121 protein-coding genes, 1 tRNA gene and 2 pseudogenes (1 of these 124 only partly in view) are annotated in these 108,921 nt (G+C 67.0%); 48 read left to right on the top strand and 76 right to left on the bottom strand.

The window, feature by feature from the left end; genetic code table 11:
* Positions 1-80 precede the first annotated feature (80 nt).
* Both recR and ROV95_RS18905 read left to right on the top strand, forming a co-directional pair.
* Complete coding sequence (recR, locus tag ROV95_RS18900; RefSeq protein ID WP_058979448.1) at positions 81-680, top strand: recombination mediator RecR; 600 nt, start codon at positions 81-83, stop codon at positions 678-680.
* A 67-nt stretch (positions 681-747) separates the two neighbouring features.
* Positions 748-1,107: a histidine triad nucleotide-binding protein gene (locus ROV95_RS18905; protein WP_005408300.1), complete on the top strand. Its 360-nt coding sequence runs from the start codon at positions 748-750 to the stop codon at positions 1,105-1,107.
* A gap of 76 nt (positions 1,108-1,183) precedes the next feature.
* On the opposite strand, the gene ROV95_RS18910 is transcribed toward ROV95_RS18905, so the two are convergent.
* Genes ROV95_RS18910 through ROV95_RS18925 form a run of 4 tightly spaced genes read right to left on the bottom strand, consistent with a single transcriptional unit; the run spans position 1,184 to position 5,550 of the window.
* The gene (locus tag ROV95_RS18910) at positions 1,184-1,711 is read right to left on the bottom strand and encodes a Slp family lipoprotein (RefSeq protein ID WP_019659507.1); all 528 of its coding nucleotides are present in this window, start codon (positions 1,709-1,711) and stop codon (positions 1,184-1,186) included.
* Entirely contained in the window at positions 1,708-3,657 is a 1,950-nt protein-coding gene (locus tag ROV95_RS18915; protein WP_312545830.1) for a DUF3488 and transglutaminase-like domain-containing protein, read from the bottom strand. The genes ROV95_RS18910 and ROV95_RS18915 overlap by 4 nt, the downstream gene beginning before the upstream one ends.
* Positions 3,650-4,573, bottom strand: a complete 924-nt coding sequence (locus ROV95_RS18920) for a DUF58 domain-containing protein (RefSeq protein ID WP_312546097.1) — start codon at positions 4,571-4,573, stop codon at positions 3,650-3,652. Before ROV95_RS18920 ends, ROV95_RS18915 begins: the two co-directional genes overlap by 8 nt.
* 23 nt (positions 4,574-4,596) lie before the next feature.
* Complete coding sequence (locus ROV95_RS18925) at positions 4,597-5,550, bottom strand: AAA family ATPase (RefSeq protein WP_312545832.1); 954 nt, start codon at positions 5,548-5,550, stop codon at positions 4,597-4,599.
* 42 nt (positions 5,551-5,592) lie between these two features.
* Between ROV95_RS18925 and ROV95_RS18930 the strand changes: the two genes are divergently transcribed.
* Positions 5,593-7,428 (top strand): glycosyltransferase family 39 protein, encoded by a 1,836-nt coding sequence (locus ROV95_RS18930; RefSeq protein ID WP_312545834.1) that lies wholly within the window; start codon positions 5,593-5,595, stop codon positions 7,426-7,428.
* A gap of 100 nt (positions 7,429-7,528) precedes the next feature.
* Here ROV95_RS18930 and ROV95_RS18935 read toward each other — a convergent pair whose 3' ends face one another.
* Positions 7,529-8,098, bottom strand: coding sequence for a Maf family protein (locus tag ROV95_RS18935; RefSeq protein WP_058979442.1), 570 nt, complete (start codon positions 8,096-8,098; stop codon positions 7,529-7,531).
* Between the two features lie 113 nt (positions 8,099-8,211).
* Between ROV95_RS18935 and ROV95_RS18940 the strand changes: the two genes are divergently transcribed.
* From ROV95_RS18940 to ROV95_RS19005, 14 genes are all read left to right on the top strand, one after another.
* Positions 8,212-8,721 carry a YceD family protein gene (locus ROV95_RS18940; RefSeq protein ID WP_019659501.1) on the top strand — a complete coding sequence of 170 codons (510 nt, stop codon included), beginning with the start codon at positions 8,212-8,214 and terminating at the stop codon, positions 8,719-8,721.
* Between the two features lie 107 nt (positions 8,722-8,828).
* The gene (rpmF, locus tag ROV95_RS18945) at positions 8,829-9,023 is read left to right on the top strand and encodes a 50S ribosomal protein L32 (protein WP_005408308.1); all 195 of its coding nucleotides are present in this window, start codon (positions 8,829-8,831) and stop codon (positions 9,021-9,023) included.
* A 91-nt stretch (positions 9,024-9,114) separates the two neighbouring features.
* The gene (locus ROV95_RS18950; protein WP_019659500.1) at positions 9,115-10,092 is read left to right on the top strand and encodes a beta-ketoacyl-ACP synthase III; all 978 of its coding nucleotides are present in this window, start codon (positions 9,115-9,117) and stop codon (positions 10,090-10,092) included.
* 76 nt (positions 10,093-10,168) lie between these two features.
* Entirely contained in the window at positions 10,169-10,951 is a 783-nt protein-coding gene (locus ROV95_RS18955) for a serine/threonine protein kinase (RefSeq protein WP_019659499.1), read from the top strand.
* Between the two features lie 147 nt (positions 10,952-11,098).
* Entirely contained in the window at positions 11,099-12,043 is a 945-nt protein-coding gene (gene fabD, locus ROV95_RS18960) for an ACP S-malonyltransferase (protein ID WP_019659498.1), read from the top strand.
* Between the two features lie 82 nt (positions 12,044-12,125).
* Positions 12,126-12,869: a 3-oxoacyl-ACP reductase FabG gene (fabG, locus tag ROV95_RS18965; RefSeq protein ID WP_005408312.1), complete on the top strand. Its 744-nt coding sequence runs from the start codon at positions 12,126-12,128 to the stop codon at positions 12,867-12,869.
* A 152-nt stretch (positions 12,870-13,021) separates the two neighbouring features.
* Positions 13,022-13,261: an acyl carrier protein gene (gene acpP, locus ROV95_RS18970; protein ID WP_005408313.1), complete on the top strand. Its 240-nt coding sequence runs from the start codon at positions 13,022-13,024 to the stop codon at positions 13,259-13,261.
* Positions 13,262-13,403: 142 nt separating this feature from the next.
* Positions 13,404-14,666: a beta-ketoacyl-ACP synthase II gene (gene fabF, locus ROV95_RS18975; protein WP_312545838.1), complete on the top strand. Its 1,263-nt coding sequence runs from the start codon at positions 13,404-13,406 to the stop codon at positions 14,664-14,666.
* Positions 14,667-14,758: 92 nt separating this feature from the next.
* Positions 14,759-16,123 (top strand): aminodeoxychorismate synthase component I, encoded by a 1,365-nt coding sequence (locus ROV95_RS18980; protein ID WP_312545840.1) that lies wholly within the window; start codon positions 14,759-14,761, stop codon positions 16,121-16,123.
* Between the two features lie 232 nt (positions 16,124-16,355).
* The gene (mltG, locus tag ROV95_RS18985) at positions 16,356-17,417 is read left to right on the top strand and encodes an endolytic transglycosylase MltG (RefSeq protein WP_019659494.1); all 1,062 of its coding nucleotides are present in this window, start codon (positions 16,356-16,358) and stop codon (positions 17,415-17,417) included.
* Complete coding sequence (gene tmk, locus ROV95_RS18990; protein WP_312545841.1) at positions 17,414-18,079, top strand: dTMP kinase; 666 nt, start codon at positions 17,414-17,416, stop codon at positions 18,077-18,079. The genes mltG and tmk overlap by 4 nt, the downstream gene beginning before the upstream one ends.
* A complete protein-coding gene (locus ROV95_RS18995) occupies positions 18,076-19,032 on the top strand; it encodes a DNA polymerase III subunit delta' (protein WP_155029044.1) in 957 nt (318 codons plus the stop codon). The genes tmk and ROV95_RS18995 overlap by 4 nt, the downstream gene beginning before the upstream one ends.
* Complete coding sequence (locus ROV95_RS19000) at positions 19,029-19,382, top strand: PilZ domain-containing protein (RefSeq protein ID WP_004146965.1); 354 nt, start codon at positions 19,029-19,031, stop codon at positions 19,380-19,382. Before ROV95_RS18995 ends, ROV95_RS19000 begins: the two co-directional genes overlap by 4 nt.
* A 175-nt stretch (positions 19,383-19,557) precedes the next feature.
* Positions 19,558-19,632: transfer RNA gene (locus tag ROV95_RS19005), tRNA-Val, on the top strand.
* Between the two features lie 75 nt (positions 19,633-19,707).
* Here ROV95_RS19005 and ROV95_RS19010 read toward each other — a convergent pair.
* The 14 genes from ROV95_RS19010 to ROV95_RS19075 all read right to left on the bottom strand — a co-directional run bounded on the left by ROV95_RS19010 (position 19,708) and on the right by ROV95_RS19075 (position 26,823).
* A complete protein-coding gene (locus tag ROV95_RS19010) occupies positions 19,708-21,810 on the bottom strand; it encodes a hypothetical protein (RefSeq protein ID WP_312545843.1) in 2,103 nt (700 codons plus the stop codon).
* A 170-nt stretch (positions 21,811-21,980) separates the two neighbouring features.
* On the bottom strand, positions 21,981-23,348 hold the full coding sequence (locus tag ROV95_RS19015) for a phage major capsid protein (protein WP_312545845.1): 1,368 nt from the start codon (positions 23,346-23,348) through the stop codon (positions 21,981-21,983).
* 85 nt (positions 23,349-23,433) lie between these two features.
* Positions 23,434-23,658, bottom strand: coding sequence for a hypothetical protein (locus ROV95_RS19020; RefSeq protein ID WP_312545847.1), 225 nt, complete (start codon positions 23,656-23,658; stop codon positions 23,434-23,436).
* The gene (locus tag ROV95_RS19025; protein WP_005414585.1) at positions 23,658-23,894 is read right to left on the bottom strand and encodes a hypothetical protein; all 237 of its coding nucleotides are present in this window, start codon (positions 23,892-23,894) and stop codon (positions 23,658-23,660) included. Before ROV95_RS19025 ends, ROV95_RS19020 begins: the two co-directional genes overlap by 1 nt.
* Positions 23,891-24,160: a hypothetical protein gene (locus ROV95_RS19030; protein WP_312545850.1), complete on the bottom strand. Its 270-nt coding sequence runs from the start codon at positions 24,158-24,160 to the stop codon at positions 23,891-23,893. The genes ROV95_RS19025 and ROV95_RS19030 overlap by 4 nt, the downstream gene beginning before the upstream one ends.
* Positions 24,157-24,354 (bottom strand): hypothetical protein, encoded by a 198-nt coding sequence (locus ROV95_RS19035; RefSeq protein WP_032967014.1) that lies wholly within the window; start codon positions 24,352-24,354, stop codon positions 24,157-24,159. Before ROV95_RS19035 ends, ROV95_RS19030 begins: the two co-directional genes overlap by 4 nt.
* Positions 24,351-24,692, bottom strand: coding sequence for a hypothetical protein (locus ROV95_RS19040; RefSeq protein ID WP_312545852.1), 342 nt, complete (start codon positions 24,690-24,692; stop codon positions 24,351-24,353). Before ROV95_RS19040 ends, ROV95_RS19035 begins: the two co-directional genes overlap by 4 nt.
* Complete coding sequence (locus ROV95_RS19045) at positions 24,689-25,162, bottom strand: hypothetical protein (protein ID WP_312545854.1); 474 nt, start codon at positions 25,160-25,162, stop codon at positions 24,689-24,691. Before ROV95_RS19045 ends, ROV95_RS19040 begins: the two co-directional genes overlap by 4 nt.
* 7 nt (positions 25,163-25,169) lie before the next feature.
* Positions 25,170-25,427, bottom strand: a complete 258-nt coding sequence (locus tag ROV95_RS19050) for a hypothetical protein (protein WP_312545856.1) — start codon at positions 25,425-25,427, stop codon at positions 25,170-25,172.
* Positions 25,424-25,606, bottom strand: coding sequence for a hypothetical protein (locus ROV95_RS19055; RefSeq protein ID WP_312545858.1), 183 nt, complete (start codon positions 25,604-25,606; stop codon positions 25,424-25,426). The genes ROV95_RS19050 and ROV95_RS19055 overlap by 4 nt, the downstream gene beginning before the upstream one ends.
* 154 nt (positions 25,607-25,760) lie before the next feature.
* On the bottom strand, positions 25,761-25,991 hold the full coding sequence (locus ROV95_RS19060; protein ID WP_312545859.1) for a hypothetical protein: 231 nt from the start codon (positions 25,989-25,991) through the stop codon (positions 25,761-25,763).
* On the bottom strand, positions 25,988-26,188 hold the full coding sequence (locus ROV95_RS19065; protein ID WP_312545861.1) for a hypothetical protein: 201 nt from the start codon (positions 26,186-26,188) through the stop codon (positions 25,988-25,990). The genes ROV95_RS19060 and ROV95_RS19065 overlap by 4 nt, the downstream gene beginning before the upstream one ends.
* Positions 26,185-26,517, bottom strand: a complete 333-nt coding sequence (locus tag ROV95_RS19070) for a hypothetical protein (protein ID WP_312545863.1) — start codon at positions 26,515-26,517, stop codon at positions 26,185-26,187. Before ROV95_RS19070 ends, ROV95_RS19065 begins: the two co-directional genes overlap by 4 nt.
* 99 nt (positions 26,518-26,616) lie before the next feature.
* Positions 26,617-26,823: a helix-turn-helix domain-containing protein gene (locus ROV95_RS19075; protein ID WP_312545865.1), complete on the bottom strand. Its 207-nt coding sequence runs from the start codon at positions 26,821-26,823 to the stop codon at positions 26,617-26,619.
* Between the two features lie 106 nt (positions 26,824-26,929).
* Between ROV95_RS19075 and ROV95_RS19080 the strand changes: the two genes are divergently transcribed.
* Complete coding sequence (locus ROV95_RS19080) at positions 26,930-27,550, top strand: hypothetical protein (protein WP_312545867.1); 621 nt, start codon at positions 26,930-26,932, stop codon at positions 27,548-27,550.
* 12 nt (positions 27,551-27,562) lie between these two features.
* Here the strand turns inward: ROV95_RS19080 and ROV95_RS19085 are convergent, their stop codons facing one another.
* The 5 genes from ROV95_RS19085 to ROV95_RS19105 all read right to left on the bottom strand — a co-directional run bounded on the left by ROV95_RS19085 (position 27,563) and on the right by ROV95_RS19105 (position 31,514).
* The gene (locus ROV95_RS19085) at positions 27,563-28,747 is read right to left on the bottom strand and encodes an integrase family protein (protein WP_312545869.1); all 1,185 of its coding nucleotides are present in this window, start codon (positions 28,745-28,747) and stop codon (positions 27,563-27,565) included.
* A 326-nt stretch (positions 28,748-29,073) separates the two neighbouring features.
* Positions 29,074-29,331 (bottom strand): hypothetical protein, encoded by a 258-nt coding sequence (locus ROV95_RS19090; protein WP_312545871.1) that lies wholly within the window; start codon positions 29,329-29,331, stop codon positions 29,074-29,076.
* Positions 29,332-29,333: 2 nt separating this feature from the next.
* Complete coding sequence (locus ROV95_RS19095) at positions 29,334-29,993, bottom strand: RHS repeat-associated core domain-containing protein (protein ID WP_229301596.1); 660 nt, start codon at positions 29,991-29,993, stop codon at positions 29,334-29,336.
* A 497-nt stretch (positions 29,994-30,490) separates the two neighbouring features.
* A complete protein-coding gene (locus tag ROV95_RS19100) occupies positions 30,491-31,054 on the bottom strand; it encodes a hypothetical protein (protein WP_134734713.1) in 564 nt (187 codons plus the stop codon).
* 52 nt (positions 31,055-31,106) lie between these two features.
* Positions 31,107-31,514 carry a hypothetical protein gene (locus ROV95_RS19105; protein WP_134734714.1) on the bottom strand — a complete coding sequence of 136 codons (408 nt, stop codon included), beginning with the start codon at positions 31,512-31,514 and terminating at the stop codon, positions 31,107-31,109.
* Between the two features lie 564 nt (positions 31,515-32,078).
* Between ROV95_RS19105 and ROV95_RS19110 the strand changes: the two genes are divergently transcribed.
* A complete protein-coding gene (locus ROV95_RS19110; protein WP_134734715.1) occupies positions 32,079-32,459 on the top strand; it encodes a tautomerase family protein in 381 nt (126 codons plus the stop codon).
* 34 nt (positions 32,460-32,493) lie between these two features.
* Here ROV95_RS19110 and ROV95_RS19115 read toward each other — a convergent pair whose 3' ends face one another.
* Both ROV95_RS19115 and ROV95_RS19120 read right to left on the bottom strand, forming a co-directional pair.
* Complete coding sequence (locus ROV95_RS19115; RefSeq protein ID WP_242015451.1) at positions 32,494-33,393, bottom strand: XVIPCD domain-containing protein; 900 nt, start codon at positions 33,391-33,393, stop codon at positions 32,494-32,496.
* A 239-nt stretch (positions 33,394-33,632) separates the two neighbouring features.
* Positions 33,633-34,208, bottom strand: coding sequence for a hypothetical protein (locus ROV95_RS19120; RefSeq protein ID WP_021202618.1), 576 nt, complete (start codon positions 34,206-34,208; stop codon positions 33,633-33,635).
* 241 nt (positions 34,209-34,449) lie between these two features.
* Here ROV95_RS19120 and ROV95_RS19125 point away from each other — a divergent pair, with 241 nt between their 5' ends.
* The 3 genes and pseudogenes from ROV95_RS19125 to ROV95_RS19135 all read left to right on the top strand — a co-directional run bounded on the left by ROV95_RS19125 (position 34,450) and on the right by ROV95_RS19135 (position 38,629).
* The gene (locus ROV95_RS19125) at positions 34,450-34,845 is read left to right on the top strand and encodes a DUF2946 family protein (protein ID WP_171952441.1); all 396 of its coding nucleotides are present in this window, start codon (positions 34,450-34,452) and stop codon (positions 34,843-34,845) included.
* Positions 34,846-34,974: 129 nt separating this feature from the next.
* Positions 34,975-37,112, top strand: a pseudogene (locus ROV95_RS19130) (TonB-dependent receptor).
* Between the two features lie 11 nt (positions 37,113-37,123).
* Positions 37,124-38,629, top strand: a complete 1,506-nt coding sequence (locus ROV95_RS19135; RefSeq protein ID WP_312545878.1) for a PepSY domain-containing protein — start codon at positions 37,124-37,126, stop codon at positions 38,627-38,629.
* 9 nt (positions 38,630-38,638) lie between these two features.
* Here the strand turns inward: ROV95_RS19135 and ROV95_RS19140 are convergent, their stop codons facing one another.
* The gene (locus ROV95_RS19140) at positions 38,639-39,772 is read right to left on the bottom strand and encodes an MFS transporter (RefSeq protein ID WP_312545879.1); all 1,134 of its coding nucleotides are present in this window, start codon (positions 39,770-39,772) and stop codon (positions 38,639-38,641) included.
* Between the two features lie 11 nt (positions 39,773-39,783).
* Positions 39,784-40,560 carry a DeoR/GlpR family DNA-binding transcription regulator gene (locus ROV95_RS19145; protein ID WP_312545880.1) on the bottom strand — a complete coding sequence of 259 codons (777 nt, stop codon included), beginning with the start codon at positions 40,558-40,560 and terminating at the stop codon, positions 39,784-39,786.
* Between the two features lie 160 nt (positions 40,561-40,720).
* Here ROV95_RS19145 and smqnr point away from each other — a divergent pair, with 160 nt between their 5' ends.
* Positions 40,721-41,368: a SmQnr family pentapeptide repeat protein gene (gene smqnr / locus ROV95_RS19150; RefSeq protein ID WP_014646203.1), complete on the top strand. Its 648-nt coding sequence runs from the start codon at positions 40,721-40,723 to the stop codon at positions 41,366-41,368.
* Between the two features lie 3 nt (positions 41,369-41,371).
* On the opposite strand, the gene ROV95_RS19155 is transcribed toward smqnr, so the two are convergent.
* A complete protein-coding gene (locus ROV95_RS19155; protein ID WP_111098574.1) occupies positions 41,372-42,046 on the bottom strand; it encodes a class I SAM-dependent methyltransferase in 675 nt (224 codons plus the stop codon).
* Positions 42,047-42,180: 134 nt separating this feature from the next.
* On the bottom strand, positions 42,181-43,560 hold the full coding sequence (locus ROV95_RS19160; protein WP_312545882.1) for a PLP-dependent aminotransferase family protein: 1,380 nt from the start codon (positions 43,558-43,560) through the stop codon (positions 42,181-42,183).
* 133 nt (positions 43,561-43,693) lie between these two features.
* Here ROV95_RS19160 and ROV95_RS19165 point away from each other — a divergent pair, with 133 nt between their 5' ends.
* Entirely contained in the window at positions 43,694-44,593 is a 900-nt protein-coding gene (locus tag ROV95_RS19165; RefSeq protein ID WP_312545884.1) for a DMT family transporter, read from the top strand.
* 25 nt (positions 44,594-44,618) lie between these two features.
* Here the strand turns inward: ROV95_RS19165 and ROV95_RS19170 are convergent, their stop codons facing one another.
* Positions 44,619-45,542, bottom strand: a complete 924-nt coding sequence (locus ROV95_RS19170; RefSeq protein WP_058979452.1) for a LysR substrate-binding domain-containing protein — start codon at positions 45,540-45,542, stop codon at positions 44,619-44,621.
* Positions 45,543-45,648: 106 nt separating this feature from the next.
* Here ROV95_RS19170 and ROV95_RS19175 point away from each other — a divergent pair, with 106 nt between their 5' ends.
* Positions 45,649-47,166, top strand: a complete 1,518-nt coding sequence (locus ROV95_RS19175; protein WP_312545886.1) for an MFS transporter — start codon at positions 45,649-45,651, stop codon at positions 47,164-47,166.
* 279 nt (positions 47,167-47,445) lie between these two features.
* Here ROV95_RS19175 and ROV95_RS19180 read toward each other — a convergent pair whose 3' ends face one another.
* Complete coding sequence (locus ROV95_RS19180; RefSeq protein WP_014646209.1) at positions 47,446-47,850, bottom strand: GFA family protein; 405 nt, start codon at positions 47,848-47,850, stop codon at positions 47,446-47,448.
* Between the two features lie 171 nt (positions 47,851-48,021).
* Here ROV95_RS19180 and ROV95_RS19185 point away from each other — a divergent pair, with 171 nt between their 5' ends.
* Positions 48,022-48,996 (top strand): DUF4105 domain-containing protein, encoded by a 975-nt coding sequence (locus ROV95_RS19185; RefSeq protein WP_312546099.1) that lies wholly within the window; start codon positions 48,022-48,024, stop codon positions 48,994-48,996.
* The gene (locus ROV95_RS19190) at positions 48,996-51,017 is read left to right on the top strand and encodes an alpha/beta hydrolase (RefSeq protein WP_312545887.1); all 2,022 of its coding nucleotides are present in this window, start codon (positions 48,996-48,998) and stop codon (positions 51,015-51,017) included. Before ROV95_RS19185 ends, ROV95_RS19190 begins: the two co-directional genes overlap by 1 nt.
* A gap of 87 nt (positions 51,018-51,104) precedes the next feature.
* On the opposite strand, the gene ROV95_RS19195 is transcribed toward ROV95_RS19190, so the two are convergent.
* Positions 51,105-52,526 (bottom strand): MFS transporter, encoded by a 1,422-nt coding sequence (locus ROV95_RS19195; protein ID WP_312545890.1) that lies wholly within the window; start codon positions 52,524-52,526, stop codon positions 51,105-51,107.
* A gap of 29 nt (positions 52,527-52,555) precedes the next feature.
* On the opposite strand from ROV95_RS19195, the gene soxR reads away from it, so the two are divergent.
* Positions 52,556-52,990 carry a redox-sensitive transcriptional activator SoxR gene (soxR, locus tag ROV95_RS19200; protein ID WP_021202603.1) on the top strand — a complete coding sequence of 145 codons (435 nt, stop codon included), beginning with the start codon at positions 52,556-52,558 and terminating at the stop codon, positions 52,988-52,990.
* A gap of 84 nt (positions 52,991-53,074) precedes the next feature.
* Here the strand turns inward: soxR and ROV95_RS19205 are convergent.
* Positions 53,075-53,704, bottom strand: a pseudogene (locus ROV95_RS19205) (short chain dehydrogenase); the annotation flags it as partial.
* A gap of 71 nt (positions 53,705-53,775) precedes the next feature.
* Here ROV95_RS19205 and ROV95_RS19210 point away from each other — a divergent pair.
* Positions 53,776-54,651: a LysR family transcriptional regulator gene (locus ROV95_RS19210; RefSeq protein ID WP_019659471.1), complete on the top strand. Its 876-nt coding sequence runs from the start codon at positions 53,776-53,778 to the stop codon at positions 54,649-54,651.
* A 59-nt stretch (positions 54,652-54,710) separates the two neighbouring features.
* Here the strand turns inward: ROV95_RS19210 and proC are convergent, their stop codons facing one another.
* The gene (gene proC, locus ROV95_RS19215; RefSeq protein ID WP_312545893.1) at positions 54,711-55,532 is read right to left on the bottom strand and encodes a pyrroline-5-carboxylate reductase; all 822 of its coding nucleotides are present in this window, start codon (positions 55,530-55,532) and stop codon (positions 54,711-54,713) included.
* A gap of 18 nt (positions 55,533-55,550) precedes the next feature.
* Positions 55,551-56,228 (bottom strand): YggS family pyridoxal phosphate-dependent enzyme, encoded by a 678-nt coding sequence (locus ROV95_RS19220; protein WP_312545894.1) that lies wholly within the window; start codon positions 56,226-56,228, stop codon positions 55,551-55,553.
* A gap of 87 nt (positions 56,229-56,315) precedes the next feature.
* Here ROV95_RS19220 and ROV95_RS19225 point away from each other — a divergent pair, with 87 nt between their 5' ends.
* From ROV95_RS19225 to ROV95_RS19235, 3 genes are all read left to right on the top strand, one after another.
* Positions 56,316-57,353, top strand: coding sequence for a type IV pilus twitching motility protein PilT (locus tag ROV95_RS19225; protein ID WP_006422551.1), 1,038 nt, complete (start codon positions 56,316-56,318; stop codon positions 57,351-57,353).
* Between the two features lie 99 nt (positions 57,354-57,452).
* Positions 57,453-58,595, top strand: a complete 1,143-nt coding sequence (locus ROV95_RS19230) for a PilT/PilU family type 4a pilus ATPase (RefSeq protein WP_019659468.1) — start codon at positions 57,453-57,455, stop codon at positions 58,593-58,595.
* A 149-nt stretch (positions 58,596-58,744) separates the two neighbouring features.
* Complete coding sequence (locus tag ROV95_RS19235) at positions 58,745-59,728, top strand: aldo/keto reductase (protein ID WP_312545896.1); 984 nt, start codon at positions 58,745-58,747, stop codon at positions 59,726-59,728.
* Between the two features lie 82 nt (positions 59,729-59,810).
* On the opposite strand, the gene ROV95_RS19240 is transcribed toward ROV95_RS19235, so the two are convergent.
* Positions 59,811-60,707: a LysR family transcriptional regulator gene (locus tag ROV95_RS19240; RefSeq protein WP_111098567.1), complete on the bottom strand. Its 897-nt coding sequence runs from the start codon at positions 60,705-60,707 to the stop codon at positions 59,811-59,813.
* A gap of 525 nt (positions 60,708-61,232) precedes the next feature.
* Here ROV95_RS19240 and ROV95_RS19245 point away from each other — a divergent pair.
* Positions 61,233-61,397, top strand: a complete 165-nt coding sequence (locus ROV95_RS19245; RefSeq protein ID WP_312546100.1) for a DUF4287 domain-containing protein — start codon at positions 61,233-61,235, stop codon at positions 61,395-61,397.
* Positions 61,398-61,508: 111 nt separating this feature from the next.
* On the top strand, positions 61,509-62,216 hold the full coding sequence (locus ROV95_RS19250; protein WP_014036228.1) for a YitT family protein: 708 nt from the start codon (positions 61,509-61,511) through the stop codon (positions 62,214-62,216).
* An 85-nt stretch (positions 62,217-62,301) separates the two neighbouring features.
* Here the strand turns inward: ROV95_RS19250 and ROV95_RS19255 are convergent, their stop codons facing one another.
* Positions 62,302-62,847, bottom strand: coding sequence for a DNA-3-methyladenine glycosylase I (locus tag ROV95_RS19255; RefSeq protein WP_312545898.1), 546 nt, complete (start codon positions 62,845-62,847; stop codon positions 62,302-62,304).
* A complete protein-coding gene (locus tag ROV95_RS19260) occupies positions 62,844-64,649 on the bottom strand; it encodes a DUF4153 domain-containing protein (protein WP_312545900.1) in 1,806 nt (601 codons plus the stop codon). The genes ROV95_RS19255 and ROV95_RS19260 overlap by 4 nt, the downstream gene beginning before the upstream one ends.
* A 91-nt stretch (positions 64,650-64,740) precedes the next feature.
* Here ROV95_RS19260 and ROV95_RS19265 point away from each other — a divergent pair, with 91 nt between their 5' ends.
* The 4 genes from ROV95_RS19265 (at position 64,741) to ROV95_RS19280 (ending at position 67,499) form a co-directional block, all read left to right on the top strand.
* Positions 64,741-65,307, top strand: coding sequence for a YqgE/AlgH family protein (locus ROV95_RS19265; protein WP_058979385.1), 567 nt, complete (start codon positions 64,741-64,743; stop codon positions 65,305-65,307).
* Positions 65,300-65,794 carry a Holliday junction resolvase RuvX gene (ruvX, locus tag ROV95_RS19270; RefSeq protein ID WP_005415547.1) on the top strand — a complete coding sequence of 165 codons (495 nt, stop codon included), beginning with the start codon at positions 65,300-65,302 and terminating at the stop codon, positions 65,792-65,794. The genes ROV95_RS19265 and ruvX overlap by 8 nt, the downstream gene beginning before the upstream one ends.
* A 16-nt stretch (positions 65,795-65,810) precedes the next feature.
* Positions 65,811-66,761 carry an aspartate carbamoyltransferase catalytic subunit gene (locus tag ROV95_RS19275; RefSeq protein WP_312545902.1) on the top strand — a complete coding sequence of 317 codons (951 nt, stop codon included), beginning with the start codon at positions 65,811-65,813 and terminating at the stop codon, positions 66,759-66,761.
* Between the two features lie 246 nt (positions 66,762-67,007).
* On the top strand, positions 67,008-67,499 hold the full coding sequence (locus tag ROV95_RS19280) for a transposase (RefSeq protein ID WP_019659459.1): 492 nt from the start codon (positions 67,008-67,010) through the stop codon (positions 67,497-67,499).
* 86 nt (positions 67,500-67,585) lie between these two features.
* Here the strand turns inward: ROV95_RS19280 and ROV95_RS19285 are convergent, their stop codons facing one another.
* The 16 genes from ROV95_RS19285 to ROV95_RS19360 all read right to left on the bottom strand — a co-directional run bounded on the left by ROV95_RS19285 (position 67,586) and on the right by ROV95_RS19360 (position 80,987).
* Positions 67,586-68,383, bottom strand: coding sequence for a prolyl oligopeptidase family serine peptidase (locus tag ROV95_RS19285; protein ID WP_111103434.1), 798 nt, complete (start codon positions 68,381-68,383; stop codon positions 67,586-67,588).
* Positions 68,384-68,453: 70 nt separating this feature from the next.
* Entirely contained in the window at positions 68,454-68,720 is a 267-nt protein-coding gene (locus tag ROV95_RS19290; RefSeq protein WP_019659457.1) for a hypothetical protein, read from the bottom strand.
* 59 nt (positions 68,721-68,779) lie between these two features.
* Positions 68,780-70,141 (bottom strand): magnesium transporter, encoded by a 1,362-nt coding sequence (mgtE, locus tag ROV95_RS19295; protein WP_019659456.1) that lies wholly within the window; start codon positions 70,139-70,141, stop codon positions 68,780-68,782.
* A gap of 194 nt (positions 70,142-70,335) precedes the next feature.
* Complete coding sequence (ptsP, locus tag ROV95_RS19300; protein WP_019659455.1) at positions 70,336-72,105, bottom strand: phosphoenolpyruvate--protein phosphotransferase; 1,770 nt, start codon at positions 72,103-72,105, stop codon at positions 70,336-70,338.
* Between the two features lie 2 nt (positions 72,106-72,107).
* Entirely contained in the window at positions 72,108-72,377 is a 270-nt protein-coding gene (locus ROV95_RS19305; RefSeq protein WP_005408385.1) for an HPr family phosphocarrier protein, read from the bottom strand.
* Positions 72,370-72,762, bottom strand: coding sequence for a PTS fructose IIA subunit family protein (locus ROV95_RS19310; protein ID WP_111103436.1), 393 nt, complete (start codon positions 72,760-72,762; stop codon positions 72,370-72,372). The genes ROV95_RS19305 and ROV95_RS19310 overlap by 8 nt, the downstream gene beginning before the upstream one ends.
* A 492-nt stretch (positions 72,763-73,254) precedes the next feature.
* On the bottom strand, positions 73,255-74,139 hold the full coding sequence (gene rapZ / locus ROV95_RS19315) for an RNase adapter RapZ (RefSeq protein WP_019659453.1): 885 nt from the start codon (positions 74,137-74,139) through the stop codon (positions 73,255-73,257).
* A 27-nt stretch (positions 74,140-74,166) separates the two neighbouring features.
* Positions 74,167-75,117 carry an HPr(Ser) kinase/phosphatase gene (hprK, locus tag ROV95_RS19320; RefSeq protein WP_019659452.1) on the bottom strand — a complete coding sequence of 317 codons (951 nt, stop codon included), beginning with the start codon at positions 75,115-75,117 and terminating at the stop codon, positions 74,167-74,169.
* On the bottom strand, positions 75,114-75,566 hold the full coding sequence (locus tag ROV95_RS19325; RefSeq protein WP_019659451.1) for a PTS sugar transporter subunit IIA: 453 nt from the start codon (positions 75,564-75,566) through the stop codon (positions 75,114-75,116). The genes hprK and ROV95_RS19325 overlap by 4 nt, the downstream gene beginning before the upstream one ends.
* A 21-nt stretch (positions 75,567-75,587) precedes the next feature.
* Positions 75,588-75,905: a ribosome-associated translation inhibitor RaiA gene (raiA, locus tag ROV95_RS19330; RefSeq protein WP_004147311.1), complete on the bottom strand. Its 318-nt coding sequence runs from the start codon at positions 75,903-75,905 to the stop codon at positions 75,588-75,590.
* Between the two features lie 58 nt (positions 75,906-75,963).
* Positions 75,964-77,385, bottom strand: a complete 1,422-nt coding sequence (locus tag ROV95_RS19335) for an RNA polymerase factor sigma-54 (RefSeq protein WP_021202591.1) — start codon at positions 77,383-77,385, stop codon at positions 75,964-75,966.
* Positions 77,386-77,424: 39 nt separating this feature from the next.
* Complete coding sequence (gene lptB, locus ROV95_RS19340; protein ID WP_019659449.1) at positions 77,425-78,144, bottom strand: LPS export ABC transporter ATP-binding protein; 720 nt, start codon at positions 78,142-78,144, stop codon at positions 77,425-77,427.
* Positions 78,144-78,695 (bottom strand): lipopolysaccharide transport periplasmic protein LptA, encoded by a 552-nt coding sequence (gene lptA / locus ROV95_RS19345; protein ID WP_019659448.1) that lies wholly within the window; start codon positions 78,693-78,695, stop codon positions 78,144-78,146. Before lptA ends, lptB begins: the two co-directional genes overlap by 1 nt.
* A 103-nt stretch (positions 78,696-78,798) precedes the next feature.
* Positions 78,799-79,374, bottom strand: coding sequence for an LPS export ABC transporter periplasmic protein LptC (gene lptC / locus ROV95_RS19350; protein WP_019659447.1), 576 nt, complete (start codon positions 79,372-79,374; stop codon positions 78,799-78,801).
* Positions 79,371-79,919, bottom strand: a complete 549-nt coding sequence (locus ROV95_RS19355) for an HAD hydrolase family protein (protein ID WP_019659446.1) — start codon at positions 79,917-79,919, stop codon at positions 79,371-79,373. Before ROV95_RS19355 ends, lptC begins: the two co-directional genes overlap by 4 nt.
* Before the next feature lie 66 nt (positions 79,920-79,985).
* Complete coding sequence (locus ROV95_RS19360) at positions 79,986-80,987, bottom strand: KpsF/GutQ family sugar-phosphate isomerase (protein WP_019659445.1); 1,002 nt, start codon at positions 80,985-80,987, stop codon at positions 79,986-79,988.
* A 54-nt stretch (positions 80,988-81,041) separates the two neighbouring features.
* On the opposite strand from ROV95_RS19360, the gene ROV95_RS19365 reads away from it, so the two are divergent.
* The 3 genes from ROV95_RS19365 to ROV95_RS19375 are packed head-to-tail and all read left to right on the top strand — an operon-like array spanning position 81,042 to position 82,879.
* The gene (locus ROV95_RS19365; RefSeq protein WP_021202589.1) at positions 81,042-81,272 is read left to right on the top strand and encodes a BolA family protein; all 231 of its coding nucleotides are present in this window, start codon (positions 81,042-81,044) and stop codon (positions 81,270-81,272) included.
* A 21-nt stretch (positions 81,273-81,293) separates the two neighbouring features.
* The gene (gene murA / locus ROV95_RS19370) at positions 81,294-82,565 is read left to right on the top strand and encodes a UDP-N-acetylglucosamine 1-carboxyvinyltransferase (RefSeq protein ID WP_019659444.1); all 1,272 of its coding nucleotides are present in this window, start codon (positions 81,294-81,296) and stop codon (positions 82,563-82,565) included.
* Complete coding sequence (locus ROV95_RS19375; RefSeq protein ID WP_155029068.1) at positions 82,562-82,879, top strand: EF-hand domain-containing protein; 318 nt, start codon at positions 82,562-82,564, stop codon at positions 82,877-82,879. The genes murA and ROV95_RS19375 overlap by 4 nt, the downstream gene beginning before the upstream one ends.
* Positions 82,880-82,993: 114 nt before the next feature.
* Here the strand turns inward: ROV95_RS19375 and ROV95_RS19380 are convergent, their stop codons facing one another.
* The 7 genes from ROV95_RS19380 to purM all read right to left on the bottom strand — a co-directional run bounded on the left by ROV95_RS19380 (position 82,994) and on the right by purM (position 87,913).
* The gene (locus ROV95_RS19380; protein WP_171952374.1) at positions 82,994-83,677 is read right to left on the bottom strand and encodes a DUF3108 domain-containing protein; all 684 of its coding nucleotides are present in this window, start codon (positions 83,675-83,677) and stop codon (positions 82,994-82,996) included.
* Between the two features lie 2 nt (positions 83,678-83,679).
* The gene (locus ROV95_RS19385) at positions 83,680-84,501 is read right to left on the bottom strand and encodes a DUF3108 domain-containing protein (RefSeq protein WP_312545910.1); all 822 of its coding nucleotides are present in this window, start codon (positions 84,499-84,501) and stop codon (positions 83,680-83,682) included.
* Positions 84,502-84,569: 68 nt separating this feature from the next.
* Positions 84,570-85,229 (bottom strand): phosphoribosylglycinamide formyltransferase, encoded by a 660-nt coding sequence (gene purN / locus ROV95_RS19390; protein ID WP_021202586.1) that lies wholly within the window; start codon positions 85,227-85,229, stop codon positions 84,570-84,572.
* Positions 85,226-85,885 carry a DUF2238 domain-containing protein gene (locus tag ROV95_RS19395; protein ID WP_019659439.1) on the bottom strand — a complete coding sequence of 220 codons (660 nt, stop codon included), beginning with the start codon at positions 85,883-85,885 and terminating at the stop codon, positions 85,226-85,228. Before ROV95_RS19395 ends, purN begins: the two co-directional genes overlap by 4 nt.
* 40 nt (positions 85,886-85,925) lie before the next feature.
* A complete protein-coding gene (locus tag ROV95_RS19400; RefSeq protein ID WP_312545913.1) occupies positions 85,926-86,348 on the bottom strand; it encodes a hypothetical protein in 423 nt (140 codons plus the stop codon).
* A complete protein-coding gene (locus ROV95_RS19405; RefSeq protein WP_312545914.1) occupies positions 86,345-86,833 on the bottom strand; it encodes a hypothetical protein in 489 nt (162 codons plus the stop codon). Before ROV95_RS19405 ends, ROV95_RS19400 begins: the two co-directional genes overlap by 4 nt.
* A gap of 21 nt (positions 86,834-86,854) precedes the next feature.
* Positions 86,855-87,913, bottom strand: a complete 1,059-nt coding sequence (gene purM / locus ROV95_RS19410; RefSeq protein ID WP_019659436.1) for a phosphoribosylformylglycinamidine cyclo-ligase — start codon at positions 87,911-87,913, stop codon at positions 86,855-86,857.
* A 99-nt stretch (positions 87,914-88,012) separates the two neighbouring features.
* Here purM and ROV95_RS19415 point away from each other — a divergent pair, with 99 nt between their 5' ends.
* The 3 genes from ROV95_RS19415 to hda are packed head-to-tail and all read left to right on the top strand — an operon-like array spanning position 88,013 to position 91,025.
* A complete protein-coding gene (locus ROV95_RS19415; RefSeq protein WP_019659435.1) occupies positions 88,013-89,152 on the top strand; it encodes a DUF2066 domain-containing protein in 1,140 nt (379 codons plus the stop codon).
* Positions 89,149-90,318, top strand: a complete 1,170-nt coding sequence (locus tag ROV95_RS19420; protein ID WP_111099197.1) for an AI-2E family transporter — start codon at positions 89,149-89,151, stop codon at positions 90,316-90,318. The genes ROV95_RS19415 and ROV95_RS19420 overlap by 4 nt, the downstream gene beginning before the upstream one ends.
* Positions 90,318-91,025, top strand: a complete 708-nt coding sequence (hda, locus tag ROV95_RS19425; protein ID WP_021202582.1) for a DnaA regulatory inactivator Hda — start codon at positions 90,318-90,320, stop codon at positions 91,023-91,025. Before ROV95_RS19420 ends, hda begins: the two co-directional genes overlap by 1 nt.
* 622 nt (positions 91,026-91,647) lie before the next feature.
* Here the strand turns inward: hda and murU are convergent.
* The 4 genes from murU to ROV95_RS19445 form a co-directional block, all read right to left on the bottom strand.
* Positions 91,648-92,358 carry an N-acetylmuramate alpha-1-phosphate uridylyltransferase MurU gene (gene murU / locus ROV95_RS19430; RefSeq protein WP_312545918.1) on the bottom strand — a complete coding sequence of 237 codons (711 nt, stop codon included), beginning with the start codon at positions 92,356-92,358 and terminating at the stop codon, positions 91,648-91,650.
* Positions 92,355-93,380 (bottom strand): phosphotransferase, encoded by a 1,026-nt coding sequence (locus tag ROV95_RS19435; RefSeq protein WP_207049869.1) that lies wholly within the window; start codon positions 93,378-93,380, stop codon positions 92,355-92,357. Before ROV95_RS19435 ends, murU begins: the two co-directional genes overlap by 4 nt.
* A 63-nt stretch (positions 93,381-93,443) precedes the next feature.
* Complete coding sequence (locus tag ROV95_RS19440; RefSeq protein WP_019659430.1) at positions 93,444-93,713, bottom strand: GlsB/YeaQ/YmgE family stress response membrane protein; 270 nt, start codon at positions 93,711-93,713, stop codon at positions 93,444-93,446.
* Positions 93,714-93,783: 70 nt separating this feature from the next.
* Positions 93,784-95,277, bottom strand: a complete 1,494-nt coding sequence (locus tag ROV95_RS19445) for a M20 family metallopeptidase (RefSeq protein ID WP_312546102.1) — start codon at positions 95,275-95,277, stop codon at positions 93,784-93,786.
* Positions 95,278-95,476: 199 nt separating this feature from the next.
* Here ROV95_RS19445 and ROV95_RS19450 point away from each other — a divergent pair, with 199 nt between their 5' ends.
* The 4 genes from ROV95_RS19450 (at position 95,477) to ROV95_RS19465 (ending at position 98,623) form a co-directional block, all read left to right on the top strand.
* Positions 95,477-95,803 (top strand): helix-hairpin-helix domain-containing protein, encoded by a 327-nt coding sequence (locus tag ROV95_RS19450; RefSeq protein WP_032955193.1) that lies wholly within the window; start codon positions 95,477-95,479, stop codon positions 95,801-95,803.
* A gap of 351 nt (positions 95,804-96,154) precedes the next feature.
* Entirely contained in the window at positions 96,155-97,237 is a 1,083-nt protein-coding gene (locus ROV95_RS19455) for a L,D-transpeptidase (protein ID WP_227844088.1), read from the top strand.
* Between the two features lie 17 nt (positions 97,238-97,254).
* Entirely contained in the window at positions 97,255-97,980 is a 726-nt protein-coding gene (locus tag ROV95_RS19460; RefSeq protein ID WP_019659426.1) for a murein L,D-transpeptidase catalytic domain family protein, read from the top strand.
* A gap of 34 nt (positions 97,981-98,014) precedes the next feature.
* A complete protein-coding gene (locus ROV95_RS19465) occupies positions 98,015-98,623 on the top strand; it encodes a HutD family protein (RefSeq protein ID WP_312545925.1) in 609 nt (202 codons plus the stop codon).
* Positions 98,624-98,836: 213 nt separating this feature from the next.
* On the opposite strand, the gene ROV95_RS19470 is transcribed toward ROV95_RS19465, so the two are convergent.
* The 10 genes from ROV95_RS19470 to ROV95_RS19515 form a co-directional block, all read right to left on the bottom strand.
* Positions 98,837-100,441, bottom strand: a complete 1,605-nt coding sequence (locus ROV95_RS19470) for a sulfite reductase subunit alpha (RefSeq protein WP_312545927.1) — start codon at positions 100,439-100,441, stop codon at positions 98,837-98,839.
* Positions 100,438-101,409, bottom strand: a complete 972-nt coding sequence (locus ROV95_RS19475) for an FAD:protein FMN transferase (RefSeq protein ID WP_312545929.1) — start codon at positions 101,407-101,409, stop codon at positions 100,438-100,440. Before ROV95_RS19475 ends, ROV95_RS19470 begins: the two co-directional genes overlap by 4 nt.
* A gap of 54 nt (positions 101,410-101,463) precedes the next feature.
* Positions 101,464-102,267, bottom strand: a complete 804-nt coding sequence (locus tag ROV95_RS19480) for a DUF4198 domain-containing protein (protein WP_312545931.1) — start codon at positions 102,265-102,267, stop codon at positions 101,464-101,466.
* A 74-nt stretch (positions 102,268-102,341) separates the two neighbouring features.
* Complete coding sequence (locus tag ROV95_RS19485) at positions 102,342-102,860, bottom strand: DUF2271 domain-containing protein (RefSeq protein ID WP_021202573.1); 519 nt, start codon at positions 102,858-102,860, stop codon at positions 102,342-102,344.
* Positions 102,861-102,886: 26 nt separating this feature from the next.
* Entirely contained in the window at positions 102,887-103,525 is a 639-nt protein-coding gene (locus ROV95_RS19490; protein ID WP_111104324.1) for a PepSY-associated TM helix domain-containing protein, read from the bottom strand.
* 183 nt (positions 103,526-103,708) lie between these two features.
* Positions 103,709-106,129 carry a TonB-dependent receptor gene (locus ROV95_RS19495; RefSeq protein ID WP_312545934.1) on the bottom strand — a complete coding sequence of 807 codons (2,421 nt, stop codon included), beginning with the start codon at positions 106,127-106,129 and terminating at the stop codon, positions 103,709-103,711.
* Positions 106,130-106,273: 144 nt separating this feature from the next.
* On the bottom strand, positions 106,274-106,675 hold the full coding sequence (locus ROV95_RS19500) for a hypothetical protein (RefSeq protein ID WP_312545936.1): 402 nt from the start codon (positions 106,673-106,675) through the stop codon (positions 106,274-106,276).
* A 163-nt stretch (positions 106,676-106,838) separates the two neighbouring features.
* Positions 106,839-107,516, bottom strand: coding sequence for a Fe2+-dependent dioxygenase (locus ROV95_RS19505; protein ID WP_312545937.1), 678 nt, complete (start codon positions 107,514-107,516; stop codon positions 106,839-106,841).
* Between the two features lie 10 nt (positions 107,517-107,526).
* Positions 107,527-108,246 carry a tetratricopeptide repeat protein gene (locus ROV95_RS19510; protein WP_312545939.1) on the bottom strand — a complete coding sequence of 240 codons (720 nt, stop codon included), beginning with the start codon at positions 108,244-108,246 and terminating at the stop codon, positions 107,527-107,529.
* A 68-nt stretch (positions 108,247-108,314) separates the two neighbouring features.
* On the bottom strand, positions 108,315-108,921 hold the 3' end of the coding sequence (locus ROV95_RS19515; RefSeq protein WP_312545941.1) for a TonB-dependent receptor. Its footprint extends 1,700 nt past the window's final position; the window shows 607 of its 2,307 coding nt (coding positions 1,701-2,307); its start codon lies beyond the right edge, outside the window — the gene reads right to left on this strand; the stop codon is at positions 108,315-108,317.

A 108,921-nucleotide genomic window follows, 5' to 3' on the forward strand; every position in this document is an offset into this window, starting at 1 on the left:
CCGCTGCAACCCTCAGTCGAGCATGGCTCGACTCTACACGTAGCTGTCGAGCTTGCTCGACGCCATCAAAGCACACCGCCGTGTCCGCACCCCTGCTTGAACAATTGATCGACGCGCTGCGGGTGCTGCCTGGCGTGGGCCAGAAGACGGCGCAGCGCATGGCCTACCACCTGCTAGAGCGCGAGCGCGAAGGTGGCCAGCGCCTGGCCCAGACCCTGGCGCTGGCGGTGGAGCGCATCGGCCACTGTGCGCAGTGCCGCGATTTCAGCGAAACCGAGCTGTGCCCGACCTGTGCCAACGGCAGCCGCGAGCGCAGCCAGCTGTGCGTGGTCGAATCGCCGGCCGACCGCCTGGCCATCGAAAACGCCACCGGCTTCCGCGGTGTCTACTTCGTGCTGCAGGGGCGACTGTCGCCGCTCGATGGCGTCGGCCCGCGCGAACTGGGTCTGGAGCAGCTGGAGCGACGGCTGGCCGAAGGCGAGGTGCAGGAGCTGATCATCGCCACCAGCGCCACTGTCGAGGGCGAGGCCACCGCGCATTACCTGGCGCAGCTGGCGCGCGCACGCAAGGTGCAGCCCAGCCGCCTGGCGCAGGGCCTGCCGCTGGGCGGCGAGCTCGAATACGTTGATCGTGGCACGCTGTCGCACGCGTTCGGTACGCGCAGCGAATTCCGCGATTGAGCAACGGCCGGACGTGGCCGGGCGTGGGCGGCCTACAATGCGGGAGACATCTCCGCCGAGGCCGACCATGAGCAACGAAACCCTTTTCAGCAAGATCATCCGTCGTGAGATCCCGGCCACCATCGTCTACGAGGATGACGAGGTGCTGGGCTTCAAGGACATCGCACCGCAGGCGCCGGTGCATGTGCTGTTCATCCCGAAGAACGAGATCATTCCGACCCTGGACGACCTGCAGCCCTCGCAGGCGCACCTGATCGGCAAACTGGCCCTGGCCGCTGCCGAGTACGCGCGCCGCGAGGGCTTCGCGCAGGACGGCTACCGCATCGTGATGAACTGCCGTGAGCATGCCGGGCAGACCGTGTTCCATATCCATATGCACCTGCTGGCGGGGGCACCGCTGGGGCATTTCGGTGCGCCTGGGCGTTGAAGCCCCTGTCCACGCCATGCGTGGATGAAAAAGGCCGCCCGAGGGCGGCCTTTCCGTCATGCCTGTGCGGTGGCGATCACCACCAGCCCCAGCGGCCATAGCCGCCCCAGTAAGGGCCCCACGGACCCGGACCCCACGGGCCATAGGGGTAGGGCACCACATCGACCTGGCGCTGTTCCGGCCACAGGTAGATGACATCGGCCGCCAGCTTCGGCAGGCGATAGTCGTACTCGCCGATGCGGGTGTTCTGGTAGCCGTCGATCTTGCCGATGAAGGTGACGTCACGACCGGCCTCGAACACCGCCGGGTCGTAGAAGCCGGCACGGCAGGCGATGAAGCGGCCGTCGCTGGCATCGGACGAGGTGGTGTTCGGGCGGCCACTGCCATTGAGCGGGCGCGAGATGATCTGGAAGCAGGTCTCGCCCTGGCCAGGCTTGGTTTCGATGATGCGACCGCCCCAACGGACCGGCGTGCCGACCTGCTGGGTAGCGACCGAGTCGCGAGGAGAGACCAGGCTGAACTGTCCCTGCAGCGGCTTCGGGGCCGTGGCGCAGGCCGACAGGGCCAGCGTGGCCACAGCGGTGAGGAGGAACTTGGTGTTCATGGGGAGGCTCCGGAAGTCGGGCGATGCCTGCGCAGGTCCCGCAATAATGAGGCGAGGTCGTTGCAAGTTCCAGCGTAGCGCGCGTCGGCGAAACGCTGGCTGAGCGCGAGCAGGGTGGGGTCGGGTCGCTGCCGGTGAACCCGCTGTGCCCAGTGCTGTGCGGTTTCGTGCGGTTCTCGGGCCAGGCCGAGGCGGGCGTAGCGTCGCCCGAGGCGATGCCAGGCGCGCAGCAGCGGGTCGCGTTCGCGCTCGCCGCGGGCCAGCAGCCAGGCCATCCACGCCAGTGCCAGCAGGGCGGCCACGACGAAGCCGGCGACCAGCTGCCCGGGACCCAGATCGTCCAGCCCGAAAGGCTTGAGCAGTTGCTGCTGGCGGCGCGCATCGAAGGACAGCACCAGATCGTTCCAGCCGCGGCGCAGCCAATCCCCCATCTGGCCCAGCTGCAGCCACCGCTGTCGCAGTGGTGTGTCCGTGCCGGCCTGCAGGCGGTCGTCCAGCGTGTCCAGGATGCGTTCCGGTGCCACGGCCGCCGTCGGGTCTACCCGTACCCAGCCGCGCTGCGGCAGCCACACCTCGGCCCAGGCGTGGGCATCCATCCGCCGCACCACCCAGTAGTCGCCGATGCGGTTGCGGGTGCCGCCGGCGAAACCGGTCACCACCCGCGCGGGTACACCCGCGTTGCGCATCAGCACCACGAAAGCCGAGCTGAAGTGTTCACAGAAGCCGGCCTTGTAGCCGAACAGGAACTCGTCGATCGGGTCGCGCCCCGCCGCCGGGGTATCCAGCGTGTACGAGAAATCCGTGGTGATCCACTGCAGCGCGCGGCGCACGATGGCCTCGTCATCACCGCCGGCGTCCTGTCGCCATTGCTGGGCCAGGGTGGCGGTGCGCGGGTTGAAGCCGGCCGGCAGCTGCAGCGTCGCGCGGCGCAGAAGGGGCGACAGCGTGCTGTCGAACTGCCGTGGAGGGGCCGAATGCAATCGCCAGCGGCTGAGCGAGGCCAGCGGGCGTTCGCTGCGCAGGCTCATGTCCGCATCCAGCATGCTGCCCGCAGGCGCACCGCTGGGCAGGTCCAGCGCCACAAGCTGGCGGCGGTCAGTCGGCTCGTAGTCGATCTGGTAATCCCAGCCCTGTGTACCGGCTTCAACCACCGCAGCAGGTCGCCGCGCGCTCGCAGGCTCGCGTGTCCAGCGCCGTCCATCGAAGGCGGTCAGTACAGGGCCGCGCCAGTAGCGCTGCGCCGGCTCGGGTGGGGCACCGAAGAACTGCACGCGCAACGCCGGGGTGTCGTCGGCCATCAGGTCCAGCCACTGGCCGGGTTCCATGCTGTCGGACAGCCCCGGTGTACCCACGGCGCGCTCGGGAACGCCCCACAGTGGCGTGGCAAGGCGCGGGAACAGCCAGAAGCAGGCCAATGCCAGCGGCAGGCCGATCGCCAGCAGGCGGCCGACACCACGCAGCTGCCCGCGCAACGGCAGGCGGCCAGCATGGCCTTCATCCTGGGCCAGGCGTTGAAGGGCGAGCAGTGCGCTGACCCCGGCCAGCGCGGCCAGTGCTGTTGTCAGCGGCCCCTGGTCGAGCAGGAATGCTGCAAAGGGCGAGAACAGCGCAAAGCCGAGCAGACTGCGGGCATCACGCAGGCTGCGCAGCTCGCTGGACTTGATCGCCAGCATCGCGGCCAGCAGCGCGCAACCGGTGTCGCGTCCTGGGCGCACCATGCCCATCTGCCAGACGATGGCGCCGAGCATGACCAGCACCAGCAGCAGGCGCACCGGCATCGGCAGCACTGTCCGCCGCGACAGGGCGGCGGTGAAAATCGCCGCCAGCGCGATCACGCCAGCCAGCAGTGGCGGCAGCTGCAGCAGCAGCGGCAACAGAGCCAGCGCCGCGCTGGCCAGGGTCCAGTTGCGGGCGTTGCGGTCGAGCAGCTCCGGGGTCTCAGTCATGCGGCATCAGCGCCAGCGCGCGCAGGCACAGGTGGTGGTGGCTGGCGCCCTGTCCGGGCCCGAACGGCGGGTGTGCAGGCAGCAACAGGGTGTAGCGGCGGCCCTCGCGCTCGGCTACATCCACCCAGCGCGCCAATCGAGCAATGCGTGCTTCTTGGCCCAGCGGCGCCAATGCGCGCCAGTCGAGGACTACTTCGATGCCGACCGGTTTTTCGTACTCGCGCACCAGCAGGCTGTCGCGGCGTGCCGAGTGCTTCCAGGAAATGCTGCGCGGCGCATCGCCCGCCCGGTAGGGGCGCAGCTGATGCAGTTCCTCGCCGCTGGCGTGGCCACGGGTATGCAGCGGATCGCTGCCGCTCTCCGGCAGTGCAGGCGCCAGGGCTTCGGCCAGCGGGTAGACCAGCAGCGGCTGTTCCGGCCACACCCACGACCACGCCCGCACCAGGCCCAGGGGCTGGGTCGTGGACAGGCGGATACGTGGAAGCTCCAGCCAGCCCCGGCGTTCGCTGGGAACCTCCAGTTCCAGTTCACCACGGCCGTGTGCAGGCAGCGAGGTCCAGGCCTGGCTGTCGCCCAGCTGGAGATGAAGGCCGTGCCGCGCACGCGGATCCCGCAGAGAGAGGTCCACGCGCAGGCGCAAGGGTTGCCCGGCCGGTACCGGCTCGGCGGAGATCGCGTCGATCTGTACGCCGGACAACTGGAGATGCGCGGCAATGGCACTGGCGATTGCCGCTGCCGCCAGCAGCAGGGCCAGCAGCAGGGCGGGATTGTTGTTGTAGTTCAGCGCGCCCAGCAGCATGGCTGCCAGCAGGATTGCAACGAACAGGCCGAAGCGGGTGGGCAGCACATAGATGCGATGGCGATCCAGTCGCTTCGGCAAGGCTTCGGGCCTGCGCGGCCGAGCCAGCAGCTGCATGCGTGCCCAGCGTGTGGCCACGTTCAATCCACCGCGACGGTCTGCAGGATCGCGCGTGCCAATGCCGGCCCCGAACTGGATTCGGCTTCCGCCACCAACCGGTGGCCGGCCACGGCGACGAACAGCGTCTGCACGTCCTCCGGCACCACATGCGCGCGACCCAGCAGCAGTGCATGTGCTCTGGCTGCACGCAGCAGCGCCAGGCCGGCACGCGGCGACAGGCCGACGCGCACGCCTGCGTGCTGGCGGCTGCGGGTCAGCAGGGCCTGCACATAGTCGATCAGCGCGTCGCTGGCATGCACCTGGTTCACCGCGTCGCGCAACGTGCGCACCTGGGTGTCATCCAGCTTCGGCACGGCCCGCGCGATCAGGTCGCGGCGGTCGCTGCCACGCAGCAGCTCGCGCTCGGCCCGGGCGCTGGGATAGCCCATCGCCAGCCGCAGCAGGAAGCGATCCAGCTGTGAATCCGGCAGCGGGAAGGTGCCTGACAGGTCCACCGGGTTCTGTGTGGCGATGACGAAGAAAGGGTCCGGCAGCGGGTGCGTCTGCCCGTCCAGGGTGACCTGCTGCTCGGCCATCGCTTCCAGCAACGCGCTCTGCGTGCGCGGGGGGGCGCGATTGATCTCGTCGGCCAGCAGTACGTGGGTGAACACCGGGCCTGGGTGGAACTGGAACTGGCGGCCGCCGGCTTCATACACCGACACGCCCAGCACATCGGCGGGCAACAGGTCTGAGGTGAACTGCACGCGCTGGAAACTGAGGCCCAGGCTGCTGGCCAGCGCATGCGCCAGCGTGGTCTTGCCCAGGCCGGGCAGGTCTTCGATCAGCAGGTGGCCGCCGGACAGCAATGCGACGAAGGCCAGCCTGACTTCCGGCACCTTGCCCAGCACCAGTGCGTTGACCTGATCCTGTGCCTCCCGCAGGGCCTGACGCAATTGATCGGTTAGCATGCTGGGATTGGGGGACGAGGCTGGCATGATCGTCTCAGATCTGGAATCCACTCGATTATCCATAGAGCAATGCAAGGCGAACAGCGCGCACGGACGATATTTCTCTGGTTATGGACGCTGGTCACAGCGGCCAAGCTGATCGTTGCCGCGCGCCTGCCGCTGTTCGTCGACGAAGCGTTCTATTGGCAGGAAGGCCAGCATCTGGCCGCAGCCTATTCGGACCTGCCCGGGCTGACCGCGTGGCTGGCCCGGCTGGGCGTTGAGATCGGTGGCCATCACGTGCTCGCGTTGCGCCTGCCATTCCTGGCCATCGGTGCGCTGCTGCCGCTGCTGGTGGTGCGCACGGCCACGCGCTGGTTCGGCAACGTGGCCGGTTGGCAGGCGGGCAGCCTCACGCTGTTGATGCCGTTGTCGGCGACGCTGGGCCTGCTGGCGGTGCCGGACGTGCCGATGGCACTGGCGGCGGTGATCTGCCTGCATGCCGGCGCGCGCCTGCTGCACAACGTGGATGCCTCCTCGGCGATGAAGCTGGCGCTGGGCCTGTTGATCGGTGCGCTCAGCCATTACCGCTTCATCGGTGTCATCGGCGTGGGTTTCATTGCGCTGCTGGCATTGCCGCAGGGGAGGCGCATGCTGGCCGATCCGCGCGTATGGGTCGCGTTGGCGGTGGGCGTGCTGGCGTGGCTGCCACTGCTGGCGTGGAATGCGGACAACCACGATGCCGGGCTGAAATTCCAGGTGGTCGAGCGTCATCCCTGGGCCTTCGAATGGGGCGGGCTGTGGTTCCTGGTGATCCAGCCGATGCTGGTGACGCCGATCCTGTGCATGGCGATGTGGAAGGTGGCGCTGGCAGGAACCCGGAGCGGTGGCGGCGCGCGCGTGCAGTGGCGCTATTTCGGCCTGGTGGGCGGCGTATCCACGCTGGGCATTTTCGTGCTCGGCTTCTTTACTGACGTCGAGCGGATCAGTTTCCACTGGCCGCTGCCGGGTTACCTCGCACTGCTGGTGGCGGTGCCGGTGGTGCTCAACGGCTGGCCGCGCTGGCTGCGCCGCACCGGCTGGTGGTTGGCCGGTGCGGGCATGGTGCTGGCCTTCGGCTACTACCTGATGGCCTCCACGCCGGCACTGCGCGAGCAGATGGCCGGCAGCAAGTACTACCCGCGCAATTTCGCCGGCTGGCAACCCCTGGCGGTAGCGGTGCGCGAGGAGTTGCGGCAGATGCCGCAAGGGACACGCGTGCTGGCCGGCAACTTCAAGGTCGGCGCTGAACTGGGTTTCCAGCTGGGCAATGGCAACATCGAGGTGCTGCCGCATCCGCTCAATGACAAGCATGGCCGCACCGCACAGCTGGCACAGTGGGGCCTGCTGCATCAGGGCGAGCGCACGGCGCCGATGCTGCTGGTGCTGTCACCCAGCGACCAGCGCTATCGCGAACTGCTGGCGCGCTATCACGTCATCTGCGATCAGGTGGGGCCGCTGACTGCGCCACGCGTGGTCAGCAGTGATCACGGATTCCAGCGCTTCCTGTTGTTCCGCCTGCCGGTGCAGCGCGCGCAAGGGCCGTGCGTGACGCCGGCGATGGCGTGGCTGGATGTGCCGTCCAACGGCGAGAAGGTGTCCGGCACGCTCGCGATCAAGGGCTGGGCGTTCAAGGATGGCGTCGGCCTGGCGCGGGTTGAAGTGCTGGTCGATGGCCGCTCCATCGGTGATGCCCGCTACGGGCGTGTGTTCGACGTGCGCCACACCTGGCCGGACAGTACCGATCCGCAGCATCCGGCGGTGGGCTTCGACGCCTCGCTGGATACCGCCACGCTCGCGCCGGGCAGGCATTGGCTGGGCCTGCGCCTGCACGGGCGCGACGGCAGCGTGGAGCAATGGCAGGAGCAAGCGTTCGAGGTCCGTTGAGGTCCTCTGGTCCTGTAGAGCCGAGCCCATGCTCGGCTGCTTCTGCTTCAGATGCAGGCAGCCTCAAAAAAACAGCCGGGCATGGGCTCGGCTCTACCGTTCACGGCACCGCGAAACCTGCCCTGCGCAGCAATCCGCATAGCGTGATCAGCGGCAGGCCGATCAGCGCGGTCGGGTCGCGGTTGTCGATGGCGTCGAACAGGCTGATGCCCAGGCCCTCGCATTTGAAGCTGCCGGCGCAGTCCAGCGGCTGTTCGGTGGCCACGTAGCGGGCGATCTCGTCCGGTTCCAGTGCGCGGAAGCGGACCTCGGTCAGATCGGTGGCCGTGAATGATGCTCCATCACGGCTGAGGCAGACGGCGGTATGGAAGTGCACGGTCTGCCCGGACATCGCCGCCAGCTGTGCGCAGGCGGCCTCGACCGTACCCGGTTTGCCCAGTGGCTGGCCGTTCAGGTCCGCGACCTGGTCCGAGCCGATCACCCACGCGCCGGGACGCCGGCACGCCACCTCGACCGCCTTGGTGGCGGCCAGGCGGGTGGCCAGGGCCAAGGGCGCTTCGTTGTTCAACGGGGTTTCATCCACCTCAGGGCGCGCGCAGTCGAAGGGCAGGCCCAGCCGCTGCAGCAGTTCACGGCGGTAGCGGGACGTGGAGGCCAGGACCAGTGACATGCGACAATACCGGGGCAGGGCGAAGCAGTCTGGCCCGTCTGCAGCGCCAGCGGCAAGTCCTGTATGGCGGGCATTTGACAGCCGCCGCCCCGATCCTTAGTATTCAGCGGCTTATGTCCGCGAACGTGCCCGAAACGCTGGATGCCTGGCGGATGGTTGTAGCGCGAAGGCGCTTCGACGGTCAGGTCTCCCTGGCTGAATTGACCCGCCTGCAGGGGTTGGTCGCAGATACCGACGGCGAGTGCGTCTACTCGCTTGAATTCGGTCGCGACGACGTCTTGCGGGTATCCTATGTGGAACTGACCATCGACACCGCGTTGCCGCTGACCTGTCAGCGCAGCATGCAGCGATTCCTGTTGCCGGTGAAGGTGACCCAGAGGCTTGGCCTGATCCGCGACGAGGACGAGGAATCGTCACTGCCGGAGGAATACGAGGCGTTGCTGGTGCCGGAAGATGGCCAGCTGAAGCCGCTGGATCTGGTCGAGGACGAGCTGGTGCTGGCGGTGCCGGTGGTACCGCTGTCGCCCGACGGTGAAGCAGTCGACAAGGACTGGGCGCCGAGCGAAGAAGAAACAAAGAAGGCCAACCCGTTTGCGGCGTTGGCGGCATTGAAGAAACAATAGCAGCCGGTTGTCGTCGGCGGCTGCGGCGAAAGCGAAAAGTGTGCTGGGCGCTGGCGTCCTGTGCGACGAAACGACGAAGCAAAACGAACCGAGTTTGGAGCAATCCCATGGCTGTCCAGAAATCCCGTGTTACCCCGTCCCGCCGCGGCCAGCGCCGTTCGCATGACGCCCTGAGCGCCAAGCAGCTGTCGACCGACCCGACCACCGGCGAAGTGCATCTGCGTCACCACATCACTGCCGATGGTTTCTACCGCGGCAAGAAGGTCATCCAGACCAAGACCTCGGCCGTCGAAGAAGATTGATGTGCCGGGAAGGCCGCTGCCTCCGGGCAGCGGCCTTTGCCTTCTTTCCCGGGCGTGCCGGTGATCGGCGGCCCGCGCAACAGGAAACATGATGAGCAAGCGGATCTACTCGAGGATCGCGGGCACCGGCAGCTATTTGCCGGAAAAAGTCCTGACCAACGCCGACCTGGAAAAAATGGTCGAAACCTCGGACGAGTGGATCCAGTCGCGCACCGGCATTCGTGAACGGCACATCGCGGCCGAAGGCGAAACCACCAGCGACCTTGGCTACAACGCCGCCCTGCGCGCGCTGGAAGCCGCAGGCATCGACGCTTCGCAGCTCGACATGATCGTGGTCGGTACGACCACGCCTGACCTTATTTTCCCGTCCACCGCGTGCCTGATCCAGGCCAAGCTCGGTGTGGCCGGGTGCCCCGCCTTCGACGTCAACGCAGCCTGCTCGGGCTTCGTGTTCGCGCTGGGCGTGGCCGATAAATTCATCCGTTCCGGTGACTGCAAGCACGTGCTGGTGATCGGCACCGAAACGCTGACCCGCATGGTCGACTGGAACGATCGCACCACCTGCGTACTGTTCGGCGATGGCGCTGGCGCCGTCGTGCTCAAGGCCGACGAAGAGACCGGCATCCTCAGCACCCACCTGCATGCCGACGGCAGCAAGAAGGAACTGCTGTGGAACCCGGTCGGCGTCTCGAGCGGTTTCAAGGACGGCGCCAACGGTGGCGGCACCATCAACATGAAGGGCAACGACGTGTTCAAGTACGCCGTCAAGGCGCTGGACTCGGTCGTGGACGAGACCCTGGCCGCCAACGGCCTGGACAAGTCCGACCTGGATTGGCTGATTCCGCACCAGGCCAACCTGCGCATCATCGAAGCCACCGCCAAGCGCCTGGAGATGTCGATGGACCAGGTGGTGGTGACTGTCGACAAGCATGGCAATACCTCGTCCGGCTCGGTGCCGCTGGCGCTCGACGCCGCCGTGCGTTCGGGCAAGGTCGAGCGCGGCCAGCTGCTGCTGCTGGAGGCCTTCGGTGGTGGCTTCACGTGGGGTTCGGCTCTGTTGCGCTATTGATAGTGCAAGTTACGACAATGTGAAGCTTTGTCGTTGCGGCCCTCCGGGGCCGTAACGCGTTTAAGGAGGACCTGTCATGGTTGAGCCCATCGTCATTGAAGGGCAACGTGCCTGGCTGAAGCAGTACGGCAAGGGAAGCCGGGCGCTGGCCCTTGGCCTGCTCAATTTTGTTGCCCGTCGTTTCCACCTCGATGCCCTTCGTCCTCCTCCGCACCGTGGCGGCGACGCCGCACGCGAAACCGAGGCCCGCCGCCTTGCAGAACTGCAGGCGCAAGGTGTGAACGTGCCTGACGTGCTGGGCACCGGCCATGCCGCGCTGGTAATCGGCGACAACGGCAGCTCGTTCAATACCTGCCTGCGCCAGGCCGACGAGGCCGGTCGTGATCGGCTGGTCATGGCGGCGATGCAGGCCATTGCCGAAGCGCATGCGCGCGGCGCCTATTTCGGCCAGCCGTTGCCGCGCAACCTCACCTGGGATGGCGACAAGGTCGGTTTCATCGACTTCGAGGAAGATCCACTGGAAGTGATGGACCTGTCCGAAGCCCAGGCCCGCGACTGGCTGATGTTCGGCTATGGCGTGGCCAAGTACTATGCCGACCGCCCCGAGCACCTGCAGGCGATGATGGCCGAGGCGATGGGCGGTGCCCAGGCACCGGTGCGCGAGCACGTGCATGCGGTCAGTGGCCGCCTGCGCAGCCTGGCCAGGGTCTGCATGAAGCTGGGCCGGTCAGCGCGCGCGCTGGCCCATTCGATCTTCATCACCCACGGTGCCAGCACTGCTGGCGTGCTGATGCTGGTGGGCCTGTGCGTGGATTTCCTCGCCGACGGCGATCTGGACGTCCTGCAGCTGTTCTGCTGATCGTCGGCCGGGGTCAGATCCCATTTCCGGTGGAAAAGGGATCTGACCCTGTCATTGCTCCATACGCCTGCATACGCGCACGTACAGACGACACAGCGGATTCCCCCTTATCATGGCCCGCTTCGATTGCAACAAGCGGATGACCGCGTGACCGTATCCACCCTCGCTTTTGTCTTCCCCGGCCAGGGCTCGCAGTCTGTGGGCATGCTGGCCGAGCTGGCCGAACTGCACCCGCAGGTGCGTGAAGCCTTCACCGAGGCATCCGATGGTGCCGGTGTCGACCTGTGGGCGTTGTCCCAGGGCGGCCCGGAGGAAATGCTCAACCGTACCGAATACACCCAGCCGGCCCTGCTGGCCGCCAGCATCGGCGTGTGGCGCGCCTGGAACGCCGTGGGCGGCCCGCGCCCGTCGGTGCTGTCCGGCCACAGCCTGGGCGAGTACACCGCCCTGGTCGCCGCCGGCGCGCTGAGCCTGCATGACGGTGCGCACCTGGTGCGCCTGCGTGGCCAGCTGATGCAGGAAGCGGCACCGGCCGGTGTCGGTGCCATGGCCGCCGTGCTCGGTGCCGAAGACCAGCTGGTGCTGGACGTCTGCGCCGAAGCCGCAGGCAGCCAGGTGGTGGTGCCGGCCAACTTCAATTCGCCGGGCCAGATCGTGATCGGTGGCGACGCCGATGCGGTCGACCGTGCACTGGCGCTGCTGGCCGAGAAGGGCGTGCGCAAGGCGGTCAAGCTGGCCGTCAGCGTGCCCTCGCACACCCCGCTCATGCGCGAAGCCGCCAACCGCCTGGCCGAAGTGATGGCCGGCCTGTCCTGGCAGGCGCCGCAGCTGCCGGTGGTGCAGAACGTCGATGCCCAGGTGCACGACGGCGTGGACGCCATCCGCACCGCGCTGGTCCAGCAGCTGTACCAGCCGGTGCAGTGGACCGGTTGCGTGCAGGCGCTGGCCGCCCGCGGCATCACCCAGATCGCCGAGTGCGGCCCAGGCAAGGTGCTGACCGGCCTGGTCAAGCGCATCGACAAGGCCATCGACGGCCGTCCTCTGGCCACGCCGGGCGACTTTGAAGCTGCCCGCGAGGCATGGTCGGCCTGACCTTCCCCGTTTCCTGCCGACCGTACCGGTGGCCGCTGCAAGCGGCACGGTGCGGCGGCCGCTCCCGTCTGAGGAAAACAACATGAGCAAGCCCCTGCAGGGTGAAATCGCACTGGTCACCGGTGCCAGCCGTGGCATTGGCGCCGCCATCGCCGATCTGCTGGCCGCCCAGGGCGCCACCGTCATCGGCACCGCCACCACCGAATCCGGCGCTGCCGCGATCGGCGAACGCCTGGCTGCCCACGGCGGTCACGGCCGCGCGCTGAACGTCACCGATGCCGCCGCGCTGGACAGCGTGCTCGATGGCATCGCCAAGGAATTCGGCCCGATCTCGATCCTGGTCAACAATGCCGGCATCACCCGCGACAACCTGCTGATGCGCATGAAGGACGAGGACTGGGCGTCGATCATCGACACCAACCTGACCAGCGTGTTCCGCACCAGCAAGGCGGTGATGCGCGGCATGATGAAGGCACGCAAGGGCCGCATCATCAACATCGCATCGGTGGTGGGCGTGACCGGCAACGCCGGCCAGGCCAACTACGCCGCGGCCAAGGCCGGCATCATCGGCTTCAGCAAGTCGCTGGCCAAGGAAATCGGTTCGCGCGGCGTCACCGTCAATGTTGTCGCACCTGGCTTCATCGACACCGACATGACCAAGGCGTTGCCGGAAGAAGCGCGCACCGCGCTGATCAACGACATCGCCCTCGAACGCCTGGGATCGCCGGAAGACATCGCCCATGCGGTGGCCTTCCTGGCCAGCCCGGCTGCCGGTTACATCACCGGCGAAACCCTCCATGTGAACGGCGGCATGTACATGCCGTAAGCAAGGGGCGCAGGGATTGCGCCGCAAGTGGTTGATCTGCGGGGGTTTTTGCTGCAATGCAAGGCCGCGCCGGTTTCCACTACACTATCCCACGGCCATCGCCCTTGATGGCGACCACTTTTGAACCACAACTCCATCTGGAGCGAGATCCCATGAGCACCATCGAAGAACGCGTCAAGAAAATCGTCGTCGAACAGCTTGGCGTCAAGGAAGAAGAAGTCACCAACAGCGCATCGTTCGTCGATGACCTGGGCGCTGACTCGCTGGACACCGTCGAGCTGGTGATGGCCCTGGAAGAAGAATTCGAGTGCGAGATCCCGGACGAAGAAGCCGAGAAGATCAGCACCGTGCAGGCCGCCATCGACTACGTCAAGGCCCACGTCAAGGCCTGATGTCAGACGGCAGTGCGCGCGCGGGCTCACGCTCGCCGCGCACCGCACCCCATGGGGCCGCAGTTGCGGCCCCGTGTGTTTGGGCATCACACCGAAGCAAACCGTGTTACCCGATTGAACCTTCGGGTCAGGAGAATCAGCAATGAAGCGTCGCGTCGTCGTAACCGGCCTGGGTATCGTCTCGCCGTTGGGCAATGATCTGGCCAGCAGCTGGGAAGGCATCACCCACGGTCGTTCGGGCATCGGTCCGCTGACCAACATTTCTGATGCCTACCTGGATCGGTTCACCACCAAGATTGCAGGTGAGGTCAAGGGCTTTGACATCACCGCCGACAACGAACTGTTCGGCAAATTCCGGGTCAGCGGCAAGGATGCCAAGAAGATGGACCCGTTCATCCATTACGGCCTTGGTGCCTCGTTCATGGCCCTGCACGACTCGGGCCTGGAGATCACCGACGCCAATGCCGAGCGCGTCGGCGCCATCGTCGGCGCCGGCATCGGCGGCCTGCTCGGCATCGAAGAGCAGACCATCGAGTTCCACGAGGGCAAGAAGATCTCGCCCTTCTACGTGCCCAAGACCATCATCAACATGCTGCCGGGCCAGCTGAGCATCATCACCGGCCTGAAGGGCCCGTCGTTCTCGGCGGTGTCGGCGTGCGCGACCTCGAACCATTCGATCGGTACCGCGATGCGCATGATCCAGTACGGCGACGCCGACGTGATGGTGGTCGGCGGTGCCGAACGTGGCTCCTCGCCGACCGCACTGGGTGGCTTCTGCGCGATGAAGGCCATGAGCACCCGCAATGACGCCCCGGAACAGGCTTCGCGCCCGTGGGACAAGGACCGTGACGGCTTCGTGCTGGGCGACGGCGCCGGCATCCTGATCCTGGAAGAGTACGAGCACGCCAAGGCGCGTGGCGCAAAGATCTACTGTGAACTGGCCGGCTTCGGCGCCAGCTCCGACGCGTACCACATGACCGCGCCGAGCGAGAACGGCGAAGGCGCCGCACGCTGCATGGTCATGGCCATGAAGGACGCGGGCGTGACCCCGGAACAGGTGGGTTACCTCAACGCGCACGGCACCTCCACGCCGCTGGGCGACCTGGGCGAGACCATGGCCATGAAGACCGCCTTCGGCGACCACGCCTACAAGATGATGGTCAGCTCCACCAAGTCGATGACCGGCCACCTGCTGGGCGCTGCTGGCGGCGTGGAAGCGATCTTCTCGGTGATGGCGCTGCAGGACAACGTCATTCCGCCGACCATCAACCTGCAGCAGCCGGGCGAAGGCTGCGACCTGGACTACGTGCCCAACGAAGCACGCCAGGCCAAGGTCGACGTGGTGATGTCCAATGGCTTCGGCTTCGGCGGCACCAACGGCACGCTGATCTTCAAGCGCGTCTGACCGAGTTGTAGCGTCGGGCCATGCTCGATGCCGCGTTCTACGGAGCCGCCGCAAGGCGGCTTCCGTGCATCTGAACCCCCGACCTGGCCGCCATGACCCACGCACTGCTGATCCACCCGCTGCCGCACCCGATCGATCTGCTGGCCCTGCAGCAGCATGACCCGGCGCGCTTCCCGCTGCTGATGGAATCCACTGCCTCGGGCACCGCCCAGGGCCGCTGGAGCCTGCTGCTGGCCACGCAGGGCGAGGGCCTGCGGCTGGACGCCGATGGCCAGGTGCGCGACCTGCAGGGTGCCGTGCAGCCCGGCACGTTCCTGCAGGCGCTGGATCGCGCCTGGCAGCACGAACGTCTGCCGCACGACGGCAGCCACAGCCTGCCGTTCCGTGGCGGCTGGGCGCTGATGCTGGACTACGAAGTGGCCAGCCAGATCGAACCGGTGCTGCCGGCGCGCGCGCGCGAGGACGGCCGCCCGACCGCGATGGCGCTGCGCTGCCGGGCCGCGGTGCTGCACGACCACCAGAACGACGCCAGCTTCGTCATCGCCGAAGCCGGTGAGCAGACCCTGCTGGAGGCGCTGATGACCTTGGCGTCGCAGGCATTGCCGGAGGCCGGGCAGGGCTGGCAGCCGCCGCAGTCGGTCGGCGAGGATGCGCCACAGCGCTTCACCGATGGCGTGCGCCGGGTGATCGACTACCTGCGTGCCGGCGATGTGTTCCAGGTGAACCTGTCGCGGCGCTGGAGCGCGCAGTTCGCCGCGCCGGTCAGCCCGCAGGCGTTGTATGCGCAGCTGCGCCGTGCCAACCCCGCACCGTTCGCCGGGTTGTTCAGCGCGCACGGCCGCCACGTGGTCAGTTCCTCGCCGGAACGGCTGGTGTCGGTGCATGCCAGCCACGCGCAGACGCGTCCTATTGCCGGCACGCGTCCGCGCTTCGAGGGCGACGATGATGCCGCGCGCATCCAGGAACTGGTCGGCCACCCCAAGGAGCGTGCCGAGCACGTGATGCTGATCGACCTGGAGCGCAACGACCTGGGCCGTATCTGCCTGCCCGGCACCGTGGTGGTCGATGAGCTGATGACCGTGGAGAGCTACGCGCATGTGCACCACATCGTCAGCAACGTCAGCGGCCACCTGCGCCCGGAGGTCACGCCCGGCGAGGTGATCGCCGCCACGTTCCCGGGCGGCACCATCACCGGCTGCCCCAAGGTGCGCTGCATGCAGATCATCAGCGAGCTGGAGCAGGTGCCGCGCGGTGCCTACACCGGCGCGTTCGGCTGGCTGAACCGCGATGGCGACCTGGACCTGAACATCCTGATCCGTACCGCCGAAGTGGATGGCCACGAGGTGAGCTTCCGCACCGGCGCCGGCATCGTGGTCGATTCGGACCCGGACAAGGAACTGGACGAGACCCGCGCCAAGGCCCGCGGCCTGCTGCGCGCGCTCGGCCAGCAGGGGTAGTGCCGGCCGCGGGCCGGCAACGCCATTCCCCCACGGTGGGTGCCGACCGTTGGTCGGCACGGAGTCCTCCATGGCCATTCATCCACGCATGGCGTGGATCTACTGATCGCCGCGCCAGGCATGGATTGTGGTGGGTGCCGACCGTTGGTCGGCACGCAGGCGCGACCCCGGTCATGACCCCAATCCATCGGCACGGTATCCTGCACGACGGAATCGAGTTCAGAGGTAGTCCATGGCGGGAGCCAAGCGCGGGTGTCTGTTCGTGGTAACGCTGGTGGTGGTGCTGGCCGCCGTCGTGGCCGGCGCGGGCGCGTGGTTCTTCTACCAGCAGACCCGGTTCGCCGATGCCCCGATCACCCCGACCGCCGAGAGCGTGGTCATCGCCAGCGGCGATGGCATGAACAGCGTGCTGCGCAAGCTGCGCGATGCCGGCGTGGACGAGGGCCAGGACACCCAGTGGCAACTGCTGGCGCGCCAGCTCGATGCGGCCGGCAAGCTGAAGGTGGGCGAGTACGCGCTCAGTGGCGAGCTGACCCCGCGCGAGCTGTTGCTGCGCATGCGCGCCGGCAAGGTGTTGCAGCACCGCGTCACCATTGTCGAGGGCTGGAACATCCGCCAGCTGCGTGCTGCACTCAAGCGCGCCGAGCCGCTGCTGCACACCACCGATACCCTGGATGACGCCGCGTTGATGCAGCGCCTCGGCTTCGGTGGCCAGCACCCGGAAGGCCGCTTCCTGCCGGAGACCTACGTCTACCAGCGCGGCGACAGTGATCTGGACGTGCTCAAGCGCGCCCACGCCGCAATGGAAAAGGCGCTGGACGAAGCCTGGGAAAGCCGCGCGCCGGACCTGCCGATCAACACGCCCTACGAACTGCTGACGCTGGCGTCGATCATCGAGAAGGAAACCGCGCTGGCCAGCGAGCGCCCGCAGATCGCCGGCGTGTTCATGCGCCGCCTGAAGATCGGCATGCGCCTGCAGACCGACCCGACCGTGATCTACGGCATCGGTGCCGCGTATGACGGCAACATCCGCCGCCGCGACCTGACCACCGATACGCCGTACAACACCTATACCCGTGCGGGCCTGACCCCGACCCCGATCGCCATGCCCAGTCGCGACGCGCTGATGGCCGCCGCGCAGCCGGCCGCCGGCGACGCGCTGTACTTCGTCGCCGTGGGCGACGGCAGCGGCGCTCACGTGTTCTCGCCCAGCCTGGAGCAGCACAACGCCGCCGTAGCCCGCTACCTGCAGCAGCTGCGCCAGCAACGTACCCAGGAGATCCCGGCGCAATGAGTCCCGCGCTGCTTCGTCACCCGCGTTTCGTCAGCCTGGAAGGCGGCGAGGGCGCGGGGAAGACCACCGCCATCAATGCCATCCGTGACTGCCTGCGCAGCCACGGCCACGAGGTGGTGCTGACCCGCGAGCCGGGCGGTACGCCACTGGCCGAGCGCATCCGCGGCCTGGTGCTGAAGCCTGATGCCGAGATCGCTGCCGAGCCGCTCAGCGCCGAAGCCGAGTTGCTGCTGGTGTTCGCCGCACGCGCCCAGCATGTGCGCCAGGTGATCCGGCCGGCGCTGCAGCGCGGTGCCTACGTGCTGAGCGATCGCTTCACCGATTCCAGCTACGCCTACCAGGGCGGCGGCCGTGGCCTGGATCCGCAGTGGATTGCCGACCTGGAGCGCCGCGCGGTCGGCCTGCTGCCGGGCCTGACCCTGCTGCTGGATGTGGATGTGGCGGTGGGCCGCGCCCGCGCGAATGGCCGTGACCTGTGGCCGGACCGCATCGAGAGCGAGCAGGACGATTTCTTCCAGCGCGTGCGCGCCGTGTTCCGCAGCCGCGCACAGCAGGACCCGCAGCGCTTCGCGCTGATCGACGCCGGCCAGGTGCAGGAACGCGTGGCCGCCGATGTGGTCGCACGTCTCGAGCGTTGGCTGCAGGACGGGGAGGGCGCATGAGCACGTTTTCGCCGTGGCAGCAGCGCGCGTTCGACCAGACCGTGGCCGCGCTCGACGCCGGTCGCCTCGGTCATGGCCTGCTGATCTGCGGCCCGGCCGGGCTGGGCAAGCGCGAGGTGGCGCTGGCGCTGGCCGACCACGTGCTGGCGCAGGGTGATGCAACGCACGCCACGCGCACGCGCCAGCTGATCGCCGCCGGCACCCATCCGGACCTGCAGCTGGTCAGCTTCATTCCGAACAAGAGCGGCGACAAGCTGCGTACCGAGATCGTCATCGAGCAGGTGCGCGAGATCACCGAAAAGCTGGCGCTGACCCCGCAGTACGGCGTGGCGCAGGTCGTGATCGTCGATCCGGCCGATGCGATCAACCGTTCGGCCGCCAACGCGCTGCTGAAGACGCTTGAGGAGCCGCAGCCCGGCCGCTATCTGTGGCTGATCAGCAGCGATCCGGCACGCCTGCCGCAGACCATCCGCAGCCGTTGCCAGCGACTGGAATTCAAGCTGCCGCCGCAGCACGAAGCACTGGCCTGGCTGCAGCAGCTGGGCCACAGTGAAGCATCGGTGCGCGAAGCGCTGGAGGCCGCCCGCGGCCATCCCGGCCAGGCCGACAACTGGCTGCGCGAAGACGGCCTGAGCCTGCGCCGCGAAGTCGGTCGAGATCTGGAACAGCTGGCCGCCGGCAAGACCGGCGCGGTGGAGCTGGCGCAGAAGTGGTGCGGTGATGACAACGCGTCGCTGCGCCTGCGCTTCGCTGCCGATCTGGCGCTGGCCCAGGCCAGTACCGATGCCTTGACCACGCCGGAGCGATTGCACAAGCTTGCAGCCTGGTTCGATGCGGCCAACCGCACCCGCGACCTGCTGCGCACCACGGTGCGTGCAGACCTTGCGGTGGTCGAGTTGCTGCTGGCCTGGAACAAGGTGAACGAGCGGCCTGCCGCAAGGGGAAATCGATGAGTGCCAGCAACGCCCGCCAGGGCATCCTGTCCCTGGCTGTGAAGGACAAGGCCGCGCTGTACAGCGCGTACATGCCGTTCGTGAAGAATGGCGGCATCTTCGTGCCCACACCCAAGCGCTATTTCCTGGGCGACGAAGTGTTCCTGCTGCTGACCCTGCCCGATTCCAGCGAGCGCCTGCCGGTGGCCGGCAAGGTGATCTGGGTGACCCCGGCTGGCGCGCAGGGCAACCGCACCGCCGGCATCGGCGTGCAGCTGGCCGACGGCGCCGAAGGCGAGGGCGTGCGCCACAAGATCGAGACCCTGCTGGCCGGGCTTACCAGCTCGGACAAGCCGACCCATACGATGTGATTCCGGTAGCGCCGGGCTGGGCTCGGCTGCATGCCCCGAAACGCCTGTGAACCCGCTGTTCTGTAGAGCCGAGCCATGCTCGGCTGCGCACCCCGAAAACACCCGTGAACACGAATGTGAAAAAGTGTTGACGGCCTCTGAAAAGCCCCTATAATGAGCGGCTCAGCAACACACCGGGCGGTTAGCTCAGCGGTAGAGCATTGCCTTCACACGGCAAGGGTCACAGGTTCGATCCCTGTACCGCCCACCATTTAAAATCAGTGTGTTGCAAGAAAACCGGCGCGAGCCGGTTTTTTGTTGTCCTGCAACGCTCCTGCAAAAAGCATCAGCCTCCCGTGCTCATGCGGTGGAGCATGCCCCCCGGGCGCGACTGCTGCACGGCCCACTGGTTGATCATCTGGGTGAAGAACTGCTGGATGCGGCGTGCGTCCTCGTTGCCGTCCCCCTGCTGGGTACTGCTGCTGCCATCGCTGGTCACGTTGAGCGTGGTGTTGAACTGGTTGGTGATGCCGCCGCCCGAGCCCATCGAGGATGCGGGCAGGCCGGCAGTGATCGGGCGTACCGAGCCAGCATCACCAGGAATCAAGTAGGTCTTCCCGCCTTGGTCGAACAGCTCAGGTCGGCCACCTTCGCCCACCCGGTACATGCTGCCCGCTGCCACGGGACCGCCACCTGCGCGGCCGCCGGCCATGCTGCCGATCGCGCTCCCAAGCTCGTTGATCCAGCTTGACCCGGCGCCGCTGTAGCCCGAGGCCCACTTGCCAATCGCCTTCAGCGCTTCCGAGGCGGCCAGCTCGGCGGCGATGCGTTGCATGGCCTTGGCGAACCCCTTCACCATGCCGCCAAGCCCATCCTCGAACGGGTCGAACAGGAAGTCAGCGAACGCCGTCTGCATGTTGCGGGCGGCCTGGTCGGCGACGGTCTTCATGGTCGAGGTCTTGTCCATCGTGGCGTCGGCCATCTTCTGCATGCCGTCGCCGTACAGGGCTGCATAGTCGTCCTGGGCGTCCTTCACCGCGGCCAGGTTGCGCAGCAGCTCGGCCTGAGCCTCGCTCAGCTGTCCGAAAGCGCCGGTCTGGATGTCGTAGCTGACCCTGGCCGCCTCGCTCACGTCGCCGTGCAGGGCAATCTCGCGTTCGAGCTGCGCAATGAAGCCGGCGGCCTTCTCGTTGCCCGTACCGTACAGGGCGTCATAGTCGGCCATCAGCTTGGTCACCGCATCCTGCTCTTCGCGGACGGTGCCAGTGCGGGTTTTGGTGCCCTTGCCGGCCTTTGGCGCGTCACCGAAAGCGAGCTTGCGCAGACGCTCTGCCTCGGCGCGTGCCTGCCTGAGCTGCTCCACGGCCTGCTTGTCCTGCGCCAGCAGGTCGGCGGGGTCGATGAAGTTGACCTTCGGCACGGCCGGCGTCGCTCCACGGCCGTCTCTGCCCACCCGGTCGCGGCCGTAGTAGGCGAGGTCAGCACCGTTGTTGGCGACATCCCAGCCGATCTTGATCCGGTCCCAGTCCAGGCCGATGACCCCCTTTCCGGCTTCCACCAGGCCGACCATGCCGATGGTCAGGCCTTGAATGAGGTCATCCAGAGCCTGAATCGGCTTCATCGCCACTTCCATGGCGCTGCCCATCACCCGGATCACGTCGCTGATGCCTTGTGCGGTGTCCTCGACGGCCTGGCCGCTGCGCGCACTGTCCACAAACTGGTTCGTCAGGCGCTCCAGGTCGGGCAGAAGGTCGGCCGCTACGGCATTGCCGACGCCGGTGACGAAGAGTTTCATGCGGGCCAGGTTGTCGTTGAACTGCTCAGCCATGGCGCCGGCGTCTGAAGAGACGACCTGCCCGAAGGCTAGGGCTTCCGCGCCAGCATCGCGCAGCCCCTGCGATCCATCCTTCAGCAGGTCGATCATGTTCTGGAAGCTCTTGCCGAAGATGGCCATGCCGGCGGCCACGACCTCCTGGGAGCCCTTCTGGCGCTGGAACGCATCAGCGAAGTCGTACAGCAGGTCGGTGGTCGGCCTCAGATTTCCGTTCGCGTCCTTGATGCTGATGCCCAGCGCGTCGAACACCTTGGCCTGCTGGCTGCCGGCATCGAGGGCTTCGACCTGGGCCTTGGTGAGGCGTCCGAACGCACTCTGCAGGTCTTGAATCGACAGGTCAGCGAAGCCGGCTGCGTAAGCGAGTTTGGAGAAGTCCTCGGTGTTCGTGCCGAGCACGTGGGCCGTCTTCGACAGCTCGTCCATGCTGTTGATCGAGCTGGCGACCAACGCGGTCAGCGCCGTCGCAGCGCCGGCAAAAGCGGTGCCGATGGCCGTGCCAGCAGTTACCGCTTCCTTGCTGAGCTGCTTCATCCGCTGCTCTGCGCGCTTGCTGTCGGTCTCAAAGGAGCCCGTCTTCATCAACAGGTCGATGACGATGCTGCCGGCGGTAGCCATGGCTCACTTCTCCAAAATTCGGTTTTTGCGCATAAATTCGGGTTTCTTGCACCAAATCGGCATTTCGGTCGAAATTCCTGGCGAAGAAAAAAACCCGCGAATGAGTGGGCGGCGGGTGTCCGGGGGGAGGGCTTTGAACTTTCCCCCTCCCCCCGGCCTGCGCTTGCCGCTTACGGGCCCGTCGGTGCCAGCGTGAACTTGCGGACGGCCTTCACGTCCAGCACTTCCAGGCCGGCGCGCAGCTCGCCCAGGATCTTCACCAGGTTGCGGATGAAGTAGTCGGCGTGCGTGTTGGTAGCGCTGATGCTCATCTGCTCGCGGTCCAGCACAGTGACGAAGCTGGTATCGATCACCAGGGCAGTGCCGGCCGCCAGGTTGGGATTGGTCACGATGCGACTGTTCCACAGTGACGGCGGCACCGGCATGGTCGGGGAGCCGAACACGTACTCATCATCCTGATCGTTCTTGCGGGTCAGCTGGATGCGGAACCAGTCCATCGGGTTCATAACCACCAGATTGGGCAGGTAGCCCTCGTTGGCCATGGTGACCAGGGCCTCGCCGATGCGGTCGGCTGGTGTCTCGCCGATGGCGGGTGCAAATGCCGTGGCCTGGTTCAGCAAGCCGTTGATGCGGCCATCACCGCCAGGGCCATTGATGATCTGGTTCTCCAGGCGGGAGAACACCTTGTGTGCAATCACCCGGTCGATCTGCTGGGACAGGGCCGGCTCGTCGGCAAGCACCTGCTTGGATGCGGTGGTGTGGCCCGCGATCGTGACGATGTTCGCCTTCTTCAGCGCGCCGCTGAACTCCAGTTCCGCCTTCTCGTCGCCTTCCTTGATCTGCTCTTCGGCATCACCGGTGGCGTTGAGCTGGACGAACTCCACGGAGCTGCTATCGGTCGGGCGGCTGGGCAGCACGCTCAGCAGGCTGAGCGGAGCCAGCACCGGACCCACGACGCCACGCCGGTCGGGGTTGGTCGGGATCGAGGTATCGCCGGTTTGGCCGACGCCCACATTGGTCAGAGCCGCACGAATGGAGCTGTCCACGTTGACGCGGGCCGAGAACTGGCTGGGCTTCATGCCACGCTCGGCAGTCTCTGCCGCGGCAGCGAAGGAGGCGTCCTCCCTCAGCTTAGAGGCAGCCACGCTTCCCACATCCGGGGCTGATGCACTGAAGCCGCCGCCGTTGGCATCGATCTTGGCCAGCACCTGCTGGGTGCTCTGCAGGTCAGCGCGCATGCCCTGCACATCGTCGCGCAGGGTCTGAACTTCCTGCGCTGTCTTCTCGCGGTACGCCTTCACGTCGCTGCCCACTTCCTTCACCGCAGCGTGGACCATGCTGTAGCCGTCGTTATCCATATCGCTCTCCTTTGAGCCGAATTTCTCATTCAGCAGGTACCGGGCGGATGCCTGCAGGCTTGGGCTCGAGGACAGTGCCGCGCTGGCGCGGGCGCGGTACGCGAGCAGACCATCGACGCATGCCAGCGGGATGCCATGCCGCGCCGCGAAACTCTTGATGTGCTTGTGCTCTTCGTCCACGTTGCAGCTCCTCTTGCCTGGCTGCAGTTCTACGCGTGCGCGTAGGCGGTCGAAATGCTTTCGATACGCGGAGCAAAGGGTTTAGCTACGCGACGCGGTGATCTTCGTCAGACCAGTCGATCAGGGCGACACCAAGACGGATCGCTTCGATCTCGGTCAACACGTCCAGCAGGATGCGGCGATTGCGAACTGCCTTTTGCTTACAGCGGTTGCTGCAATAGCGCCTTGGTCGACCGGTGGCTGCGATCGCCACCGGACAGCCGCACGTTGCGCAGGCCGGGCACTCTTCAGTGAGCAGCTTGGCGCCCATCAATCCAACAGCGTTCCGATAGCAGCGACAACGCGGCGCACGTCAGCCAGCAGTATCTCGTCGGCTGCGCTGCGGTTCTGCTGCTGCTCCAGCCATTTCCGAGCCTGCACGTACTGCCGGTAGATTGGGCGAACGTCGTCGCCGGCGTCGTGGTGCACCTGGCATTCGGCGATCGCAGTGCTGGCGCTCCAGTGGTCCGGCGGCTGCCAGGCTGTCTGCAGTTCGAAGCGCGTCACTGCAGCGTACCCCCGGTGGCGGGGATGGTCATGATGCGCTTCATCTGCTGGTAGTCATCGATGGTCGACCACCAGATGCAAGGCGCTGCCGGGTTGATCTCCAGGGCCAGCACCATGCGCTCGCCGCTTTCGAGGGCTGCAGCAACCTTGGCAGTGGCCTCGGGTGTATCTTCGGCAAGTTTGGCCAGGAGAGCGTCTGCAAGCTCGGAAGCTGCGGCATTGAATGCGCGTGCCGCGCGATCGATTCGGTCGTTGATGTTGCTCATCGTTGGGTTTTCCTGCTGGTGGCGGCCTTCCAGGCAATTTCGGATTGCACATGCTGTGGGAGCTTCGCCCATTGCAGGCGGTGGGGTAAGCGGGAGGCAGCAGCCTCAGCCTCCTTCTTCGGGGAGCCGGCACGCATCAGCTGCTTGGCCAGCGCGCGCTTCGTCAGCGCGACGAGCAGGGATCTGTTGGTCATTGGGTCACCGAAACGGTTTGGGTAACGGTTGGGAGAACGGTTCGAATGGCTTTGGCAAAGCCTTCCCGGATGCCTTCTGCTACCAGCATCGATTTCGCTGCTAGCAGCATTGCTACCAGCACGATCGCTCGACGAGGACTCGACGAATGGTCATCGATCGACCGAATGGGGCCGCCCGCAGTGCAGATGCCCTCAAAGCGGTGGATCAGTGGCAGCGAAGCAACAGCAGAAACGCTGCCGCCTGGTAGATATATATAAAGGGGCCCCCTGAGGGTGCCAAAGATTTTGGCTGAATGCGGCTTTATGGCCCCCTGAGGGTGCCTTATCAGGATGCTCATGCTGCTTTTAACCCCCTGAGGGGGCCAGTGAGTACCCCTGAGGGGGCCAAGGATTCTGTTTTTCGCCAGTCGTTCCTCGGTGGGCCTGGAGCGATCTCCAGGCCCTTCCCCTCGCATTCGTCGATCGAGTACCACGTGATGGCGTACAGGTTGCACTGCTTCTTGATGCCGTGCCGAGTCTTGACGATGAAGCCCGCAGCCTCGAGCTCCAACAGCAGCCCGTGGATCTTGCTGGGTGAACACACGCCGGTCCCGTCCACCATGTCCTTGGTCGCGCTGAGGTCGCCGTTGTTCTTTCCGTTGTACTGAGCGGCCAAGAACATGAGCACCTTCAACGCGGCGCCGCCGAGCGATTGGAACTGCGGCGACTTCAACATGTAGTGCGGCAGCTGGACGAACGAATGCCCCTTGCCGCGCCCCGTGTGCTTGGGGCGCTTGTGCTCGGGAATCCTGTGTCGATCGCCGGCCATGAAGCGATCAGGCCTCGACCACGGAGGCCAGCGCCTTGGCGTACGCGCGTTCGATCTGCTCGGCCACGCCCAGCATTTCGCGCAGCTCGGCGGTCTTGGCCTCGGCCATCGCGTGGATCCGCTCCAGGTTCGTCCGGCCCACAGGATGCGCGGCCAGCACCGCCAGGTCGGTGGCCTGGATCATTGCCAGCGTGTCGCGCATGGTCTTGATCGGCGGCGTGCCAGGCGGCGATCGGAACAGCTTCTTCTTCTTGGAACGCTTCACGGGGTCACCTCATGCAGTGCAGCGCGCAGGGCGTCGCGGTTGGGGGCGAAGTCGGGTCGCAGGACACAGGCCCACTCCAGGGCGCGCAGGGCGCCTCTTGCGGCTTCGCGGAGGGTTGAGTCGGGCGCGGAGTGCTCGCGTAGCAGGTCGGCCAGCTCGTCGCGTAGGAGGGCGTTCATGCGCGGCTCTCCTGTGCTCGCATTGCCTCTACCATGCGGGCAGCGAGCGCCCGCAGACGTTCCTCGGACATACCGGTGGTTGGCCGTTGCTGGTCCCGTCGGTCACTAGGCAGGCGGACGATGCGGCCGGCCGGGAACGCGATGATCTGAGCGTTCATGCGGCCTCCCGTGGCATCGCCGGTTCACCCGACAGGAGCACCTTGGCAACGGCATCCAGTGCAGCCCGCTGTGCAGCTCCTGCGCGCTCGTAGAGGCGTGCCAGGGTCATGGCGGGCATGGAGAGGGCTTCCCCAGTGGCAAGGACAACCTCGACGCGTGCAGGGGGCAGGGGAGGCATTGCGGCGTCCAACTGCAGCGCCAACGCCTTCAGTTCGGTGGAGGTCATGCGCGGTCCTCCAGCTGAGCGTCGCGGTATGCGCGCAGGTAGCGCCACGCGGTGGCCCTGCTCATGCCGAATCGGTCTTCGAGGTCGCGCGGGCGCAGCGGCCGCTGGCGATCACGCGCCCAGCGGACGAACACGAAGGCGAACTCGATTGCGGTGGTGGCGCCGGCGGGGCGCTGATACTTGGCCGCAGTGCTCATGCCGCCACCTGCTGGGGAACGCAGTCCTGCAGGTCTTGCAGCCGTTCGGCCTCGCGCACCAGGTTGCGCCCCATCTGCACCTGCTGCAGGAGCAGGCTGTAGAGGTACAGGTCGCCGTCGCGTGCGTCTTCCAGCATCAGCAGGAGAACCTGCTCGGTGCCGGCCAGCAGCCAGCGCAGGTCGCCGAGGGCAGCCCGGCAGGTCGTGGACGGGTGTATCAGGTAGTCGCCTTCGCCGCTCCAGAACTTGTGCAGGTCAGGGGTCTCTGAATACGCGTCGGGGGAATGCCCGATGGATCCGACGACGGATTGGTGTAGAGTATTTCGCATGGTCACGTTCCTCAGAGGGTTCGATGGCTTCCACGGCTCACTCCGGCTGCAACCGGGTGGGCCGTTGTCTTTTGTGGGCGCGCAGACACGCAACCCCCTTCACGCCGCAGCGTTGCTGGTGGCTTCACGTTCCTTGGCGGCGATGAAGTCCTGCAGTGCGGCGGCCGAGACCATGCGTCGGCGACCGACCTTGAAGGTCTTGATCTCGGCGGTGTTGATCGCCCGATAGAAGGCATTTCGATTGAGGCCGGTGGCTGCGAGGGCCTCCTCAACGTTGTAGCTGAGACGTTCCGGTGAAGGCTTCATGGTTTCTCCAGGTTGAATAGGTTTCGCACACTGCAAAACCTACCGAAACGCTACCACGGCATTTTTTCCGTTGCAACAGGTTTTTCAACCTGCGAAACTCCGGCCCATGGCAACGACCAAGAAACCCGCAAAGAAGGCGCCTGGCAGGCCGCGTAAAGCGCCTGAGGACAAGCTCGAACAGTTCAGCGTGCGACTTCCGCCAAAGCTGAAATTCGGGCTGGAATTGCTGGCGCGCGCTCAGCACCGATCACTCAGTCAAGCAGTGGAGTGGGCAGTCCAGGTCGGTCTGAACTCATTCGACGTCGACAATGAGAAGACGCCGCTCGGAACGCTGTTGAGCGAGGTATGGGGGGAGGACTCACCGGAGCAGAGACTGCTGGCGATCTACCAGCGCGCCCCTACGCTACTCACGTTCGAAGAGCGCTCGGTTTGCGAGCTTCTATGCAATAGCAATGACCTGCAGGAGCTCCACCGGGAAGCAAACAGCAAGTACCAAGCGAGTGATCGTTCGGGCCCATGTGCCTTCGAGACACAAGCCGAGGAATGGTACTGGCGGGTAGTGCTCCCGCATTGGGGGAGAATCCAAGAGGTCGCCACGAGCTGGGCAAACTCAGGAAAGGCCCTGCAGGGCGTTTCGATTGCGGCGATACTGGGGCTCTTTCAGCGGCCGGAGTACCGGGGTTTGCCGTTGCTGGAAATCTACGAGCGCGAGGCCGGTGTGGCTTGAGGGCTACGGTGCCTACAGGAACTGCACCTGGGCCAGCTTGTCGCGGGCTGCGCCTTGCACCAGGTGCCCGTAGTGCTTCTCGATCATCGCCAGAGACGTGCCGGCCAGCTTCGCCACCGTCAACAGGTCCATGCCGCCCACGATGGCGTCGGTGATCCAGCAGTGGCGCAGGGTGTAGAGCGTAACGCCGGCAGGTAGCCCAGCGCGCGCAGCGGCATCTCGAACCAGCTCGCTCCAGTCGGTTGGCGTCCACACCTTCTTCCCGTCTTGGGTGAACAGGTGTGCCTTGGGCAGCTTGCCCTTGGCTAGGCGGTCGAACAGCGCAGTGGCAGCAGGGGAGAGCGGGATCTTGCGGTCGTGGTCCTTGCTGCGGAACCTCACGCTGGCCGTGCGGCCGTCATAGTCCGAGCGCAGGCACAACGACGGATCGCCCGGCCTGCAGCCCGTCAGCGCCACACACTCGATCAGGTCGCGCACCGGCCCCTCAGCCGCCTCCAGCAGCGCGCGGCGCTGCTCCCGCTCCAGGTACAGGCCCCGGCGCTGCCCGGCGTCCTTGAGTGGCTTCACGGCGTTCCACTCGAACGCAAGATCAGGGGATACCTTGCGGCGGGCCACGGCGTGGTTCAGTGCGGCCACCAGCGTCGTGCGGATGCGGTTGATGCTGGAGCGCGCCAAGGGCTTCGCCACTGGCGGCCGTCCGCGCTTCACTGGCAGCGGTGGGAGGTCGCCCTTCTCCACGCGATCGCGCCAGGCCTCAATGTGATCCTGGTGGAGATCCTTGAGGCGCACCTTGCCCAGCTTGTCCCCATAGAGGCAGCGCTCAAATCGGCGCTTGGCGTCATCCGATGCGCTCTTGCGCCCATCCTTCTCCAGGGCGGTCACGTAGTCGCGGCAGGCGTCGGCCACGGTGAGTTCGCTCTTGGGCGTCACCACGGCCAGCGGGGCGCCGTGCTTGTCGATCTCGGCGGAGAGGCGGCGGGCAGCCTCGCGGGCCCCCTCCAGCGTCGTAGCCGGGTAGTTGGCGAAGGCCTTCTCCTGGCCGCGGCCCCACACCATCGCCCACGACTTGGCACCAGCGGCGGACACGCGCAGCACCAGGCCCGGAACTGTTGCATCGCGCAGACGATAGGTCTTGCCCGTCGCCTTCGCAGCATCCACGGTTTTCCTGGTAAGCGGCTCTCGCGTGACCTTCGGCATCACCTTGCTCCTGCAAATCTCCTGCAAAAAGCAGTGTGCGGCCAAATCCACCGGGACGCAACGAGACGGAGAATCAAGGGCTTTCGGGAGGATGCGTTGTGCCGCAAGGGCTTATGCCATCCTTCACACGGCAAGGGTCACAGGTTCGATCCCTGTACCGCCCACCATGTTGCAGAACGAAAAAAGCCTCCAGCAATGGGGGCTTTTTTGTTACCTGCGATCCAGCAGGATCAGCCGAATGCGCGCTCCGTCTCAGCCGTGTTCTTCCAGCGGCGCGCTTGATCTTCGCCGTGCGTCAATCAGGCCGTGCCCGCATCAACGTGCCTTCAGTCACCCGACGCATCGGGCCGATCAACGACGGGGCCGACGAAGTCAATGATTTCTTCGATCTCAATGCCTCGTTGATTAGGTTCATCGTCAGGCCCCAAGCCCCTCTCTGACAGTTCTTCCAGCAACGCATCAATCAGCGACTCGCGATCACGCTCAACGAGGTATCTGACGCCATTCTCGGGTAGGAGCAAATTGTGCTTCGCTGCGATTTCAACCAACAGCGAGCGCAGGCTGGGTGAGATATCCTTCTTCATCTTTACTTTACCTTCGGGTCTCTCAGTCCTTCGCTATTCTTCGGGAAGGCCGTTATGACCTTCCCTTCGCCGTTCAAAACTACTTTCGCATCCTTCCCTGTGTACGCCGTCTTGCCGCCGGCCTGCTCGGCAACCTTCGCGGGTTCTTTCACTGCCGATAGTATGGCCTTTGCAGAGACCCCCCTGCCTCCATCGCGGGAGATTGCCTGATTCAAGCCGTGCTTAGTGTAGCCGGTGATCTTTCCCGCTACTGCGCCAGAAGTGCCCGTGACACCGGCGGCTCCTGCGCCAATCTCTGCCGCAGTGGCTACCGCTCCTGGATTTGCCATTGCGGCCAGACCACCCTCTGCGAGTACTGGAGCCGCCAGAATTGCGGTTAACGCGACACCAATTGCCGGTCCGAGGCTATCGCTTGGATTTCTCGGCGGAGGAGTAATCGGTTGCCCATTCGTGGCGTCGTTGACTACCTTGAAGGCTGCACCACTCTCCCGCCCATCAGGATCCGTGAACTTGTAAGGGTTTCCGTTGGCATATCGATACCGGTTGAACTGTTCAACTGGCTTCTGATAGGCCGTTACCGGGTCTACCGATAGGAAAATCCCCAACTGTGGATCCATGTACCGCTGCTGCATGTAGCTCAGTCCGGTGACCGAGTCGCTCACATGTCCCGTGTATCCCGGTCCGTCTGTGCCTGGCCACCTACCAAGGCCCCATAGGGCTCATAGTCGTAGCGCTTGATCACTTTCCCATTGGCATCTGTTTCGGCGACGACGGAGCCAAGGGCGTCAGTGTGGATGTAAGTGACTGTTTCCTGGCCTGCGGCGATGGCAGATGGTAATAGGCCAAGGCCGAATGGCAGCGCAAAGCACAACCAGGTGCCTATGGCAGCCAACTGGCGGAATTGAGATTCAAATCTCCTGAAGCGCGAAATTGCACCACCTGCAGCATCCCTGCACCTACGCATTCTTCGCATCCCCGGAAACGCCTTCGAGTAAGGCTTGACCGGATATTACGATCATGAAGCTTGTTGGTCGATGCGGGCCACGCAGGGGAGGGGGCGGAAAGTCCTGCTCTACAGCGGTCCCAGCCATTCTCTGAGCTCACTGCTGGCCTTCATTTACTCAGGGGTTTTCTTCTGTGAATGGGAACAGGCCTTGTCTCAGGCGTGTTCGTCCAATAGCTCGCGCGCGATCATCGCCGTGGCATCCAGCAGGTCATGGCCGCTACCCGCCTGCACCACCACTGCAAGCAGACCACGGCCCACCTCGGCATTGCCGCTGGTCAGCTCCATCTCGCCCTCAAAGCACAGATCGGCCAACCATTCATGGGCCTGCTGCAGCCCGCGCTTGCGGACGCGGCGGAACTCCGCGAGCAGCTTCGCCTGGCCGGCTTCCTGCTCACCGTCGGCCAGCAGGCCGATGGCACCGCCGTGCGCCGCGCGCCAGAGGGCCGGTAGCGGGCGACCGTTCGCGTCCACCACGTCCGGCGAGAACTGCGCGCAGTACATTTCGTAGCGCTTGCCCGCTGTGCTGCGGGGCACGATGCCGGCCTCGGCCAGCAGGCGTTCGGCTTCATCCAGTGTGCTGAACTTCAAGCGCAGCAGTGCAGGGCGGCTCAGCTGTTGTGCCAGCGCGTGCTGGTTGGCAGCGAACCAGACGTTCCAGCCCACGGTTGCGCGGCCTTCCAGTGCGGCCTTGAAGTATTCCAGGTGTTCGGCGTCCATTGCGGTCTCCTGCGCTCCCTGCGCGATTGTAGCGGGAGCGTATCCGGGCCGCTCAGGCGTCGCCGCCGGAGAGGCAATGATGTGCCTCGCGCACCAGTTGTCGTGCGGCCACGATCAGTCCGTCGACATGGAAGGCACCCAACTGTTCGTCCGGGCCGCCTTCGTTGCGCGCATGGTCGGCGGCCTGCAGCAGATCGAGCAATGCGCCGAGCCCAGATAGCGAGCGGCGCAACGAAGCGTGTTTGCTGGCGCCGAGGGTGAGGCTGATGCACGGCTGTCCGTCATCGCCGTCAGCATGGTTGATCGCATTGAGACGGGCGAAGAAAGTGGGCAGCTGCGCGGGCAAATTCTGCGCGTTCAGGGCGCACTCGATCTCGCGTGCGAGGTCTTCGGGCACATCGGCGGCGACGTCGCCGATAAGGGTGTACAGGCGGGGATGGACGGCGGTGCGGTTGGTCATGGCGAAACCCTCACTGGCGTAGGGCCACCTTCCGGAGTGAAGGTGGCGGACGGTGCGGGTTGGCGTACCGGGGCAAACACAACGGAGTGAGAAATCACCCGGCGGATCGAGTGATCCCCACACACCGCCCGCCATTGAGGGCAGTTGGTGCATTCTTGCGGCTACGCACTGCTGCGCAACCTATCCGTTCGGTTTGCTTTTTCGAGACGCCAATCCCGTCCAAGGCGTCTTGCCTCGGCGCGGCGATCTTCAAGCCGGGCAATCACATCGGTCTGTAAGGAAAATTCTCAACTGTCCCTAGGCAGGCCAGACGTTTCCCGAGGTGTGCCGTTCGACACGCGCGAGTAGTGCGGCCCATCACTGATGGCGCACATCGCCGCCCCTGCCGACCGTGCACATGACGACTCCGGAGGGATGCCGCCACGGCAATCGCGTCACCCCGCGCGGCGGAGGCGGGACCATGCCACGCATGGAGCCAGAGGGTTCCATCCCTGCGCTGTCCCGCCGCCCCGGGCAGGCGTAGTCTCAGCCTGTCGTCGTACCCATCCACTCTGGAGTGCCACCATGCCGCTCGCCCGCATCGATCTTCGCAAAGGCAAATCCGCCGACTACCTGCAACGCGTCGGCGAAACCATCTACCAGGCCATGCGCGCGGTGAGGGTGCCGGAAAACGATCGCTTCCAGATCTTCCAGGAACACGCGCCCGGCACGCTGATCTACGATCCCGGCTACCTGGGCGTGGATCGCACCGACGACTTCATCTGCATCCAGATCACCTGGAACGAAGGGCGCACGCTCGAGCAGAAAAAGGCGTTGTACGCCGGCATCGCCGATGGACTGCATGCGGCGGTGGGCATCCGCCGCGAGGATGTGTTCATCAATCTGGTGGAAGTGAAGAAGGAGAACTGGTCGTTCGGGAACGGTCAGGCGCAGTACGTGAGTTGATGCGGGAACGGTGCCTGCGCCTGATGCGGCTGGGTCAGGCCATGCGCGGCGACGCCTGCTGTTGTGCCTGTTGCTCGTCCTGCGCCAGCCGGCTTGCGTCGCGGGATTGCTGCTGCACATTGGCCTGCTGATACAGCGTATCCGCGTCGCCCTGCTGCGTATCGAGCAGGGACAGGCGCTGGCGATTGGCGGCAGGGTCCGGCGAGGCGGTGTCGCCGCTGCGATGCAGGAATACGTAGCCGGGTGCCTCGGCGGTGCTGTTTGAACTGAATGCCACCTGCAGCGTGTCCTTTTCGCTGAAGCCGGCCTGCACCGCCGCGTGGGTCAGATGGCCGGCCAGTCGTTCGTGCTCCTGGCCGGGGGGCAGTCCCTGCTGTTCGCTGGCCTGGGCGAGTGCGGTACGCACTTTCTGGTCCAATGCATGAAGGCTGTGCCCCGGTGCGCGCGCGTCCGCAGCCAGACGCTCGCTCAAGGGGCCATCAATGCCATCGGTTTCGCTGAGCAGACGCTGCTTCAAGCTGCGCTCGGGCAAGGGATGAGTGGTGGTGCGGTTGAGTTCGCTGTTGGGGAAAGGGGGCTCAATGCTGTCCACGCCATGGATGTTGCGCAGCGGACGATAGCCGTCCTTGCCCTGTGACTGGACGCCCAGCGGAATGCGGACATCGGGCAGCAACTGGCCGACGGGGCCGCCGATGCTGTTCACGTCCAGGCTGTGCTTGCGCTGGATGCCGGCATGATTCAATGCGCCCCAGGTGAAGTCCACGCAGTTGTGGCGCACGTCGGCATAGTGCTTGCTGAAGCCGTGCGCCACTGGATCGTCGCCGAACGCCTTGAGCTTGTTGTACTGGGCTTCGGTGATTTCCAGAGAGCGCGTGTAATGCGGGTTCTTGTAGGTCTTTGCATCGCTGTCCACGATGTCGCCAGGTCCGTTCATGCTGCCGTGCTTGATCGGTGCAAAGCCGTAGCTCGCTGGATCTTTCCCCGGTGCTCGCAGGACGTAGAACATGTGACCGGGCCCGGATGTCTGCGGGGAACCATCCGGATTGCTCAGCGGCTGCTGCGTTACGGGGTCGAGAAGCGGTGTACCCGGTGCCGCAATGACGATATCGACGATGTAGCGTGGCTTGTCCATGTGCGTGGTGTTCCTCCTGGAAGGTGTACGAAGGCGCTGCGCTACTTGGCGAGCGGACGCGATTCGTGAATCAGCATCCTGGCGCTTGCGCCACGAAGTGGTGCGATGTCTTCAACCGTGCTGACCTGGACCCGATACCGGCCATGCGCCTGCAACGGCAGCAACGCGACATGCAATCGGTATGCGCCATCGCTGCCCCGTTGGATCTGGGCGTAGTTCAGACCCTTACCGCGGTGCCAGTCTGGCAGTGGCTGGCCAGATTGCGACTGTGCGATCTGATACGCGTCGGGGCTTGCCAGCGGCTGCCAAGTGCCGCCGGACCATTGCTGAAGTCCAACGCGTAAAGGAATGTGCAGGTCGCGCGGAGAAGCAGCATCTGGCGATGGGGAGACGTGCTGCAGATCCAGTTCCACCGCATAAGTGCGGTAGCTGGCAAAATTGCGCGCCGTGGTTTCGAACTCGAACTGCACCTGCTGGCCGGGCGCGTCCACGGCGATGGGCTGTGAGAGTTCCAGCGGCTCTGGCGGTGGGGGCGGCCCCTTGTCGGCGCAGGCAGCAAGCAGCGCGGTCAGGCCGAGCAGGCTGATGCGCTGCCGGTGTGTGATGCGGGTGGTCATGCAGATTCCTCTGGCTCCTTGCCGTGGCCAATTGAACCCTAACGTTGGCGAGGCAGAGCCCGCAAGCGCAGGGACCGCGGTGTGGTGCATTCACATGTCGCCGCGCGAGGCGAGCTCCTGCGTCACCGTGTCGCAGGGGGCAAACCCTGAACGGGGTCCAAGGTTGGCCATGGCCCCGTAGAATGGCGACGTGCGCCGTTCTGTTCTCCACCGCCGGTTCCAGGCCCTGGCATGGCTTGCCATGCTGCTGGTGCTGCTTGCCCCGCTGGTGAGCCGCTGGCTGGCGCATGGTCACGTGGCTGCCGCTGCGCCGGTGGCGGCCATGGACCACGCAATGCAGGCAGAACATGCGCAGCACGCGTTGGAAGGGCACCACGACCATCACGCGATGGCGATGCCGCACGGCGAGACCGCAAAGAAGCCGCCCGCCGATCCGCATGCCGATCATGAGATGGGCGTGGATTGTGATTACTGCCTGATTGCAGCGCGGTTGATCACCCTGTTGGTGGCGGCAGTGCTGCTGTTGATGCCGATGGCTCCGGTGTGCCGCGCGTTGCGCGGTGCGGTGCAGACGTTGCCGCAACGGATCAGCGGCACATTGGGAGCGCGTGGGCCGCCGGCCTTGATGGCCGTCTGAGCCGCACGCGCGTTGCATTGATCGTTTTTCCATGAGGTTGCCGGCCACGGCCGGTACCCGCACGCGCGTGTTTGTCCCTTTCTGATTGCTGCCCTGCCATCGCGGGGTGGCCTTGCATGCCGTGAAAAAATGAAAACGAACCTCAACTCCGCGCGCCTGCGCCGGGCGACGCTGCCTGTCCTGTGCGCGTTGCTCCTGCATGCCGCGCCCCTGCTTGCCGCCGACGCGGCACCCCCGACCACGCTGGAGACCGTGCGGGTGGTCGATACCCGCAGCGGCGAGCTGTCCTCCACCGCCAGCGCCGGCTCTGCATTGGGCCTGAGCGTGCTGCAGACGCCGGCCAGCCTGACGGTAATTTCGCGCGAACAGCTGGATCAGCGCGGGGACAGCAACCTCAACGATGCGATCAGCCGAGCGGGTGCGATCAGTGCCATGCCGCATCCGGGCAATGGCCTGAGTGCGCTGTCCAGCCGCGGCTTCACCGACGGTGCCTCGGTGATGCGGCTGTACGATGGGCTGCGCCAGTACGGCGGCGTGGGCATCACGTTCCCGTTCGATACCTGGTCGATCGAGCGCATCGAAGTGCTGCGCGGCCCGGCCTCGGTGATCCATGGCGACGGTGCGATCGGCGGTGTCATCAACATCGTGCCGAAGAAGCCCATGCGTGGGGCGATCGAGAACGAGATCAGCGTGACCGTGGGCAGCGAGGACACCGCGCGGCTGGGCTTCGGCAGTGGTGGCGCGCTGACGCCCGAGCTGGCCTACCGGCTGGATGTGAGCGGCAATACAGCGGTGGCTGGGTTGATCGTGGACGCAACAGCGACGCGACTTTCTCCGGTGCGTTGCTGTGGCAGCCACGTGCGGATCTGCAGCTGACGCTCACCCATGCGCAGGGCTACCAGCAACCGATGCGCTACTTCGGCACGCCGCTGGTCGAGGGCCGCCAGCTGGAGGCGCTGCGCCACCGCAACTACAACGTGGACGACAGCGAGATCCGCTTCCGCGACCGCTGGACCCAGCTCGATGCACTGTGGACGCCGAACGCGAACGTTGAATGGCGCACGCGGGTTTATCAGATCGACAGCCAGCGCGATTGGCGCAATGCCGAGGCCTATGTCTACAACCGCGCTACCGGCCTGATTGATCGCTCGGGCAATACCGAGATCACCCACAACCAGGACCAGACCGGACTGACCTCGACGCTGCGCGTGCTGGGCAATGTGGGCGGTTGGGCGAACAGCTTCGCGGTGGGCCTGGATGCCAACCGCGCGCACTTCAAGCACACCAACAACACCTATGCCGGCAGCTCGGGCCCGGTTGATCCGTTCGATCCTGTCCCGGGCCAGTTCGCCAGCGACGCGCCGAACCTGCCGCGCTACCGCAACCTTGCCGAGCAGTACGCGCTGTTCGTGGAAGACCGGCTGGCGCTGAGCGAGCGCTGGTCGGTGCTGGGTGGCCTGCGCCACGACCGCGCGCGCATCGATCGCACCGATCTGATCAGTGGCCAGAATGCGTTCTCGAAGACCTACAGCAGCACCGGCTGGCGCGCCGGCACGGTATTTGCGCTGCAGCCGACGCTGAGCCTGTATGCGCAGTACTCGCAGGCGGCGGACCCGGTCAGCGGACTGCTGATGATCAGCGCCGCCAATGGAGCGTTCGACCTGGCCAAGGGGCGGCAGATCGAGGTGGGCCTGAAGCAGGCGTTCGACGGTGGCGAGTGGACGCTGGCGGCGTACCGGATCCGCAAGACCGGGCTGCTCAGCCGCGATCCGCTGGTGCCGGATCGCCGGGTACAGGTGGGCGCGCAGACGTCGCGCGGCATCGAAGCGTCGTTGAACTGGGCGTTCGCGCCACGCTGGTCGCTCGATGCCAATGCCACGGTGCTGAAGGCCGAGTTCGAGGACTTCCTGGAAACCACAGGTTCACCCGCGATGGTGGTGGCGCGCGATGGCAACGTGCCGCCTAACGTGGCCGAGCGCCTGGCCAGTGCGTGGCTGAGCTGGCAGTTCGCACCGGAGTGGAGTGCGGCGGGGGGCGTGCGTTACGTCGGCAAGCGCTACGCCGACAACGCCAACACATTGGAGCTGCCCGGCTACAGCACCACCGACCTGGCGCTGACCTGGCAGGCGGCACCGCGCACGCGGGTGAGCGCGCGCCTGTTCAACGTGTTCGACAAGGCGTACTACGCGACGGCGTACTACACCAGCACACAGTGGTTGCTGGGTGCGGACCGCCGCGTCGAGTTCACGCTCGACCACCGCTTCTGAGGACGCCGGCGATGTCGCTGCGATCCACCGCCAAGCGCTGGACCCACCTGGTGCATCGTTGGCTGGGCATCGGCGGATGCCTGCTGATGCTGCTGTGGTTCGTCAGCGGCATGGTGATGCTGTTCATTGGTTACCCGAAGCTGACGCCCGGCGAGCGGCTGGCGGCGTTGCCGGTGCTGGGTGAGGCCCGCGACCTGCAGGGGCTGTCTGTACTGCCTGCCGCCGTGCAGGCCGAGCCGGAGGCTGTGGCATTGACCACGCTACGCGGCGAGCCGGCGTATGTGGTGCGAAGTGGCAGCCACGTGGGGGCCTGGTCTGCATACACCGGTCAGGCGCTGCTGCCGGTGTCGGCACAGCGCGCCGAAGCATCCGCCGCGCAGTTCGCGGGCGGCCAGGCCTTCGTGGGTGCAACGCGCGTGAATGAGGATCGTTGGACGCATTCGCGTGCACTGGACGCGCATCGGCCGCTGTATCGGGTGGAGGTGGGCGGCGCGCAGCCGGGCTACCTGTACGTGTCCTCGCGTACCGGCGAAGTGGTGCTGGACGCCCCTCATGTGCAGCAGCGCTGGAACTATGTGGGCGCCTGGCTGCACTGGCTGTACTTCCTGCGCATGCAGTCGGTCGACCCGGTGTGGACGTGGGTGGTGATCGTGCTGTCCGCACTGTGCACGCTGGCGGCGGTCAGCGGCGTCGTGGTGGGTGTGTGGCGCTGGCGTTTCCGTGGGCACTATCGTTCCGGTGCGAAGACACCGTACGTCGAGCCGTGGATGCGCTGGCACCACCTGCTTGGCCTGATGGCGTCCGCCTTCGTGTTCACCTGGATCTTCAGCGGGCTGATGTCGATGAACCCATTGGGTGTCTTCAGCAGTACGGGTGAAGCGATCGATGTTGAGCACTACCGTGGCGGCGCGGTGGCGGTGGATGGTGCGCTGGGTGATCCTGCGAAGCTTCTGGCGATGGCCGAAGCTGCGCGCTTCCAGCCGGTGGAGATCCAGTGGCGACGGATCGGTGGTGAGCTGTTCGCGGTGTTGCTGGACGGGCAGGGTGATACGCGCATCGTGTCCGGCGGCAATGGGCACCTGCATGTCGCACGGTGGCTGCCGACCGCGTGGTTGCAGCAGAGGGCACGTGCGCTGTCCGCTACACCCATGCAGGGTTTCGTGGTGCAGCATGCAGCGGATGCGTACTTCTACCCGCGTGCGCCCGAGGCCATGAATGGTGCAGCGGTACGTCGCTTCCCGGTGGCAGTTGTGGATTTCGGTGATGCCGAGGCGACACGCCTCTATCTCGATCTGGCGACCGGCGATCCGTTGCTGACGATGGGGCATCGTGAGCGGGTGGGGCGCTGGCTGTTCTACTTCCTGCATAGCTGGGACCTGCCGGCGATGCTGCGCCAGGAAGGTGCCCGGTTGGTGGTGTTGCTGCTGCTGAGCGCTGCCGGCACCGCGCTGTGTGCCACGGCGACGGTGATCGGCTATCGGCGCTTGCGGATGAAGCTGCGGCGCAGGCGGCGTTGATGCCTTGGGCTACACCCGCAGCCAACGCGTGGACATCGCCACCAGCAACAAGGCCGTGGCAATGCCGATGAATGCGGCGATCAGGCCGAAATGGTTGGCGGCGAAGCCGATCAGCGCCGGTCCGGCAAGGATGCCGGCGAAGCCCAGCGTGGAAACGGCGGTGATCGCCAGCGCACCCGGCATGCGGGTCTGGTGGCCGGCCAGCGAGAACAGCGCCGGCGCGATGTTGGCGCAGCCAAGGCCGACCAGCACATAGCCCGCCAGCGACGCCTGCCATGGCGTGACCAGGGTCAGCACCAGCACGCCAGCGGCAGCAAGCAGAGCGCCGAGAACGATCGCGCGCTGGCGGCCCACGCGCGCCACCAGTGCATCGCCGAACAGGCGGGCGATGGTCATGGTCAGGGTGAAGGTCACATAGCCGACGCCGGCGAGGCTGGCATCGACGCGACGCACATCGCTGAGGAACACCGCGCTCCAATCCAGCATCGCACCTTCGCCGAGGAACGCAACGAACGCCAGTACGCCGATGAACAGCACGATGCCGTGTGGCAGGGCCAGCATCGGTGTGTCGTGCGGCATCCGTTCGCTGTGCCAGTGCGCTGCCGACAACAGCATCACCAGCAGCATGGCGCCAACGCCGATCATTACCGATGCCAAGGGCGGCAGCTGTGCGGACAGCAGCACGGTCATGGTGGCCGCGCCGAGGAAGCCGCCGATGCTGAAGAAGGCATGGAAGCCGGACATCATCACGCGCCGTGCTTCGCGCTCGACGATGACGGCCTGTACGTTCATCGTGCAGTCCATCGCGCCCACGGCGGCACCGAACACGAACAGGACCAGCCCGAGTGTCCAGGCCGAACCGGCCAGCGCCAGGCCGGGCACGGTCAGGCAGATCAGCAGGCTGCTGGCCACCATCACCCGCCGGCAACCGAGGCGCGCGGCCAGCACGCCGGACAACGGCATTGCCAGCAGCGAACCGGCACCGAGGCAGAGCAGTACCAGCCCCAGCGTGGCGTCGTTGATCCCGGTGCGTGCCTTTGCGAACGGCACCAGGGTGGCCCAGAGCGCGGTGGCGAAGCCGGGAATGAAGAACGCAGCGCGGGTCGCGTGCTGTTCGGCACGCGCGCGGTTGGCAACGGACATGAGCGGTACGGTCAGGGGGGAGTGGGGTGTACCGCGATGCCGGCGGCGCGGAAGCGTGCCGCCAATGCGGGCGGTGCGGTGGTGGTCAGCACCAGGTCGTCGATCTCGTCGAGGCTGGCAATCTGCCAGTTGCCGCGTGCACCCAGCTTTTCAGTCGTGGCGGCGACGATGACACGGCTGCTGCAGGCCACCATCGCGCGCTTCAGTGTGGCTTCTTCCGCATCCATTGCCCACACGCCGGTGTCGCCGTCCACCGCGCAGGGGCCGGGCAGGTACACATCGGCGCGCAGGCGCTGCACCTGGGCCAATGCCTCGGCGCCGACCGCACCGCCACCGCTGGCCAGGCGCCCGCCGATCAGCTGCACCGAGGTGCCTTCAAGCAGGCTGGCGGCCGTGGCGATCTGTGGCGCGTTGGTGATCACCGTCAAGCTGAGGGCGGCCGGCAGCTGCTGGGCGATCGCCAGGTTGGTTGAACCGGCATCGAGCAGTACGACCTGGCCGGGGTGCAGCAACGCGCAGACGCGGGCGGCCAGCTCGGCCTTGTCGCCGCGGTCGCGGGTCAGGCGCTCGCGCAGCGGGCGTTCCTTGGGCGGTGGCAGCACGGCGCCACCGTAAACGCGCTGGCACATGCCCTGTGCGGCCAGTTCGCGCAGATCGCGGCGGATCGAATCTTCGGACACGGCATAGCGGCGCGCCAGCTCGGCGGCGACCACGCGGCCCTGCTGGCGCAGTTCCTCCAGGATCTGCCGGGTGCGCTGGGCGGGGAGGGGGCTGGGATTGGAGCTCATGCTGCAAGTCTGCACGTTCGTGCAGTAACGTGCAATAACGTGCATGCGGCATTGGGGGGACGCAGGGCGGCTGGACTGCCGGTGAATCCGCCCGCGCCCACGTCTATGGATCGCCCTCGCGGCCCGGCATGATGGCGGGGCACCTGGCATGGAATCCCTGATGTCCCCCACCGTTCACCGCAAGCTGCGCATCGGCGCGGACCAATACACCGGCCAGAAAGTGGTCGACCAGCAGTTCCATGAGTGCGATTTTTCCGGTGCCGACCTGACCGCCACCGAGTTCATCAACTGCAGCTTCTACGATGCCGACAGCCGCAGCGGCTGCCGCTTCAATGGCGCCACATTGAAGGAAGCCAGTTTCCGCAGCTGCGACATCAGCATGTGCCACTTCAACTTCATCAAGGCGCTGGGCCTGGAGATCAGCGAGTGCCGCGCGCAGGGTGCGGATTTCAGCAACGCCAGCTTCATGAACCAGATCACCACGCGCAGCTGGTTCTGCAGCGCCTTCATCAAGAAGTCGAACCTGCGCTATGCCAATTTCTCGCGGGTCACGCTGGAGAAATGCGAACTGTGGGAGAACCGCTGGGACGGTGCGAACGTGAGTGGCGCAAGCTTCGCGGGCTCGGACCTGTCCGGTGGCCAGTTCGAGGGAATCGACTGGAACAGCGCCAACTTCACCGACTGCGACCTGACCAATTCCGATCTGGGCGAGCTGGACCTGCGCAGCACCAACCTGCGTGGCGCCACGCTGGACGTGCAGCAGGTGGCGCTGTTGATGCAGCGGATCGGCATCACCGTGGTGCCGTAGACATCACCCGGCGTACGCCACCCAGCCCTTGAAGCTGAAGCCCGCATAGAACAGCTCCACGCCATCGAAGCCGGCCTCCTGCATCAGCGCGACCTCCTGTTCGGGGGCCAGCAGCGGCAACCGCTCGGCAATGGCGTCGATCGCGCGCTGTGCATCGGCGTGGGCAACCCCCGAGGCTTCGGCGAACGCGGCGTAGCGCTGCAACCAGCGCAGCTTGCCGGCCGGATCCTGCGGCACGCTGTGGTGCGCCACCACCAGCGGTGCGCCGGGCTGCAGGCGCCTGTGCAGCTCGCGCAGCGTGTGCAGGCGCTGCGCGGCGTCGAGGAAGTGCAGGGTCAGCAGGCAGCTGGCACCATCGAAGCGCAGATCGGGCGCATCGTCGATGTAACCTTCCAGCAGCTGCACGCGCGGCATCAGCGGACCCAGTGTCTGCTCGGCCAGGGCCAGCATCGGCGCGGCCGGATCCACACCCAGCAGCTGCCAGCCCGGCTGCGCTTCGGCAAAGGCCTTCAGCTCAAGCCCGCCCCCGGCGCCGAGTACCAGCACGCGGCCCTGTGCGGGAACGTGTTCGGCCAGCAGCAGGCGGGTCATCTGCTGCAACGCGAGGAAACCGGGCACCTGGCGCAGCGGCGCTTCGGCATAGCGGGCCACCGCCTGCGGATCGGAGAACGTGGACATGCGCGGATTCCTGCGGCGGAGGACATGCCACTGTAGCGCGGCGCGCAAGAGGCGTTGCGCGCCGCTGCCGCATCGTCGCGGCCAGTTGCGGGGCGTACGCATGGTGGTGGCTGCGCTGGTCGCGCATTCCCGGCTCAGCGCAGCGCCCGCGCCAGTACCTGCCAGATTCTGGGGTCCTGGCACTGCGAGACGTTGAAGCGCAGATAGTCGGCCGCGCGCTGCGACTGGCTGAACGCGTTGCCCGGCGCCAGCACGATGCCCTCGCGCAGGCAGTGCCGCGCCAGTGCGGCGGCGTCGCGGCCGTCGGGCAGCTGGCACCACAGGAACAGGCCGGCTTCCGGCTGCAGCCACGGCGTGATGCCCAGCGCCTGCAGTTTCCGCAGTGTGTGCCGGCGTGCATCGGCCAGGCGCGAACGTATCGACTGCATGTGGCGGCGGTAACCGCTATCGGTCAGCGCGATGTGCATCAACTGCGCGGCCAGATGGCCGCCGCCAAAGCTGGTGGCCAGCTTCAGGTCGGTCAGTGCTTCTATCCAGTCGTGGCGCGCAGCGATGTAGCCGCAGCGCGACGCTGCCGACAGCGTCTTGGAGAAACTGCCGACGTGGATCACCCGTGACAGTCCATCGAGCGCGGCCAGCCGCGGTGCCGGCTGCAGTTCGAAGTCGGCGAAGATGTCGTCCTCGACGATGATCAGCTCGCTGCGTTCGGCCAGGCCCAGCAGGCGGTGCGCAGTGTTGGCTGAAAGCACCGCGCCGGTCGGGTTGTGCAGGCCGGAATTGGTGAGGTACAGCCGCGGCGAATGCGCCTGCAGGGCTTGCGCAAACGCCTCCAGGTCCGGGCCGCTGTGCGTGTACGGCACGCCGATGGCCTGCACCTGGTGCGCCTTGAGCAGCGCGTGGTAATTGAAGTAGCTCGGGTCATCGACCAGCACGCAGTCACCGGGCTTGAGCAGGAAACGGCAGAGCAGATCGACCGCGTGCGTACCGGATTCGGTCAGCAGGATCTGCTCCATCGGTGCATCGATGCCAAGCGAGGCGCTGCGCCTTTGCAGCAGCTGGCGCAACGCGGGCAGCCCGAGCGGGCCGGCGTAGTCCACCAGTTGCATGGCATCGGCACGCGCCAGCCCGCGCAGGCCGCGGCGCACGCCATCGTGATACAGCCAGTCACTGGGCATCCAGCCGCACCCTGGCTTGAGATCGCCCGCGGGCGTTTCCAGCGATTGTCGTGATACCCACAGCGGATCCACCGCGCGATCCAGCCGCGGCTCCATTTCGGCCAGCGCCAGCGGTGCGGCCGGGCCACTGACGTAGAAGCCCGAGCCTGCGCGTGCACTGATCAGGCCTTCGGCCGCCAGGCGCTCGTAGGCCTCGACCACGGTGGAGACTGAAACTCCCATGGTCGCTGCCTGCGCACGTACCGAAGGCAGGCGGGAGCCGGGGCCATCCACCCGTGCACTGATGCGGGTGCGGACGGTCTGGATGACCGATTCGATGCGGGTGAGCGGGCGCGGCATGGTGGAACCGTAGTGGAAGTGTGGGCAGTACAGTTACTTGCGGCTGTACTGGATTGTAGCTGGGGTCGTTCCGCGCTGGATGCTTCCATACAGGTGCAGCCGGGCATCGTCCGGCACCTTCAGGAGTCCAGGCGTGGAACGGTCGGCGAGTGGTTGGATCAATGGCTTCATCGGTGTGGTGATCTTCGCCGGCTCATTACCGGCCACCCGCCTGGCGGTGCTGCAGCTGGATGCCGGGTTCGTCACCGCCGCACGCGCCACCATCGCCGCGGTGCTCGGTCTGGGGCTGCTGCTTCTGCTGCGCCAGCCATGGCCGCGGCGCGGCGACCTGCCGGGGCTGGTGGTGGTCAGCCTCGGCGTTGTGGTCGGCTTCCCGCTGCTGACCGCGCTCGCGCTGCGTCACGCGTCGTCGGCGCACACCATCGTGTTCCTTGGCCTGCTGCCGTTGAGTACAGCGATGTTCGGCGTGCTGCGCGGTGGCGATCGGCCGCGCCCGGCGTTCTGGCTGTTCTCGTTGCTGGGCAGTGCCTGCGTGGTCGGCTATGCCGCGCGCAACGGCATCGAAGCCTCTTTGCAGGCCGACCTGCTGATGCTGGCGGCGATCGTGGTGTGCGGGCTGGGCTACGCGGAAGGTGGTCTGCTCGCCCGTCATCTGGGCGGCTGGCAGGTGATCAGCTGGGCATTGCTGCTGGCGTTGCCGGTGATGCTGCCGATGACGGTGCTGATGCGCCCGGCCTCGTTCACTGCGGTCGGTGCCTCGGCGTGGTGGGCGCTGGGCTACGTGGCGGTGTTCAGCATGCTGATCGGCTTCCTGTTCTGGTACCGCGGGCTGGCGCAGGGCGGCATCGCCGCTGTCGGCCAGTTGCAGTTGCTGCAGCCGTTCTTCGGCCTGGCCCTGGCCGCGCTGCTGCTGCACGAATCGGTCAGCCTCAGCATGGTGCTGGTGACTCTGGTCGCAGTGATCTGCGTCGCCGGCGCGCGCCGCTTCAGCCGCCAGGAAAAAGGGGACGAAAAAGGGGACGGAGGGGGTTAAGTCGTTTCAGGCACAGCAGGACCAATTACGACTTAATCCCCTCCGTCCCCTTTTCCGGGGTGCTGCGGAAAAGGTGCGCAACGGCGTAGTCGATGAACACCCGCAGGCGTGCACTGGGATGGCGCCCACCGGGCCACAGCAGCGAGAACTGCCCCTGGTGCGTGGGCAGTGTGGGCAGCACCTGTTGCAGGCGGCCATCGGCCAGCGCGTCGGCTGCGAGGAAGTCAGGCATCCAGGCCAGGCCCATGCATCCGATCGCAGCGGCCAGCACGGCCTCCATGTTGTTGCAGGTCATCGCCGTGGGAAGGCGCGCCCCGGCGTCGCCTTCGATGCCCGGCAGCTGCCACGGATGCAGCTTTCCGGTGGTGGGGTAACGGAAGCGCAGCGCGGTATGCATGCGCAGGTCGCCCACATCGCCGGGCGTTCCATGCATCTGCAGATAGCCCGGCGCCGCACAGAGGATGAAACGAAAACCACCCAGCCGCCGTGCGGTCAGGCTGGAATCGGCCAGTTCGCCACTGCGTATCACTGCATCCAGGCCTTCGCTGACCACATCGACGATGCGGTCGTTGAAGTCCAGTTCCAGCTGCACCTGCGGATAGCGTTGCTGGAAGCCGGGCAGCACCGGCAGCAGGAAGCGGTAGCCGATGGTGGGCAGGCCGATGCGCAGCAGTCCGCTGGGGGCGTGCTGTCGCTGCGCCAGGTCCGCCTGTGCTTCGGAAAGCTCGTCCAGCGCACGCCGGCAGCGCTGCAGCAGCAGTTCGCCTTCGTCGGTGAGATGCACGCGGCGGGTGGTGCGTTGGAACAGGCGCGTGCCGAGTTCCTGTTCAAGCCGGGCGATGCGCTTGCCGACGGCCGAGGCTGACAGGCCGAGTACGCGGGCGGCACCGACAATGCTGCCTGCCTCCGCGGTGCGGACGAAGGCGAGCAGGGCGGAGATGGAGTCCATGTGGGGATGATTGCGGAACATCTGGCCGCAATCAACGTCCACCGAGCCTGTTTTTCTGGAATAGCGGCCTGTCCATCATCAATGCCCCTGATGGATGGAGGCCCGCATGGCCCCGGATTCGATGCTCCCTGTACCTGTCCGCGCGCAGCAGCGCTGGGCGCTGCTTGCGGTCTGCCTGGCCGCGCTGGCGTTGCCGTTGTCCTTCTCTGCCGGTGCAGTCGCGGTGCCGGCGCTGGCCCGTTCCGCGGCGGCATCGCCCACCGCGCTGGCCTGGGTGACCAACGCCTTCATGCTCACCTTCGGCAGTCTGTTGCTCGCTGCGGGCGGCTTGGCCGATCGATATGGCCGTCGGCGGCTGTTCCTGCTGGGCACGGCGGGCTTCACCACCGCCACCGCCGCCGTCTGCCTTGCTCGCACGCTGCTATGGCTGGATCTGGCGCGCGGGTTGCAGGGCGTTGCCGCGGCGGCGGCGCTGGCATCCGGCACGGCGCTGCTGGCACAGGCCTGGCAGGGGCCGGCGCGTGCCCGTGTCTTCGCCCTGCTGGGCACCACGTTCGGCATGGGGCTGGCGCTGGGGCCCCTGCTCGCGGGCCTGCTGCTGCAGACATTGGGATGGCGCAGCGTGTTCGCCGCGGGCGGTGTGCTCACGTTGGTGGCCTTCGGCCTGGGGGCACGCGCGTTGCCTGAAAGTCATGGCGAGCGCCGACCACTGGATATCGGCGGCATGCTGAGTTTCAGCCTGACGCTGGCGGCGTTGACCCTGGCGCTGCTGTGGTCGGGCGAGTTCGGCCTGCATGCCGCGCGCGTGCAGCTGGCGCTGCTGGCGACGCTGCTGTTGGGCGGGGTGTTCGTCTTCATCGAACGGCGGCACCCCTCACCGTTGCTGGACCTCTCACTGTTCTCGCAACCGGCGTTCCTTGGTGTCCAGTTGCTGCCGGTGGCGACCTGCTTCGGCTACGTGGTGCTGCTGGTCGTGTTACCTCTGCAACTGCTGGGCGTGCATGGCCAGGGCGCGACGCTTGTGGGACTGCAGATGCTGGCGCTGTCCGCGCCGATGCTGGTGCTGCCGATGCTGGCCGCGCGCTGGGCGGAGCGCGTGGGAAGTGCGCGGCTGTGCACGCTGGGTCTGCTGGTGTGTGCCGCCGGCCTGTACCTGTTGTCGCGGCAGGCGTCGCACCCGTCGCCCTCGCAGTGGGTGCCGCTGCTGATGCTGGTCGGCGCAGGCACGGCTTTGCCGTGGGGGCTGATGGATGGACTGTCGGTGAGCGTGGTACCGGTGCAGCGTGCCGGCATGGCCGCAGGCATATTCGGAACCGTGCGGGTGGCCGGCGAAGGCATCGCGTTGGCCACAGTCACTGCCTTGCTTGCGCTGCTGATCGGCCATCAGCTGCAGGGCGCGTCGCCGGCATCGCTGGTGCGTGCCGGTGCCTATCTGGCCACGGGGGCGCGGGAACAGGCGCAGGCACTGCTACCGACGATGAGCCGCATGCAGCTGCAGCACGCCAGTAGTGAGGCGCTGGCAACACTGCTGCGTGTACTGGCGCTGCTGACCGCCGCCTGTGCCGCCGTGTTGCGCCTGTTGCTGCGGAAACGCACAGGTGCCTTGGTCGGGGACATGGTGTAGCAGGCTCATCGCCGCCTCCGCCGTCATCCCGTTGTCGTGTCCCGCTCACGTCGCCTATGCCCACCCGGGCCTAGTCTTGATCGTCCCCGTCCCCCCACGGAGACCTGCCATGTGGCTGCTCGACCATCTCTGGCCCGGCCGTCGACCCCTTCCTCCCCCGGTCGAGGACGCGCCACAGGCACCGTCACGCCGGCCCTGGCTGAAACGCCCGGCGCGGGCGGGGCGCAGCGGCATGGCGCCCTGGCAGAAGATCGCCACGCCGCCGCGGCGCACGCGCCACTAGCCGGTGCGGTCTGACGGGTGGTTGACCCCGTCGCTGACCGGAATAACCCCCAGCGCGAACGGATCAATGCCCTCCAGGCAGGCCACGTTGTAGCCGTACTGGTCGGGGTTGGAGCGGCGCCGGTGATGGGTGTAGATGCCGCACACCCCGCAGAAGTAGTGCTCGGCCACATGGGTGTTGAACTGGTACTTCTGCAGGTGATGCTGCCCGCGCACCACCTGCAGGCCCTGGCGGGGGACGCTGGCGGCGATGGCACCCCGGCGCCGGCACATCGAGCAGTCGCAGCGGCGGGGATCGACGATGCCGTCCGGCAGGTCCAGCAGCAGTTCGACCGTGCCACAGTGGCAGGTTGCGCGGTGCTGGGGTTGGACCGGAACGCCGGCCACGGAAGTGATGCCCATCGTTGCTCCTGTGAAGTGAACCTGGCCGCATGGACCGCCGCAGACGGTGCGCCGGCGTGCCTGAACGGACCGTAGATGCCACGGTGAACCCGCTTGTGGCTAACTATGCGGCTTCGGGACCGCGACAGGATGCCAGTGAAAGCCGCAGGACGTTGGATGACAGGAAGTGCCATGGCGCTGGCAGCGTTGTGGGTGACCGGGCTGCTGGCCTATCAGGTGCCGGGGCCGGGCTGGCTGGCCAATGGCATTGCGGCGCTGTGGCTGCTGGTTGCGCTGTGGGCGTCGTGGCAGGTCGCGCGTGGCCGTGGCCATCGTCGCCTGGGCATGGCGTTCGGGGCATCGCTGGCGCTGGCCGGCCTGTGGTGGCTGCTGCTGACCCCGCGCCAGGACCGCGTCTGGGCCGATGACGTGGCCCAGCGCCTGCATGTGGTCTCCTTCGATGGCCGCCACGTGGTGCTCGACAACGTACGTGACTTCAGATGGCGGACCGAAACCGACTACGACGCCCGTTGGCTGCGCCGCGCGTACGACCTGGACCAGCTGCGTTCGGCCGACCTGGTGCTGTCGTACTGGATGGGCCCAGCGATCGCCCACACCCTCATCTCGTTTGGCTTCGAGGATGGGCGCCACGTGGTGTTCTCGCTGGAGATCCGCAAGGAACGCGGCGAATCGTTCTCGGCGCTGGGCGGCTTCTTCCGCAAATTCGAGATGACCCTGGTGGCCGCGGAGGAGACCGACATCATCCGCACCCGCACCAATGCGCGTGGCGAGGATGTCTACCTGTACCGCCTGCACGGCATGGACCGTGCGCAGCTGAAGGAGCTGTTCGCCGCGTACATCGCGCAGGCGCGCGAACTGGATGCGAAGCCGGGCTTCTACAACACACTCACCAGCAACTGCACCACGATCGTCTTCGATCTGGCCCGCCAGATCGCGCCGCGCCTGCCGCTGGACTACCGCCTGTTGCTGTCCGGCTACCTGGCCGAGTACGCACAGGAGGTCGGTGCACTGACCCCGGGTGTGCCGTACGCCGAGCTGCACGACAAGGGCCGCATCACCCAGCGTGCGTTGGACCTGGGCAGCGGCGAACACTTCTCCACCGTGATCCGCCAGGGCGTACCTGGCACCGAGCAGGACCCGCAGTAATGACTCGACTCCTCCTGATCCGCTGGCAGCGTGCGCTGCCGGTGTTGTTCGCCGCCTTCCTGCTGCTGGGCAGCAGTGGCTGCGCGATGGTCACCGTCAAGCAGGTCAAGTCCAGCGATTCGCTGGTCAACAAGCGTGCCGACGTGCTCAATACCGGCAAGCTCAGCCCCGCTGCGCGCGAGACGCTCAGCGCGGCAGGCCTGGACGAATCGCAGTGCGAGAAGGACTTCCTGGTCTGCCGCAGCACGCTGCTGATGACCGACGATCTCAATGTCGAGCAGCGGCTGTCGGCGCTGTCCGAACTGTGGGTGAAGGCCGCGCTGGCGCTGACGCCGAAGAAGACCGCAGCCGGTGATCCGCCGATGAGCGACGCAGCGCTGGACGCCTGGCTGGAAGCCGCGCGCTACGCCTATGCCTACCTGTTCTACAGCGGCCGCTCACCATCGGATCGCGCCTTCGAAGACCGGCAGACGCAGGTGCGTGACTACTACAACTACGCGGCCGAGAAGGCGGCGGTGGTGCTGTTCGTCCGCGCGCGCGCCGCTGCGTTGGCTGGCGAGGACTACACGAAGCCGATCTCGGTCGGCAGCTGGTCGCTGGCTTCCAACTACCAGCAGCTGAACCTGAAGAGCATTCCCGCGCAGCTGGTGCCAGCCGGCACGGTCAGCTTCGTCGGGCTGCGCAGTACTTATCGCCGTGATGGCTTCGGTGCCGAGCTGGTGATGGTGATGGACCCGCCGAAGCTGGTCGCACCGGTGATCGCACCCGAGGGCGCCAAGGCTGAGGCGCCGCAGGAGGATGAGGACGACGCACGCCGTGGCCGCCGTCATCGCCACGACGATTCGGTGCCTGAGTTCAGCGAGATGTCCTCGATCAACGTCACCGCGTTGCTGCGCTTCGAAGGCAGCAACCTGGACGATGTGATGCGCACGCGCCGGGTCGAGCTGGACGCTTATTCGCCCGAAGCGACCGAGCGCATCTCCCTGCATGGCGAGCAGGTGCCGCTGGCCGGCAACTTCACCGCCGCCTATGGCTTGTGGTTGGCGCAGAGCGGTTTCGCCCGGCAATCACTGCGCACCCTGTTCGGCATGAGCGAGGGCATCGGCGAACCGCACATCTACCTGATGCAGCCGTGGGACCCGAACCGCCGCATCATCTTCATGCTGCACGGCCTGGCCAGCAGCCCGGAAGCCTGGGTGAACCTGGCCAACGAGATCATGGGCGACCCCGAGCTGCGCCAGCAGTTCCAGGTGTGGCAGGTCTACTACCCGACCAACGCGCCGATCGCGCTGAACCGCTACGAGATCGCCAACGCGTTCAATGACACCCTCAAGCACTTCGACCCCAACGGCAGCACGCGCGCATCGAAGGACATGGTCTATATCGGCCACAGCATGGGCGGCGTGCTGGCGCGGCTGCTGGTGAGCGACTCGGGTGATGTGCTGTGGGATGACCTGCTGGCCAACTATGACCTGAAGGGCGAGCGGCTGAAGCGGGTGCAGGCCAAGCTGGGGCCACTGCTGCATTTCAAGGCGCAGCCGAACGTGGAACGCGCGATCTTCATCGCCGCGCCGCACCAGGGCACGGATATCGCCGGCAACAGGGTCGGGCGGCTGATCGGTCGCCTGGTACGCCTGCCGCTGACCATTCTCGGCAAATTCGAGGACGTGTTCATGGCGCTGGCACAGGCCGAGCAGCAGGTCGACGGCACCGCCAAGCCGAAGATCCCCAACAGCATCGACAACCTCAAGGCCAGCGATCCATTCGTGAAGGCCGCAGCGCAGCTGCCGATCGAAGCGGGACTGAAGTACCACTCGATCATCGCCCAGCGCAAGCCGGAGCTGCCGGTGGAAAAGTCCGATGACGGACTGGTGCCGTACTGGAGTGCGCACCTGCCGGGTGCACAGTCGGAGAAGGTCATCATTTCCGGCCACAGCGTGCAGGAGACCCCGCAGGCAGTGCTGGAAGTGCGGCGCATCCTGCACCGGGACATCGATGACGTAGGCACGGGGACCCGGTAGTCCCGGCCGCTGGCCGGCACTCTCCGCGCACGCGGGAATCCCGTGATGGTGCCGGCCAGTGGACGGCACTACCGAAACCCGGCGGCGCTACACCCGCCGCGCGATCACCACGGCCAGCACCGCCAGGCCGAAGGTGATCGCCAGGCACAGCAGGTAGCCGGTGTGCGGCGCGCTTTCCACGAACAGCGCGAACAACGCACCGGAGACCGCCAGCGCGGTGGCAACCGACAGGGCCTCGCTCAGCTGCAGGGCAGAGGTGTTGGCACCCTGCTCATGCGCTGCTGACAGTGACAGCGTCAGCACCGAGAGGCTGGCGTAGATCATGCCCATGCCGAAACCGGTGACCGTCCAGCCCACCAGGGCCACCGGCAATGGCACTGCATTGAACAACACCGCAAGCGTTGCGGCGATACCGAGCGTCATCATCACCGTGCCGACGCGCAGCAGCTGCTGGCGTGACCAGCCGCGCTGCTGGTGACCCTGCAGCCAGGAGCCGGCGAACCAACCGAGTGCGCCGAGGCTGAGCACCGCGCCGGCCCAGCTGGGCGGGAGTCCGCGTTCGCGCTGCAGCAGCAGCGGCAGGTAGGCTTCGCAGGCGAAGAATGCGGCAGCGGCGATGCCGCGCAGTGCGATCACGCTGGGCAGGCCCCTGCGCAGGATCAGCGTTCCGGCCGGCAGCAGGCGATGCACGCATAGCAGCAGCGCCAGCATCGCCACGCCGATGCAGAGCAGGGCGGTCGGACCGTGCTGCTGGCCGCCGAAGTACAGCAGCAGCGCCGCCAGCGATGCACCACTTGCCCAGCGCACGATGTTGCCGCGGCCCTCGTCGTTGCTGCTGTCGGCGGAAGGCTGCGTGCGCGCCAGCGCAGGCCGCAGCAACAGGGCAGCAGGGACTGCCAGCAGCGGTACCGCCAGGAACACCCAGCGCCAGCCGAGATGCTGGACGATCAGGCCGCTCAGCGCCGGGCCGACCATCGAGGGCACCACCCAGCCCGCCGAGAATGCCGCGAACACCTTCGGCCGCAGGTGCTCGGGGTAGCTGCGGCCGACCATCACGTACAGCGAGACCGAAATCGCGCCCGCACCCAGGCCCTGCAGCAGGCGCCCGGCCACCAGCATGCCCATGCGCGTCGCAAAGCCGGCCAGCAGCAGGCCCAGCACGAAGCAGCCCAGGCCGTACCAGAGTGGCCGCGCGGGGCCGTGGCGATCGGCCCAGCACCCGGCCAGGGTCATGCCGATCACACTGGTGGCCAGGGTGCCGCCAAAGGCCAGCGCGTACAGGCGCAGTCCATCGAGTGCTTCGGCCACGGTGGGCATCGCGGCCGCGACGGCCAGTGCTTCGAAGGCGTGCAGCGCGACCAGTGCGACCATGCCGATGGTCGTGGCGCGGTAGCGCGCGGACAGGATCGAGCTGTCAGCCGGCAGGTGGGTGTCGGCGGGAGAGAGGGTCGGGTTCATACGGGTCAGGTGCAGGCCGCGCTTGTCAACGGGCGGCGAAGATAGCAGCATGCCACCTCAACTTTAGTTGAGGTCAAGCAATGGCATCCCAGGAACTCAGCGTTGGCGAGGTCTCCCAGCGCAGTGGCGTGGCCGTTTCCGCACTGCATTTCTACGAGCGCAAGGGGCTGATCAGCAGCCTGCGCACCTCGGGCAACCAACGGCGTTACAGCCGGGACGTGCTGCGCCGGTTGGCGGTGATCCGCGTGGCGCAGCGGGTGGGCATGCCGCTGGAAGCAGTCGGCCGTGCCTTCGAAAGCCTGCCTGACGGCCGCGCACCAACCAAAGCGGATTGGGCCAGGTTGTCCGCGCGCTGGCGCACCGAGCTGGAAGAGCGCATCCACATGCTGCAGCTGCTGCGCGACGAACTGACCGGCTGCATCGGTTGTGGCTGCCTGTCGCTGCAGCATTGCCGCCTGGCCAATCCCGGCGACGTCCTCGGCGAACGCGGCGACGGCCCGATGCGCTGGGAGTGAGCGACAAAAAGGGAACGCGCTCCCGGTAGCGCCGGGCCATGCCCGGCGGACGAAAACGACTTAATCCCCTCCGTCCCCTTTTTCTTACCAGACCGTGATCGTCTCGCCGCTCTGGATGCCTTCCACTGCACGCTGGAAGGCCAGTGCGGCGCGTTGGGCGCTTACCGCTTCAAAGCCCGGGAAGTAGGGGCCGTAGGCCGCCATCGATTCGATCAGTACGTTCGGGCTGACCACGTTGATGCGCAGGCCGCGCGGCAGCAGCTCCAGTGCGGCTGCGCGCACGAAGCCTTCCAGTGCGGCATTCACCGAGGTGGCGTTGACGCCGTCGCGGATCGGTTGTGCGCTGACGATGCCGCTGGTCAGGGTGATCGAGCCGCCGCTGTTGAGATGGTGCTGCGCGGCCAGTGCCAGCCTCACCTGGCCCAGCAGTTTGTCCTGCAGGCCGAGGTTGAACTGCGCCGGCGTCATCTGCTCCAGCGGACCGAAGTGCAGCTTGCCGGCGGTGGAAATCACCGCATCGACCGGGCCGGTACGTGCGAGCAGTTCGGCGACGCTGGCGTCATCGGTCAGGTCCACGCGCAGTTCGCCGCTGCTGCGGCCGGCGGCGAGAATCTGATGCTGTTGGCCGAGCTGGCGGGCGACTGCCTGGCCGAGGGTGCCGCTGGCACCGACGAGGAGGATCTTCATGGCGGTTCCTTGCGTGAGGGTGTGAGCGCAGTCTGCGCCGTCACATTGGGGTTAGGTAAGCGGCGTATGATTTGCAGATTCCTAACTTTGGATTAGCAATGGATACCCTTCGCTGCATGCAGGCCTTCGTGGCGGTAGCCGAGCGCGGCAGCTTTGCCGGGGCCGCCGAACAGCTGCAGGTGTCGGCGGTGATGGTGGGCAAGTACATCCAGCAGCTGGAGGCGCATCTGGGCACCGCGCTGCTGCAACGGAACACCCGCCGCCAGCGCCTGACCGAAGCCGGCAGCGCCTATCTGGCCGGATGCCGGCAGGTGCTGGAGCAGGTGCAGCAGGCCGAGGCCGATGTGGCCGGTCTGCAGGTACAGCCACGTGGCCTGTTGCGGGTCAGTGCGCCGACCACCTGGGGCAGCTGCGTGCTGGCGCCGCAGCTGGCCGGCCTGCTGCGCGCACAGCCGCAGTTGAATATCGAGCTGGACCTGAGCAACCGCCGCGTGGATCTGATCGAGGATGGTTTCGATGTGGCGATCCGGGTCGGGCCGCTGCCATCGCAGGAACTGGTGGCGCGGCCGCTGCCGCCGTATGCGATGAGCCTGTGTGCGTCACCGTCGTACCTGCGCCGGCGCGGCACGCCGCGTACGCCCGCCGATCTGGCAGGGCATGACTGCCTGAGCCATCTGGCCTGGCGCGGTGGCCACGGCTGGCAGCTGGCCAACGGTGAACAGGTGGACTGGGAAGCGCGCCTGACCTGCAACGATGGTTTCGCGTTGCGCGAAGCTGCCGTTGCAGGAGCGGGTCTGGTGCTGCAACCGACGGCGCTGCTGGCTGGCGAAATTGCTGCCGGGCGCCTGAAGCCGCTGCTGCGCGACTACCTGCCCGAGGCGCGGCCGATGCACCTGATCTACCTGCCCGACCGCAGGCCACGCCCGCGGTTGCAGTGCTTCGTGGATTTCGTCATGACCACGTTGGGGCAATGAGCATCCACGCCATGCGTGGATGATGGTAGGTGCCGACCGTTGGTCGGCACACATCGGGATCAATCATTCGCCGCAGACAATTCCTGCCCGCGCACCTGCGCGGCGCGCAGCGCCGTGCCCACCAGCGCCTCGAAGCCACCGGCCTGGAAGCTCTCGATCGCGGCCTGGGTGGTTCCGTTCGGCGAGGTCACGCGGCGGCGAAGCTCGGCCGGGCTCTCACCGGCTTCATCAAGCATGCGCGAGGCACCCAGCAGGGTCTGCACCACCAGCGTGCGCGCGGCGTCGGCTGGCAGGCCCTGGGCAATACCCGCCGCTTCCATCGCTTCGGCCAGCAGGAACACATAGGCCGGGCCACTGCCGGATACGGCAGTGACTGAATCCATCAGCGCCTCGCTGTCGATCCACACGGTGCGGCCTGCGCTGGCCAGCACCTTCTCGGCCTGTGCGTGCTGCTGCGTGTCCACCGACGGTGTGGCGAACAGGCCGGTCACACCTGCGCCGAGCAGGGCAGGGGTGTTCGGCATCGCGCGCACCACTGCCTGGTCGCCTCCCAGCCAACGCTGCAGCTGCGCACTGGTGATGCCGGCGGCAATCGACACCACCAACGGCTGGTTTGCCTGGGCCAGCGCCTGCAGCGACTGGCAGACCTCACGCAGCACCTGCGGCTTCACCGCCAGCAGCCAGGTGCTGCCCTGCGCAGCGGCATCAATCGCGTTGTCATGCACCTGCACACCGAAGTCGGCGGCCAGCGCCTGGCGCAGTGCGGCCACCGGTTCGGCGACGTGGATGTGCGCGGCGGGTGTGCCCTGGCGGATCAGGCCGGCGATCAGGCTGCGCGCCATGTTGCCGCCGCCGATGAAGGTGATGGAATCAGCTGCCATGGACGTCTCCTTTGAAAATCAGGCCGGGCGCGGGCGCGCGCCGAACAGGGCGGTGCCGATGCGCACCAGGGTGGCGCCCTCGGCGATGGCTTCGGCGTAGTCGCTGCTCATGCCCATCGACAGCGTGTCGACCTGCGCGTGCTGGGCGGCCAGCGACTGGAAAAGTGTGCGCATGCGCACGAGTGCATCCCGACGACGCTCGGCTTCGGGCCATGGCGCGGGAATCGCCATCAGCCCGCGCAGGCGCAGGGCAGGCTCGGCGGCAATTGCCGCAGCCAATGCATCCACGTCTTCCGGTGCACAGCCGTGCTTGCTGGATTCATCGTCGATGTTGACCTGGATCAGCACATTCAGCGGGCCGCGTGCGGCCGGGCGATGGCGCGCCAGCGCCGTTACCAGCTTGGGCCGGTCCACGCTCTGCACCCAGTCGAAGTGGGTGGCCACGGCATCGGCCTTGTTCGACTGCAGGTGGCCGATCAGGTGCCACTCCAGCGCCAGGTGCTGCAGCGCCTGCATCTTTGCCAGCGCTTCCTGCACATAGTTTTCGCCGAAGGCCTGCTGGCCCTGTGCGGCCAGCGCAGCCACGGCCTCGGCCGGTTGGGTCTTGGACACGGCCAGCAGGCGCGGCTCGGGCCGGCCGGCCGCCTCGGCGGCGGCATGCAGGTTGCTCAGGATCTGGGGCAGGGGAGTGGCCACGTAACGCGTTCCATTGAATCGGGAGGCTATACTGCCGCCCGGGGAAAGATCCTTCCAGTCGAAGCCGTTATTGGGGAGTAGCCGCTCATGGATATCGCCGAACTGTTGGCGTTTTCCGTCAAGAACAAAGCGTCCGACCTGCACCTGTCCGCAGGCCTGCCGCCGATGATCCGCGTGGACGGCGACGTTCGCCGGATCAACATCCCAGCCCTGGACCACAAGCAGGTCCATGCGCTGGTGTACGACATCATGTCCGACAAGCAGCGCCGCGATTACGAGGAATTCCTCGAAGTGGACTTCTCCTTCGAGATCCCGTCGCTGGCGCGCTTCCGTGTGAACGCGTTCAACCAGAACCGCGGCGCCGGTGCGGTGTTCCGTACCATTCCGTCCGAGGTGCTCACCCTCGAGGACCTGGCCTGCCCGCCGCTGTTCCGTGAAGTGATCCAGCAGCCGCAGGGCCTGATCCTGGTGACCGGCCCGACCGGCTCGGGCAAGTCGACCACGCTGGCGGCGATGATCGACTACATCAACAAGAACGAATACGGCCACATCCTCACCGTCGAGGATCCGATCGAATTCGTGCACACCTCGCAGAAGTGCCTGATCAACCAGCGCGAAGTGCACCGCGACACGCATGGCTTCAATGAAGCGTTGCGCTCGGCACTGCGCGAGGACCCGGACATCATTCTGGTCGGCGAACTCCGCGACCTGGAAACCATCCGCCTGGCACTGACCGCTGCGGAGACCGGCCACCTGGTGTTCGGCACCCTGCACACCAGCTCGGCGGCCAAGACCATCGACCGCATCATCGACGTGTTCCCGGCCGGCGAAAAGCCGATGGTGCGCTCGATGCTGTCCGAGTCGCTGCGTGCGGTGATCTCGCAGGCGCTGCTGAAGAAGGTCGGCGGTGGCCGTACCGCAGCGTGGGAAATCATGGTCGGCACGCCGGCCATCCGCAACCTGATCCGCGAGGACAAGGTGGCGCAGATGTACTCGGCCATCCAGACCGGCCAGCAGTACGGCATGATGACCCTGGACCAGCACCTGCAGGACCTGGTCAAGCGCAGCCTGATCACCCGCAACCAGGCCCGCGACTACGCCAAGGACAAGCGCCTGTTCGAGTAAGGCAGGGCAGCCACGGGCGGCGCGTGCAATGGCGCGGCCGCTCCGTGTTGTTTCCTCCACCGACCGTTACCTGGTAAACCGCTTTTCCGGGAGCCTGCCGTGAACACCACCGCGACCACCATCGATTTCACTTCGTTCCTCAAGCTGATGGCGCACCAGCGCGCCTCGGACCTGTTCATCACTGCGGGCATGCCGCCGGCGATGAAGGTCAACGGCAAGATCTCGCCGATCACGCAGACTCCGCTCACGCCGCAGCAGAGCCGCGACCTGGTGCTCAACGTGATGACCCCTGCGCAGCGCGAGGAGTTCGAGAAGACGCATGAATGCAACTTCGCCATCGGCCTGTCCGGTGTCGGCCGCTTCCGCGTCAGCTGCTTCTACCAGCGCAACCAGGTCGGCATGGTGCTGCGTCGCATCGAGACGCGCATTCCGACCGTGGAAGAGCTGAGCCTGCCGCCGATCATCAAGACGCTGGCGATGACCAAGCGCGGCATCATCCTGTTCGTTGGTGCCACCGGTACCGGCAAATCGACATCGCTGGCGGCGATGATCGGCTACCGCAACCAGAACTCGACCGGCCACATCATCACCATCGAAGATCCGATCGAGTTCGTGCACAAGCACGAGGGCTGCATCATCACCCAGCGCGAGGTCGGCATCGATACCGACAGCTGGGAAGCGGCCCTGAAGAACACCCTGCGCCAGGCGCCGGACGTGATCATGATCGGCGAGGTGCGTACCCGCGAAGGCATGGATCACGCCATCGCGTTCGCCGAAACCGGCCACCTGGTGCTAGCCACGCTGCATGCCAACAATGCCAACCAGGCGATGGATCGCATCATCAACTTCTTCCCGGAAGACCGCCGCAACCAGCTGCTGATGGACCTGTCGCTGAACCTCAAGGGCGTGGTCGCGCAGCAGCTGGTGCCGTCGCCCGACGGCCGCTCGCGCAAGGTGGCGATGGAGATCCTGCTGGGCACGCCGCTGGTGCAGGACTACATCCGCGACGGCGAGATCCACAAGCTGAAGGAAGTGATGAAGGACTCGGTCCAGCTGGGCATGAAGACCTTCGACCAGAGCCTGTTCGAGCTGTACCAGGCCGGCGAGATCAGCTACGAGGACGCACTGCGCTACGCCGACTCGCAGAACGAAGTGCGCCTGCGCATCAAGCTCAGCCAGGGCGGCGACGCGCGCACGCTGTCGCAGGGCCTGGATGGGGTGGAGATCTCCGAGATCCGGTGACCTGGCGATGTGTAGAGTCGACTGACAGTCGACTCTACCGGGCGCGCGGGCGATTGATGAATTCCAGTCATGACCGACTGCCGTCCAGTCGGTTCAATCCATCGCCGATGCAGGCGTATCGTCAGCGCTCCCCTCTCTGGAGCACGACGATGCAGACACGTGAACTCGGCCGCAGCGGCCTGAAGGTTTCCGCCCTGGGCCTGGGTTGCATGGGCCTGACCCATGCCTACGGCCAGCCGGTCGAACCGAGCCAGGGCATTGCCCTGCTGCACGCTGCCGTCGAGCGCGGCGTGACCTTCTTCGACACCGCCGAGGTGTACGGCCCGTACACCAACGAAGACCTGCTCGGCCAGGCCTTGGCGCCCTACCGCGACAGGCTGGTGATCGCCACGAAGTTTGGTTTCAGGGACGCGCGCACCGATGCCGGCCTGGACAGCCGCCCGGAGAACATCCGCGCCGTGGCCGAAGCCAGCCTCAAGCGCCTGCGTACCGACCATATCGATCTGTTCTACCAGCACCGCGTCGACCCGAACGTGCCGATCGAGGATGTGGCCGGCACCGTGCGCGACATGATCGCCGAGGGCAAGGTCGGCCACTTCGGCCTGTCCGAGGCCAGTGCTGCCACCGTGCGTCGCGCGCATGCGGTGCAGCCGGTCACCGCCGTGCAGAGCGAGTACTCGCTGTGGTGGCGCGAACCGGAGCGTGAACTGCTGCCGACGCTGCAGGAGCTGGGCATCGGCTTCGTGCCGTTCAGCCCGCTGGGCCGCGGCTTCCTGACCGGTGCGATCAACGCCGACACCACCTTCGACGCCAACGATTTCCGCAACAGCGTGCCGCGTTTCGAAGTGGAAGCGCGTCGCGCCAACCAGGCGCTGGTGGATCGCATCAGCACGATCGCGGCGGCGCGGGGTGCGACCCCGGCGCAGGTGGCGCTGGCCTGGCTGCTGGCACAGGCGCCGTGGATCGTGCCGATCCCAGGCACCACCAAGGTCCATCGTCTGGAGGAAAACCTGGGCGCGGCCGACCTGCAGCTGGCACCGGAGGAGCTGCAACGCATCGCACAGGCGCTGGACGAAGTGTCGATCGTCGGCGAGCGCTACAACGCGCAGCGCGCCGCCCAGGCCAAGGGCTGATCAACAGCTGGGTGCGGACCGTTGGTGGTGGGTGCGGAACGTTGGTGGTGGGTGCGGACCGTTGGTCCGCACTCCTTGATCCTCACCCCATCGGCCCACGCAGCGCATCAAGCACCGTCCGCATCGCCACGGTCACGTGGCGGCGCGAGGGGTAGTACGCGTAATAGCCATCGAAGTGCGGGCACCAGTCGTCCAGCACCGAAAGCAGGCGGCCATCGTCCAGCATCGGCTGTACCTGGTCCTCCGGCAGCCAGGCCAACCCGCTGCCTGCCAGCGCGGCGGCGCGGGTCATGCCCATGCTGTTGAAGATCCACTGGCCGCTCACACGCACGCTCAGTTCATTGCCGTCCTGGCCGAAATCCCACGGCATCAGCCCGCCATGCGTGGGCAGGCGCAGGGTGACGCAGTTGTGCCCGGCCAAGTCGTCCGGGTGCCGCGGCACCAGGTGCTGGCGGAAGTAGCTGGGCGCCCCGACCACGCGCATGCGCAGCGGCGGGCTGATCGGTACGGCGATCATGTCGCGCGCCAGCCGCTCGCCCAGGCGGATGCCGATGTCGTAGCGCTCGGCCACGATGTCGGCCAACCCGTAGTCGGCCGCCAGTTCCACCTTCAAATCCGGATACTGCTGCAGCAGCGGCGCCAGCCTGGGCCAGGCGATGTACTCGGCGGCGTGGCCGGTGGCATTGATGCGGATGGTGCCGGCCGGGCGTTCACGGTACTCGGCCAGCGCGGCCAGCCCATCCTCGATCTCGGCCAGGCGCGGGGCCAGCGTTTCCAGCAGGCGGGCGCCGGCTTCGGTGGTGGACACGCTGCGGGTGGTGCGGGTCAGCAGGCGCACGCCCAGGCGCTGCTCCAGTCCGCGCATGGCATGGCTGAGCGCGGACTGGGACACGCCCAGCTGGGCGGCAGCCTTGGTGAAGCTGCCCTCGCGGGCAACGTGGACGAAGGCCTGCAGGTCGTTGAGGTTTTCGCGGGGCATGAGGGGATGATACGGCCGGGCTGCGCCCGGCACCTGCCGAATCAACGGCAACGTCAAAAGCTGGCTTCCCGTGGGAGGCGGGGTGGCTCAGGTTGCGGGGGACGGCGCAAGTCCCCCTCCGGGGCCCTGCCCAGCCGCTGGCGGCTGTGCGTTCGGGCGCTTGCGAAGCAGTGCTTCGCAAGCAAAGCGCCCTCACCCATGTAGCCTCGGTCGCGCTTGCTCGTGTGCGCTGTCCTGCGCACACGGCAAGACCGGGGTTGGGCGTCCTGCCCAACCCGTCCGAGGCATGCCTCGGGCCCATGGCGCTCACGCCCCCGCAACCTGAGCCACCCCGCCTTCGACAATTTCCCGCGAGCTGTTGGAACGGCATTCTGCTTTGGTGGGTGCCGACCGTTGGTCGGCGCTGGGTCGGGCGTGTGGGTGTGTCGATTTCTGCGTCCGTGGTTCGTCGAATGAATGACTTCAACGGGAGCTGCACACGAGCACTGACACCAAGCCGCAAGCCCGGCCTCGTATTTCCCCTCCATCGAGAAGACCTATGGGCAGCCGGTCGCCCACTGGTTCGGGCTGCTGGCCGGGAAGAAGGGCCTGAAACACATGGAACTGGTCAGCTTCCTGGAAAGTGAGCATGGACTGGGCCACGGACATGCCAACGCACTGGTGGCGCACCATCTGGCCGGCAAGGGGTGACCGGCGGCTGGCGGAGGGCAGGCTGGGGCGCATTCAGCTGAACGATTTCATCTGCAACTGTCATGCAGATCGTGTCTAATACCGCTCCCCACCTGCTGTTCCCCCACCCGCATGTCCCTTCCTTCCCATGGCCCCGCGCCGTGCGACGACGCTGACGGCCACCTGGTCACCGCCGGTCCGCTGACCCCGCCGCCCGACAGCGCCGGCACCACCGCCGACGAAAAAGCGCTGCGCCACTCGATCGCCGAGGACGTGCAAGGCATGGTGCTGGCCACGATGGTGGCCTCGCTGGGCTTGGCCATCTTCGCCAAGGGCGGGCTGATGATCGGCGGCATGGCGGGCATGGCGTTCCTGCTGCACTACGCGATGGGCTGGAACTTCGGCCTGGTGTTCGTGCTGGTCAACCTGCCGTTCTACTGGGTGGCGCTGCGGCGCATGGGTTGGGAATTCACCCTGAAGACCTTCGCTGCGGTCACCGCCTGTGGCGTGTTGACCGACCTGCTGCCGCGCTGGATCGACTTCTCGCACATCAACCCGCTGTATTCGGCGATCGTCGGTGGCGCGTTGTCTGGCCTGGGCATCCTGTTCTTCATCCGTCACCGTGCCAGCCTCGGCGGCATCGGCATCCTGGCGGTGTACCTGCAGCGCACCCGTGGCTGGAGCGCGGGCAAGGTGCAGATGTCCTACGACGCCTGCCTGATGGTGGCCGCGTTCTTCGTGCTGTCGCCTTCCAAGGTGCTGTACTCGGCCATCGGCGCGGTGGTGCTCAGCCTGGTGCTGATGTTCAACCACCGCCCCGGCCGCTACATGGGCGTGTGATCGCGCTCTCCGCGTTCGCCGGGCATGGCCCGGCGCTACTACGTGGCGGTTCCGGTAGCGCCGGGCCATGCCCGGCGGCCGTCCTTCAACGTACGGCGGCCTGCAGCCACGGCGGTGACAGCATCAGCAGCCGCGCATGCACCGGGCAATCCTCGGCGTGCGCACCGGGCAGGTAGCCCAGGCTCATCAGGAATTCGCCGGTGATCTCGCCGCCGGTGAAGCGGAACGTCTTCTTGAACAGCTTCACCCAGTCGGCCTTGTTGCGTGGGTGGTGCGCATCCAGCCACGCCGCGAAGCTGCCATGGCTGGCCCGCAGCTGCTGGATCACCTGCGCGTTGTGGATCGCCGCCAGCACCTTCAGGCGGTTGCGGATGATGCCCGGGTCCGACAGCAGGCGCGCGATGTCCTGCTCGGCGTAGGCCGCCACGCGGTCCACATCGAAGCCGTCATAGGCTGCGCGGAAGCCCTCGCGCTTCTTCAGGATCGTTTCCCAGCTCAAACCGGCCTGGTTGATTTCCAGTACCAATCGCTCGAACAGTTCACGCTCGTCCCGCTGCGGGAAGCCGTACTCGTTGGCGTGGTAGTAGTCGTGCACCGGATGGCCGGGGGCAATCAGGCAGTAACCGCTCATGGGGAAGGCTCGTTGGATTCGGATTCGGATTCGGGTTCGGGTTCGGGATCGATGGCCACTGCAGGGTGCCCGCCGATGGACAGCATCGGCCAGCGCGGTGGCACGAGCGTGAGTTTGCCGTTACGCAGGGCCTGGTTGATCGCCTCGGCCGGCCCGCTGACGGTGCCGAACAGCGCACCGGCCCGGCGCCACTGGGAATCGCTGCCACGTGCGTACAGCACGCAGTCCGGTCCACGGTGAGTGTACAGCTCGCACAGCAGCACTTCGCCGGTACCATCACCGTCCAGGTCGCGATGCACGATCAGGCAGTCGCGCTCGCTCTGTGCGCAGGATTCGCCATTGATCGATCGGGTGGCCAGAGCTTTCCACCAGTCGTCCGGTGGCGAGCTGGATCCGGCGGCCAGCTTCAGCGCGCGCCGCAGGGCGGCGACGTCCTGCGGCCCCTTGTCGAGGCGGTGGCCGTCGTCCCAGCGGGAGGTACGCGCCAGCGCTGCCGCGACCACCTGTGGCGCGTTGGCATCGGCGGTGATGGCCGGATCGCGCTGCAGTTCGCGCAGCGCCTGCACGCCACGGCGCCCCAGATCGAAGCGCAGCACGTTGACGTCGCTGCTGGTGATCGCCGGCGGGTCCGCGCGCAGGCGCTCCAGCTGGCTGGACAGGGTCAGCCGCACCGGGTCCAGCAGGGGCGAGTTGCCCAGCAGGGCCAGTGCGAGCACCACCCAGCACATCCAGCGGTTGACCGGTTCCAGCGCCTGCAGCCAGCGGCCCTGGCGACGCAGTACCGCCAGCGCATAGCCCAGGGCATAGCCGGCCACGGCCAGCGCGATCAGCAGTGCCCAGAACCGGTCCACTGTCCACCCGTACTGCACCACGCGCAGGCCCAGCGCATACAGCGCCAGCGCGGCGTAGACCGGCAGCGCCAGCAGGCTGGCCTCGACCAGACGGCGCAGCACGAGAGGGTACGGCGGGGAGTCTTCCCCCTGCTGGTAGACCGCATTGGTGAACGTCACCAGCAGCAGTGACACCACCACCAGCAGGCTGGCGGCCGAACGGGTCTTCCACAGTGGTTCCAGCCCGGCAAGCGGCAGGCTCAGCACGAACAACACGGCGATGAACGAGAGCAGTGGCAGCAGCCCGCGGCAGATCGCGAACAGCACCTGGCGGGTGATCTGGATCGCCCGATGCTGGGTGCGCCCGATCAGCACGCCAAACCCGGCCAGGCTGCCGGTGGCCAGTGCGATGAAAGCATCCTGGCGGAACAGATCGCGGAAGAAGGTGACCTCCAGCAGCTGGAACAGCGCCGCCCACAGCCACAGCAGCAGCCAGGTCAGCCCGGTGAACAGCGCCGCCAGGGCCAGGGTCAAGCCGTTCTGCCAGGCGCGCTCGAACAGCTCGGGGTAGCTGGCGCGCCACTGACCGTGCTGCAGCTGGAACTGCCACCAGGGCAGGGCCACGAACACCGCCACGCCCATGCCCAGGGTCAACGGAAACTGCAGCGCGCCCGATTCCAGTGCGGCCTCGCCATTGAGGTTCCAGCCGATCCAGGCGGCCAGTGCCAGCACCACCACCGAGCCGAGCGCCGCCTGCAGCCACAGGCGGCGTTGGCCCAGCTCGACCAGGCTCAGCGCCACCGCGCTGGGAATGGCCAGCACCCAGGCGTACCAGCAGTAGCGCCAGCCGATATCGCGGAACGGCCACGCATCGGACAATTCCTGCGCGGCATACAGCATCAGACCCTGCAGCAGGGCGATCAGGACGATGGCGCTGCGTGCCGGCAGGGTCAGGGGCGATGAAGACTGCATCGATGACCTTCCATGGCAAAGCACCATCCTAGCCCATCGCGGTTCGGCGCCATCGCGCGACCATCCCGGCCCCAGCAGGTAGAATGGACCCATGCCTGTAATGCCGACCTCCCTTGCCGATCACCTGCTCGTCGCGCTGCCGTCGCTGCTCGACGCGACCTTTGCCCGCAGCGTCGCGCTGATCTGCCAGCACGACGAGAACGGGGCGATGGGCGTACTGGTCAACCAGCCTTCCGAATACACGCTGGGTGAAGTGCTTGCGCAGATGGACATCACCACCGGTGATGGCGAGCTGCAGGCGCGCATGGTGCTCAATGGCGGTCCGGTGCATCCCGAACGCGGCTTCGTCATCCACGACGACGCGCGCGCGTGGGATTCCAGCCTGACCGTGGGCGACGGCCTGTACCTGACCACCTCGCGCGACATCCTCGAAGCGATGGCGCGTGGCGAAGGCCCGGCCAATGCGGTGGTCACCCTCGGCTGTGCCGGTTGGGGCGCAGGGCAGCTGGAAAGCGAGCTGTCCGAGAACAGCTGGCTGACCGTGCCGGCCGATGCCGAGCTGGTGTTCCAGCTGCCGCTGGAGCAGCGCTGGCAGGGGGCGGCTTCGCGCATCGGCGTGGATCTGTTCCGGCTGACCGACTACAGCGGCCATGTCTGAGCCGGCCGCGCCCGCACCGGTTCCTGCTGCCCCGGCGATCCGCCGTGACGGCACCGTTCTGGGTTTCGATGTTGGCTCGCGACGCATCGGCGTGGCCATCGGCAGTGCTTTCGCCGCCCATGCGCGCGCGGTGGCCGTGGTCGATGTGCACGGCAACGGCCCGGACTGGACCGCGATCGAGCGCCTGCTCAAGGAATGGAAGCCCGACGGCCTGGTGGTCGGCGATCCGCTTACGCTGGACGGCCAGGACCAGCCCAACCGCAAGCGCGCGCAGGGCTTCGCCCGCCAGCTGCGGGAACGTTTCAAGCTGCCCGTGGTGATGATCGACGAGCGTTCCAGCTCGGTCGAGGCCGCACGCCGCTTCGCCGTCGAGCGCGCCGAAGGACGCAAGCGCCGCCGCGATGCGGCCGCCCTCGATGCTGTGGCCGCGGCGGTGATCATCGACCGCTGGCTGTCGTCCCCCGACGACGCCACCCCCATTCCCTGACTGCACGACTCCCGCCATGACTGCCCAGCAAATCGATGCCTCCGGACGCCTGCGCCACCTGCTGACCCTGGAGGGCCTGCCGCGCGAAACACTGCTGCAGTTGCTGGACCGGGCAGGGCAGATCCGTGACGCCGCAGTCGGCCGTGTCGGCAACAAGCGCCACGTGCTGGCCGGTTCTGCGGTGTGCACGCTGTTCTTCGAACCGTCCACGCGCACCCGCAGCTCGTTCCAGCTGGCCGCGCAGCGCCTGGGCGCCGATGTGCTCAATTTCGATGCCTCGACCTCGTCCACGCGCAAGGGCGAAACCGCCTGCGACACGTTGCGCAACCTGGAAGCGATGGGCGTGCGCGGCTTCGTGGTGCGGCACCCCGATGATGGCGCCGTGGCCGCACTGGCCGAGGCGGCGGGCGAGGGCACTGCACTGATCAACGCCGGTGACGGCCGCAGTTCGCACCCGACCCAGGGCCTGCTGGACATGCTGACCCTGCGCCAGGCCAAGGGCCCGGATTTCTCGAAGCTGAAGGTGGTGATCGTCGGCGACGTGAAGCACTCGCGCGTGGCGCGCACCGACCTGCATGCGCTGCGCACGCTGGGGGTGGGCGAGATCCGCGTGTGCGGCCCGCAGTCACTGCTGCCGGACGACGAGACCCTGAAGGGCTGCGTGGTCGGCGATGATTTCGATGCGATGCTGGAAGGCGCCGACGCGCTGATGATGCTGCGCCTGCAGCGCGAGCGCATGGAAGAAGGCCTGGTGCCGTCGCTGGAGCAGTACCACGCCCAGTACGGCCTGACCAACGAACGCCTGGCCCGTGCCGGCAAGGACGCTGCGGTGCTGCATCCGGGCCCGATCAACCGTGGCGTGGAAGTCACCGATGACGTGGCCGACGGCCCGCAGTCGTGGGTGCTGCGCCAGGTCGCCAACGGCGTCGCCGTGCGCATGGCCGTGCTGGAAACCCTGCTGGGCTGACCACTTTGGTGGGTGCCGACCGTTGGTCGGCACGGCAGATCTGTCCTCATCCGACCCGGTGGGGGCCGACCGTTGGTCGGCACGGCAGATCTGTCCTCATCCGACCCGGTGGGTGCCGACCGTTGGTCGGCATCGAACCATCAGTGCGGTGAAGTGCGGGCCTGGCCATTGAATGGTTCCGGGCCTACCTGTACTGACGTGGTTGCCCGATAGAAGAGGGATACCGGCAGGCGCACGCTTGGGCCCATGAACCGCGCACGCCTACGCCTTGGCCGTCATTCCCGGATCGGGCAATCCTACATCCTGACCACCGTCACCCAGGAACGTCGACGCTACTTCGATGATGCCACTGCGGCACAGGAGGTGATGGATGTGTTCCGTCGCATTGATGATGATGGCCTGACGCACTCACTTGCCTATGTGGTCATGCCGGACCACATCCATTGGCTTGTTGAGATCCGTGCGTTCTCGCTGGACTACATCATGCAACGCTTCAAATCGAGCAGTGCATTGCGGATCAACCGCATGCTGGGTAAGACAGGACCATTTTGGCAATCGAGCTATCACGATCACGCCATGCGTTCTGAAGAATCACTGTTTCGCCATGCGATGTACATCGTCGCCAACCCGGTCAGGGCGAACTTGGCGAGCTGCGTGGGAGAGTATCCGTATGCCTGGTGCCGATGGGAGATCGATGGGAGGTACCAAGCAATGGATTACCCCGAAGCGGAGAGATAGTGCCGACCAACGGTTGGCATCCACCAATACCAAGCCGACCAACGGTTGGCATCCACCCACAGATGTTTCCCAGCAGAAGCTATGGCTCAGCGCTTCTGCGCGAACATCCATTCCCACATCGCCGGGTCGGCGTAGGTGGCGTCCCAGGCATTGTGGTTGCCTTCCGGGTATTCGGTGTAGCGCACGTCACGCGCGTTGGCGTTCTGGAATGCGGCGTGCAGCCGGCGGTCGTCATCCGGCGGCACCACGTCATCCAGCGCGCCATGGAAGATCCAGATCGGCGTCTGCCGCAGGCGCTGGGCAATGGCCGCATACGGGTCGGTTTCACCGGCCACCTGTTCGACGAACAGGGTCGGACGTACCGCGCGCGGGGCCAGCACCGCGCCGCACACCGGCACGATCGCAGCAAATCGGTGCGGGTTGTCCAAGGCGATATTCCAGCTGCCGTAGCCACCCATCGACATGCCGGTCAGGTATTGCCGCGCCGGATCGGCACCGAACTCGGCGATCGCTGCATCCAGCGCGGCCAGGGCCACACGGTTGTTGCGCCCGCTCCATTCCCCGCGTCCCGGCGCCTGCGGAAATACGGCCAACGCAGGGAAATCGGCGGCCTGCTCGCGCAGGTACGGTCCCAGCCCCGCGTGGGTCTGCTTCACGCCATCGGCGCCGCGCTCGCCCGAACCGTGCAGGAACAGCACGACCGGCAGTGAGCCCGGTGTACGCGCCGATGCGGCCGGAATGAATACCTGGTAGTAGGCCGTCTCACCATCCACCTTCACGGCGCGGGCTTCGAAGCGACCCCGCGCGCCATCCGGCAGCGACGTGCAGCCGCTCATCAACAGAAGGGCCAGCAGTGGCAGCCAGCGCGACAGCAAACGGACCATGGGGTTTCCCGAAGAGGCGAGATCGCCTGCATCGTAGTCCGCTGTCGCCAACGCGGCATCGTGCGCCGCGTCACTGCGGGCGCGGGAAGCTGGCAATGATGTCCAGTTGTTCCTGCGCTTCGGCATTGCCTGCCGCCGCCGCAGCCTGCACCTGCGCCATATCCGGGTGCAGGACCACCAGCAGCGGGTTCTCGCAGACCGGGCAGTCATACTCGGTGGCGTCCTCGTCCAGTTCCATCTCCATGGCGCGCGAGCTGCCCTTCCACTCGCAGGCCGGGCAGGTGTGCTGCTGGTCGCGCCAGCCGGGCTGGAAATAGTTTTCGATCGTTGTTGCCATGGGTGTTCCGGTTGGGTGGAGTCAACGACCCGCGTGGCGGGGGCCGATCCTCGATGCGGTCAGTGCAGCAGCACCAGCGTGGCCAGGCCGAGGAAAGTGAAGAAGCCCATCGAGTCGGTCACTGCGGTCAGGAAGATACCGCTGGCCAGCGCTGGATCGAAGCCGAAGCGTTTCAGTGTGAGCGGCACCAGCACGCCGGCCAGCGCTGCGAACAGCAGGTTGCAGGTCAGTGCGATGGCGATCACCGCAGACAGCCCGGGTGAATGGAACCAGGCCAATACGATCAGGCCCAGCACCGAGCCGAGCATCACGCCGTTCAGCAGCGCAACACGCACTTCCTTCCACAGCAGGGTGCGCGCGTTGGAGGCGCCCACCTGGCCCAGCGCCAGGCCGCGCACCATCAGCGCCAGCACCTGGGTGCCGGCGTTGCCACCGAGGCCGGCCACGATCGGCATCAGCACCGCCAGCGCCACCAGCTTGTCGATGGTGCCCTCGAAGTGACCGACCACGCTGGAGGCCAGGAAGGCCGTGCACAGGTTGATCGACAGCCACATCAGGCGGCGGCGCATGGCGCGCCAGACCGGGCTGAACAGATCCTCGTCCTCGTCCAGGCCGGCGGCGCCCAGCGCCTGGTGCTCGGCCTGGCCACGGATGATGTCGACCACGTCATCGATGGTGATGCGACCAACGAGGATGTTGTTCTCGTCCACCACCGGTGCGGAGATCCAGTCATGGTCGGAGAACTGCCGCGCGACTTCCTGGTCGCTCTCGCCGACGTCGATGGCCGGCTGCTCGTCGTCGATCAGGCGGTTGATCGGGGTGGTGTCCTCGTGGGTCACCAGTGCCGCCAGCGACACCCGGCCAAGGTACTGATGGCGCCGGCTGACCACGAACAGGTGGTCGGTGTGGTCCGGCAGTTCGCCGCGCAGGCGCAGGTAGCGCAGCACCACGTCCACGTTGACGTCGGCGCGCACGGTCACCACGTCCGGGTTCATCAGGCGGCCGGCACTGTCCTCGGGATAGGACAGCACCTGTTCCAGGCGCTCGCGGTTCTCGCGGTCCATCGACTTGAGGACTTCGTCGATGACCGTATCGGGCAGGTCTTCGACCAGGTCGGCCAGGTCGTCGATGTCCAGGTCTTCGACCGCGGCGATGATTTCGTCCGGGTCCATGTCCGCGAGCAGGCTCTCGCGCACGTCGTCGCCGACGTGGACCAGCACCTCGCCGTCATCTTCCGGATCGACCAGGCCCCACACCACCTCGCGCTTGCCCGGCGGCAGCGATTCAAGCAGGTTGCCGATCTCGGCCGGGGCCAGGGTGTTGACCAGGCGACGCACCGGGCCCAGCCGACCGCTGTCCAGTGCGTCGGACAGCATCCGCAGTTGGCGCGCAGTCTTGTCGTGGCGTACGGCTTCAGCCATCGCAGCTCCCGCGGGATAAGAAAAGCCGCGATCCCGGGAAGGATGCGGCAACAGGGGTGTTCAGCGCGTCATTATCGCAAGGGGATGTTTCAACGCATAGCCGAGGGGCGGTGGTTGCGCCGGCCGCTGGCCCGCAATCGTCCCCATCGAAGTCCACGAGATTGCCGGCCAGCGACCAGCACTACCCTCGGCAGTCAGGCCGTTTCGGCCACCAGCGCCAGCCAGCGCTCGATCGCGCGGCGGTCGCGTGCGGCCAGCAGCTTCGGCGCGCGCGCGCGCAATGCGGCCAGATCGGCATCGCGGATCGCACGGCGCACTTCCAGCAGCGTGCCGGGGTGCAGGCTGAACTCGGTCAGGCCCAGCGCCAGCAGCAGCGGGGTCATCCGTGCATCGCCGGCCATCTCGCCGCAGACCGCCACCGGGATGCGGTGACGCGCGCCCGTCTCGATCACCATCTGCAGCAGTCGCAGCACGGCCGGATGCAGTGGCGAATACAGTTCGCCCAGTGCCTCGTTGTTGCGGTCGGCGGCCAGCAGGTACTGCACCAGGTCATTGGTGCCAATCGACAGGAAATCGACCAGGTCGATGAAGCTCTCCAGCGCCAGTGCTGCCGCAGGAACTTCGATCATCGCGCCCAGCGGCACGTGGTCGGACACCATGTGGCCCTCGCCGCGCAGCTGTTCGGTCAGCTTGAGCATGCGCCGGCGCACCGCCAGCAGCTCCTCGCGGGTGCTGACCATCGGCACCAGCACGCGCAGCTTGCCGTAGGCGGAGGCGCGCAGGATCGCGCGCAGCTGGGTATCGGCCACCTTCGGTCGTGCCAGCGACAGGCGTACGCCGCGCAGACCCAGGGCGGGGTTCTCTTCATTGCTGAGGGTCAGGCCGGTGCGGTCGGCCTTGTCCGCGCCCAGATCGAGCGTGCGGATGGTGACCGGTCGCCCGCTCATGCCCAACGCGGCATCCCGGTAGGTCTGGAACTGTTCTTCTTCATCCGGCAGCTCGTTGCGCTGCAGGAACAGGAACTCGGTGCGGTACAGGCCCAGTCCCTGCGCGCCCAGCGCGTGCGCCTGGGTGACGTCTTCCAGCGATTCGGCATTGGCCAGCAGGGCGATGTCGACCTGGTCGCGGGTGCGGCTGGGCTTGCTGCGCAGGCGGCCGAGCTCGCGCTGCTCGCGCGCATGCTCCTTCAGGCGCGCGCGATAGTCACGCAGGTTGTCGGCCTGCGGGTTGGCGGTGATGCTGCCGTCGGCGCCATCGATGATCAGCACGTCGCCATCGGCGATGCGGCTGAGCAGCTGCGGAACGTTCACGATCAACGGCAGATGCAGGCTGCGCGCCAGGATCGCGCTGTGCGACAGCGCGCTGCCGGCGGCGGTGACGATGCCAACCACGCCCTGGGCCTGCAGCTGGGCCAGTTCGGACGGGGCGATGTTGTCGCAGACCAGGATCTCGCCGGCCAGGCCCTTCATCACCGGTGCGCGTTCAGGCTGCAGGAACGCGTGGATGCGGCCGATGACATGGTCCAGGTCGTCCATGCGGCTCTTCAGGTAGGCATCGTCCATGCCATCGAAGACCTTGGCCAGGCGGTCACGCTGCAGGCGCAATGCGTAGCCGGCACTGTAGGGACCGCTGCGGATCAGCTCGTCCAGCCCGAACAACAGCTCGGGATCGTCCAGCAGCAGCGCGTGCAGGTCCAGGAACTCGCCCACTTCCTGGTTCAATGCGCCATGCAGGCGCTGGCGCAGTTCGTGCATTTCCGTGCGCGCGGCATCCACCGCACGATGCAGGCGGGCCAGCTCGGCCTCGACCTGGTGGGCGCCGATGCGTTGCTCGGCCACCTCCAGCGCATGCGGCAGGCGTACCCGTGCGCGGCCCATCGCCGCGCCACGGGCAGCACCGTGCCCAGCCAGCAGCTGGACCGGCCGCTGGCCGGAAGGAACCTGGCCGGCGCGCGCGCGCGGCACGCTCAGCTGTCCTCGTCGAAGCGGCGCTCGAACAGACCGACCACCGCTTCCATCGCGGCGGCTTCGTCCTCGCCGTTGATGCGCACCGTGACCGGAGTGCCCTGGCCGGCGGCCAGCAGCATCACGCCCATGATGCTCTTGGCGTTGATCTCACGGCCCTTGGCGGCCATGGTCACGTTGCAGCGGAACGGCGCCAGGGTCTGCACCAGCTTGGCGGTGGCCCGGGCGTGCAGGCCCAGGCGGTTGCTCACGGTGAGTTCTCGTTCAAGCATCGTCGACTATCGCTCCATTACGGGTGCCCGCCGCGGCTGTGGCGGGCAGTAGATCCAGTCCCTGTTCCGGATAATTCATCACCCGCAGCAACATCGGCAGGCTCAGCGCCGATACCCGGCGAACCGGGGTCCCCAACCGGGCCAGCTGCCCGGCTAGGTTGGCGGGGCTGGCGCCGTACAGGTCGGTCAGGATCAGCACGCCATCCCCTGCATCGACCCGCCGCAGGGCGGCCGAGGCGAGCGGGAGCAGGGCGTCCAGGTCTGCGTCGAACGGTACTTCGAAAGCTTCGGTTTTCAGCGGCAATTGCCGCAGGAGCCGGGTCGCCACCTCAAGCAGGGCGGGCCCGACCCCCGGATGTGTTACGAGGAGAATGCCACAGGTCATTACTGCACGTTAACAGGTCAAGGTGAATTGGCGATAGCAGCAGATGAGGGGCACTGTGTCCCGTATTCAGCGTTGCTCGCAAGGGGAGCCTTTCCGTTGAGAAAGAGATCCGACCCCATCCGTTTTTCGATGCCTGACAGCGATTCATCCACGCACGCGTGGATCCATCGTGTCGACCAGGGTCGACACCCACCAGCAGCAGAAATCTGTCAGAGGTGGGGCAGTGTGGGTCTGCAGGACCGTTGGCGCCATGGATTGCGCCATCGAGCCCCCAGGGGTGAGGGCGCTTTGCTTGCGAAGCACTGCTTCGCAAGCGCCCGAACGCCCAGCCGCCAGCGGCTGGGCCGGACCGCGGAGCGGGGTTTACGGCGTGTGCTGCAGATCCACACCGCCCCGCCATCACACGGAATGCCGCTTCTGCTGTTGCTGTTGCTGTTGCCGGCCAGCGGCCGGCACTACCGGCGGGTGCCGGGCGCAGCCCGGCCGACTCTCTCAATCCTGTTCGCGGTGATACGTGGCCACATCTTCCCAGCCCATCTCGCGGGCATGCCGGGCCAGGCGCTCGGCCAGGAACACCGAGCGGTGCTTGCCGCCGGTGCAGCCGAACGCCACCGTCACGTAGCTGCGGGTGCCATCCCCCAGTTTCGGCAGCCAGGTATCGAGGAAATCCATCAGCTGGGCCAGGTAACGCTGCACGTCCGGCTGTGCTTCCAGATAGTCGCGCACGCCCGGTTCGCGGCCGCTCAGCGCACGCAGATCGGGGTCCCAGTGTGGATTGGGCAGCACCCGCGCATCGAATACGAAGTCCGCCTCGGCCGGCACGCCGCGCTTGTACGCGAACGATTCGAACAGCAGGGACAGTCCGGTGGCATGGTCCAGCGTGAACTCGGTGATGATCCGCCGCCGCAGCTGATGCACGTTGAGGTTGCTGGTATCGATCACCGCATCGGCCTCGCGGCGCAGCGGTGCCGTCAATTCACGTTCGCGTGCGATCGCTTCGGGCAGCGACAGGCCCAGCTGGCTCAGCGGATGACGGCGCCGGGTGTCGGCGTAGCGCTTGAGCACAGCCTCATCGCTGGCCTCGAAGAACAGTACCTTCACTTCCACGCCGGCGTCAGTGGCCAGCTGCCGCCAGTTGCCCAGCTGGCTCAGATCGGCCTGTCCGCGAACGTCGATGCCCACGGCCAGGCGGCGCGGCGCGCTGCCGTCATGGTTGGCCAGCAGGCTGCGCACGAAGTCGGGCAGCAGATTGATCGGCAGGTTGTCCGAGCAGTAGTAGTCCTGGTCCTCGAAGGTCTTCAGGGCGACGGATTTACCCGAGCCGGACAGGCCGCTGACGATGATCAGGGTCGGGGCGGAGGGGGTGACGGTGCTCATGGACAGGCTCTTCGAGGGGCAGGGAAATCAGGGTGTTCGCCGTTCCAGCAGGTTGCTGTGGCGGGCGATGAACATAGCCGCCGGGTCGATGCCCTTGGTGCGCAGGATGTGCAGGCGGGTCGCGGCTTCGGTCAGTACGGCCAGGTTGCGGCCGGGCATCACCGGCAGGGTGATCAGCGGAACGTCCAGGTCCAGCACATGGCGGGTGCCCGAATCGCCGGTCAGGCGTTCGTAGCCATGTGGGGTGGGTTCGGTCATCGGCTTGGTCAGGTGGACGATCAGCCGAAGGTACTTGTTCTTCTTTACAGCCGTGTCGCCGAACATCTCGCGCACGTTGAGCACGCCCAGGCCGCGCACTTCCAGCAGGTCCTGCAGCAGTTCGGGGCAGGTGCCGTCGAGTACGTCCGGGGCGATCTGGGTGAACTCGGGGGCATCGTCGGCGACCAGGCGATGGCCGCGGGTGAGCAGCTCCAGCGCCAGCTCGCTCTTGCCCGATCCGGCCTCGCCGGTGATCAGCACGCCGATGGAATAGATCTCCATGAACACGCCATGCAGGATCACCCGCGGCGCCAGCGTACGCGCCAGATGGTAGGACAGGTGGTTGAGCAGTTCGTGGCCGCGCTTGGGCGAGAGCCACAGCGGCGTGCCGGATTCGTCAGCAGCGGCGCGGAGGTCTTCCGGGCAGGGCTGGTTGCGCGTCAGCACCAGCGCCAGCGGGTGCGACTGCATGATCTTTTCGATGGTCTCCCAGCGCTGGCGTGGTTCCAGTGCATCCAGCCAGGACAGTTCCTCGGTGCCCAGGATCTGCACCTTGTTGGGATAGATCGCGTTGAGGTAGCCGGCCAGCGAGGGACGCCGCGAGACGGTATTGCCGGCCTCCAGCTCGCGCTTCTCACCGGACTTGCCGGCGGCCCAGCGCAATCCCAGCCGCTCGCGCTGCTGTTCGAACAGTTCACGGGCGGTGATGCTGGTATTCATGCGGCACTCGCAGGAGGGGTCATGTCCAGCGCCTCGCGCAGCGCCCGGGCATCGCCCGCTTCGCGCAGGGCCTGGCGGATGTCCGGCGCGGAAAACAGTTCGGCCAGCTCGGACAACAGCATCAGGTGCTGGTGGGTGTAGTGGGCGGGGACGGCCATGGCGAACACCAGGTCCACCGGTTCGTCGCCGCCGAAATCGACCGGGGCGGCCAATCGCAGCAGGGCGCCACGGGGGCGATCAAGGGTAGGCGCGCGGCCGTGGGGGATGGCGATGCCGTGGCCGATCGCGGTGCTGCCCAAGGCTTCGCGCTGGCACAGGTTCAGATAGATCTGTTCGGCATTGGCCTGGCGGCAGGCCAGCAACCCGGCGGCGGCCTGCAGGACGCTGTCACGGTCGGTGGCCGTGCAGAGCTGGGTCTGCACGGCCGCCAGGAGGTCAGTCAGGGGCATGTCTGCGGGGAACGGTGGCGATCAGCCACCATTGTCGCCCACCGGCAGCGGCGCGTGCTGCTGTTTTTTCTCCTTGTGCTTGATCACCAGGCGGTCAAGCTTGTCCGCAAGCAGGTCGATCGCGGCATACATGGTCTGGGCATTGGCCTCCGCGTGCAGGGTCTGGCCCGGGATGTTGAGGCTGGCGTCGACATGGTGTTCGGTCTTCTGCAGCTTGAGGGTCACCCGCGCTTCGCAGTGCTGGTCGAAGTGCTTTCCGATCCGGGCCAGCTTTTCCTCCACATAGGACTGCAGGGCCGGGGTGACTTCGACATCTTTGCCAAACGTTTCGATGCGCATCGGGTTTCTCCTGTGTTCGGATGTGCCAATGAACCTCTCCGCCGGGCGCGGCGGCGCGTCAAGCGATTCTGACCCTTTCGTGCGAGGCGGAAATGTTCATGGCTTCACGATACTTCGCCACGGTGCGCCGCGCTACTGGGATTCCCGACGATTTGAGCAGGTCAGCCAGCTTGGCGTCAGAAAGCGGCTTGCGCGGATTCTCATCGTCGATCAGGCGCCGGATCATCGCCTGGATGGCGGTGCTGGACGCCTCGCCGCCGCCTTCGGTATCGATGCCGGAGGCGAAGAAGGCCCGCAGTGGCAGGGTGCCGCGCGGGGTGCGCACGTGCTTGCGGGCGATCGCACGCGACACCGTGGATTCGTGCAGGCCCAGTTCGGTGGCAATCTCGCGCAGGGTCAGTGGGCGCAGCGCCTGCTCGCCGAATTCAAGGAAGCCGGCCTGCTGCAGGATCAGGCTGCGCACGACGCGCAACAGGGTTTCGCCGCGCTGCTGCAGGCCTTTCAGCAGCCAGCGTGCTTCCTGCAGCTGGGCACGCAGGTAGCCGGCATCGGCATCGCCGCAACGCCGGATAAGCTGTTCGTAGCCGCGGTGGATCACCACCTTCGGCCCGGCATGGGCGGCCAGTGCAGCGCGCCACACGCCGTTCTGCCGCCATACCACCACGTCCGGCACCACGTAAGTGTCCTGCGACAGCGGTGCGATCTGCGTGCCCGGGCGCGGGTCCAGCGAGCGCAGCAGCGCGACGGCAGTCTCGACCTCGTCCATCGGCTGCTTCAACTCATGAGCAAGCCCGGCGACGCCACTGCGTGGCAGCCGTTCCAGCGGGCCTGCGGCAATCTGTCGCGCCAGCGCCAGCCCGGGCGTTTCGCCGGGCAGCACATCCAGCTGCAGCAGCAGGCATTCGCCCAGCGTGCGTGCAGCCACACCCACCGGATCGAAGCGCTGGATGCGATGCAGCACGGCGAGGATCTCGTCCTCGCCGGCGTGGATCGCCGGCAACAGGGTGTCGGCGATGGTGCCCAGCGGTTCGCGCAGATAACCGTCATCGTCCAGTGCATCGATGAGCGCGGCACCGATGCTGCGATCACGTGGGGACAGATGCGACAGATGCAGCTGCCACAGCAGATGGTCGGCCAGCGTTTCGGTTTCGGCTACGCGCTCGGCGGCGCTGCCATTGTCGTCGTCATCGTCGAAGCTGCCGCCGCTGCCGGACGCGTTCCAGTCCAGTTCCGCCGGCGCCCAGTCGTCGCCGGCATCGGCGCGTTCTGCGGGCGCATCGTTGCCGTTGTCGTCGCCTTCGCCGGCAGGACTGCTGCTGTCACTGCTGTCGGCCCAGTCCAGCAGCGGATTGCTTTCCACCGCCTGCGCGATTTCCAGCTCCAGCTCGGTGGTGGACATCTGCAGCAGCTTGATCGCCTGCTGCAACTGGGGCGTAAGCACCAGTTGCTGTCCCAACGATGTCTGCAGCCGAGTCTTCATGCCTGTGCCGAAAGGAAGGAAAGGGCCCCGGCGACTGCTTCACAGCTTGAAGGAATCCCCGAGGTAGACGCGGCGTACATCGGCGTTGTCCAGGATCGCTTCCGGCGAACCCTGGGCCAGCACGCTGCCCTCGGCGAGGATATACGCGCGGTCGCAGATACCCAAGGTCTCGCGCACGTTGTGGTCGGTGATCAGCACGCCGATGCCACGCTGCTTGAGATGGGTGACGATGCGCTGGATCTCGCCGACCGAAATCGGATCGACACCGGCGAACGGCTCGTCAAGCAGGATCAGGCGCGGCTGCGCTGCCAGGGCGCGGGCGATCTCGCAGCGGCGGCGTTCGCCACCGGACAGGCTGGCGCCAAGCTGGTCGGCAACATGGCCCAGCTGCAGTTCGTCGAGCAGGCTGTTCAATTCGCGCTCGCGGCCGGCCGCATCCAGGTCTTCGCGCAGCTCCAGCACCAGGCGGATGTTGTCGGCCACGGTCAGCTTGCGGAATACCGACGGTTCCTGCGGCAGATAGCCCACGCCCTGCTTGGCGCGGGTATACATCGGGTCGCCGGTGATGTCCTTGCCGTCGAGCACGATGCTGCCAGCGTCAGCCGCAACCAGGCCGACGATCATGTAGAAGCAGGTGGTCTTGCCGGCACCGTTGGGGCCCAGCAGGCCGACCACTTCGCCGGCGTCGAGGGTCAGCCCGAAATCCTTGACGACTTCGCGCTGCTTGTACTTCTTGCGCAGGCCCTTGGCGACGAGCATTACTTCCTGCTCCCGGCCGGCTGCGCCGGCGTGGTGGCCTTGGGCTGTGCCGCAGGCGCGGCCGGGGTCTTGTTCTTCGGCGGGATGACGGTGCGCACACGGCTGCCGTCACCACCGGAGTTCATTTCGCCGGTGCGGGTGTTGTAGACCATGCGCTGGCCGGCATTGGTGCCGCGCGCGCTGGTGACCTTGTAGTTGCCGGTCAGGGTGATGATCTCGGTCTTGATGTCGTAGTCGATGCGGTCGGCAACGGCATCCATCCAGGTGCCGTCATCGAGCTGCTGCTTCATCTTGGCCTGCTTGCCAGTGAACACCGCGCGCACGGCTTCGCCATCCTTGAGGTAGATCTCGGCCTCGGACGAGCGCAGGTCCAGCGTGCCCTGGGTGATGATCACGCCCTGCGACAGCACGGTCTTGCCGTCGCCGGTGAGCGTGCCGGACTGGGCGCCGGAATCGATGTGCATGTCTTCGTTGCGGTCGGTGGACTTGGCGAAGGCGGCGCTGGGGACAAGAAGACCGAGCGCGAGTACGGCGGCAAAGGAAATCTTCATCGGGGTCCGTTCTACCGGTGGGGGCCTCCCGGGCGGGCCGGGGGCGGAGGGTGGGGCTGCCGGCCCTGCGCCTGTCCGGAGACGTCGCGGGCTGGCGGCGGAATCAGCGTTTGGGCGTGTAACGGCCCTTGGACTGGCTGAGGAAATGATACGTGTTGTTCTTCGAATCCACTTCGAAGCCGACGCCGGACTGTTCCATGCCCGGGCGGGTCATGGTCACCAGGGCGTCGGTGCGGGCGCGGTTCTCCTTCGGGAACACGTCCAGATGGTCGGTGCGGAAGGTGGTCGGCACCACGCCCGGATCGGCCGGGCTGTCGCCGGCCACATTGCCGCGCAGCTTCATCTGGTCGCCCTTGGCGCTGAGCCAGCCGGTCTCGGCACGCAGGGTCCAGTGCTTGCCATCCTTGTCCGGCATCTCGAACAGCGGCGTGGCGATGTTGATGGTCTGGTCGCCACGCTGGCGTTCCAGCCGCGGCGCACGCAGGGTGGTCGACTCCTTGCCGTGCTCATCCAGGGCCACGATCTGGAAGTCGTGCAGAACGTAGTCCACACCCGGCTCCTGGCTGTCGTTGGCCGGGCCCTTGTCGCGGTTGCGCAGGGCGGCCCAGCTGCTGAGCAGCGCCGCCAGCAGCAGGCCGACGCCCAGAAGGGTGCGCCAGTTCAGTGTCGGCAGGCTCATGCGCCGAACCTCGCCAGCACCGCATCCACGTGGCCCTGTGCGGCCAGCAGGATGTCGCACAGTTCGCGGGCGGCGCCACGTCCGCCGTCGGCGCGGGTCTGCCAGTGCACGCGCTCGGCGATCCACGGGTGGGCGTTGGCCGGGGCCACTGCCAGGCCGACCGCGCCCAGCGGCGCCAGGTCCGGCAGGTCGTCGCCCATGAAGGCCACCTGCTCCAGGCCGACGCCGTGCTGCGCGCACAGCGCCTGCACGCTGGCCAGCTTGTCGCCCACGGCGATCTGGGTGTCGATGCCGAGGTCGGCGCCGCGCTTGAGCGCGGACTGGCTGTTGCGCGCGGTGATCAGCACGGGGTGGATACCGTGCTGCTGCAGCAGTTTCAGGCCCAGGCCATCCTGCACGAAGTACGCCTTGCTCTCGTTCCCTTCCTTGTCGTAGTACAGCCGACCGTCAGTGAGGGTGCCGTCCACGTCGAAGCAGGCCAGGCGGACGCGGGCCGCAGCGGCATGCAGGTGGGCAGGGAAGGCGGGCAGGGGGGACCAGGGCATCAGGGCAGCAGGCTCGGTGGGGTCGGGTGGGGCATTACAGACTGAATGGGGTCTACGGACTGTCGGTTAAACCACCCGGGCCCGCAACAGGTCATGAATGTTCAGGGCGCCTACCGCACGGCCCTGGTCATCGACCACGATCAGGCCGTTGATTTTCTGGGTTTCCATCTGCCGCGCGGCCTCTACGGCCAGCTGGTCGGCCCCGATGGTGCGCGGGTTGCGGGTCATCACGTCGGCGATCTTCGCGGTGCGCACGTCAAGCGCGCTGTCCAGCGCGCGGCGCAGGTCGCCGTCGGTGAACAGGCCGATCAGCACGCCATCGGCGTCGACCACGGCGGTCATCCCGAGTCGCTTGCGGCTCATTTCCACCAGCGCCTCGCTGAGGCTGGCGTCGGCACCCACGCTGGGCAGGTCCTCGCCGCTATGCATGACGTCGGTGATGTGCAGCAGCAGGCGGCGGCCGAGGCTGCCGGCCGGGTGCGAGCGGGCGAAATCGTCGGCGGTGAAGCCGCGTGCGTCGAGCAGGGCCACGGCCAGCGCATCGCCCATCGCCAGCGAGGCGGTGGTGCTGGAGGTCGGCGCCAGCGCCAGCGGGCAGGCCTCGGCCGGCACGCTGACGTCCAGGTGGATATCGGCGGCGGTGGCCAGGCTGGACTGCGGGCGGCCGGTCATGGAGATCAGCAGGTTGCCCTGGCGCTTGAGCACCGGCAACAGCATGAGCAGCTCGTCCGACTCCCCCGAATAGGACAGCGCCAGCACCACATCGTCCTCGGTGATCATGCCCAGGTCACCGTGTCCGGCCTCGCCAGGGTGCACGTAGAACGCCGGGGTGCCGGTGGAGGCCAGGGTGGCGGCGATCTTGCGGGCGATGTGCCCGGATTTGCCCATGCCGGTGGCCACCACACGCCCGCGGCTGGCCAGGATCGCCTGGCAGGCCTGCTGGAAGGCCTCGCCGAGGCGGTCAGCCACGGCCTCCAGTGCCTGCCGCTCGATCTCGAACACGCGGCGGCCACTGGCGATCAGGCCGGCAGGGTCGGCAGAACGGGGGGGCAACAGGGATTCGGCCATGCGGACGCCACGCAGCGGAAGTAGAATGGATGCACATTTTATTAGGAAAGCCCGTTGGACGCCGACACCATCCGCAATCTGATCGAAACCGGCCTGCCTGGCGCCCGCGCCGATGTGCGTGGCGACGATGGCGTGCATTTCGAAGCGACCGTGGTCTGCGAGGCCTTTGCCGGCAAGATGCCGCTGGCCCGCCACCGGATGGTCTATGCCACCCTCGGCGACCTGATGGGCGGCGCGATCCACGCGCTGGCGCTGAAAACCGTGACCCCGGCCGAAGCCGGCTGAACCGCAGAAGATTCCCAATACATGGCCAAGATCGTTGTGACCGGCGGCGCTGCGCTGCACGGTGAAGTGAGCATCTCCGGCGCCAAGAACGCCGTCCTTCCCATCCTCTGCGCGACCCTGCTGGCCGATGCGCCGGTGGAGATCACCAACGTGCCGCACCTGCACGACGTGGTCACCACGGTGAAGCTGCTGGGCGAACTGGGTGCCAAGGTCACCATCGACCAGGGCACGCTGTCGCGCGGCAGCGCGATCGTGGTCGACCCGCGTTCGGTCAACCAGCACGTGGCACCTTACGAGCTGGTCAAGACCATGCGCGCCTCGATCTTGGTGCTGGGCCCGCTGCTGGCCCGCTTCGGCGCGGCCGAAGTGTCGCTGCCGGGCGGCTGCGCGATCGGTTCGCGTCCGGTCGACCAGCACATCAAGGGCCTGCAGGCACTGGGTGCCGAGATCGTGGTCGAGAACGGCTTCATCAAGGCCAGCGCCAAGCGCCTGAAGGGCGGCCACTTCACCTTCGACATGGTCAGTGTCACCGGCACCGAGAACGTGCTGATGGGCGCGGTGCTGGCCGAAGGCACCACCATCCTCGACAACTGTGCGATGGAGCCGGAAGTGACCGATCTGGCGCATTGCCTGATCGCGCTGGGCGCGAAGATCGAAGGACTGGGCACCGCCCGCCTGGTGATCGAAGGCGTCGAGCGCCTGTCCGGTGGCCGCCACGAAGTGCTGCCCGACCGCATCGAGACCGGCACCTTCCTGGTGGCCGCAGCGATGACTGGCGGCAAGGTCACGGTCAACCGTGCGCGCCCGAACACCATGGACGCGGTGCTGTCCAAGCTGGTCGAGGCCGGTGCGAAGATCGAGACCACCGACGACACCATCACCCTGGACATGCAGGGCAAGCGGCCGAAGGCGGTCAACCTGACCACCGCGCCGTACCCGGCATTCCCGACCGACATGCAGGCCCAGTTCATGGCGCTCAACTGCGTGGCTGACGGCGTGGGCGTGATCAACGAAACGATCTTCGAGAACCGTTTCATGCACGTCAACGAACTGCTGCGCCTGGGCGCGGACATCCAGGTTGAAGGCCACACCGCCATCGTGCGTGGCAGCGAGCACCTGAGCGGTGCGCCGGTGATGGCCACCGACCTGCGTGCGTCGGCCTCGCTGATCCTGGCCGGCCTGATGGCCAGCGGCGAGACCACCATCGACCGCATCTACCACCTTGATCGTGGCTACGAGAACATCGAAGAGAAGCTGTCTTCGCTCGGCGCCACCATCCGGCGCGTGCCATGATCCTGCGCGGCAAGTTCAGCCCGCGCCGCAAGGCGCTGCTGGTGCTGGTGCTGATCGTGCTGGCGTGGCTGGGCTATGCCTGGTACGCCAACATCGCCATCACCCAGGGCATCGAGCAGAAGGACATGGACTGGAATGGCGACGGCACGGTCTCGCGTGACGAGATCATCGAATCGTTCTACGCGGTCGCGGTGAACGACAGCCAGGACGGCAACCGCCATTGCCGCACCTTCGTCTGGCGCAGCACCGGCGAGCAGATCCGCGTGGACTGCCGCACCGAGTTCAAGCCCGCTGCGGCCGAGGAAAAGAAGTAAGAAAAACGCCCGCGAAAGCGGGCGTTTTTCCCGGGGCGTCCATCCACGCATGGCGTGGATCTACTCCAGGTTTCCAGTAGATCCACGCCATGCGTGGATGACGTGGATCTCCGGTCAGTTCAGCGCCTTGATGGTCAGGTCCAGCGCATCGCGTCCGCCCTCACGCTGCAGCATGCGCGCCGGCACCGGGAACTCCGGCACGATCCAGGCGATCAGCTCCTTGTTGCCGTCGGCGCGCGAGACCTTGGTGGCCTCGTAGCTCTTGCCGCCCACGCTGATCGATTCCTTGCCGACCACGCGGTAGGTCATGTTCTTGATGCGGCCTTCGTCGACCATGCGATAGGTCAGCGGCTTGCCGGCGGCCAGGTCACGGGTGATCGCCAGGTTGATCAGCAGCGCATCCATGTCACCGGCCTTCAGCGCGATGGGGCCGGCACGGTCCGGCTTGATGTCGCCGGTCCAGGTGGCCTGGTTGCTGGTCCAGTTGTAATTGGCCTGCACGTTGCGCTTCTTCACCAGCAGCGCCGAGCGGTCCTGGCTGCTCAGCGGGCGCAGTTGCCCACGCACTTCCTCGAACACGGTGCTCTGGCTCAGGTCGGCCAGCTGGTTCTTCACCTGCAGGCTGTAGCGCCACTTGTTGCTGCCTTCGTTGGACAGGGTCATCGTGCCGTTGGCCTGCATGCCCATGTAGCTGGCCAGGTAATCCGCCTTGAAAGGTTGCAGGGCCATGGCCGGCAGGCTGGCCACGGACAGGGCAGCGGCCGCGATCCAGGCGAGGGGGCGGGTCGGGATGCTCATGCTCAGACTCCTTGGTATTCGATCAGGCGCAGATCGACGCGGTCTTCGCCGTCTTCGCGTTGCAGGATGCGCACCGGGGTGGGGACCCCGTTGGCGATCCAGAGGATGGTTTCATTTTTGCCGCCGTTGGTCCGGTAGACCCGCAGCGCGTTGTAGGACAGGTCGCCGACCTCGACGTTCTCGGTCTGCGGCGCGGCCTGGTAGTCATGCTGGCGGACCTTGCCCATGTCCACGTAGCGGTAGTGCATCGCGGCGCCTGGGCGGGCGTCGCGCATGATTGCCAGATTGATCAGCAGCGCACTCTGGTCGCCCGGCTGCAGCGGAATCGGCTGTGCGCGCTTCTTCTCGACATCGCCACTCCACTGCGCGGTACCGGCCTGCCAGTTGTACGTGCCGACCGCCTTCTTGCCGAGAAACAGGCCCTTGCGCACCGTGCTCTGGCTCAGCGGTGCATAGGTGCCAGCGCGCTCCTCGAAGACCGTGCTCTGCTCGATGTTCAGTCCCAGCACGCTGGCGAACCCGCGGCGGCCGACTACCTGCATGTCCACCCGCCACTGGTTGCCGCCGGTGTGGGTGACCTGCATGCTGGCGTCGCCGGCCTCCTTGCCTTTGTAGAAGGCCTGGTAGGTCGCGGTGAACGGCTGCAGCGGCGGCGGCTCCCAGGCCAGCGCCGGCGGCATCGGCACGGCCGGTTCCGCAGGCGGTTGGACTGCAGGCGCCGGCTGCGCAGGGGCCGCAGGCGCTTGCACCTGGCCCCAACCCACGCCGGGAAGCACGACAAGCGACAGCAGCAATGAAGTGGACAGCAGGGTCGTGGTCTTCATGGAGGACAGGAGCTGCAGGAGGGAGGCAGGATGCCAGCCCCGCGGTCAGCGGGGCGTGTGCGTGGGCGTTACCGGTTCAGGTTCCCGGCGGAATCTAGGACCAGTGGGCTAAACAGGGGGTGACCATCCAGCAGTGGCTGGCCCTCCCGTTCAGCCAGGCGGCCGGCGCACAGCAGCTGCAGGGTGGCGATCAGCAGCGGATGCTCCACCGCCAGCACACGCGCTGCCAGGCTGTCGGCGTCATCGCCGGGCATCACCGGCACCCGCGCCTGGGCCAGCACGGCGCCGGCATCCAGCTCGGGCACCACCAGGTGCACGCTGGCCCCATGCTCCGCATCGCCGGCGTGCAGCGCCCGCGCATGCGTGTCCAGCCCCTTGTGCAGCGGTAGCAGGGAGGGGTGGATGTTGACCAGCCGGCCATTGAAGCGCTGCACGAAGTCGGCGCCGAGAATGCGCATGTAGCCGGCGCAGACGATCAGATCCGGCGCGACCGCGGCCAGTGCATCGCCCAAGGCCTGCTCGTAGGCGGCGCGGTCACCGAATTCTTTCGGTGCATGCGCCCAGCGCAGGCTGTCGCCGACCCGTTGCAGCGCGGCCGCGGCTGGGCGGTCGGAGAACACGCCGACAACCTCGGCGGGCAGGCGGCCGTCAGCAATTGCGTCAAGGATGGCCTGCAGGTTGCTGCCGCGGCCGGAGGCGAGCACGGCAATGCGGGTGGGCGTGCTCATTGCCGGGCACTCCGGCGGATCAACGGCCAGGTCAGCAGACTGCCCAAGGTCGCCAGCAGCATGTCGGCATGAGCGTCCCACATGTCGCCCTGCTGCCCGTTGTAGGCCTCGGCGGCGTCGGGCGACAGGGCAAGCGCGATGGCCCACTCGAACCACTCGTAGACCAGGCTGGCGCACATCACCGTCATCACCGCCAGGCTGAAGGCCTGGCCCAGGCGCAGCGCCGGCCAGGCATGCCGGGCCAGCTGCAGCAGCGCGGGGGTGAAGCAGACGCCGAACAACAAGTGGATGAGACGGTCGAAGTGGTTGCGCTGCCAGCCGAAGGCGGCATTCGGCGACCAGCCGGCCAGCGCCTGTGCCCAAGCGTCGTAGGGCACGTTGGAGTACAGCCAGCGCGCGCCCACGCAATGCAGTGCGATGAAGCCACAGATCGCGATGAAGGCGCCATTGCCCAGCCAGCCACGCCGGTCCACCCAGAGCAGGGCAGCCAGGCCGACGACGGTCAGCGAGCTGTGCAGGGCCTGTTCGACGGGCCACAGCGGATCGATCCAGCTGACCAGGAACACGGCCAGTACGGCGGCGAAGGCCAGCTTCTTGGGCAGTGAAACACGATAGCCGCGGGCAGTGGCGTTTGCGGCGGTGGCGGGCGCGGACATGTCGGATCGGTCAGGAGGAAGCGATGGGTTGCCTGCGGGCTCAGGCACTGAGGTGGTCGCCGCGGTCGAACAATGCGGCCATGTCAGGCTTGGACAGGAACACCCGGGCATAGGCCGTCAGCGCCATGCCCAACGGGCCGGCAAGCACTGCCAGCCATGCTGCGCGCTGGCACCAGGCCAGCCCGGTGCGGCGCGACAGCAGGCGCGCAGTGTGCAGCTGTACGAAGCCAAGCGCCGCCGCCAACAACGAAATGACCCCGTAGACCGTGGCCAGCGCCGCGCCTTCGTTCAACCCCCGGGAACTGGCGACCAGGCCGATGAAACCGAGGAAGGCCAACGCGGCCAGCCAGTGGAAACCTGCCAGCGCGTAGAACAGCACCTTCAGCGTCTGCAGGTGGCTGGCCAACTGCAGCTGCGCCAGGGTCTGCTGTGGCAATGGCGGAGGCGCGCCCGGCATCGTCATGCAGCCGCGCCAGCTGCATCGAAGGCGGCCTTCACCTGCGGGCGCAGCAGTGTGACCAGGGTGAACACCCCTAGAACGGTGCCCAGCGGCGCGAACAGGCAGAGCAGGCCGGCCACGATCAGGCACAGCAGGTAACGGCGCCGCCGGGCCACGCAGCGGCCGGCATGGATGACGAATGCGGCCATGCCCAGGCCGCCGACGACGAACACGGTCCCCAGGACCGTGAACACCCAGCCGAACAGGCGCTGTTCGGCCGGCGACGAGGGCTGGCCCCCGGAGTTCATCGGCAGATGGCCGCTCAGCGCACTGATGCCGAGCACGATGTACAGAATGAAAAACAGCGAGAGCAGCGCAATCAGGCCACCGAACACATAGTGGGCGATGGACAGCGCGCGCAGGTGGTCAGCGTCCTGCCTGCTGAAGACCGGCACCGCCGCCAACGGCGGTGGTACCGGGGTGGGTGCCAGGGGGGGCGTTGCGTCCATGCGGGCTCCTGGTTGCCGGGCTCAGCCGATGTGGACGCGCTCGGCGCCTTCGGCGGTGACCACCTGGCCGATGGTCCAGTGCTCCAGGCCCTGCGCCCTGACCGCCTCGGACACGGCAGCCTCCTGGTCCGGCGCGACGATCAGCACGAAGCCGATGCCGCAGTTGAAGGTGCGCCACATCTCGCTGTCGGCCACGGCGCCTTCCTTCTGCAGCCACTGGAATACCGGCGGCAGGGTCCAGGACGAGGCCTGGATGTCCAGGCCGAGGCCGTCGGGCACCACGCGGATGATGTTCTCGGTCAGCCCGCCACCGGTGATGTGGGCCATGCCGTGAATGGCCTCGCCGTGTGACTTCAGCAGCGCCAGGATCGGCTTGACGTACAGGCGGGTCGGCGCCATCAGCGCATCGACCAGCTTCACGCCGCCTTCCAGCTCCAGCTCGGCCGGGCGGCCGGCACGGTCGTAGATGCGGCGCACCAGCGAGTAGCCGTTGGAGTGCGGGCCGGACGAGGCGATGCCGATCAGCACGTCGCCGGCAGCCACGCTGGCGCCGTCCTTCAGCTCGCTCTTCTCGACCGCGGCCACCGTGAAGCCGGCCAGGTCGTATTCGCCCGGGGCATACATGTCGGGCATTTCAGCGGTTTCACCACCGATCAGCGCGCAGCCCGCCTCGGTGCAGCCGTTGGCGATGCCGCCCACGACCGCCGCGGCGGTGTCGATGTCCAGCTTGCCGGTCGCGAAGTAGTCCAGGAAGAACAGCGGCTCGGCACCCTGTACCAGCACGTCGTTCACGCACATGGCGACCAGGTCGATGCCGATCGTATCGTGGCGGTTCAGCTGGTGCGCCAGCTTCAGCTTGGTGCCCACGCCGTCGGTACCCGACACCAGCACCGGCTCGCGGTACTTGTTGGACAGGTCGAACAGGGCGCCGAAGCCGCCCAGGCCGCCCATCACTTCCGGCCGGAAGCTGCGCTTGACCAGGGGCTTGATCCGCTCGACCAGCTCGTTGCCGGCGTCGATGTCGACACCCGCGTCACGATAGGTAAGGGGGGAGGGGGCGGAAGACGGGGTGTTGGTCACGGGCGTCGGCGCTGGCAGGGGTTGAACGGGCGATTTTAACAGGCCGCATTGGCGCAAAGGCCGTATTCGGGCAACAATTCCCCCGGATACGTCGAGCCAATGGATGTCCTGATGCGCCGCAGCCTGATTCTGACCCTGCTCCTTGCGCTGAGCCTGCCGGTGGCCACGATGGCCCAGAGCGGCCTTCGCACCGAGGGTGATGTCGCCACCGCCAGTGGCGCGTACGAGGCCGAAGTGCCCGTCAACAGCCAAGCCGAAGCCGATCGCAACGGCGCCCTGGCCCGCGCCCTGAGCGTGGTACTGGGCAAGCTGTCCGGTGATCGCAACGTGATGTCGCGCCCCGGTGTGGTGCAGGCACTGCGCAATGCCAAGGACTACGTGGCCAGCTACGACTACAAGCAGGACCAGAGCGTAGGCGCCAGCGGCGCGCCGAGCTTCCGGACCCTGCTGGTGGCCCGTTTCCGCGAGGACGACGTCGATTCGCTGGTCTCGGCGCTGGGCCTGCCGCTGTGGCCGCAGCCGCGACCAAAGCCGGTGGTGTGGCTGGCCGTGGATGACGGCAGCGGACCGCGCCTGGTCAGCGTGCAGCAGGCCAATGCCGCCCGCCCACTGCTGAACCGCGCCATCGAGCGCGGCTACAAGCTCGGCCTGCCCAGCGGCGGTGCCGCCGAGCAGGCGCTGGCCGGTGCCATCTGGCGCCAGGACAGTGCCGCCGTGGCCCGCGCCTCCTCGCGCTACTCACCGCCGATGCAGCTGATCGGCAAGCTCTACCGCGCCAACGGCGGCTGGCAGGCGGACTGGGTGTTCGTCGACAACGGCCGTGAGCTGAACAAGTGGACCAGCAAGGACGCCAACGCCATGCGGGCGATGGCGGCCGGCGCCGATGGCGCCGCCGATGCGCTGGTCAGGCGCTATGCGAAGGCCGGCGCCGCCGTCGGCCAGGCCGGAACCTACCGCGTGGTGGTCACCGGCATCAACAGTGCCGACGACTACCTGCGCCTTGCCGCCGGCCTGCGCGAGGTGCCGGTGGTGCGCAACGTCACCCCGCTGCATGCTTCGGCCGGCCAGCTGGAGCTGAGCCTGGAGATGACCACCGGCCTGGCCGGCTTCAACCGCATGCTGGGCGACAACGGTGTACTGGTGCCGAGCGCGCCGCTGCCGGCCCTGCCGACGCCGATCGACGACACCACCGGTGCCCCGGTCGCAGCACCGGTCAGCAATGAGTACCGCCTGCGATGACCCTGACCCCGGAAGCGGAAATCGCGCAGTTCCTGCGCCGGCTGAAGTACATCCTGTTCGCCGGCCTGGTCGGCTGGGTGGTGTGGCTGCTGGCCCCGATCCTGACCCCGTTCGTGCTGGCGCTGGCACTGGCCTGGCTGGGCGACCCGCTGGTGGACCGCATCGAGGCCACCGGCCGCTCGCGCATGACCGGCGTGGTGCTGGTGTTCGCGGCGATGGTGCTGGTGATCGTGGCGCTGCTGCTGGTGCTGGTACCGATGATCGAGCGCCAGATCACCACCCTGATCGCGGTCGCGCCGCAGGCGCAGGCGTGGCTGATGGAAAAGGGAATTCCCTGGTTCGAGCAGAAGACCGGCCTGGAAGTGATGCAGTGGCTGGATCCGGACCGCCTGATCGAGTGGGTGCGCAGCCACTGGCAGCAGGCCGGCGGCGTCGCCACCACGTTCATGGGCTACGTCTCGCGTTCGGGTTTTGCGATGGTGACCTGGGTGGTCAACATCCTGCTGCTGCCGATCCTAGCGTTCTACTTCCTGCGCGACTGGGACAAGCTGGTCGAGCGGGTGGCCTCGGTGATTCCGCGCAACCACATCGGCACCATCACTGCGCTGGCGCGTGAGTCCAACGAGGTGTTGGGGGCGTTCATCCGCGGCCAGTTCCTGGTGATGCTGGCATTGGGCGTGATCTACGCCGGCGGCCTGTCGCTGGTAGGCCTCAAGCTGGGCCTGCTGATTGGCCTGATTGCCGGCCTGATCAGCTTCATCCCCTACCTGGGCGCGACCACCGGCGTGCTGATGGCGGTGATTGCCGCGCTGGTGCAGGCACAGGGCTTCGACTTGAAGCTGCTGATCCTGGTCGGCGTGGTGTTCACCGTGGGCCAGCTGCTGGAGAGCTACGTACTGACCCCGCGCATTGTCGGCGACAAGATCGGCCTGCATCCGGTGGCGGTGATCTTCGCGGTGATGGCCGGCGGCCAGCTGTTCGGCTTCCTCGGCATGCTGCTGGCGCTGCCGGTGGCGGCGGTGACCAACGTGCTGCTGCGCTATGCCCACCAGCGTTACCGCCAGAGCGAGCTGTACGTGGGCGAGAAGCCGGCGATCGTGCTTGATGGCGTGGTCGACGCCCCCCATATCATCGTCCCGACCGACAAGGGCCCCGACCTGAAGTGATGGGTGTGCCGCAACTGCCGCTGGCCCTGCATTACCCGCGGGACCAGCGCCTGGAGACCTTCATCGGCGCGCCGGATGGCGCGCTGGCGCAGCTGCGCGCGATCGCGGTCGGTGCCAGCCACGATTGGGTCTACCTGGAAGGCGCTGCGGGAACCGGCAAGACCCACCAGGCGCTGGCGACGTGCTCCAGCGCCGAGCAGGCCGGGCGCCTGCCGACGTACGTGCCACTGGCCAGCGCCGCCGGCCGCGTTCGTGCAGCGCTCGACGGGCTGGACGCACGCGAACTGGTGGCGCTGGACGGGCTGGACGAGGTTGCCGGCAACCGCGAGGACGAGATCGCGCTGTTTGATTTCCACAACCGCGCGCGTGCAGCAGGCGTGACCGTGCTGTACACGGCGCAGAAGGCGCCGGAAGAACTGGGCCTGGTACTGCCCGACCTGCGTTCGCGGCTGGGCCAGTGCGTGCGCGTGCTGCTGCAGCCGCTGGATGAGGAAGGTCGTGCTGCGGTGCTGCGCGAGCGCGCGCTGCGACGCGGCCTGGCCATCGACGAAGCGGCCATCGAGTGGCTGCTGTCGCACACCGGGCGCGAGCTGGGTGGGTTGATCACGCTGCTGGACTGGCTGGACCGCGAATCGCTGGCGGCGAAGCGGCGGATCACCGTGCCGTTCCTGCGCCAGGTGCTGGAAGAAGGCCGGCCTCGTTACTGAGGGTGGGGTTTGTTTGCAGGGCTGCGCCCTGCACCCGCGGTAGTGCCGGCCGCTGGCCGGCAGCTTCAACAGCAACGTCAAAAGCTGGCTTCCTGAGGGGAGGCGGGGTGGCTCAGGTTGCGGGGGACGGCGCAAGTACGTCCATGTAGCCTCGATCGCGCCATCCATGGCGCTCACGCCCCCGCAACCTGAGCCACCCCGCCTTCGACAGGTTCCCGCGATCTGCCGGGACTGCGTACTGCACTGCTGTTGGTGGGTGTCGACCATGGTCGACACGTGTCTTGCTTGTGGTGGGTGACGACCGTTGGTCGTCACCGGAGCAAGCGCAGCGAAGCGACCCGCTTTTGCTTTTCTTTCCTTTCTTCCGTGGCTGGACGCCCACGGAAACTGTCAGAGGCCGGTCGGCGTGGGCTGCGCAGGGGCGTGAGCCGCATGGATGCGGCGACCGAGCTTACAGGGGTGAGGGCGCTTTGCTTGCGAAGCACTGCTTCGCAAGCGCCTGAACGCACAGCCGCCAGCGGCTGGGCCGGGCCCCGGAGGGGGACTTGCAGCGTCCCCTGCGCAGCCCACGCCGACCGGCCAAGCACGGCTTCTGCTTTCAATGAGTCCAGCCACGAGGGGCTCAGCCGTTCGCCGCCAACTCAGCATCCAGCGCGCGCAGGCGATCCACGGTACCCACATCGGTCCAACGCCCGCGATGGTGCTGCCCCGTCATCAACCCCTGCGCCATGAAATGCTTCTGCAGCGGCACCACCGAGAACTTCGGCGGCAGCCGCTCGCTGCCCGGCGCATCGCCGATCACCGCGCGCCAGTCGGCCACGATCGAAGGACGGTACACGCCGATGCCGGCATAGGTCAGGCAGGGACCTTCGCGGTCATGGTGCAGCACCCCCTGCGTATCGAGGCGGTAGTCACCGTCGGGGTGTTGCGCCGGATTGTCGACCAGCACCAGGTGTGCCTGGCCCTGCGGCTCGCGCGGCAGCGTGGCGAAATCGAAATCGGTCCAGATATCGCCGTTCACCACCAGGAACGGGGCATCGCCCAGCACCGGCAATGCGTTGAGGATGCCGCCGCCGGTTTCCAGCGGGGTCGGCCCTTCGTGCAGGAAATGCAGGCGCACGCCCCATTGGCTGCCATCGCCCAGCGTTGCAGGGAACTGCTCGGCCAGCCACGCGGTGTTGACCACCGCCTCGCGCACGCCGAGTGCGGCCAGGCGTTCCAGGTGCCAGACGATCAGCGGCTTGCCAGCCACTTCCAGCAGCGGCTTGGGCGTGTGCAGGGTCAGCGGGCGCATGCGCTCGCCGAGGCCGGCGGCAAAGATCAGCGCCTTCATCGGGCCACGCGCATCGGTGCACCCAGCTCGGCCAGCGCCGGCTTGATGCGCTCGTCCAGCAGCTGCTGCAGCGGTGCCAGCTCGCGGTAGCGCGGCAGTACTTCATCCAGGTAGCCGATGAAGCGCGGCGCGTCGTCCAGGTAATGGCCCTTGTTGTCGCGGTAGCGCAGGCGGCAGAACAGGCCAAGGATCTTCACGTGGCGCTGGACACCCATCCAGTCGGCATCGCGCAGGAAGGTGGCGCGGTCGGGTACCGGCAGGCCGGCGTCGCGTGCGCGCTCGTGGTACTGCGCCAGCCACTCGTCCACGCGCTGCAGCGGCCAGCTCAGGAAGGCGTCCTTGAACAGGCTCACCGCATCGTAGGCGATCGGGCCACGCACCAGGTCCTGGAAATCCAGCACCGCGGGGCCGTCGTCGACCGGCATCAGGTTGCGCGGCATGTAGTCGCGGTGGGTCATCAGCTGGGCCTGGCCCAATGCGTTGTCCATCAACCGGCGGTGTACCAGCTGCAGCCCTTCGATCTCGCCGCAGTCCAGTTCCAGCTGCAGGTGGCGTTGCAGGAACCATTCGTCGAACAGGCCGGCATCGCGCTGCAGCAGCGCTTCGCCGAACTGGCCGAAGTCGGCCGGTACCGGAATCGCCTGCAGGCGCAGCAGCTGTTCGATCGAACGGCCGAACCATTCATCGGCGTTGCGCTCGTCGAGGATCCTGGCCAGGGTCGGGCCGCCGAGATCTTCCAGCAGCAGGAAGCCGGCTTCCAGGTCCTGCGCCAGCAATGCAGGCACGCGCAGGCCGTTGTCGTGCAGCAGGCCGCGCATGCGCAGCCACGGCCGCGGATCTTCCAGCCCCGGCGGAGCGTCCATCACGATGTGGCTGCCGCGCGTGCTGGTGGTACGCCAGTAGCTGCGCATGCCGGCATCCACCGAAGCGCGTTCGACTACCGCGTTGGCGTCATCGAGCTGGGTACGGGCCCACTGCAGGCGCTGCGCGCTGCGCTGGGGATCGGAGGCGGGTTCGGTCATGCGGGCATATCCGGGCGCGCCGGGCGCGCCAACGTCGGGAGCAGGGGGGAAGGAGGGACGGGGTCAGCGGCGGCCGCTGAACAGGCGCAGGACGGCCAGCACGGCCACCGCGCCCACTACCGCACCGAGGAAACCGGCCGGTTCGCCGGGAGCGTACCAGCCCATGTACTGGCCGAACCAACCGGCCACCAGCGCGCCAATGATGCCCAGCACGATGGTCAGCAGGCAGCCCATGCGGTTGTTGCCGGGCATGAAGAAGCGCCCGAGCAGGCCGACGACGAAGCCGACCAGCAGGATGTACAGCCAGCTGCTGCTGCCGAACAGACCATTCATGTGCATGTGTTCCGCTTTGGGTGGACGCAGCCTAGCAAGGCCAGGCTGCGTCCGTCACGGTGTGCCGTAATCAGCAGCAGCCGTGGTCGCCGTGGCGGGTGCCGCTGTCGGCAGCCACCGGCGAACCGCTGGTCTCGCCGCGCAGGCTGGCGGCATAGTGCTCGCTGATCACCTTGGACACGCAGGCGGTGACCTTCTTGCCCATCGGGATGTGCAGGAACTCGTTGGGGCCATGTGCATTGGAATGCGGGCCGAGCACGCCGGTGATCATGAACTGCGCGCCCGGGAACTTCTCGCCCAGCATGCCCATGAACGGGATCGAGCCGCCTTCGCCCATGTACATCGCCGGCTTGCCGAAGAAGGCCTGGCTGGCATCGTCGATGGCCTGGGTCAGCCACGGCGCCATGGCCGGGGCGTTCCAGCCGGTGGAGGCCTTTTCCAGGTCCAGGGTGACCTGCGCGCCGTTCGGCGGGTCGCGCAGCAGCGCTTCCTTCAGCAGCTCGCCGCAGGTCTTGCCATCGGCAGTCGGCGGCAGGCGCAGCGAGAGCTTCACCGAGGTCTGCGGACGCAGCACGTTGCCGGCCGATTCCAGCGGCGGCATGCCACCGACGCCGGTGACCGACAGCGCCGGGCGCCAGGTGCGGTTGAGCACCAGCTCGGTCAGGTCCTCGTTCATGGGGCGCAGGCCTTCGACCATCGGGAACTTCTCGAAGATCTCGGTATCCACCACTTCGGCCGCGCGCTTGGCCTGTTCCAGGCGTTCGGCCGGGATTTCCACGTTCATGCCGTCGATCAGGATGCGGCCGGTGTCCTGGTCCTCGATGCGCGACAGCAGCTGGCGCAGCAGGCGGAAGCTGGACGGCACCACGCCGGAGGCGTCGCCGGAATGCACGCCTTCGTTGAGCACCTTCACGGTGAAGTTGCCGCCGGTCAGGCCGCGCAGCGAGGTGGTGCACCACAGCTGGTCGTAGTTGGCGCAGCCCGAATCCAGGCAGACCACCAGCGACGGCTTGCCGATGCGGTCGGCCAGGTGGTCGACGTAGGCCGGCAGGTCGTAGCTGCCCGATTCTTCACAGGCTTCAATCAGCACCACGCAGCGGGCGTGCGGCAGGCCCTGGGCCTGCAGCGCCAGCACTGCGGCCAGCGAGCCGAAGATGGCGTAGCCGTCATCCGCACCGCCGCGGCCATACAGTTTGTCGCCGCGCAGGACCGGGGTCCACGGGCCGAGATCGTCGTCCCAGCCGGTCATTTCCGGCTGCTTGTCCAGATGGCCGTAGAGCAGGATGGTGTCGTCGCCGGTTTCCGGGCCGGAGGCCGGAATTTCCAGGAAGATCAGCGGGGTGCGGCCTTCCAGGCGCACCACTTCAACCTTCAGGCCGGGCAGCTGCTGGGCCCTGGCCCAGTTCTCCATCAGCGTGACCGCCTGTTCCATGTAGCCGTTCTGCACCCAATTGGCGTCGAACATCGGCGACTTGTTGGGAATGCGGATGTAGTCGACCAACTGCGGGACGATTTCACTGTCCCACTTGTCATTGACGAATTGGCCGAGCTTGGCGCTGTCCATCTGAAACTCCGGTTGCATGGGCTGATCCCGCCATTCTACGCCTGTGCCACGGGTAGGGTTTTTCCTACATCACGTCGGGTATTTGGCTGGCTTTTAGAAATCCAGGAAACCGATAGGCTGTGTGCATGTGGTGACGGACACTGTTCCTACCGACGGGATTGCCGGTCGGGACGTCCAGAATCACAAGGAGATACACGTCGTGCCTTGGAGTGTCGTGTTGAGGGCACTGGTGCTGGTCGTGTGGATCGCCGGGGCGCATGCCGCCGAACCGATCGACATCAACCGCGCCGATGCCCAGGCGCTGCAGCAGGGATTGACGATGGTCGGAGCCGCCAAGGCCGAGGCGATCGTCGAGCACCGGCGCAGACACGGCCCGTTTCATCGCGTCGAGGACTTGGCGCAGGTGAAGGGGATAGGGAAAGCCATCGTCGAACGGAATCGACAGCGGATCACCGTAGGCAACAGGTTGTTGCCGGCGGATCCGGTACCCGGATCGGTACCGGTGCGAACCGTACCGAGGCGCTGACAGCAGGAATCGTCGGAACCGGCAGGACGCTGGTTCACCGGTCACGGACAGGACGCCCGTGACCACCGACCGCCGCAGGACGCGGCACCACTCACCAGGATGGTGGCATCACAGACCTGTGGAAGGGGCTGAGATACAAACAGGACAGACGCGGCCGCGTGCAGGATGCAACGCTACCCCCACAGCGCAGGATGCGAGGGGGCGGCAGCAGGCCGACAAGGACGTAACGATTGCCCGGTACGACACATGGCTGTGTCGCCGGGCAATTTCATTTCCGGCGCCTGGTTTTGCCGCGGCCACCACGGGCCGATGGTGTACGGTGGCCGCTCCGCATGGAAAGGACCCCGCTGGATGCTTGTGCACCGCCCCACCACCCTGATGCTCGCCTTGGCACTGACCCTGCCACTGCAGGCCCACGCCGCTGCGCCGACGCCGACAGCCACGCCCGCGGCCGCAGCCAGCACCGCTGAAGTGCGCGGACCGACCGACCTGAAACCGGGCGAATACCTGTGGCATCCGGAAATCTCGCCGACCGGCCCGATCGTGCTGGTGGTCAGCCTCGATGAGCAGCGCGCCTATGTCTACCGCAACGGTATCGCCATCGGCCTGACCACGATCAGCTCGGGCAAGGCTGGGCACGAGACGCCGACCGGCGTGTTCACCATCCTGCAGAAGGACAAGGACCACAGGTCCAACCTCTACAACAGCGCGCCGATGCCGTACATGCAGCGGCTGACCTGGGACGGTATCGCTCTGCATGGCGGCAGCCTGCCCGGGCATCCCGCCTCGCACGGCTGCGTGCGCCTGCCGCAGGCCTTCGCGCAGAAGCTGTTCAGAGAAACCCAGCGTGGCGATACCGTGGTCGTGGCCGATGCCAAGAGCTCGCCGATGACCCTGGCCTATCCGTCGGTACTGGCACCCGTGAATGCGCGTGGGCAGGCCCTGCCGGAGGCAGAGGGCGGAGCGCCGGCGCAGGCGTGGTGGAACGACAGCGCGGCCCCGGCCGGGCAGGTCGGCATCCTGGTCAGCCTGCACGACCAGCGCCTGTACGTGCTGCGCGATGGCGTGATGATCGGCGAGTCGCCGTTGAAGGCGGACGCGCTGCCGGCCTTCCAGGGGACCACGCTGTTCGTGATGGGGCAGGGTTACAGCGACACCCCCAGCCCGCTGGACGTGAACCAGCGCCTGCACCAGTGGACGGCCTACCCGTTGCTGGGCCAGGATCGCGCCCAGGCCACGCCGGACCTGCTGGCCACGCCCTCGCTGCCGATGGCGCTGCCGGCCGATTTCGCCCGCCAGCTGTACCAGGTGCTGGTGCCGGGCACGACCCTGCTGGTGACCTCGCTGCCGGCGGTCCGCCCAAGCCCGGCTGAATCCGGAATGCAGCCGGTCTTGGAATCCGAGCCGCCAGGGTCCACCCTCAAGGGCAACTGAGTCCCCTCGTTGTGCCCATGACTGCATCCCGCCTGTGCCGGCTGGCCGCGTTCGGCCTGCTGGCGACCTCGGCCAGCGCCCCGGCGCTGGCACAGACGCCCGCCCTCGCCACCTCTGCCGATGATCTGGCTGCCCTGCTGTCGCGCAGTGCGCCCAAGGCCGACCGCCACGTGTTGCAGCTGGCGGCGCGCGCCATGCGCTGCGCGCTGCAGCGGCCGGAGCTGGGCATCAACGGTGATCGGCTCAGCGTGATCGATTACTCGCGCCCGTCCACCGAGCCGCGCCTGTGGGTGTTCGACCTGGCCCACCAGCGCCTGCTGTTCGAGGAATGGGTGGCGCATGGCCGCAACAGCGGCGAGAACCGCACCGAGCACTTCTCCAACCGCGATGGCAGTTTCATGTCCAGCCTCGGCGCGTTCACCGCGCAGGAAACCTACATGGGCGGCAACGGCTATTCGCTGCGCCTGGCCGGGCTGGAACCGGGCTTCAATGACCGCGCGCGTGACCGAGCGATCGTCATCCATGGTGCGCCGTACGTGAACCCGGCTACCGCGCAGCTGCAGGGGCGGCTGGGACGCAGCCTGGGTTGCCCGGCGGTGCGCCTGTCGGTGGCCAAGCCTCTCATCGACGCATTGCGCGGCGGCACGATGGTGTTTGCTTACTACCCCGACCAGGATTGGCTGAAGCACTCGCAGCTGCTGGCCGGCGGGTGCGGTGGCCAGGGCACGCTCGCCACGCGGTGATGCACGACGGCGCGCGGCATGATGCAATGCGCCGATGAACATCGACTCCCTGCTGCACACTCCGAGCCAGTTGATCTCCCGCCTGGACTACCGCCGCGAACGTTGGCGCAACGGCCTGGGCTGGACCCGCGAGATCCTGCGCCTGCCTGCGCAGGGGGATGACTGGGCGCTGCGCCTGTCGGCGGCCGAGATCGAGCAGGACGCCGCGTTCTCCGCCTTCCCCGGCGTGGAGCGCGAACTGGTACTGCTGCAGGGCAATGGCGTGCGCCTGCGCTTCGACGATGGCCGCGTTGCCGAGGTGCTGCCGCCGCATGGACGGGTGCGCTTTGCCGGCGAGGAAACCCTGCATGGTGAACTGGTCGATGGCACCACCCACGACTTCAACCTGATGTGGAAGCGCGAGCTGCTGCAGGCCGAACTGCTGCACCGGCCACTGGTGGGCGCGATGTTCTTCTTCTGCGAACCGGGCGTGGCCTGGGCGCTGCATCTGCTGTCCGGTCAGGCGGAGTTCGGTGCCGACAGCGGCCTGCCCGTGCTACGGGCCGGCGATACCGCGTGGTTGGCGGCCGGCGAACGTCAGCGGCACGCGTTGCAGGGCGGTGGCGAGTTGTTGGCGATACGGGTCAGTGCGGCGGCGGGATGATTCCTGGGCGCCGGTGGCTCAATCCACGCATGGCGTGGATCTACTGGGGTGTAGTTGCCATGCCTGGACACGCCGCGCAGTAGATCCACGCCATGCGTGGATACGGCCGCCAATGCTGCGTCATGGTGCGAACCAAGGTTCGCACCCACCAGAAGGCGGTTCGCAGGCGTCGGTGCGTTCAGTAGATCCACGCCATGCGTGGATGCGGCGACCTCAATACACATCGCGCCGGTAACGACCGGCCAGCAGCAGCGCTTCCTTGTCCGCAGTCCCCAGCACCTGTTCGATCACCGCATCCACCGCCGGGGCCATGCCCTGCAGGCTGCCGCAGACCAGGATTGTCGCGCCCTCATCCACCCACCGCCGCAGTGTTGCCGCTTCGGCCAGCAACCGGTCCTGCACGTAGCGATGCGCACCGCCATCGCGGCTGAACACTGCATCCAGCCGCGCCAGCGTGCCGTCGGCCAGCATTGCCTGCAGCTCTTCGCCGAAATGGAAGTCATGCGCGGCGGTGCGCTCACCGAACAGCAGCCAGGTACGGCGTGCGCCACGCTGGGCACGTTCGTGCAGATGTGCGCGCAGGCCGGCGATGCCGGTGCCGTTGCCGATCAGCAGCAGCGGTACATCGAAGGGGACGCCATGGAAATTGTCGTTGCGGCGCAGGCGCAGCTGCACCGGTTCACCGATGGCCGCGTGGTCGCACAGCCAGCCGCTGCCGATGCCAGGCGTGCCGTCCGCGCGCAGCTGTCGGCGCAGCAGCAGCTCGACCGCACCGTCGGCCATCACCGAGGCGATCGAGTACTCGCGATGGGGCAGCGGTTGCAGGGTCGCCAGCAATGCGGGCAGATCACCCGGGGGAACCAATGAGGGCAGGTGCGAGCGCGCGACGCGTGCCAGCAACGTCTGCCCGTCATCCAGCACGGTATCCGCATCGAAGCGTTGTGCGTCCAGCCAGGCACGCACGGTGTGCGGTGCGTGCTGCGGGCCGATCTCGGCGATGTCACCGGCCTGCCACTGTGCATCTGCATCGGCCGGGGGCTGCAGGCGCAACCAATACACGGGGCCGCCGGGGCTGCCCGGGTTCAGATGCTCACGTTGCAGCAGCGTCCACGGCTGGTACTCGGCCGGGCTCCAGTCGGGCAGTTCGCTGGCGCCGCCGCCGAGCTGGCCCAGCAACTGCTGCCAATGGCGCAGCGCGGCCGGATCGGCGTTGTCGACGTCGATCGCATCGAACAGCGGATGCGCACCGTGCTGGCGCAGCCACTGGTCGAGCTGGTGGCCGAATCCGCAGAAGTGGCCGTAACTGCGGTCGCCCAGTGCGAGCACGCCGTACTGCAGGTGCTGCAGCGCAGGCGGTGAGGTCATCACGCCGCGCAGGAACGGCAGCGCATGATCGGGTGGGTCGCCTTCGCCAGTGGTGCTGGCGATGAACAATGCACGCTGGCTGTCGGCCAGCAGCGTGGCGTCGACCTCATGCAGGCCGCGCACACGCACCGGCACGCCGGCACCGCGCAATGCCTCGGCACTGCGTTCGGCCAGTTCGCGGGCAAAACCGGTCTGGCTGGACCAGACCATCAGGATCGGTGCGACGTCGCCAGAGGCAGCATCGTCGCGCGGTCGCCCACGCCACCGCAGTGCGGCGCAGGCCAGCGCATACAGTGCGGTGGCGATGATCGCGATCTGCGTTTGCCGTGCCGGCGGCGCGCCCTGCCACCAGGCTTCGCCGAGATGCAGTCGCAGCAGCGCCCAGGCGATCAGCGCCAGCAGGAGCAGGACCAGTGCGTTGCCAAGCCACGCGCGCGATGGACGTGCGCTCATGCGTCCTGCTCGTCGAGCAGGCGCTGGAAGGCGCTACTGAGAAATTCCCGCGGGCCGTCTGCTGCACGCTGCAGGTAGCGTGCAGCCAAGCCTTCGCGTTCGGCCAGCGCCATGCCCTGTTCGTGGCCGAGCACGGTCAGTGCGGTCGCCCAGGCATCGGCGTGCATGGCATCGTCGGCGACCACGGTGACCGCTGCGGCGACCTGGCGCACTGGCATGCCGCTGCGCGGGTCCAGGCTGTGGCTGTAGGCCTGGCCATCGGCCTGGTACTGGTGCCAGCGGTCGCCCGAGGTGGCCACGGCCTTGCCATCCAGTGCCAGCACGCGCGGCGGCGTGTCGGTGTGCGCGTCTTCTTCCGGTGCCGATTCCACCAGCACGCGCCACGGTTGCCCATCGGGCTTGCGGCCGTAGCCGGCCAGTTCGCCGCCCACTTCGATCAGCGCAGCGGTGATGCCCTGATCGGGCAGCCAGGCGGCGACGTGGTCGACACCGAAGCCTTTCGCAATCGCAGAGAGATCCAGTTCCAGACCACCGGGTTGCAGCAGCGCATCATCGCGCCACTGCAACTGCTGCCAGCCGCAGCGGGCGCGGGTGGCCTGCAGGGTTGCGGCGTCGGGCACGCGGCGTGGGCCGGCCTGTGCACCGAAGCCCCACAGCGCGACCAGCGGACCCAGGGTGGGATCGAATGCACCATCGCTGGCGGCGGCGATGGCCTGTGCGCAGGCCAGCACCTGGCGGGTTTCAGCCGGCAGCACGTACCATTGGCCCGCGTCGGCGCGGTTGTAGCGACTCAGGTCCGAGCCGGGCTCCCAGGTGCTCATCTGCGCGACCACCGCATCCAGCCGCGCCTGGATGCCGGCATGCAGCAGGTGCAGGTCGCGCTGGTGCGGCGCGACCAGCGACACGCTCCAGGTGGTGCCCATGGTAGTGCCACCGAGGCGGGCGATGTCGAGCAGGGGATCGGTCATGGTGGTGTGCTGCAGATGCGATGCCGGGGCTGCCCGGCATCGCGGTCCACGTCATTACTGCGGCAGCACTTCCAGCGTGGCCACGTAGCTCAGGCGGCGCTTGGCGGCCTGCTTCACCGAGGTCTTGTTGTCCTCGGTGCCGGTTTCCAGCCAGTACATGCCAGCTTCCGGCCAGGTCACCTTGATCTCGCCCTTGGCATCGCTGGTGACCTTCAGTTCGTCCTGCGCGTTGCGGTAGCGGGTGGCGCCACGCACGATCTCGAACTCCAGGCCGGTGGCCGGCTTGCCGTCGACCAGCACGCGGAAGGTGGCTTCCTCGCCGGCGAACAGATCGTTGGGGTGGCCGACGGCGACCAGCTCGATGCCACGGTTGGTGGGCTTGAGCGCGGTGTCGTTCGGCGCACCGTTGGTGACGAAGGTCTCCACGCGGCCGACCGACTGGCTCACTTCCAGCTTCTTCGCATCCTTCGGCAGTTCACCGAAAGTGGCAACGCTGCCACGCCAGCGCTTGCGCTCGCCGTTCTGCTCGTAGGTGGCGAACAGGCCGTCATTGACCGACGCGATGCGGTAGGTGCCGGGCTGCTTCAGTTCGATGTCGAACACGCTGCGGTACTTGCCGGTCGCTGCGTTCTGCGGCTGCACGGTGCTGCCGTCCGGCGCGGTGATCACCAGCGATTCCAGGCGCAGCGGCACGTGGTTGAAATAGAACAGGTCGTTGGAGACCGCACCGTCGACAGTGATCCACGGCGCGTTGCCGGCGATCACGGTCTGCGAGGGCAGCAGCCAGGCCTTGTGGGCCAGGGCGGAGAAGGGAAGGGCAGCGGCCAGGGCAGCGGCGAGGACGAGCGTGCGCTTCATGCGGAGGACTCCAGTGGATGCGGGGTGATGCGGCAAGGAGAAGGGGATTACGACTTAATCCCCTCCGTCCCCTCTCAGGGTTTGACGGACAGGGTGACCTGGCCCAGTTCGGTGGCGCCCTGCGCCTTGCCGTTCTGCGCGGCGGTGGCCGGCCAGGTAAAGGGGATCTTCAGCAGTTCACGGCCGCCGACTTCGCGCACCGCCTCGACCACCAGGGTGTAGTTGCCGGGGGCCAGCTGCTTCAGTGCCGGCTGCTTGTCGTTGAACGACAGCGCGTGCTTGCCGGCCGGGCGGGTCGGGCCGGTCACGCCGTCCACCGGCACCTGCAGGGTGCGGCCGCTCTTGCGCCACCACTGGCGCAGGTCGGGCAGCCACTTGGTGCCATGGCCTTCGCTGTTGCTGGTCTGCTGGTACCAGACCGACAGGTTGGCCGCGACCTTCTGGTCGGCGCCTTCCAGCCACACTGCCACGTACGGGCGGTGGTACTCGGCCACGTTGAGCTTGGGCACTTCGACGTTGATGTCGAGGGTGGTGGCATAGGCCGGCGAGGTGGCCAGCAGGCCGCTGAGGGCGATGGTCAGGGTGACGCGCATGGGGCGGCTCCGGAAACGAAGGAAAGTCAGTGGATCAGCAGCAGGGCGATCAACAGCGGGATCATCAGGCCGAGGCCGACCAGCGGCCAGGTCATGCGCCGCTGCCGCGCATGCAGGTGCAGCAGGAACAGGCCGGTGATGCAGAACACCAGGCAGGCCACGGCGAACAGGTCCAGGAACCAGCCCCACGCCGGGCCCGCGTTACGGCCCTTGTGCAGGTCGTTGAGGTAGGACACCGCGCCGCGCGAGGTCGATTCGTATTCCACCGCGCCGGTCTCGCGGTCGATGCTCAGCCAGGCGTCGCCACCGGGGCGCGGCAGCGACAGGTAGATCTCTTCGGCCGACCATTCGGCCGGGCGGCCGCCAATGGCGATGCCCAGCTGCGTATCCAGCCATTGCCGCGCCGGGCGCGGGATCGGCGCGTTGCCGTCCTCGCGGGTGCCCAGTTGGCCCAGCAGTTCGGCCGGCAGCTCCAGATGCTGGTTCTGCACCTCGGGCTTGGCCTCGATCTTCGCTGCATGGTTGAGGGTCAGGCCGGTCACCGCGAACAGCAGCATGCCGATCAGGCACACCGCCGAGCTGATCCAGTGCCACTGGTGCAGCGTCCGCAGCCAGAAGCCACGGTTCTGTTGCTGCTGCACGGTGGAAGTGGCAGGACGGCTCACGGCACGGTTCGAGGCGGACGGGGACTGCCCATTACATCATTGATGAGAATAGCTCGCAATTGCGTGTCGTTCTGTATCCCGGAGGGGGCTTTAGCGGTTGCCGGCCAGCGGCCGGCACTACCGGGGTTCCGGGGAACAACGTCGGATTGCCGGCCAGCGGCCGGCACTACCGGTTCGTGGCGGTCAGAACTTCGCGTTCAACGAAATCCAGTAGCTGCGGCGCTGGTCCTTGGTCGCGTAGTCGTCCACGCAGTTGAATTCGCTCTGGCTGATCAACAGGCACGACTGCGAGACGAAATCCTTGTCGAGCAGGTTGTTGACCCGTGCGTTCACCGTCAGCCAGGGCGTGGCCTTCCAGCTGCCACCGAGATGGAAGATGGTGTAGTCCTCGTAGTAGCGGGTGTGGCTGGCGCCGTTGGCGTCCAGCAGCGTGTCGCGGTAGCGGTCGTAGCGGCCTTCGCCGATCAGCGACAGGCTGAGCGCTTCGTTGATCTGCCAGTTGAGGCTGGCGTTGGCCATGTGTTTTGCCGGCGTGGTGCCGCTGATCGGCAGCCCCTTCTGTGCGCCACTGGTCTGCTCGCTCCTGGTCCAGGTGTAGTTGCCGCGCAGCTGCAGGGTGTCGAGCAGGTCGACGTGGGCGGCCAGTTCGGCACCCCGCGTTTCAGCCTTGTCGATGTTCACGCTCTGGGTGAAGGTGCTGTAGCCCAGAGCGGCCCAACCCGGACCGATGTCCACGCAGTAACCGCTGCCGGCCGGCGCCACTTCGCAGTTCGGGAAGGTGCCACCACTGGCGATCTTGTCTTCGAACGTGTTGAAGAAGCCAGTGACGTTGAAGCCCCAGCGTTGGCCCTCGTAGTAGGCGGCCAGCTCGTAGTTGGTGCTGGTTTCAGGCTTGAGGTTCGGCGAACCGACCAGTGGCAGCACGCCCTGGCCACCGAAGCCGGTGATGCCCGGGAACAGCTGGTCCGGTCGCGGGGTCTTGTAGCCGGTGCTGACGCCGCCCTTGAAGGTCCACGCATCGCTGGCGTTCCACACAAGGTAGCCGCGCGGGCTGACATGGCTGCCGAACACGTTGTGGTCGTCGTAGCGCAGGCCGAAGGTGGCGGTGAGGCTATCGGTCAACGCCCAGTTGTCCTCGGCGAACAGCGCCCACATGCGGTGCTTCTGCTTGGTGTTGCTGCGATAACCGGCGCCATCCATGCCGAACACGCCATCGATCATGTCGGTGTCGTTGTACTGGCCGCCGACGGTCAGCGTGTGCGCGTCGAAGTCCAGGTCGAGCATCGTGTCAAGCACGTAGCCTTCCAGTTCCATGGTGCGCAGCGGACGCGGCAGGAACGCCCGCAGGCGCGCCATCTCGCTGGGATTGAGCGCAGTCAGCGCATTGCCACGGCCGGCCGCGCAGTTGTTGGCAGCACCGGTACGACGGCAGACGTCATTCCACAGCGTCTGCAGGTTGGCGCGCTCGTCCAGGGTCAGCGGCAGCGAGCGGCCGAGGTTGCTGCTCTTGCTGTGGGTCAGCGAGGTCTGCCAGGTGCCGAAGCTGTAACGGCCCTGGTGGGTCAACGACAGCTGGTCGCGCTCGTAGCGCTGGTAGGCGGTGTAGCCCACGCGCGGCTGCACCACGCGGCGGGTGACGGTGCCGCTGCCGCTCGGGTTGGGGATGACCGCATTGCCGACGCGCCACAGGCTGGCCAGGCTGTCCAGCGTGCCGGTCTGTCCTTCGCTGTTGTCGTACTTCTGCCGCGACACGTCGTAGTCCAGCCACAGTTCGTGATCGTCGTTGACGCGGAAATCCAGGCGTACGCCAGTGTTCCAGTTGGTGTTGGCCACCGACTTGCCACCGCCGCCGAAGCCGATGCTGCGCTCCCACAGGCTGCCGTCGGGCAGGGTCAGTGCATCCCACTCCGGGTTGGAGGCCTTGGCGTCGTAGTAGCTGCCGCGCACCGCCAGGCTGAGGCGGTCCTTCAGCAGCGGGCCGCTGAGGTACAGGCCGGTGGTGCGTGCATCACCGAACTGGTCATCCTGCTGCACGGTGAAGCCCTGGGTCACGGCGCCGTGCCAGCGGTCCTGGTTGCGTCGGGTGATGATGTTGATCACGCCGCCCATCGCGTCCGAGCCGTACAGCGTGGACATCGGGCCGCGCACGACTTCGATGCGTTCGATCGCGTCCAGCGGCGGCAGGTAGGCGAACTGGCCGCCACCGAAGTTGTTCGGGTACAGCTGACCGACATTGCTCTGGCGGCGGCCGTCGATCAGCACCAGGGTGTATTCGGACGGCAGGCCGCGCATGGAGATGGTGGCGCGGCCGTTCTTGTCGGTGGCCTCCAGGCCGACGTCGATGCCTTCGACGTCGCGCAGCGCGTCGACCAGATTGGTGTAGGGGCGCTTGCTGAGTTCTTCGCGACTGACCACGCTGATGCTGGCCGGCGCATCGACCACCTTCTGCTCGAAGCCGGAGGCGGTGACCACCACCTTGTCCAGCGTTTGCGGCGCGCCGGAAGCGTCACCGTGGGCGAGGGCAGGGGCGGTCATGGCCGCCAGCACGGCGCTGGTCAGCAGGGTACGGGACAGGGACGAACGGACACGATGGCGCTGGGCCATGGCAGTAACCTCGAAGGATGCAGGGTGGTGCGATGCCAGGCGCGAACGGTCGGCATGCACGGGGAGGCCCGGTCAGGGGCGGCAGGGATGAAGCAGGCAGCGGCGCGCGGGCACGCCGCGCAGGCGGTCACGCGGGGCCGTGAATCAGGCGAGCGGCGGCGCCTGGCCGCGTTGCTGGCGGCGCCCGGGCGCATCGGCCCAGGGCGTGTCCGGAGCGGCCAGCGGCCAGTCCGGGCGCACGCCGGGCATGGCCGGCGTGGCGGGTACGAGTTCAAGCTCGGTGCGCAGCCACTGGCTGGCCAGCACCAGCGGCGGGGGAGCCTTCTCGGCTGATTTCACCGGAGCTGCAGCACAGCGACGCAGCTTGGCCGGGGCCTCTTCCTGCAGGGGCGCTTCGCCACCGCGTTCTTCCAGCGGCATCTGCACGGCCATTCCGGCTTGCTCGTGTGGCAGCAGTGGCAGGGTGCCCAGCAGCAAGGCCAGCATCGCCACCCACGCCAGCAGGCTGGCCAGCGCAGGACGCTGGCCACGCATGGCGGTGCCCATCTTGCGATGGATGAGTGGACGAGGGCGAAGCGGGCGCAGCAAGCAGGGGTCCCCAAGGGTCTGCCGGCAGCGGCCGGCATCAACGGGGCGTGATTGTAATGAGAGCTGTTAGCTGTTGCAAATGAGAATGATTGCCAAATCGTCTCGGGCTGGCCATTGGGGCTCAGACCTCGCTCCAGCGCCGCAGCAGGTTGTGGTACACGCCGGTCAGCTGCAGCACCGCCTCGGCGTCGCCGCCGGTCTGCCGCAGGCGCTCGATCGAGCCGTCCATTTCCCACAGCAGGCGGCGCTGCACATCGTCGCGGACCATGCTCTGTACCCAGAAGAACGAGGCCACGCGCGCGCCGGCGGTGACGGGGCGCACCTGGTGCAGGCTGCTGGACGGGTACACGATCAGGTCGCCAGCGGGCAGCTTCACTTCATGCTCGCCGTAGGTATCGCTGATGATCAGTTCGCCGCCCTCGTACTCGTCCGGCGCGGACAGGAACAGGGTGCAGGAGATGTCCGAACGCAGCTGTTCGCCGTTGGCCAGGTTCATCACCGCGCCGTCGACGTGAAAACCATAGGTGCCGCCACCGCTGTAGCGGTTGAAGCGTGGCGGCAGGTATTTCAGCGGCAGCGCCGCGCTGAAGAACAGCGGGTGACGGGCCAGCGCGACGAGGATGATCTCGCCCAGCTGGCGGCGCAGCGGCGAGGCCTCGGGCAGCTGCTGGTTGTGCTTGGCCTGCGCGCCCAGATGGCCGACGGTCTCGCGGCCATCGGTCCAGTCGGCGGCATCCAGTCGGCGGCGAAAGTCGGCCACCTGGTCGGTGCTGAGAATGTCGGGGATGTGCAGCAGCATGCGGGACTCCTCAGAGGGACGGCGGTGCGGCCAGGGCGCGCACCTGCGGATGCGGCGACGCGGCCAGTTCCGGCACGATGTGCGCCATGAACGCCGGGCTGCCGTGCGCCAGCGCCAGCTGCAGCCAGTGCACGGCCTGGTCGATCTGTCCGGCCTGCAGCAGGATCGAGGCGTAGTTGGCCTGGCCACGGAAATCGCCGGTCTCGGCCGCGCGCCGGTACCAGCCCAGGGCGGCCTGCGGATCGCGCTCGATCTCCAGGCCGTCTTCGAGGTGGCGGGCCAACAGGTTCATCGATTTGGCATGGCCCAGGTGTGCGGCACGGGTATACAGGGCCAGTGCCTGCGCGCGGTCCTGGGTCACGCCGCGGCCGGTGGCCAGCAGGTTGGCCAGGTTGTACAGGCCCCAGTCCAGCCCGGTGTCGGCCGCGCGCCGGTACCAGACTGCGGCCAGTGCCGGATTGGCCGTGGTGCCTTGGCCCAGCTCATGGCAGCGGCCGAGCATGTTCATCGCCATCGGCGCGCCGTTGTTGGCGGCGGTTTCGTACCAGAGCAGCGCCGCCGAGGCGTCCTGCGCGGTGCCTTTGCCTTCCATGTGCATCTGAGCGAGCAGCAGTTGTGCCTCGACCTGGCCGGCCTGCGCGGCATCGCGGATGTGCGCGAACGCAGCTGCCGGATCGTGCTGCAGCAGCCCGGCCAGGGCATCGCTGTCGATGGGGGTATGGGTCGCCATGGGGTGAGTATCGCCGGAAACAAAAACGGCGGCAGGAGAGCCTGCCGCCGTGGTGGAGCGCAGTTACATCAGAACTTCACGTTCAGTGCCAGGGTGGCCGAGCGACCCGGGGCGATGCTCGCGTAGTGCGAGGCATAGGCCTTGGTGAAGTAGGTCTTGTCGGTCAGGTTCTGCACGTTGAGCTGCAGGCTGATGTTGTCCTGGATCGCGTAGCTGGCCATCGCGTCGAAGCGGGTGTAGCTGGCAATCCACTTGGTGTTGGCCACATCACCGTACTGCTTGTCCGAGTAGAACGCACCAGCGCCGATGGTCAGGCCGATCGGGAAGCGGTAGGTGGTCCACAGGTTGGCGCTGTGCTTGGCGGTGTTCGGGAACACGTTGCCGTTGTTCGGCGACGGCACGTAGACGTTGGACGGGCAGGTGCGGCCCACCGGTGCGCCACAGACAAAGCCATTGTCCTTCAGCTCGGAATCGAGGTAGGTGTAGCCGCCGTACAGGCTCCAGGCGTCGGTCAACTGGCCGTTGAAGCCCAGCTCGAAACCGTTGATCTCTTTCTTGCCGGCGTTCTGGCTGGTGCCGTTGTCGACGGTCACGCGCGCGTTGTTCATCACGGTGTGGAAGATCGCAGCAGTCAGGTTCAGGCGGTTGTCCAGCAGGTCCCACTTGGTGCCCAGT

This window comes from Stenotrophomonas maltophilia group sp. msm1, from assembly GCF_032025805.1.
GTDB lineage: Bacteria > Pseudomonadota > Gammaproteobacteria > Xanthomonadales > Xanthomonadaceae > Stenotrophomonas > Stenotrophomonas hibiscicola.

Coding starts and splice junctions, on each gene's coding strand:
- fabG (WP_005408312.1), top strand. CDS start 12,126: ATGAGCAAGCCCCTGCAGGGTGAAATCGCACTGGTCACCGGTGCCAGC.
- ROV95_RS18905 (WP_005408300.1), top strand. CDS start 748: ATGAGCAACGAAACCCTTTTCAGCAAGATCATCCGTCGTGAGATCCCG.
- ROV95_RS19310 (WP_111103436.1), bottom strand. CDS start 72,762: ATGACCTGTGGCATTCTCCTCGTAACACATCCGGGGGTCGGGCCCGCC.
- hprK (WP_019659452.1), bottom strand. CDS start 75,117: ATGAATACCAGCATCACCGCCCGTGAACTGTTCGAACAGCAGCGCGAG.
- ROV95_RS19065 (WP_312545861.1), bottom strand. CDS start 26,188: ATGAGCACTGCGGCCAAGTATCAGCGCCCCGCCGGCGCCACCACCGCA.
- ROV95_RS19405 (WP_312545914.1), bottom strand. CDS start 86,833: ATGGACGCAACGCCCCCCCTGGCACCCACCCCGGTACCACCGCCGTTG.
- ROV95_RS19460 (WP_019659426.1), top strand. CDS start 97,255: ATGACTGCATCCCGCCTGTGCCGGCTGGCCGCGTTCGGCCTGCTGGCG.
- ROV95_RS19375 (WP_155029068.1), top strand. CDS start 82,562: ATGATCCTGCGCGGCAAGTTCAGCCCGCGCCGCAAGGCGCTGCTGGTG.
- ROV95_RS18940 (WP_019659501.1), top strand. CDS start 8,212: ATGTCCGCGAACGTGCCCGAAACGCTGGATGCCTGGCGGATGGTTGTA.
- ROV95_RS19485 (WP_021202573.1), bottom strand. CDS start 102,860: ATGCGCGTCACCCTGACCATCGCCCTCAGCGGCCTGCTGGCCACCTCG.
- ROV95_RS19035 (WP_032967014.1), bottom strand. CDS start 24,354: ATGACCAACAGATCCCTGCTCGTCGCGCTGACGAAGCGCGCGCTGGCC.
- lptB (WP_019659449.1), bottom strand. CDS start 78,144: ATGCTCGTCGCCAAGGGCCTGCGCAAGAAGTACAAGCAGCGCGAAGTC.
- murA (WP_019659444.1), top strand. CDS start 81,294: ATGGCCAAGATCGTTGTGACCGGCGGCGCTGCGCTGCACGGTGAAGTG.
- lptA (WP_019659448.1), bottom strand. CDS start 78,695: ATGAAGATTTCCTTTGCCGCCGTACTCGCGCTCGGTCTTCTTGTCCCC.
- ROV95_RS19175 (WP_312545886.1), top strand. CDS start 45,649: ATGGCCCCGGATTCGATGCTCCCTGTACCTGTCCGCGCGCAGCAGCGC.
- ROV95_RS19360 (WP_019659445.1), bottom strand. CDS start 80,987: ATGGCCGAATCCCTGTTGCCCCCCCGTTCTGCCGACCCTGCCGGCCTG.
- ROV95_RS18930 (WP_312545834.1), top strand. CDS start 5,593: ATGCAAGGCGAACAGCGCGCACGGACGATATTTCTCTGGTTATGGACG.
- ROV95_RS19240 (WP_111098567.1), bottom strand. CDS start 60,707: ATGCCCCGCGAAAACCTCAACGACCTGCAGGCCTTCGTCCACGTTGCC.
- ROV95_RS19235 (WP_312545896.1), top strand. CDS start 58,745: ATGCAGACACGTGAACTCGGCCGCAGCGGCCTGAAGGTTTCCGCCCTG.
- ROV95_RS19280 (WP_019659459.1), top strand. CDS start 67,008: ATGAACCGCGCACGCCTACGCCTTGGCCGTCATTCCCGGATCGGGCAA.
- ROV95_RS19305 (WP_005408385.1), bottom strand. CDS start 72,377: ATGCTTGAACGAGAACTCACCGTGAGCAACCGCCTGGGCCTGCACGCC.
- ROV95_RS19030 (WP_312545850.1), bottom strand. CDS start 24,160: ATGAGCAACATCAACGACCGAATCGATCGCGCGGCACGCGCATTCAAT.
- ROV95_RS19380 (WP_171952374.1), bottom strand. CDS start 83,677: ATGAGCATCCCGACCCGCCCCCTCGCCTGGATCGCGGCCGCTGCCCTG.
- mgtE (WP_019659456.1), bottom strand. CDS start 70,141: ATGGCTGAAGCCGTACGCCACGACAAGACTGCGCGCCAACTGCGGATG.
- ROV95_RS19325 (WP_019659451.1), bottom strand. CDS start 75,566: ATGCCCCTGACTGACCTCCTGGCGGCCGTGCAGACCCAGCTCTGCACG.
- ROV95_RS19385 (WP_312545910.1), bottom strand. CDS start 84,501: ATGAAGACCACGACCCTGCTGTCCACTTCATTGCTGCTGTCGCTTGTC.
- ROV95_RS19115 (WP_242015451.1), bottom strand. CDS start 33,393: ATGAACGGACCTGGCGACATCGTGGACAGCGATGCAAAGACCTACAAG.
- ruvX (WP_005415547.1), top strand. CDS start 65,300: ATGTCTGAGCCGGCCGCGCCCGCACCGGTTCCTGCTGCCCCGGCGATC.
- ROV95_RS19080 (WP_312545867.1), top strand. CDS start 26,930: ATGGCAACGACCAAGAAACCCGCAAAGAAGGCGCCTGGCAGGCCGCGT.
- ROV95_RS19020 (WP_312545847.1), bottom strand. CDS start 23,658: ATGGGCGCCAAGCTGCTCACTGAAGAGTGCCCGGCCTGCGCAACGTGC.
- ROV95_RS19195 (WP_312545890.1), bottom strand. CDS start 52,526: ATGCTGCTATCTTCGCCGCCCGTTGACAAGCGCGGCCTGCACCTGACC.
- ROV95_RS19140 (WP_312545879.1), bottom strand. CDS start 39,772: ATGTCCGTTGCCAACCGCGCGCGTGCCGAACAGCACGCGACCCGCGCT.
- fabF (WP_312545838.1), top strand. CDS start 13,404: ATGAAGCGTCGCGTCGTCGTAACCGGCCTGGGTATCGTCTCGCCGTTG.
- ROV95_RS19510 (WP_312545939.1), bottom strand. CDS start 108,246: ATGGCGACCCATACCCCCATCGACAGCGATGCCCTGGCCGGGCTGCTG.
- ROV95_RS19475 (WP_312545929.1), bottom strand. CDS start 101,409: ATGACCGATCCCCTGCTCGACATCGCCCGCCTCGGTGGCACTACCATG.
- ROV95_RS19185 (WP_312546099.1), top strand. CDS start 48,022: ATGGCGCTGGCAGCGTTGTGGGTGACCGGGCTGCTGGCCTATCAGGTG.
- ROV95_RS19125 (WP_171952441.1), top strand. CDS start 34,450: ATGCTGCTGGTGCTGCTTGCCCCGCTGGTGAGCCGCTGGCTGGCGCAT.
- tmk (WP_312545841.1), top strand. CDS start 17,414: ATGAGTCCCGCGCTGCTTCGTCACCCGCGTTTCGTCAGCCTGGAAGGC.
- ROV95_RS19075 (WP_312545865.1), bottom strand. CDS start 26,823: ATGAAGCCTTCACCGGAACGTCTCAGCTACAACGTTGAGGAGGCCCTC.
- ROV95_RS18955 (WP_019659499.1), top strand. CDS start 10,169: ATGGTTGAGCCCATCGTCATTGAAGGGCAACGTGCCTGGCTGAAGCAG.
- ROV95_RS19180 (WP_014646209.1), bottom strand. CDS start 47,850: ATGGGCATCACTTCCGTGGCCGGCGTTCCGGTCCAACCCCAGCACCGC.
- ROV95_RS19155 (WP_111098574.1), bottom strand. CDS start 42,046: ATGTCCACGTTCTCCGATCCGCAGGCGGTGGCCCGCTATGCCGAAGCG.
- ROV95_RS19250 (WP_014036228.1), top strand. CDS start 61,509: ATGTCCCTTCCTTCCCATGGCCCCGCGCCGTGCGACGACGCTGACGGC.
- ROV95_RS19285 (WP_111103434.1), bottom strand. CDS start 68,383: ATGGTCCGTTTGCTGTCGCGCTGGCTGCCACTGCTGGCCCTTCTGTTG.
- ROV95_RS19010 (WP_312545843.1), bottom strand. CDS start 21,810: ATGGCTACCGCCGGCAGCATCGTCATCGACCTGTTGATGAAGACGGGC.
- purN (WP_021202586.1), bottom strand. CDS start 85,229: ATGAGCACGCCCACCCGCATTGCCGTGCTCGCCTCCGGCCGCGGCAGC.
- mltG (WP_019659494.1), top strand. CDS start 16,356: ATGGCGGGAGCCAAGCGCGGGTGTCTGTTCGTGGTAACGCTGGTGGTG.
- ROV95_RS19055 (WP_312545858.1), bottom strand. CDS start 25,606: ATGAACGCCCTCCTACGCGACGAGCTGGCCGACCTGCTACGCGAGCAC.
- ROV95_RS19100 (WP_134734713.1), bottom strand. CDS start 31,054: ATGGACGCCGAACACCTGGAATACTTCAAGGCCGCACTGGAAGGCCGC.
- ROV95_RS19135 (WP_312545878.1), top strand. CDS start 37,124: ATGTCGCTGCGATCCACCGCCAAGCGCTGGACCCACCTGGTGCATCGT.
- smqnr (WP_014646203.1), top strand. CDS start 40,721: ATGTCCCCCACCGTTCACCGCAAGCTGCGCATCGGCGCGGACCAATAC.
- soxR (WP_021202603.1), top strand. CDS start 52,556: ATGGCATCCCAGGAACTCAGCGTTGGCGAGGTCTCCCAGCGCAGTGGC.
- ROV95_RS19210 (WP_019659471.1), top strand. CDS start 53,776: ATGGATACCCTTCGCTGCATGCAGGCCTTCGTGGCGGTAGCCGAGCGC.
- ROV95_RS19455 (WP_227844088.1), top strand. CDS start 96,155: ATGCTTGTGCACCGCCCCACCACCCTGATGCTCGCCTTGGCACTGACC.
- ROV95_RS19400 (WP_312545913.1), bottom strand. CDS start 86,348: ATGACGATGCCGGGCGCGCCTCCGCCATTGCCACAGCAGACCCTGGCG.
- ROV95_RS18980 (WP_312545840.1), top strand. CDS start 14,759: ATGACCCACGCACTGCTGATCCACCCGCTGCCGCACCCGATCGATCTG.
- ROV95_RS19265 (WP_058979385.1), top strand. CDS start 64,741: ATGCCTGTAATGCCGACCTCCCTTGCCGATCACCTGCTCGTCGCGCTG.
- raiA (WP_004147311.1), bottom strand. CDS start 75,905: ATGCGCATCGAAACGTTTGGCAAAGATGTCGAAGTCACCCCGGCCCTG.
- ROV95_RS19395 (WP_019659439.1), bottom strand. CDS start 85,885: ATGTCCGCGCCCGCCACCGCCGCAAACGCCACTGCCCGCGGCTATCGT.
- ROV95_RS19505 (WP_312545937.1), bottom strand. CDS start 107,516: ATGCTGCTGCACATCCCCGACATTCTCAGCACCGACCAGGTGGCCGAC.
- ROV95_RS19060 (WP_312545859.1), bottom strand. CDS start 25,991: ATGACCTCCACCGAACTGAAGGCGTTGGCGCTGCAGTTGGACGCCGCA.
- ROV95_RS19445 (WP_312546102.1), bottom strand. CDS start 95,277: ATGGACAGCGCCAAGCTCGGCCAATTCGTCAATGACAAGTGGGACAGT.
- ROV95_RS19500 (WP_312545936.1), bottom strand. CDS start 106,675: ATGGGCACCGCCATGCGTGGCCAGCGTCCTGCGCTGGCCAGCCTGCTG.
- ROV95_RS19275 (WP_312545902.1), top strand. CDS start 65,811: ATGACTGCCCAGCAAATCGATGCCTCCGGACGCCTGCGCCACCTGCTG.
- ROV95_RS19000 (WP_004146965.1), top strand. CDS start 19,029: ATGAGTGCCAGCAACGCCCGCCAGGGCATCCTGTCCCTGGCTGTGAAG.
- ROV95_RS19105 (WP_134734714.1), bottom strand. CDS start 31,514: ATGACCAACCGCACCGCCGTCCATCCCCGCCTGTACACCCTTATCGGC.
- ROV95_RS19335 (WP_021202591.1), bottom strand. CDS start 77,385: ATGAAGACTCGGCTGCAGACATCGTTGGGACAGCAACTGGTGCTTACG.
- acpP (WP_005408313.1), top strand. CDS start 13,022: ATGAGCACCATCGAAGAACGCGTCAAGAAAATCGTCGTCGAACAGCTT.
- ROV95_RS19170 (WP_058979452.1), bottom strand. CDS start 45,542: ATGGACTCCATCTCCGCCCTGCTCGCCTTCGTCCGCACCGCGGAGGCA.
- ROV95_RS19045 (WP_312545854.1), bottom strand. CDS start 25,162: ATGGCCGGCGATCGACACAGGATTCCCGAGCACAAGCGCCCCAAGCAC.
- ROV95_RS19420 (WP_111099197.1), top strand. CDS start 89,149: ATGACCCTGACCCCGGAAGCGGAAATCGCGCAGTTCCTGCGCCGGCTG.
- ROV95_RS19440 (WP_019659430.1), bottom strand. CDS start 93,713: ATGAATGGTCTGTTCGGCAGCAGCAGCTGGCTGTACATCCTGCTGGTC.
- ROV95_RS19110 (WP_134734715.1), top strand. CDS start 32,079: ATGCCGCTCGCCCGCATCGATCTTCGCAAAGGCAAATCCGCCGACTAC.
- lptC (WP_019659447.1), bottom strand. CDS start 79,374: ATGAGCCTGCCGACACTGAACTGGCGCACCCTTCTGGGCGTCGGCCTG.
- ROV95_RS19040 (WP_312545852.1), bottom strand. CDS start 24,692: ATGAGCATCCTGATAAGGCACCCTCAGGGGGCCATAAAGCCGCATTCA.
- ROV95_RS19145 (WP_312545880.1), bottom strand. CDS start 40,560: ATGAGCTCCAATCCCAGCCCCCTCCCCGCCCAGCGCACCCGGCAGATC.
- ROV95_RS18950 (WP_019659500.1), top strand. CDS start 9,115: ATGAGCAAGCGGATCTACTCGAGGATCGCGGGCACCGGCAGCTATTTG.
- ROV95_RS19225 (WP_006422551.1), top strand. CDS start 56,316: ATGGATATCGCCGAACTGTTGGCGTTTTCCGTCAAGAACAAAGCGTCC.
- rapZ (WP_019659453.1), bottom strand. CDS start 74,139: ATGAGCACCGTCACCCCCTCCGCCCCGACCCTGATCATCGTCAGCGGC.
- proC (WP_312545893.1), bottom strand. CDS start 55,532: ATGGCAGCTGATTCCATCACCTTCATCGGCGGCGGCAACATGGCGCGC.
- ROV95_RS19260 (WP_312545900.1), bottom strand. CDS start 64,649: ATGCAGTCTTCATCGCCCCTGACCCTGCCGGCACGCAGCGCCATCGTC.
- ROV95_RS19120 (WP_021202618.1), bottom strand. CDS start 34,208: ATGACCACCCGCATCACACACCGGCAGCGCATCAGCCTGCTCGGCCTG.
- ROV95_RS18910 (WP_019659507.1), bottom strand. CDS start 1,711: ATGAACACCAAGTTCCTCCTCACCGCTGTGGCCACGCTGGCCCTGTCG.
- ROV95_RS19290 (WP_019659457.1), bottom strand. CDS start 68,720: ATGGCAACAACGATCGAAAACTATTTCCAGCCCGGCTGGCGCGACCAG.
- ROV95_RS19255 (WP_312545898.1), bottom strand. CDS start 62,847: ATGAGCGGTTACTGCCTGATTGCCCCCGGCCATCCGGTGCACGACTAC.
- ROV95_RS19090 (WP_312545871.1), bottom strand. CDS start 29,331: ATGAAGAAGGATATCTCACCCAGCCTGCGCTCGCTGTTGGTTGAAATC.
- hda (WP_021202582.1), top strand. CDS start 90,318: ATGGGTGTGCCGCAACTGCCGCTGGCCCTGCATTACCCGCGGGACCAG.
- ROV95_RS19415 (WP_019659435.1), top strand. CDS start 88,013: ATGGATGTCCTGATGCGCCGCAGCCTGATTCTGACCCTGCTCCTTGCG.
- ROV95_RS19160 (WP_312545882.1), bottom strand. CDS start 43,560: ATGCCGCGCCCGCTCACCCGCATCGAATCGGTCATCCAGACCGTCCGC.
- rpmF (WP_005408308.1), top strand. CDS start 8,829: ATGGCTGTCCAGAAATCCCGTGTTACCCCGTCCCGCCGCGGCCAGCGC.
- ROV95_RS18920 (WP_312546097.1), bottom strand. CDS start 4,573: ATGCAGCTGCTGGCTCGGCCGCGCAGGCCCGAAGCCTTGCCGAAGCGA.
- ROV95_RS19470 (WP_312545927.1), bottom strand. CDS start 100,441: ATGAGCGCACGTCCATCGCGCGCGTGGCTTGGCAACGCACTGGTCCTG.
- ROV95_RS19495 (WP_312545934.1), bottom strand. CDS start 106,129: ATGGCCCAGCGCCATCGTGTCCGTTCGTCCCTGTCCCGTACCCTGCTG.
- ROV95_RS18915 (WP_312545830.1), bottom strand. CDS start 3,657: ATGACTGAGACCCCGGAGCTGCTCGACCGCAACGCCCGCAACTGGACC.
- ROV95_RS19070 (WP_312545863.1), bottom strand. CDS start 26,517: ATGCGAAATACTCTACACCAATCCGTCGTCGGATCCATCGGGCATTCC.
- murU (WP_312545918.1), bottom strand. CDS start 92,358: ATGAAGGCGCTGATCTTTGCCGCCGGCCTCGGCGAGCGCATGCGCCCG.
- ROV95_RS19355 (WP_019659446.1), bottom strand. CDS start 79,919: ATGCCCTGGTCCCCCCTGCCCGCCTTCCCTGCCCACCTGCATGCCGCT.
- ROV95_RS19435 (WP_207049869.1), bottom strand. CDS start 93,380: ATGACCGAACCCGCCTCCGATCCCCAGCGCAGCGCGCAGCGCCTGCAG.
- ROV95_RS19480 (WP_312545931.1), bottom strand. CDS start 102,267: ATGAAGCGCACGCTCGTCCTCGCCGCTGCCCTGGCCGCTGCCCTTCCC.
- ROV95_RS18935 (WP_058979442.1), bottom strand. CDS start 8,098: ATGTCACTGGTCCTGGCCTCCACGTCCCGCTACCGCCGTGAACTGCTG.
- ROV95_RS18995 (WP_155029044.1), top strand. CDS start 18,076: ATGAGCACGTTTTCGCCGTGGCAGCAGCGCGCGTTCGACCAGACCGTG.
- ROV95_RS18925 (WP_312545832.1), bottom strand. CDS start 5,550: ATGCCAGCCTCGTCCCCCAATCCCAGCATGCTAACCGATCAATTGCGT.
- ROV95_RS19190 (WP_312545887.1), top strand. CDS start 48,996: ATGACTCGACTCCTCCTGATCCGCTGGCAGCGTGCGCTGCCGGTGTTG.
- ROV95_RS19465 (WP_312545925.1), top strand. CDS start 98,015: ATGAACATCGACTCCCTGCTGCACACTCCGAGCCAGTTGATCTCCCGC.
- ROV95_RS19085 (WP_312545869.1), bottom strand. CDS start 28,747: ATGCCGAAGGTCACGCGAGAGCCGCTTACCAGGAAAACCGTGGATGCT.